The sequence below is a fragment of the Streptomyces sp. NPDC048600 genome (assembly GCF_055587025.1).
On the sequence record NZ_JBVJGZ010000019.1, the window covers coordinates 1 to 112,773 of the forward strand.

The following is a 112,773-nucleotide window of genomic DNA, read 5'->3' on the forward strand; positions in this document are numbered from 1 at the left end:
GGCTCGCCGATCCTCTACTACGGCGACGAGATCGGCATGGGCGACAACATCTGGCTCGGCGACCGCGACGCCGTCCGCACCCCGATGCAGTGGACCCCCGACCGCAACGCGGGATTCTCCGCCGCCGACCCGGGCCGGCTCTCCCTGCCGACCATCATGGACCCCGTCTACGGCTACCAGGTCACCAACGTGGAGGCGTCGATGTCGTCGCCCTCCTCGCTGCTGCACTGGACCCGCCGCATGATCGAGATCCGCAGGCAGAACCCCGCGTTCGGACTCGGCAGCTTCACAGAGCTCCAGTCCTCGAACCCGGCGGTACTGGCGTTCCTGCGCGAATATGAGGACGACATCGTCCTGTGCGTGGGCAACTTCTCGCGGTTCGCGCAGCCGACCGAGCTGGACCTGCGGAGGTTCGAGGGACGCCACCCGGTCGAGCTGTTCGGCGGCGTTCGCTTCCCCGCCATCGGCGAACTGCCCTATCTGCTGACCCTGGCGGGCCACGGCTTCTACTGGTTCCGGCTCACCCGAGTGGCATCACGCATCGGCCGACGCGTGTGAGCGTGCTCCGAGGAAAGGACGCGGCGCCATGCCGAAGACCGCATCCCTGCACCGGGACAGTACGGGGCCGGTGCGGCCCATGGCCTCGCTGGACGGCCTGTTGCGCGAGTGGCTCCCGCGGCAGCGCTGGTTCGCGGGCAAGGACCGGCCGGTCACCGAACTGCGTCTGCTGTCGCTGACCGAGCTGTTCCCGGGCTGTCTGCATCTGCTGGTGCACGCGGACCACGCCCCGAGCCCCTCCGGTCACGCGGGCGTGCCCGCGCCCGGCACCGCCACCCCGCCCGGCGACTGCTACCAGCTCCTCCTCGGCGTCCAGGAGCACCTCTCGCCCCGGCTCGGCCGGGCGCTGGTGGGCAGGGCGCAGGAGGGGCCGCTGGCCGGGATGGCGGTCTACGACGCGCTGCGCGACCCCCGGTCGGCCCAGCTGCTCCTGGAGCGGCTGCGCAGGCCGGGCAGCCTCGGGCCGCTGCGGTTCGAGGGCGCCCCGGGCGTGGCCGTGCCGTCCGGGCTGCCGCCGCGGCTGCTGGACGCGGAGCAGTCCAACACCTCGCTGGTGTACGGGGACTCGTACATCCTCAAGGTGTTCCGGCGGATCCAGCCGGGCGTCAATCCGGATCTGGAGGTGACGAGCGCGCTGGCCGGGCAGGGCTGCCGCCGGGTGCCCGCGCCGGTGGCGTGGTTCCGCACGACGGAGCCGCAGGGGGCGACCCTCGGGGTGCTCCAGCCGTTCCTGCCGGACGCGGCCGACGGCTGGACGCTCGCCCTGCACGCGCTCGCCACCGGCGACGACTTCACCACCGAGGCGCACGCGCTGGGGCAGGCCACCGCCGATGTGCACCTGGCGCTGGCCGCCGCATTCCCCGGCGGGCCGCCCGCCGAGAACGGGCGTACGGCCGCGGCGATGGCGGAGCGGCTGGACGCGGCCGCGCACAGCGTGCCGGGGCTCAAGCCGTTCGTACCGGGTCTGCGGAGCGCGTTCGGCATGCTCGTCACCTGCGATCCGGGGCCCGCCGCGCAGCGCGTGCACGGTGATCTGCATCTGGGACAGGTGCTGCGGGCCGGACGGGAGTGGTTCGTCATCGACTTCGAGGGCGAGCCGTCGCGTCCGCTCGCCGAGCGCTGCACCCCGCAGTCCCCGGTGCGGGACATCGCGGGGATGCTGCGCTCGTTCGACTACGCCGCCCGCCAGCGCCGCCCGTGGCGGCCGCAGTGGGCGCGCCGCTGCCGCGAGGCGTACTGCGCGGGCTATGCCGAGCGGGCCGGCTGGGACCCGCGCAAGAAGCACGCGCTGCTGCGTGCGTACGAGACGGACCGTGCCGTGTACGAGGTGTTGTACGAGGCCCGGCATCGCCCGGACTGGGTCGCCGTGCCGATGGCGGCGATCGAGCGTCTGGCCGTGAGAGGAGACTGAGAGTCGTGGCCCTGCGTGAGACTTCGCTGCCCGAGCCGTCCGGACCGCAGACCGCGGTCCGGGCCGCTCCCGCACTCGACCCGGGCGAGAGGGGCCGGCTGCTGGCGGGCGCGCATCACGATCCGCACGCGCTGCTCGGCGCCCGCGCGGTGCCGGGCGGGATCGCCTTCCGGGCGCTGCGGCCGTTCGCCCGTTCGGTGAGCGTCGTGACGGGCGGGGCCCGGCATCCGCTCGTCTCCGAGGGCGACGGCCTGTTCTCGGGCGTGCTGTCGTTCGAGGAGATCCCCGAGTACACCCTGGCGGTGGCGTACGGGGACGACCCCGAGCAGGAGACGCACGACCCGTACCGCTTCCTGCCGGCTCTCGGCGACGTCGATCTGCATCTGATCCGCGAGGGCCGGCACGAGCAGTTGTGGAAGGCGCTCGGCGCCGAGCCGATGGACCACCAGGGCGTGACCGGCACCCGCTTCACGGTGTGGGCCCCCAACGCTCAGGGCGTGCGGGTCACGGGCGACTTCACCTGCTGGGACGGGACGGCGTTCCCGATGCGCTCGCTCGGCGCGTCCGGGGTGTGGGAGCTGTTCCTGCCGGGCGTCGGCGAGGGCGCCCGCTACAAGTTCGAGATCACCACCCGGCACGGGGAGCGGCTGCTGAAGGCGGACCCGATGGCCCGCCGCGCGGAGGCGGCGCCGGACACGGCGTCGATCGTGCACGTCTCGCGCTACGAGTGGGCCGACGAGGAGTGGCTGGCCCACCGCGGCGACCTCCCGGTTCACGAGGCACCGTTCTCGGTGTACGAGGTCCATCTGCCGTCCTGGCGACCGGGACTGACCTATCGTGAGCTGGCCGAGGAACTGCCCGCGTACGTCAAGGACCTCGGGTTCACGCATGTGGAGTTCATGCCGGTCGCCCACCATCCGTTCAGCGGTTCGTGGGGGTACCAGGTCACCGGCTTCTACGCGCCGACGGCCCGGCTGGGCTCGCCCGACGACCTCAAGTTCCTGATCGACTCGCTGCACCGGGCGGGGATCGGTGTGATCCTCGACTGGGTGCCGGCGCACTTCCCCAAGGACGACTGGGCGCTCGCCCGTTTCGACGGGGAGCCGCTGTACGAGCCCGGGGACTCGCGGCGCGCCGAGCATCCGGACTGGGGCACGCTGGAGTTCGACTTCGGCCGGACCGAGGTGCGCAACTTCCTGGTCGCGAACGCCGTGTACTGGTGCGAGGAGTTCCACATCGACGGCCTGCGGGTGGACGCCGTCGCCTCGATGCTCTACCTGGACTACTCGCGGGACTCGGGCCAGTGGACGCCCAATGTGTTCGGCGGCAACGAGGACCTGGACGCGAAGGCGTTCCTCCAGGAGATGAACGCGACCGTGTACCGCAGGGCGCCGGGCGTGGTGACCATCGCGGAGGAGTCGACGGCCTGGGACGGGGTGACCCGGCCGACGGACAGCGGCGGGCTGGGCTTCGGGCTGAAGTGGAACATGGGCTGGATGCACGACTCGCTGGAGTACGTGCAGCACGAGCCGGTGCACCGCAAGTACCACCACAACGAGATGACGTTCTCGATGGTGTACGCGTACAGCGAGAACTACATCCTGCCCATCTCCCACGACGAGGTCGTGCACGGCAAGCGCGCCCTCGTCTCCAAGATGCCGGGCGACTGGTGGCAGCAGCGTGCCGACCACCGCGCCTATCTCGCCTTCATGTGGGCCCACCCGGGCAAGCAACTCCTCTTCATGGGACAGGAGTTCGCGCAGGGCGGCGAGTGGTCCGAGCCGCACGGCCCCGACTGGTGGCTGCTCGACCCGGGCTACGGGGCGCATGCCGATCACCGGGGGGTGCGCGACCTGGTCCGTGACCTGAACGCCGTGTACCGGGACACCCCGGCGCTGTGGCAGCGCGACACGGACCCGGGCGGGTTCCGGTGGGTGGTGGGGGACGCGGCCGAGGACAACGTCTTCGCGTTCCTGAGGTTCGACGCCGCGGGCTCTCCGCTGCTCGCGGTCAGCAACTTCTCCCCCGTGGTGCGCCACGGCTACCGCCTCGCCCCGCACGAGGACGCGGTCGCCTGGGTGGAGGTGCTGAACACGGACGCGGCCCGCTACGGCGGCGGTGACGTGGTCGGCGCCGATCCGGTGAAGCCGGAGGACGGGCACATCAGCCTCACGCTGCCGCCGCTGGCGACGGTGTGGTTGCGGCCGTACACGGTGTGAAACGGCTCCGACGGGGCAGTCGGGTGCGTGTCACCCGCCGTGGAAAGGCTGTACCCGGTGCGCACCGTCGGAGTGGAGGAGGAGCTCCTCCTGGTGGACCCCGAGAGCGGGGAACCGCGGTCGATGTCGGCCGCGGTGCTGGCGCGTGCCGGGCGGGGCGACGGCGGCGAGCAGGTCTTCGAGAGGGAACTGCACGACCAGATGGTGGAGTTCGCCACGCAACCGCAGGAGGACATGGACGCGCTGCGGGCGGAGATCGTGCGCTGCCGTACGGAGGCGGCCCGGCACGCCGGGGAGCTGGGCTGCGCGGTGGCCGCGCTGGCCTCCTCCCCGCTGCCGGTCAGCCCGAGCATCGCGCTGAGCCGCCGCTACCGGTGGATGGCGGAGCAGTACGACATCACCGCGCGGCAGCTGGTGTGCGGCTGCCATGTGCATGTGTGCGTGGACTCCGACGAGGAGGGCGTGGCGGTCGCCGACCGTGTCCGGCCATGGCTGTCGGTGCTGTCGGCGCTGAGCGCCAACTCGCCCTTCTGGCAGGGCCGGGACTCCGGTTACAGCAGCTACCGCAGCCGGGTGTGGCAGCAGTGGCCCTCGGCCGGGCCGACGGAGGTGTTCGGGTCGGCCGACGCCTATCACCGCCGGGTCGCCGACATGGTGGCCACGGGCGCCCTGCTCGACGCGAGGATGGTGTACTTCGACGCCCGGCTGTCGGAGCGGTATCCGACGCTGGAGGTCCGGGTCGCGGATGTGTGTCTGCGGGCCGACACGGCCGGGCTCGTGGCCGCGCTGGTGCGGGGGCTGGTGGAGACGGCGGCCCGTGAGTGGCGGCAGGGGCTGCCGGTGCCCGAGCACAGCGTGAGCCTGCTGCGGCTGGCGAGCTGGCATGCCGCGCGCTGGGGACTCGACGGCGATCTGCTGCATCCGGCCACCCTGCGCCCGGCCCCGGCCGGGGACGTCGTACGCGCCCTGCTGGACCATGTGGGCGAGGCGCTCGACGCCGCCGGGGATCTCGAACGGGCTTGCTCGGAGGCCGACTTGCTGCTGCGCGCGGGCGGCGGCGCACAGGAGCAGCGCGTCCTGTACGAGCGCACCGGCAGTCTGCGCGAGGTGGTCACCGGCTGCGTGCGGCGGACGCAGGAGTGAGCCGCCGGGGGCGAGGCCGGCCGTACCGTCCGAGTCCCCTCGCACGGCGAGATCAACGAGGCACAACCGTTATTCCATTCGCGGCACGGTCCGCTCACTCCTGGGCTAGATTCGACCACCGTCGATAACAGTGCTCGTCGGCGCCGTCACATTCCGTACCGACCAGGAGCAGCGCATGCGCGACTTCGCTCTCGCTCCGCCCGTCGTCCCGCCCGCGTCCGGCGGGCTCGCCGACAGTGTCTTCGAGGCCGCGGTCCACAGCCCCACCGTTCCGCTGCTGGCCCGCCGCACATCCTCCGGCGGCTGGGAGGACGTGACCGCGGTCGAGCTGAAGGACCAGGTGGTCGACCTGGCCAAGGGGCTGGTCGCGTCCGGGATCACCCCGGGCAGCCGGGTGGCCCTGATGGCCCGCACCCGGTACGAGTGGACGGTGTTCGCGCACGCCCTGTGGGCGGTGGGCGCCGAGGTGGTGCCGGTGCATCCCTCGTCCTCGCGGGACCAGGTGGAGTGGATCCTGCGGGACGCCGGGTGCGTGGCCGTGGTGGTCGAGGACGAGCACGCGGTGATGACCGTCGGCTCGGTGTGCGCGACGCTTTCGCATCTGCGTCATGTCTGGCAGCTGGACGCCGGGGGGCTGCGCCAGCTGGTGGAGCGCGGGGCGTTCATCCCCGCCACCACGATCGACTCGCTGCGCCGGATCGTGCTCCCGGACGCCACGGCCGTCGTCGCCTACACCTCGGGCACCAGCGGGCGCCCGGTGGGCTGCGCTCTCACCCACCGGAGCCTGGCGAGCCCCTGCGACACCCTGCTGGCCGGCTGGGGCCACACCGCGGCGCCGCCCGGACGGCAGCCGCGCATCCTCGCCTTCCTGCCGCTGTCGCACGCCTACGGTCTGATGATCCAGGAGATCTGTCTGCGCGGCGGCGTGCTGATGGGCCATGAGCCCGACCTGAGCGAGGCGTCCCTGTCCGCCGCGCTGCGCTCCTTCAGGCCCACCTATCTGTACGGCGTGCCGTCGATCTTCGAGAAGCTGTACAAGAATTTCCTGCGCACGGCCCAACAGGCGGGCCATGGCGCCCTGTTCGAGCGGGCCGCGGAGACGGCGCGGTCCTTCGCCGCGGCCACCGAGCGGCACCGGCTGGGCCGCGGCGGCGGTCCCGGGCCCAATCTGCGGTTCCAGCACGCCGTGTACGAGCGGACGGTGTACCGCAGACTGCGCGACGCGCTCGGCGGCCGGGTGCACCGGGCAACCTCCGGCGGCTCCCCGCTGAACCGTGAACTCTCCCTGTTCTACGAGGGCATCGGCATCTACGTGAACGACGGCTACGGCCTCACCGAGACCAGCGGCGGCATCACCAACCAGCCGCTGGGCCGGGAGAAGTCGGGCACGGTCGGCAAGGTGCTGCCCGGCACGGAGATCAGGGTCGCCCCGGACGGGGAGATCCTGGTGCGCGGCCCCTCGGTCTTCCAGGGCTACGTCAACGACGAGGCCGCCACCCGCGCGGCGCTGCGGGGCGGCTGGCTGGCCACCGGCGACCTGGGCCGGCTGGACTCCGAGGGCTATCTGACGATCACCGGCCGCAAGAAGGACGTCATCATCACCAGCGGCGGCAACAGCGTGGCCCCGGCGCCGCTGGAGCAGCGGCTGCGGATGCATCCGCTGGTGCACCAGGCCGTCGTCGTCGGCGACAACCGGCCCTGTGTGGGCGCGCTGATCACGCTGGACCCGGACTTCCTCAGCCACTGGCGTTCGGCCCAGCGCTGGCAGAGCGGTGTGCTGAGCCGGGAGGCGCGGGAGGAGAACGCGCTGCGCGAGGAGGTCGGGCGCGCGGTGGCGGCGGCCAACAGCGTGGTGTCGCGGGCCGAGTCCATCCGGGTGTTCCGGGTGCTGCCGGCACCGTTCGACGTGGCGGGCGGGCTGCTGACACCGTCGATGAAGCTGCGCCGGGACCTGATCGTGGAGCGCTACGCGCTGGAGATCGACGCGATGTACCAGGGGGGCACCCGGGTGCCCCGGCCGGCCTCGCCCGAGGACCCGCTGGGCTGGGACGACTCCGACGACGTGTTCCGCTGAGGGTTCCGCCGGACCTCGCCCGCATGAACGGCCGACTCGGGGAAAGGCGTACGGGATCCGGCCGACCGGGCGCGCGGGCGCGGCGGGCGTTGCATGCTGGGCCTGTCGGGCGAATCCCCGTCGTCGCCCGAGGGCGGACAGGAGTCCGACGACAGACCCCGGGGTCTGTCCGGCGGATTCGCGGCGTTCGCCCGCACGGTCGGCGGGAACCTGTCGGACAGGACCCGCTGTCCCACGGGTTCGTCAGCCTGCCTCACTCGGCTGGCGGGACCGACCGGGACACGGTGGGATCAGTGTGGTGCGAGCCAGCGATCCAGGGGCAGGCGCACGGCGCCCGCGGAACGCCGCCTGGAACCGCGGAAAGGGATGGACACCGTGACACGACCCAGGATCCTGGTGGTGGGCGCAGGCTTCGCCGGCGTGGGATGCGTGCGGCGGCTGGAGCGGGCTCTCGCTCCGGGCGAGGCCGAGATCACCCTGGTGACGCCGTTCGCCTATCAGCTCTATCTGCCCCTGCTCCCCCAGGTCGCCTCCGGTGTGCTGACGCCGCAGTCGATCGCCGTGTCGCTCAGGCGCAGCAGCAGGTACCGCACCCGGATCATCCCCGGCGGGGCGATCGGGGTGGACCTCGAGGCCAAGGTGTGCGTGGTCCGCACGATCACCGACGAGCTGGTGAACGAGCCGTACGACTACATCGTCCTGGCCCCCGGCAGCGTCACCCGCACCTTCGACATCCCGGGCCTCACCGACCACGCGTTCGGCCTGAAGACGCTCGCGGAGGCCGCCTACATCCGTGACCACGTCATCTCGCAGCTGGATCTCGCCGACGCGAGCCAGGACCCGGCCGAGCGCGCCTCGCGGCTCCAGTTCGTGGTGGTGGGCGGCGGGTACGCGGGCACGGAGACGGCGGCCTGTCTCCAGAAGCTGACGCATGCCGCGGTCAAGCGCTATCCGCGGCTCGACCCGGGTCTGATCAAGTGGCATCTGATCGACATCGCGCCGAAGCTGATGCCGGAGCTGGGCGACAAGCTCGGCCGCAGTGCCCTGGAGGTCCTCCAACGGCGCGGCATCGAGGTGTCGCTGGGTGTGTCCATCGCCAAGGCGGGCGCGGAGGAGGTCACCTTCACCGACGGGCGGGTGGTGCCGACCCGCACGCTGATCTGGACCGCCGGTGTGGTCGCGAGCCCGCTGATCGGCACCCTGGGCGCGGAGACCGTGCGCGGTCGGCTCGCGGTGACCGCCGAGCTGACCCTGCCCGGTGAGGACGGCGTCTTCGCGCTCGGTGACTCGGCGGCGGTGCCGGACCTGGCCAAGGGCGAGGAGGGCGCGATCTGCCCGCCGACCGCGCAGCACGCCATGCGACAGGGCCGCAGGGTCGCCGAGAACCTGATCGCGACACTGCGGGGCGAGCCGCTCCAGCCGTACGTCCACAAGGACCTGGGGCTGGTCGTCGACCTCGGTGGCACGGACGCGGTGTCCAAGCCGCTCGGGATCGAGCTGCACGGGCTGCCCGCCCAGGCGGTGGCCCGCGGGTACCACTGGGGCGCGCTGCGCACCAACGTCGCCAAGACGCGGGTGCTGACCAACTGGCTGCTCAACGCGGTCGCGGGCGACGACTTCGTGCGGACCGGCTTCCAGCTGCGCCGCCCGGCCAAGCTGAAGGACTTCGAGTACACGGACTCCTATCTGTCCCCGGAGCAGGTGCGGGCCCAGGTGGAGGGGAAGCCCGCGGAGGGCTGAGAACCCGGGACCGGGGTACCGGGTCCGTATGAGCGAAGTCGTGGACGCCGACGAGCTGCTGAGACGGATGCAGCGCAGCAGGGCCCGCGCGGTGGAGGAGCTGGCTGCCTCGCGGGCCCGCGCCGAGGCACTGCGGTCACAGGATCCCGGCGCGGCCGGGGAGGCGCGGACGCGCGGGCTCGTGTACGAGGTGGTGATCGGGGTGCTGGACGAGATCCTGACGCCAGGGAGGCGCCCGGCACCCGACCGGAAGCCGTGAGCGGGGTCGCGGACGGTTGCGGTCGGCCGGAGGAGGCCCTGCAGTCGCGGGCGGTCGGTCGAAGCGGTCCCATCGTCGCGGGCCGCGGAGTCGTGGTCGGTCCGGGATGGCGGGGGCCGTGTGACGGGTGGTGCGATTGGTGGCCCGAGTGACAGAAGTGCTGGTCGGGGCGGTGTGAAATGCCGGACGGAGTGAAACCCGTCACTCGCGCCTGTTTCGGTTGCGTTAACCAGCAGCCAATGGTTTATCGTTCATCCATAAGCGGTGACGGAGTCGATCACCACGGTCCTCAAGGTCCACCGCCAAGAGCTGCCCTGGCTGGTTTCCCCCGTCCAGCCAGGGCTTTTTTCTGCCCTGATGCGGAAAATCCCCTTCCGCCGAGGTGCTCTCCCGGCCGTCGGCGGCTGAAATGGGGCGTAGGGAAAACACCGGAACCTCTCCCGGCAGGAGCCCCGCGCCATGACCAAAGCGATCAAACTGCTGACCGCCCTCCCGCCGCCGCAGCGCGCGCGACTGATGGAACTCGCCCGCGAGGTGTCCTTCCCGGAGGACGCCCGCATCTTCGAGGCGGGCGGTACGGCCGACCGCTTCTGGGTCGTCCGCTCCGGCGCCGTCTCCCTGGACCAGCAGGTGACGTCCCTGCAGCGGGTGACCGTCGCCAGTCTCGGCGCGGGGGACCTGCTCGGCTGGTCCTGGCTCTTCCCGCCGTACAAGTGGGACTTCGGCGCCGAGGCCTTCAGCCCCGTGCGGGCCTACGAGTTCGAGGCGCAGCCCGTGCTCGAGCTGTGCGAGGCCGATCCGCAGCTCGGGCTGACCCTGGTGCGGATCGTCTCGGAGATCCTCGCCCACCGGCTGGAGTCGACCCGCAACAAGCTGATGGAGCAGTACTCGGTGAACCGGCGCGGGGTGATCTGACCCGTTACGCCCGGGATCAGTCGCCCGTGATGAGCAGCACACCCATGGTGATCATGGTGGCGGCGACCAGCCCGTCCAGCACACGCCAGGCGCCTGGCCGGGACAGATGCCGGCCGAGCAGCCGGGCACCGAAGCCGAGCGCGGCGAACCAGCACACGCTGGCGAACACGGCCCCGAGCCCGAAGGTCCAGCGCAGCGGGCCCCGGTCGGCGGCGATGGAGCCGAGCAGGAAGACGGTGTCGAGGTAGACGTGCGGGTTCAGCCAGGTCAGGGCCAGACAGGTCAGCACCGCACGGCGCATCGACCCCGTCGCCTGCCCCTCGGTGCTCAGCGCGCCCTGCGGCCGCAGCACCCGGCGGGCGGCGAGGACGCCGTAGCCGATGAGGAACGCCCCGCCGATCCAGCCGACCACGGTCAGTGCGGCCGGCCACGCCACCACCACCGCGCCGACCCCGGCCACGCCCAGCGCGATCAGCAGCGCGTCCGACAGGGCGCAGATGCCGACGACGGCCAGGACGGAGTCCCGGCGTACGCCCTGGCGCAGGACGAAGGCGTTCTGGGCGCCGATGGCGACGATCAGGGACAGGCCAGTGCCGAAACCCGCGGCGGCGGCGGACAGTGCGTTGCTCATGCTCTCGACGCTAAGGAAAGGATCACTGTCCGTACAGCTAAAGATTCTTACGTATCCTTAGCGCTCGTGAAGACAGATGCCGTCCCCGGGATGCCGGAACTGCCGCTCGACCAGGTGCGGACCCTGCTCGCGGTCGTCGACGAGGGCACGTTCGACGCGGCCGCCGCGGTTCTGCACGTCACCCCGTCCGCGGTCAGCCAGCGGGTCAAGGCCCTGGAGCAGCGGACCGGGCGGGTGCTGCTGCTGCGCACCAAGCCGGTGCGGGCGACCGAGTCGGGCGAGGTCGTGGTGCGGTTCGCCCGGCAGCTGGCCCGGCTGGAGCGGGACGCGCGGGCCGAGCTGGGCATGCGGAGCGCCGGCGAGGCGACCCGGGTGTCGGTGGCGGTCAACGCCGACTCGCTGGCGACCTGGTTCCTGCCCGCCCTGACCGCGCTGCCGCCGGAGCCCGCGCTCTGCTTCGACCTGCGGCGCGAGGACGAGGACCACACGGCCGCGCTGCTGCGGGAGGGCGCCGTGATGGCCGCGGTGACCTCCTCCGCCGACCCGGTGCCCGGCTGCTCGGTGCGAGGGCTCGGCCGTATGCGCTACCTGGCCGCGGCCCACCCGGACTTCGCCGCGCGCCACCTGGCCGGGCGCCCGCTCGCCGAGGCCCTGCCCGGGGCGCCGGTGGTGGTGTTCGACCGGCGCGACGACTTCCAGGACGGTTTCCTGCGCCGACTGGGACACCCCGCCGCCAGTCCCGACCGGCACTACGTCCCGACCTCGGAGGGCTTCGCGCAGGCCGTCGCCGCGGGGCTCGGCTGGGGCATGCTCCCCGAGGCCCAGGCCCGCCCCCTGCTGGACACCGGCCGCCTCGTCGAACTCGCCCCCGACCGGCCGGTGGACGTGCCGCTGTACTGGCAGCAGTGGAAGCTCGACTCACCGGCGCTGACGGCCGTGGCCGGGGTGGTGGTGGAGGCGGCGGGGCGGGCGTTGCGGCAGGGGGTCGGTCCGGGGGCCGCGTGACGGCAACTGCGATGCCTCGCAGGCCGGTTCGCGGCGCGGCAGGTCGGCGTCGACGCCTGCGCGGACGCCCCCGGGGAAACCCTCAGCCCAGTCCGGCCAGCCGCGTCTCCGCGCTGTCCAGGAGCATCTCCAGGGCGGTCGGATAGGCACTGTCGAGCATGCGTCGTGCGAGGAGGGGGGCCGCCTCGGCGATGCGGGGGTGGGTGGTGGCGGGCAGTCGCGCGTACGTCGAGCGCCACTTGTCCTCGTCGGCGCGCAGGGCGGCACGGGGCAGGGCCAGGGAAGCGGCGTCCAGGGCGGCGAAGGCGAGTGTCTGGTCGACGAAGGCGTGGTAGACGCGCACCGCCTCGGGCAGCGGGAAGCCCGCGGTGCGCAGGATGCCGAGGACCGCCTCGTCCGCGGCCAGTTCGTTCGCCCGGCCGGTGACCCGGCTCGCGGTGAGCAGCGCGGCCTGCGGATGGGCGACGTAGGCGGCGTGGACGCGCAGGCCGACGGTCCTCAGGTCGGTCCGCCAGCGTCCGGTCGGCGCCCAGCCGCGCAGCGCCTGGCCGATGAGCGCGTCGCCGATGGCGAGGGTGAGGTCGTCCATGCCGCGGAAGTAGCGGTAGAGGGTGCTCGGGTCGCAGTCCAGGGCGAGGCCGAGGCGGCGGGCCGAGAGTCCGGCGCCGCCGTGCTCGCGCAGCAGCCGCAGCGCGGTGTCCACGATGAGGGCCTCGGAGAGCACCGTGCCGCTTCTGGTGGGCCTGCGGCGCCGCCGCTTCTCCTCGGGGACCACCGGTTTGGCCATGATCCGTTCCTCTCCTGGGCCGCTCGGGTGCTCTTATGCCAACGCCATTGACCTTATGCGACCGCACGGCGTTGTATCCCGCCGAGGGGCCCCACGTTTTCGACCGTCGACCTACCGAGGGAGTTGTTGTCATGCGTGTACTGCTGGTGGGAGCGGGTGGCGTGGGCACCGCGATCACGCGGATCGCGGCCCGGCGCGCGTTCTTCGAGGCCATGGTGGTGGCCGACTACGACCCGGCCCGCGCCGAGGCGGCCGTCGCGGCGCTCGGCGGGACGGAGGGCCGGTTCACGGCCGAGCGGGTGGACGCCGGTGACGAGGCGGCCGTGGCCGCGCTGCTGCGGCGGCACGGCTGCGACGTGCTGCTCAACGCCACCGATCCGCGTTTCGTGATGCCACTGTTCCGGGCGGCCCGCTCGGCCGGCGCCGGATATGTCGACATGGCGATGTCCCTGTCGCGGCCGCACGCCGAGCGCCCCTACGCCGAGTGCGGGGTCAAGCTCGGCGACGAGCAGTTCACCGAGGCCGACTCATGGGCCGAGGCGGGGGCGCTGGCGCTGGTCGGGATGGGGGTGGAGCCGGGCCTGTCGGACGTGTTCGCCCGGCACGCGGCAGACGAACTCTTCGACGAGATCGAGGAGATCGGCGTCCGCGACGGCGCGAACCTGACCGTCGACGGCTACGACTTCGCCCCCTCCTTCAATATCTGGACCACCATCGAGGAGTGTCTGAACCCGCCGGTGGTCTACGAGAAGGACCGCGGCTGGTTCACCACCGAGCCGTTCAGCGAGCCGGAGGTCTTCGACTTCCCCGAGGGCATCGGCCCGGTCGAGTGCGTGAACGTCGAGCACGAGGAGGTACTGCTCGTGCCGCGCTGGGTCGAGGCCCGCCGGGTCACCTTCAAGTACGGCCTGGGCGAGGAGTTCATCAGCACCCTGAAGACCCTGCGGCTGCTGGGTCTGGACCGCACCGTGCCGGTGACCGTGCCGAGCGCGGCGGGTCCGGTGGCCGTCTCGCCGCGGGACGTGGTCGCGGCCTGTCTGCCGGACCCGGCGACGCTGGGCGAGCGGATGCGGGGCAAGACGTGCGCGGGCACCTGGGTGCGCGGCACCAAGGACGGGGCGCCGCGCGAGGTGTACCTGTACCACGTGGTCGACAACGAGTGGTCGATGGCGGAGTACGGCTGCCAGGCCGTGGTCTGGCAGACGGCCGTCAACCCGGTCGTCGCCCTGGAACTCCTCGCCACCGGCGCGTGGAGCGGCTCGGGGGTGCTCGGCCCGGAGGCCTTCCCGGCCCGCCCCTTCCTGGACCTGCTCACGGCGTACGGCTCTCCGTGGGGCCTGCGCGAGCAGTGACGGACCGCCCGGTGCGGCGCCCTCGACGGGTGCCGCACGGCGGCCGGATCTCTCGGTTTCACCCGCCCGTCGACAGGTGACCCGCATGCGGGTAAGTGCATTCGGGAGGGCTTGGAGCATGCGAGTGACACCGATGGACGACTGGCAAGACCGGGCCGGCTGCCGCCACGAGGACCCGGACCTCTTCTTCCCCATCGGCACCTCGGGGCCGGCGCTGCTGCAGACACGGCAGGCCAAGGCCGTGTGCGGGCGCTGCCCCGTGCGGGAGCCGTGCCTGCGGTTCGCGCTCCGCACGGCGCAGGGCAGCGGGGTGTGGGGCGGCACCAGCGAGAGCGAGCGGCGCCTGCTGCGGCGGGGCCGCGCCGGATAGGGCGGCCGCGGACGGCCTCCGGGCCGACGGCCGCGGAAGGCCCCGCGGCGGCGGCCACGGATGCCTTTCGGCCGCCCCGGGCGGGACGGACGCCGCGGCGGCACCCGGTCGGCCGACTGGCGCGGACCGCCCGGCGGGCACCGGGTTACGCTCCGGGCAGCAGGGCAGCACCCGTCGGCCGAGGAGGGCCCAGCGTGAGCGTCCGAGTGTGCCGGATCTACGAAGCTCCCGAGGCCGGGGACGGACTGCGGGTCCTGGTCGACCGGCTCTGGCCGCGCGGTCTGTCGAAGGACGCGGCCCATGTGGACGAGTGGCCCAAGGCGCTCACCCCGTCCACCGAGCTGCGCCGCTGGTACCACGCGGGCGAGGGCTCCTACGAGGAGTTCGCCCGCCGCTACGAGGCGGAGCTTGCCGACCCCGAGGCGGCCCGCCTCCTCGACGGGGTGCGCGAGTCGGCGGACCGGGGCGCGGTGACACTGCTGACGGCGTCGAAGGACCCGGAGCACAGCCATGCGGCGGTGCTGGCCGGGCTCCTCCGACGCGAGTGACACGGCCGAAGCGAACGAACGGACGCGCGTGACGCGGTCGTGGCGAACGCAGCGGACGAGACGGGGAAGCGGGCGACGCCGGCCGGGGTTCAGCCGGTCTGAGCGGCCGCGGCCCGGCCCGCCGCCCGGCCCGAGAACAGACAGCCGCCGAGGAACGTGCCCTCCAGCGCGTTGTAGCCGTGCACGCCTCCGCCGCCGAACCCGGCGACCTCCCCGGCGGCGTACAGGCCCTCGACGGGCTGCCCGTCGGCGCCGATCGCGCGGGAGTCGAGGTCGGTCTGGATGCCGCCGAGGGTCTTGCGGGTGAGGATGTGCAGCTTGACGCCGACGAGGGGGCCGGCCTCGGGGTCGAGGACGCGGTGCGGGGTGGCGACGCGGCCGAGGCGGTCGCCGATGTAGCGGCGGGCGTTGCGGATGCCCTGGATCTGGGAGTCCTTGCTGTAGGGGTTGGCCAACTGGAGGTCACGGGCCTCGATCTGGCGCCGCAGCCCGTCGGCGTCCAGGAGCGCCTTGTCGGTGAGGCCGTTCATCTTCTCGACGAGCTGCTCCAGGGTGTCCGCGACGACGAAGTCCGCTCCGTTGCGCAGGAAGGCCTGCACCGGGGCGGGGGCGCCCTTGCCGAGCAGCCGGTCGCGCAGGACGGCCTTGCGGTCCTTCGCGGTGATGTCCGGGTTCTGCTCGGAGCCGGAGAGCGCGAACTCCTTCTCGATGATCTTCCGGGTGAGGATGAACCAGGAGTGGTCGTACCCGGCGATGTCCTCGGTGGTGCGCAGATGCCTGAGCGTGCCGAGGGTGTCGTAGCCGGGCAGACAGGGGTCGGGGAGCCGACGGCCGAGGGCGTCGAACCACAGCGAGGACGGGCCGGGCAGGATGCGGATGCCGTGACCGGGCCAGATCGGGTCCCAGTTCCGCACGCCCTCGGTGTAGTGCCACATGCGGTCGCGGTTGACCAGGCGTACGCCGGCCCGGGCGCTGATGTCGAGCATGCGGCCGTCGACGTAGGCGGGGACGCCGGTGATCATCTCGGCGGGCGGGGTGCCGAGCCGTTCGGGCCAGTGGCGGCGGACGATGTCGTGGTCGGCGCCGATGCCGCCGGAGGTGACGATCACGGCCTGCGCGGTCAGTTCGAACTCGCCCGCGCTCTCGCGGCTGGAGGCGACGCCGCGTGGTGAGTCGTCGGGGGCGAGGAGGGTGCCGCGCACCCCGCGCGCGGAGCCCTCCTCGATCACCAGCTCGTCGACGCGGTGGCGGTGGTGGAAGGTGAGCAGTCCGTCGCGCTCGGCCTGCCTGGCGTACTCGGCGAACGGCTCGACCACGCCCGTGCCGGTGCCCCAGGCGATGTGGAAGCGGGGCACGGAGTTGCCGTGGCCGTCGGCGCGCAGGTCGCCGCGCTCGGCCCAGCCGACGGTGGGCAGCAGCTTGATGCCGTGGCCGTCGAGCCAGGAGCGCTTCTCCCCCGCCGCCCATTCGACATAGGAACGGGCCCAGCGCACCGCCCAGGAGTCCTCGTCCTCGGTGCGGTCGAACCCGGCGCTGCCCTGCCAGTCGGTCCAGGCCAGGTCGAGGGAGTCCTTGATCTTCAGGCGGCGCTGCTCCGGCGAGTCGACCAGGAACAGCCCGCCGAAGGACCAGTACGCCTGGCCGCCGAGATTGGCGGCGTTCTCCTGGTCGACCAGGGCGACCCGCCTGCCCCGGCTGGTGAGTTCGTGCGCCGCGACCAGCCCGGCGAGACCGGCTCCGACGACGATGACGTCCGCGTCCATGGGCGTTCTCCGTTCCTTTCCTCAGTCGAGGCCGCCGCTGCCGTCCGTCAGCAGCGCGGTGAGCAGTTGCTTGAGCCAGCGGCGGGCGCCGTCGACGTCCTTGTCCAGCAGCAGTTGGACGGTGACCCCGTCGTACGCGGCGACCACCGCGTGGGCGGCGGAGTCCGTGTCGCCGAGTACGGCGGGCAGTTCGGTGTGGCCGCGCGCGCGGGCCAGCCGGTCGGCGATGGACCGCCGCAGGGTGGCCCGGTGTTCGAGCAGGGTCCGCGCGACGTCCGGGTCGCGGGCCGCGTGGACCAGGAAGTCGGTCTTCACCAGCAGCCAGTCCACGTCGAGCAGCAGCACCTCGGTGACCCGGTCGACGGACCGGTGGACGTCCAGGTCCGGGCCGTCGAGCGCGAGCGCGTCCGCGACCTGCCCGGCGATGAGGTCGGCGCGCTGCTGGTAGAGCGCGAAGAACAGTTCGTCGAGGCTGGAGAAGTTCGAGTAGAAGGCGCCCCGGCTGTATCCGGCGGCCTCGCAGACCTCCTCGATGGAGACCCGTCCGAACCCCTTGGCGGCGAACACGGTGAACGCGGCGTCGAGCAGGTTCGCGCGGGTGCGCACCCGCCGCTTGGTCACCCGCGCGGTGGTCGCCGCCTCCGCCGCGCGCCGCGTGGTCGGCCGGTCCGCCGGCTGCGTCGTCATCGTCCGCCCTTCATCGGATACGGGAATGTATCCGATACACCGGTGTATCGAAAGGGGTCCGCGCGCACCCGCTCACGACGCGCTGCACCCCCGCCGTTATGGAACAGATTTTCGAATAAGGAGTACGCTGGCTCCATGACCACGCACCTCCAGGGCTCCCTCTTCGACCAGACCGACCGGCTGGGACTCGCCCCGCTCGGCCGGCCGCGCCGTACGGAACTCGGCGCGGGCGCCTGGATCGACACGCTGCCCGGCTGGCTGAGCGGGTCCGACGCGCTGTTCGGACAGCTGGCGGAGGAAGTGCCCTGGCGGGCCGAGCGGCGCACGATGTACGACCATGTGGTCGACGTGCCGCGGCTGCTGGCGTACTACGGCGAGGACGATCCGCTCCCGCACCCGGTGCTCACCGAGGCCCGCGAGGCGCTGTCCCGGCACTACGCGCCGGAGCTGGGCGAGCCGTTCACGACGGCCGGGCTGTGCTACTACCGCGACGGCCGCGACAGCGTGGCCTGGCACGGCGACCGCATCGGGAAGGGCGCGCGGGAGGACACCATGGTCGCCATCCTCTCCGTCGGCGCACCGCGCGATCTGCTGCTGCGCCCCATGGGCGGCGGCGACACGGTGCGCAGGCCGCTCGGGCACGGGGACCTGATCGTGATGGGCGGCTCCTGCCAGCGGACCTGGGAGCACTGCGTACCGAAGTCGAGCCGTGCCACGGGGCCGCGCATCAGCGTCCAGTTCCGCCCGCACGGCGTGCGCTGAGGCGGCAGAGGCGGACGCCCCGGCGCACGCGGGGGCCGTCTCCGGCGGACGGTGCCGGAGACGGCCCCGCCCCGGCGCACGGCACATCTCCCCGGCCGCCCGGAGACGTGTCTCTCAGCTGCCGGAACCGCACCCCGAACACGCGGCCGATCTGCTTTGCTGTCCCCCGCCGGACCCCTCCTCACCACGCGGGACGAAGATGCGCGCCACTGTGCAGCAAGTCGCCGACGGCACCTACCTGGTGCACGGCAGCAACACCAACTGGGTGATCCTCGAGGAGGGCGACGCCGTCACCCTGGTCGACACCGGCTACCCGGGCGACCGGGAGCGGCTGCTGGACTCGCTCGCGCAGATCGGCAGCCGTCCCGAGGCGGTCGCGGCGGTGCTGATCACCCACGCCCACAACGATCATCTGGGCTCCGCCGAGCACCTGCGGGCCACCTACGGCACCCCGGTGTACATGGACGAGGCCGAAGTCCCGCACGCCCGCCGGGAGTTCCTGCACCAGGTCGGCGTCGGCACGGTCCTGGCCAACGGCTGGCGGCCCGGGGTGCTGCCCTGGGCCGTGCACGCGCTGCGCGTCGGCGGCACCGCCCATGTGCCCGTCGCCGCCCCCGAGGTCTTCCCCGGAGCGGGCCCCCTCGACCTGCCCGGCCGCCCGGTGCCCGTGCACACGCCCGGCCACACCCTGGGCCACACGGTGTTCCACCTGCCCGACCGGGGCGCGGTGCTCTCCGGGGACGCCCTGGCGACCGGCCACGCCACCTCGCGGCAGAAGGGCCCGCAGATGCTGCTCGACATGTTCCACCACGAGCGCGCCGGCGCCCTGGCCTCGCTGGAGACGATCGCGGGCCTGGACGCCGACCTGCTGCTGCCCGGCCACGGCCCCGTCCACCGCGGCTCCGTACCCACGGCCGCGCGCAGGGCGCGCGACCTGGCCGCTTAGGGTCGAGGCATGGCTCTGCACATCAGCGCGACCAACCCGGAGCACCCGGCCCTGCTGCTCGAGCTCCCCTGGCATCTGCCGCTGGAGGACTGGCCCGAGGAGTACCTCGTGCCGCTGCCGCGCGGTATCTCCCGGCACGTGGTGCGCTACGCGCGCGCCGGTGACGAGGTGATCGCGGTCAAGGAGCTCGCGGAGCGGCCCGCGCTGCGCGAGTACGAGCTGCTGTTCGACCTGGACCGGCTCGGCATCCCGGCGGTGGACGCGCTCGGCGTGGTCACCGGGCGCACCGACAAGGCCGACGAGCCGCTGGAGCCGGTGCTGATCACGCGCCACCTGGGCGGCTCGATGCCGTACCGCTCGATGTTCGAGACGACCATGCGCCCGGCCACCATGCACCGGCTGATGGACGCGCTCGCCGTCCTGCTGGTCCGGCTGCATCTCGCCGGGTTCGCCTGGGGCGACTGCTCTCTGTCGAACACCCTGTTCCGGCGCGACGCGGGTGCCTACGCCGCGTATCTGGTGGACGCCGAGACCGGCGAGCTGCACGCGCGGCTCAGCCCCGGCCAGCGTGACTACGACCTCGACCTCGCGCGGGTGAACATCAGCGGCGAACTGCTCGACCTGGAGGCGTCCGGGGCGCTGCACCCCTCGGTGGACCCGATCGAGTTCGGGCAGGAGATCTGCGACCGCTACGCCGGGCTGTGGAAGGAGCTCACCCGCGTCTCGGTCTACCCGGCGGGCAAGTACCACTACATCGAGCGCCGTATCCGCAGGCTCAACGACCTCGGCTTCGACGTGGCCGAGATGCAGATCGACCACTCCTCCAACGGCGACACGGTCACCTTCGTGCCCAAGGTCGTCGACGCCGGGCACCACCAGCGCCAGCTGCTGCGGCTGACCGGCCTGGACACCGAGGAGAACCAGGCGCGGCGGCTGCTGACCGACCTGGAGAGCTGGATGGCCACCCAGGACGACTACGCGCCCGGCGACCCCCTCGCGGCCCGTCCGGAGGTGCTGGCGCACCGCTGGGTGCGCGACGTGTTCCGGCCGACCGTGCGGGCCGTCCCGCTCGAACTGCGCGCGACCATGGACCCGGCGGAGATCTACCACCAGCTCCTGGAGCACCGCTGGTACCTGTCCGAGCGGGCCCAGCACGACATCGGGATCGACACGGCCGTCGAGGACTACGTGGCGAACATCCTGCCCACGGCCCGGGAGACGCTGGAGTCCCCCGGGCACGAGTGAGCGGCCCCGGGGCGCCTCAGGCGGGCGGGATCACCGCGACCGGGCAGCCCGCGTGGTGCAGGACGCCGTGGGCGACCGATCCGATGCGGGCGCCCACGGCGGTACGGCGGGCGCGGCGGCCCACCACCATCAGCTGGGCCCGGCGCGCCACCGACAGCAGCACCTGCCCGGCGCTGCCCATCTCGACGTGTTCGACGACATGCACGTCGGGGAAGCGCTCGCGCCAGGGCCTGAGTGCCTCGGCGAGCGCCTTCTTCTCGAACGGCTCCGGGCCGCCGGCGTCGTCGAGCAGTCGCATCGAGCCGGGGCTGTAGGCGAACACGGGCGGCAGCGTCCAGGCCCGTACCGCGCGCACGGTCGCCCCGCGGGCGGCGGCCGTCTCGAAGGCGAAGCCCAGAGCCGCGGCGCTGTCCTCGGCGCCGCCGTCCTGGCCGACGACGATCTCGTGCCCGGCGACCTCGTCGGACGCCTTGTCCCCGGCGCGCACCAGCACCACCGGGCGGGCGGCACCGGCGATCACCTGCTGGCCCACCGAGCCGAGCAGGAAGCCCAGCACCGCACCGTGCCCGCGCGAGCCGAGCACCAGCATCCCGGCGTCCGCGGCCGCGCCGACGAGCGTGTCGACCACGGGTCCCTCGACCGCGTCGGCCGTGACCTCCAGCCCGGCGTACCGCCCGGTGGCCCGGGAGACGGCCTCGGCCAGCGCCTCGCGCACCCAGCCGGCCTGCGCGTCCCGGTCCCCTCCGAGCGCCTCGTGCGACGCGTACTCCCATGCCTGTACGACCCGCAGCGGCCGCCCCCGCCGTACGGCTTCGCGAGCCGCCCAGCCGAGTGCCGCGAGGCTCTCCTCGGTCCCGTCGACGCCTGCCGTGATCGGCCCCGTCATTCCGGCCGCCTCCCTGTGTCCATGGCTCAGTTCCGGCCCCAGTCTTCACTACGCTGGCCCGATGGGTCTCGAGTGGGAGCAGGTGGTCGTGGACGCGGCAGATCCGGTCGCGCTGGGCCGGTGGTGGACGGCGGCGCTGGGCTGGGTGGTGCTGAACGACTCGGCGCGGGAGTACGAGATCCGGCCGGCCCCGGACCGGGTGCCGGGGCTGATCTTCGTACCCGTGCCGGAGGGCAAGGCCGTCAAGAACCGGCTGCACCTGGACTTCCGCCCCGACGACCAGGCCGCGGAGGTGGCCAGACTGCTCGCGCTGGGCGCCCGGCGCGCGGACGTCGGGCAGGGCGAGCAGCCCTGGGTGGTCCTCACGGACCCGGAGGGCAACGAGTTCTGCGTGTTGCGTGATCGCCGGACCTGACGGAGTCTCGCGCGCCCGAGCGAAGCGGGGCGAACGAACTTACGATGGCGGGAGCCGGCGCGGCGGCGGGGCACCGTGCGTCCGTCCGACCGCTCGGGGTGGGGAGAGGCATGGCACCGGTCGCCGAGACCGCGCGCACCGTCATCATGACCGTCGACGACGATCCCGGAGTGTCCCGCGCCGTCGCCCGTGATCTCAGACGCCGTTACGGGGCGTCGTACCGCGTCGTGCGCGCGGAGTCCGGCGAGTCCGCCCTGGACGCGCTGCGCGAGCTGAAGCTGCGCGGTGACCTGGTGGCGGTGATCCTGGCGGACTACCGCATGCCGCAGATGAACGGCATCGAGTTCCTGGAGCAGGCCCTGGACGTGTATCCGGGCGCCCGGCGGGTGCTGCTGACGGCGTACGCGGACACCGACGCGGCGATCGACGCGATCAACGTGGTCGACCTGGACCACTATCTCCTCAAGCCCTGGGACCCGCCCGAGGAGAAGCTCTACCCGGTCCTGGACGACCTGCTGGAGGCCTGGCGGACCAGCGACTTCCGGCCCGTGCCCAGCACCAAGGTCGTCGGGCACCGGTTCTCCGCGCGCTCCTCGGAGGTGCGCGAGTTCCTGGCCCGCAACCAGGTGCCCTACCGCTGGTACTCCGCGGACGAGCCGGAGGGGCGGCGGCTGCTGGCCGCGGCGGGCGCGGACGCGACGAGGCTGCCGCTGGTGGTCACCCCGGACGGCACCCCGCTGGTGGAGCCCGAGGCGCCCGAGCTGGCGGCGCAGGTGGGCCTGGCGACCACGCCGACGGCGGAGTTCTACGACCTGGTGGTGATCGGCGGCGGTCCGGCCGGGCTCGGCGCCGCGGTGTACGGGGCGTCGGAGGGGCTGCGCACCGTGCTGGTGGAGCGGTCGGCGACCGGCGGGCAGGCCGGGCAGAGCTCCCGGATCGAGAACTACCTCGGCTTCCCCGACGGGGTCTCCGGCGCGCAGCTCACCGACCGGGCGCGGCGGCAGGCGGCGAAGTTCGGCGCGGAGATCCTCACCGCCCGCGAGGTGACCGGTCTGGAGATCAACGGTGCGGCGCGGGTGGTGCGGTTCTCGGACGGCTCGGCCGTCGCCGCGCACAGCGTGATCCTGGCGACCGGGGTGTCGTACCGGCAGCTCGCGGCGCCCGGCGCACAGGACCTGACCGGCGCCGGGGTGTTCTACGGCTCCGCGCTGACCGAGGCGCCCGCCTGTCACGGGCACGACGTGTACATCGTCGGCGGCGCCAACTCGGCCGGGCAGGCGGCGATGTACCTGTCCAAGGGCGCCAAGTCGGTGACGCTGCTGGTGCGCGGGTCCTCGCTGTCGGCGTCGATGTCGCACTACCTGATCCAGCAGATCGGCGAGGCGCCCAACATCGAGGTACGGACGGGCACGGTCGTCGAGGCGGCGCACGGCGGCGAGCACCTGGAGCGGCTGACGCTGCGGGACACCGCGAGCGGGGAGACCGAGACGGTCGACGCGAGCTGGGTGTTCGTCTTCATCGGCGCCGCCCCGCGCACCGACTGGCTGGGCGACACGGTGCTGCGCGACGAGCGCGGGTTCATCCTCGCCGGGCCCGATCTGACGCCCGACGGGCGGCCGCCCGCGGGCTGGGAGCTGGACCGGCCGCCGTACCACCTGGAGACCAATGTGCCCGGCGTGTTCGTGGCGGGCGACGCGCGGGCGGAGTCCGCCAAGCGGGTCGCGTCCGCCGTGGGAGAGGGAGCCATGGCCGTGATGCTCGTCCACCGCTATCTGGAGCAGTCATGAGCGGACAGGTGATGCCGTGCAACACCCAGGAGATCGGCTCGCTGTTCCTGTTCGAGAAGCTGACGCCGGAGCAGCTCGGGAGGCTGTGCAGCGAGGGCCGGGTGGAGCTGTTCGATCCCGGACCGGTGTACGCCGAGGGTGATCACGCGACCTGCTTCTTCGTGATGATCGAGGGCACGTGCGTGCTGTACCGCCGGGTCGGCGACGACGACGTGGAGGTCGTGCGGACCTCGCAGCCCGGGGTGTACTCGGGCGCCATGCAGGCGTACATCGGCGACCGGGTGCGCCAGGTGTACAACAACACGATGCGGGTGACGGAGCCGACGCGGTTCTTCGTGCTGCCGGCCGACACGTTCGCCACCGTGATGCGGGAGTGGTTCCCGATGGCGGTGCATCTGCTGGAGGGGCTGTTCTTCGGGGCCAAGAACACCCAGCGGATGATCGGCCAGCGCGAACGGCTGCTGGCGCTCGGCTCGTTGTCGGCGGGGCTCACCCATGAGCTGAACAACCCGGCGGCGGCGGCCGTGCGGGCGACCTCGACGCTGCGCGAGCGGGTCGCCAAGATGCGCCACAAGCTCGCCCACATCTCCGCCGGGCCCTATCCGCCCGAGCAGCTCGCGGGTCTGATCGACATCCAGGAGCGCACCGCCGAACGCGTCGCCAAGGCACCCTCGCTCAGCCCGCTGGAGGCCGCCGACCGCGAGGACGAGATGTCCGACTGGCTGGACGAGCACGGCATCACGGAGGGCTGGCGGCTCGCGCCGACCTTCGTGCAGGCGGGTCTCGACGTGGACTGGCTGGACCAGGTGGCGGCCTCGGTGGACGCGGAGATCCTCCCGGCGGCCGTCGGCTGGCTGAACTACACGGTCGAGACCGAGCTGTTGATGGACGAGATCGAGGACTCCACGAACCGTATCTCCCAGCTGGTCGGCGCCGCCAAGCAGTACTCGCAGCTCGACCGCGCCCCGTACCAGAACGCCGATGTCCACGAACTCCTCGACAGCACCCTGCTGATGCTGTCCGGGAAGTTCGGCCCGCAGATCGAGGTGGTCAAGGAGTACGACCGGACGCTGCCGAGGGTCCCCGCGTACCCGGCGGAGCTGAACCAGGTGTGGACCAACCTGATCGACAACGCGGTCGGCGCGATGAACTCGGGCGGCGGCGAAGGCACGTTGACCGTGCGGACCGTACTCGACCACGACCGGCTGATGGTGGAGTTCCGGGACACCGGGCCCGGGGTGCCGGCGGAGATCCGCGACCGGATCTTCGACCCGTTCTTCACCACCAAACCGGTCGGCGAGGGCACCGGGCTCGGTCTGGACATCTCCTGGCGGATCGTGGTCAACAAGCACCACGGCAGTCTGCGGGTCGAGTCCGTGCCGGGTGACACCCGCTTCCAGGTCCTGCTTCCGCTGACCGCCGCGGACGGGGAGACCGCCCAGGCCGCGCGGTCCGCCGAGGCCGCCCAGGCGGACGAGGCCGCCGCGGTCGTCCAGGCCGTCGAGGCCGCCGCGGACCACGCCACTTCCGAGGAGCCGGCGCATGAGCACTGACGACGCGACCGACGGCATCGACCTCGGTGTCCCGCCCAGCGGCACCGGGTGCGTGGAGTGCGAGGCGGTGGGCGGCTGGTGGTTCCATCTGCGGCGCTGCGCCCGATGCGGGCACATCGGCTGCTGCGACGACTCCCCCGCGAAGCACGCCACCGCGCACTACCGGGAGACCGGCCATCCGCTGATCCGCTCCTACGAGCCCGGCGAGGAGTGGTTCTGGGACTTCACCGCAGGCGAGCTGTACGCGTCCGGGCCCGATCTCGCCCCGCCGGTCAGCCACCCCGCCGACCAGCCCGTGCCCGGTCCGGCGGGACGCGTCCCGGCGAACTGGGCGGACACCCTGCGCTGACCGGCCGGCCCAGGTCCGCCGCCCACGGCGGCGGACCTGGGCGAACGGGTGGGGCTGTCCGTGGCACGTGCCAGGATGGGGACGTGTCGAACAGCTCTTTCACCGTGTCTCCCCTGGTCGGGCGGGAAGAGGAACTCGCCCGGCTCGCCGGGGTGCTGGAGCGTGCCCGGGGCGGTGAGGCGCGGGCCGTGCTGCTGGCCGGGGACGCGGGGGTGGGCAAGACCCGGTTGCTGGACGAGGCCGCCGCGCGGGCCGTGCGCGACGGCGTGACCGTGCTGACCGGGCACTGCGTCGACCTCGGCGACGTGGGCCTGCCGTATCTGCCGTTCACCGAGGTGCTGGGCGCCGTCGCCGCCGAGGAGCGGTTCGCGCCCGTGCTCGCCGCGCGTCCCGAGGTGGGCCGGCTGCTCGGCGGCGGCGCGGACAGCGCCCTGGACATGAGCGGGCGGCTGCGGCTGTTCGAGGACATGGCGGGGCTGCTCACCGACCTCGCGGACCTCGGCCCGCTGCTGCTCGTCCTCGAGGACCTGCACTGGGCCGACCAGTCCTCCCGGGACCTGCTGAGATTCCTGCTCAGCCGTGGGGTGCTCCAGCGGCCCGCGGGCGGCGTGCCGGGGGGACGGGTCGCCGTGCTGGCCTCGTACCGCGCGGACGATCTGCACCGCAGGCATCCGCTGCGCCCGCTGCTGGCGGAGCTGGTGCGGCTGCCGTCCGTGGAGCGGCTGGAGCTGCGGCCGATGGACGACGCCGAGGTGGCCCGGCTGGTGCGGGTCCTCCACGACGACGGGCCCCGGGCCCTGCCCGAGGCGACGGTCCGCCGGATCGTCGAGCGCGCCGAGGGCAACGCCTTCTACGCCCAGGAACTCCTCGCGGCGACCGACCCGGGCGCGGGCGGGGTGCCGGACGCGCTCGCCGACGTCCTGCTGATCCGCTTCGAGCAGGTGTCGGACACCGCGCAGCAGGTGCTGCGCACGGCCGCCGTGGCCGGGCGCCGGGTCGGGCACGACCTGCTGAAGGACGCGGTCGGACTGCCGGAGGAGGCGCTGGAGACGGCGCTGCGGGAGGCCGTCGAGCGACGCCTGCTGGTCTCGGGCGACGGCGACACGTACTCCTTCCGGCACGCCCTCGCGCGCGAGGCGGTGTACGCGGACCTGCTGCCGGGCGAACGGGCGCGGCTGCACGGGGCGTTCGCCCGCCTGCTGGCCGGCCGCGGCGGCGCCGGGACGGCGGCCGAGCGGGCCCACCACTACCGCGAGAGCCACGACCTGCCGGAGGCCCTCGCCGCGTCCCTGGAGGCCGCCGACCACGCCCAGCGGCTGGGCGCGCCGGCCGAGGAGCTGCGCCATCTGGAGGCCGCACTGGACCTGTGGGCGTCGGTGCCGGCCGAGGCACGGCCCGCGGGCGGGCCCGGCGACCGGATCGCGCTGACCCTGCGGGCCTCGGCGGCGGCCGCGCACGCCGGGGAGTCGCACCGCGCGGTCTCGCTCACCCGGGCCGCGCTGGCCGGGGTCGGCGAGGACGCCGACTCGGAGCTGGCGGCCCGGGTCCGCTACACCCTCGCGGGCAATCTGCTCGACGTCGACAGCCTCACCGCCGCCTACGCCTACAGCAGCGAGGCGCTGGCGCTGATCCCGGCCGACCCGCCGTCGCCGACCTGGGTGTGGGCGGCGGCCACGCATGTGCTGGCGGCCCGGCAGGTCGGGGAGCCGGAGACCGCGCTGAAGGTGGCGCGCCAGGCGCTGGCCGTCGCCGAGGAGCTCGGTCTCACCGACGCGCGGGCCGATCTGCTGATCTCGCTGGCCGCCCTGGAGGGCCGCAGCACCTCGGCGGGCCGGGACGGGCTGCGTCAGGCCAGGGAGCTGGTCCGTGGCACGGGCAACGCCCCGGTGGAGATGCGCGCCCTGTACCACCTCGCCATCGGCGCGTTCGAGGCGGGCGAGCTGGAGGGCGCCCTGCCCTGGCTGGTGGAGGGGCTGGACCGGGCGCGCGGGGCGGGACTGCTGTCCTCGCTGTATCCGCTGGAGATGCGGTATCTGCGGCTGCTGACGCTGTACATGCTGGGCCGCTGGGACGAGTGCGAGCGGGCGGCGGAGCAGGACGCCGACGCGCTGCCCGCGGCCGGGGCGTTCGCCACGGGGCCCGTGCTGTACGTGCGGCTGGCCCGGGGCGACGCCGGGGCCGAGGAGCGGGCCGAGGAGCTGCTGCGCGGGCGGTTCGACTGGATGGGCGCTCTGGTCGCGGGGATCGTGGCGACGGACGCGGCGGCCGGGAGCGGTGACGCCGGGCGCGCCGTCGCCCGGATGCGGTCGGCGGTCGAGGCCCTCACGGACGAGACGGGCGCCGTACCCGACGTCACCGTCCGGCTGGCCGCGCTCGCCCTCGCCGCGGTCGCCGACGCCGCCGTGGAGCGCAGGGCGGCCGGTGCCGAGGCGGAGGCCGGGCGCTGGGCCGACACCGCGAAGGAGCTGGTCGGGCTGGCCAGGACCAGTGCCGGGCTGAGCTCGAAGGGGCTTCCGCAGGGGCCGGAGGGGCTGGCGTGGCTGGCCCGCGCCGAGGCGGAGGCGGTCCGGGCGGCGCGCGGTCCCGAGCCGGCCGTCTGGGAGGCGGCCGTCGCCGCGTTCGACTACGGCGATGTCTACGAACGGGCCCGCTGCCGGCTGCGGTTCGCCGAGGCGCTGCTCGTGGCCGACCGCCGCGAGGAGGCCGCCGCCGAGGCGAGGGCGGCCCGGGAGACCGCCGTCCGGCTCAGGGCGACACCTCTGCTGGAGCGGGTCGACGCCCTGCTGCGGCGGGGCCGGCTGGCCGCTCCGGCCTCCGACGGCGGGCGGAGCGCCCGGCTGACGGCGCGTGAGCAGGACGTCCTGCGGCTGCTCTCGCTGGGGCGCAGCAACCGTCAGATCGGCGAGGAGCTGTTCATCACCGGCAAGACGGCCAGCGTCCATGTCTCCAACATCCTGGCCAAGCTCGGCGCCACGAGCCGTACGGAGGCGGTGGCGATCGCCTACCGGGAGGGGCTGATCCCCCGGGAGCCGTCGGCCCCCGGCTGAGCGGCCGGGCCGGTACGGCTGAGGGCGCCCCGGACGGTCGTGCTCCGGGGCGCCCCTGGTGTCGGCCGGTCCGGCGTCAGCGCCTGACGGCCGGGTCTGTCGGCCGGTCCGGCGTCAGCGCCTGACGGCCGGGGTGTTGGCCAGCCGGACGTTCACGGCCGCCCAGGAACGGCTGACGGCCTTGTACTCGACGCTGTTGAGCCCGTAGAGGTCCTTGGCCGCCCTCATCGTCGCGATGCGCGCGTCGTGGAAGTCGGTAGTGGAGACCATGTACCGGGTCAGGGCGCGGTAGTAGATCTTCAGCGCCTTGGTGCGGCCGATGCCCTTGACGGGCAGGCCGTCGTAGGTCGGCGAGTCGTAGGTGACCGCGCCGATCCTCTTGCGGCCGCTGCCCTCGGCGAGCAGGTAGAAGGCGTGCGAGGAGACGCCGGAACCGGCGTGCACCTCGGCGTCGTAGACGGCGGGCTCCCAGTAGTCGATCGCGCCCTCCAGCACGTCCAGGGACGGCTTGTCGAGGCGGCGCAGGAACTTCTGCTCCAGGCCGAGCTTCTCGCCGACGAGGTAGTTCGGCGGGTTCTTGGCGTTCTTCGCCTGGAACTCGACGCCGGAGCCGAAGATGTCGGCGAGGGACTCGTTGAGGGAGCCGGGCTCGCCGTACTGGACGCCGCGCGAGTCCACCCGGGTGGGCTCCAGGCGGGCGGTGGCGTCGACGACGCCGTGGGACAGCTCGTGCCCGGTCACGTCGAGGACGACCAGGGGCTTCTTGAACAGCTCGCCGTCGCCGTCCCCGTACAGCATGCAGCCGCAGTAGGAGTACCAGAAGGCGTTGCCGACCTTGTTGCCGAAGTGGACGATCGCGCGGGCGCCCTTGGAGTCGTTCTTGATGCCCTTGCGGCCGAACTGCTCCTTGTAGAAGTCCAGCGTCTCGGCGACGCCGTACTGGGCGTCGACGGCGGCGCTCATGCGGTTGCCGACGGTGCCGTTGCCCCAGGTGTTGGTGGAGCTGGTCAGCCGCTTGGCCTGGCCGAACTGGACCGGCTCCAGGCCCCTGGCGTCCCGGGTCTCGGTGCCGTAGCGCCGGGGGTCCTTGAGGACGTACGTGGTGCGGGCGGTCCGTGTGGTGGACAGCGAGACCTGGCCGGCGAACAGCGACTTGCCGACGCCGGTCGCGGGCGCCGGGTAGGCGGCTGCCGGGCCCGCGCCGGTGAGGCGGGGGGTGGCCGGCGCGATCCCGGTGGCCGGGTCGATCTGCTCGCCCCGCGCGCGCAGGGTCCGCACGACCTTGGGCGAGAGGAACTCCTCGGCGTCGGGGGTGTTGCTGCGGATCTCGCCGGTGACGGCGTCGACGACGACCGTGCTGGAGCCGGTGGCCTCGGCGTCGCCGCCGGTGACGTGGATCCGGTAGGCGAGGGCCGCCTCGCCGTCGCGGGCGTCCACGACGAGCTGGGCGACGCCGGCGGTGCCGTCCGTCGCGGCCGCCGCCTTGGCCCGGGCCTCGCCGGCGGTCAGCTCGGCGCGGGTCCCGTCCGGGCGGACCGCGTGGTCGGCGGCGCGGGTCACTCCCGCGTACGCCAGCTTCGGGGTGAGGTGGACGACGAGGTCGCCGCCCAGGACCGGCATGCCCTGGTGGGTGCGGACGAACCGGACGTGGCGGGCGCCCTCCGGGTCGACCATGACGTCCTGCGGCTGGAGTTCGTCGCCGCGGGCGACTCCGGTCGCGCTCGCGTGGGCGAAGGCCGCGGACCGCGCCGCGTCGACGACGGAGGGGGCCGGGGCGTCGGTCTCGGCGAATGCCGTGCCCGCGAGGCCCGTGGCGGCCGACGCCACGGCGACGGCGACCGCCAGGCCGCGTATATGAGGTCTTGTGCGCACTGTCGAAGATTCCTTCGTGTCAGATCGGCCGGTTCCGCCGGTGTGGGCAGGTGTTCGGCCGGCGCCAACTGTGTGTCGTCTGTGGAGATGTGACGGGATGCGAGAAAGTTGCCCCGCCCGGATGTGACCGATCTCGCACATAAACCCCCCATCTCGTGCGCGGATATGACCAACCACCCGGGCGGAAAGGGAGCAGAGCCGGATGGTGAACACAAAGGTGAGCAGGACCGCGGTGCTCGGCGCCGTGATGCTGTCGTTCCTCGCGGTGCCGGCCCCCGCCTCGGCGGCCGAGGACACCCCCCGGGCCGCGGCACTGGCCGCGCCCGACCTCGTGGGACTGGGCACGGTGCTGAACACCGCGCGACGGCAGGGCGCGCCCGGCGCCTTCGCGCGCGTCGACGACAACGGCACCGTGCACCGGGTGCGCCGCGGTATCTCCGACCGCAGGACCGGACGGACCATCGCGACCACCGACCGCTTCCGCATCGGCAGCGTCACCAAGGTCTTCTCGGCCGTGGTCCTGCTCCAGCTGGTCGACGAGGGCAGGCTGGACCTGGACTCCCCCGTGAACCGGGTGCTGCCGGGGCTGCTGCCCGACGACCGGATCACCGTCCGGCACGTGCTGAGCCACCGCAGCGGGCTCTACGACTACACGAACGCGATGTTCGCCAGGTCCGTGTCCGGCTTCGAGGCGGTCCGCAACAAGGTCTTCACCTACCGGCAGTTGGTCGGCCGCTCCCTGAGCCACCCGCGCACGGGCACGCCGGGCGGGGCCTACGCGTACTCGAACACCAACTTCGTGGTCGCCGGCATGCTGATCGAGAAGCTCACCGGAGAGAGCGTCGCCACCGCGTACCGCACCCGGATCATCGAGCCGCTGGGGCTCACGAACACCTTCTACGTCCACCCGGGCACGGCCCTGCCCGGCACCCACACGCGTGGCTATCTCACCTCCGACACGGCGGGCGCGGCACCGGTCGACGCCACCCGGCAGACGGTGTCCTGGGCGCAGAGCGCCGGGGCGCTGATCTCCAACGCCCGCGACCTGAACGTCTTCACCTCGGCCCTGCTGCGCGGCAGGCTCGTCTCGCCGGCGTCCCTCACCCGGATGACGAAGTGGACCAAGGTCAACAGCACCACGGCGTACGGGCTCGGCCTGCGGCGGCGCACCCTGTCCTGCGGGGTGTCGGTCTACGGCCACACGGGCGCCGTCCAGGGCTACTACACCTACGCGTTCACCTCGAAGGACGGCAGACGCAGCCTGACCGCCATGGCCAACACGTCCAACAACAGCCGCGTCCTCGACACCATGCTCGGCACGCTGGAGTCCGCGTTCTGCGGCAAGAGCGCGGCACCCCGGGCTGCGGTGCCCGCGCAGCCGCGGGCGGCGATCGGGGCGGGCGTGATCGACGAGGGGTAGGGCCCCTCCGGCGGATCTCCGTGGACGCCACGGAGATCCGGCCGGTTCTCGACGGACAGCGGCGCCCGCCCGCCAGGTGCCGGGGGCGGGAACCAGCCGCACGGCCCGGGCGTTATCCGGTCCAGGGGCTCGTCATCCGGACCGGGCCGGCAGGGCGCGGCGTCCCGGCGGCCGGCGTCGGCATGATCCGGACGACAGTTCCCGGGGCCGCGGCCGGACCGCCGCGTCCCTGGTCACGACAGGGGGGCGCGTGATGACCGAGTTGGTTCCCGGGGGCAATCTGGCTCTCCCGGGCGGCACGCTGACCGTGCGGGTGCCGGGGCCGTTCGACGTCTCCGCGCTGATCACCGACGACGGCGGCCGGGTGGGCGGCGACGCCGACTTCGTGTTCTACAACCAGCCGGCCGCGCCGGGCGCCCGCCTCGGCGGTGACACCCTCACCCTCGACCCGGGCGCCCTGCGGCCCGGCGCCACCCGCGTCACCGTCGTCGTGAGCCCCGCCGATCCGGACACCCCGCTCAGCCGGCTGCCCTCCCCCGCCCTCCAGGTCTGCGGCCCGGGCGGCCGCTCCCTGGCCCGGTTCGCACCGCCGCGCCCGCGCACGGAGACGGTGCTGCTGCTGGCGGAGATCTACCGGCGCGGCGACACCTGGAAGGTGCGGGCCCTCGGCCAGGGCTACGCCGAAGGGCTGGCCGGTGTCGCCCGGGACTTCGGGGTGGACGTGGTGGAGAGCGAGGCGGAGACCGCTCCGGTCTCGGTGGGCGACGGCCCCGCCCCCGTCGGCGCCGCCCCCACGGTCGTCGATCTGCGCGTCGGCCCGGCTCCGGCCGGACACCGGGCAGGACCGGACGACAGCGTCACGGCCGACGCCTGGATCGGACCGGTCAACTCCGCCCGTGCGCGGGCCGGTTCCCCGCGCGTGGCGTGGGACGCCCGGCTCGCGGCCGCGGCGCACGAGCACGCCGCCACGATGGCCGCCGCCGGCCGTCTCGGCGTGGAGGGCCGGGACGGCCTGGCGGTCTACCAGCGCGTGACCCGCACCGGATACGCGTATGTGAGCGTCGGCGAGCATCTGGTGTCCGGGCCGCGCACCCCGCAGGAACTGCTGGGCTCCTGTCTGCGGACCGATCACGCCCGTCGCATCCTGCACGACGCCGTGTTCACACACGCCGCTCTCGGCCGGGCGACCGGCGGCGGGGCCGGTGACGTGTTCTGGACCGCTCTGTGGGCCCGGCCGCTCGGACCCGGCGACCTGGCGCGCACCGAGGCGGAGGTCGTGGCGATCACCAACCGCGAGCGCGCCTCGGCCGGGCTGCCGCCACTCGCCGCGGACCCGCTGCTGACCCGCGCCGCGCAGGCGCACAGCGCGGACATGGTGGCCCGGGACTTCTACTCCCACACCTCGCCGGAGGGCAGCGGGCCCCGGGACCGGGCCGTCGCTGCGGGCGCCGTCCGGCGCTCGACCGGCGAGAACATCGCCTGCGGGCAGCGCTCCGCGGCCGAGGTGGTCACCGGCTGGATGAACAGCCCGGGCCACCGGGCGAACATCCTCAGACCCGAGTTCACCCACATCGGGATCGGCTTCGCGGGCGGCGGCCGGGCGGGCACGTACTGGACCCAGCTCTTCGGCGCCTGACTGCGCGGCGGAGCGGTCCGACGGCACGGAACGAAAGGCACGACCTTGATCGGCATCTCGGACATCGAAGGCGCGGCGGAGCGGATCGCCGGGCACATCGTCCGCACACCCACCGTGCGCAGCCCCGGACTCGGCGAGCTGCTCGGCGCACCCGTCACGGCGAAACTGGAACTCCTCCAGCACACCGGCTCGTTCAAGGTGCGCGGAGCGACGGCCAAGCTGCTGTCGCTCGGCGCGGCGGAGCGCGCGGCCGGGGTGGTGGCGGTGAGCGGCGGCAACCACGGCATCGCGTTCGCGACCATGGCCGCGGCGCTGGAGGTGAAGGCCACGCTGGTCATGCCGCGCTCGGCCCCGGCCCGCGCGGTGCGCCTCGCCGAGGCGGCGGGGGCCACGGTGCGGCTGACCGACGCGATGGACGAGGCGTTCGCGCTGACCGAGCGGCTGCGCGACGAGGGCCTGACCCTGGTGCACCCCTTCGACGACCCGCTGGTGGTCGCGGGCCAGGGCACGGTGGGACTGGAGTTCGCCGAGGACGCCGGGGAGCTGACGGACGTGCTGGTCAGCATCGGTGGCGGCGGGCTGATCGCCGGGGTGGCGGCGGCGCTGGCGGCACGCCGGCCGGGGGTGCGGGTGTGGGGCGTGGAGACGGAGGGCGCCGAGGCGATGTCCGCGGCGCTCGCGGCAGGCGGACCGGTGCCGGTGCCGCTGTCGTCGATCGTGAGCACGCTGAGCGCCCCGTCCGTGTCCCACCTGACCTACGAGCATGTGGCGGCCCTGGTCACCGAGGTGCTGGTGGTCCCCGACCGGGAGGCGGTGCGGGGGTCGCTGGAGTTCGCCGAGCACGCCAAGCTCTGGACCGAACCGGCCGCGGGCTGTCTGCTGCCGGCCGCTCGGCAGGTCCTGGAGCGGGTGGGCGAGGGCGCCCGGCTGGGTCTCGTGGTGTGCGGGGGCAACGCCTCGCCCGCCGACATGGCCGTATGGACGCGGCGCTTCGGGCTGATCCCCGGCACGGAGGAGTTGTCCTGACGGCGGGTCAACGTTGTCGCGGCCGTTGAACAAGCGGGCGCTCGCTCGCCGTACCTCTGGGAAAGGGTGGCAGCCAGGGGTGCAGCGAGGGAATGACGATGGTCGAGGCGCATGTCTCCGCGGAAAAGTTGATCGCCGGCAGATACCGGCCCCTTCAGGTGGTGCACCAGGAGACGAACCGGGTCGGCTGGTACGGCGAGGACATGGAGACGGGCCGCCCGTGTCTGCTGACACAGGTGGGGCTGCCCGAGGGACTGGACGCACGGGCGGCCCGGCGGACGGTGGGCCGCGTGATGCGGGCGTCGGAGACCATGCGGTCGCTGTGTCCGGACCGGGTCCCGGCGGTCCTGGACGCGGTGACCGCGGGCGGCGCGCTGTGGACCGTCACGGACTGGGTGGGCGGCACCCCGCTCGGTGAACTCCTCGCCCAGCAGGGCACCTTGAACTATGTCCGGGCGGCACGGATCGGCGTGGAACTGCTGGACGTGCTGGACGCCGCGCACGCCGCGGGCATCACGCACGGCGAGCTGAGCCCCGGCCAGGTGATCGTCCCGGACCGCGGCCCGGCCGTCGTGGGCGGGTTCGGGCTGGCGGGCTCGACGCTCGCGCCCCGGCTGGCGGCACCGTCGTACGCCTCACCGGAACAGGCGAGGGACGAGCGGATCGGCCCGGCGGCCGACCTGTGGGCGCTGGGCGCGATCCTCTACACCATGGTGGAGGGCCGCCCGCCGTTCAGGGAGCGCGAGCGGCCCGAGGCCACGCTGAGGAGCGTCGACAAGCTGCCCGTGCGCGCCCCGGTGCGCGCGGGTCCGCTCGGCCGGGCCGTGCAGGGGCTGCTCCGCAAGAACTCGCTGGAGCGGCTGCCCCGCCCGGTGGTCCGCGAGGCCCTGGACCGGGCGCTGCGCGAGGAGACCGACGCGTCCTGTGTGCTGCAGCGGCCCCGGCTGCGGCGGGCGTACGCGTCCGTGCGGCACGCGGGTGCGGGCCGGGGCGCGCGCATGCTGGCCGTCGGTACGACGCTCGCGGTCGTCACGGTCACCGTGGCGGTGCTGGTCGCGACGGGCGCGCTGTCCGGCTCCGACACGACCGCGTCGGGCGGTGCGGCGCCCCGGACCTCCGCCCCGGCCGACCCGGCCGACCCGGCTCCGACGACGCCGGCCGTCCCGCCCTCCGGGCCCCCGGGCCCCACGACGGCGACCCCCGCCCCGGGCGGCGACTTCCGCACCTACAACTCCCCCGAGGGCTTCTCCGTCGACCTGCCGGAGGGCTGGAAGCCGCTGAACACCACGCGGATGGCGGACCTGGCCTATCGCGTGGTCCTCGGCCGGTCCGGCGACCCGCGCACGCTCACCGTCACCTACAGCGAGCGGGTCGGCCCCGACCCGGTCGCCGTCTGGCGGGAGGTGGAGCCGGGGCTGCGCGCGGCGGGCGACTACCGCCGGATCGGGGAGATCCGGGCACTGACGTACCAGGGCCGCAAGGCCGCGGATCTGCAGTGGATCGCCACGGCGGACGGCGACCGGGTGCGCACCCTCGGCCGTGGCTTCCTCCTCGGAGGCGGCAGAGGCTTCTCGCTGCGCTGGTCGGCGCCCGCCGCCGAGTGGGACGGCGCCGCCAGCCGCGAGGCACTGGACGTCGCCCTGCGGAGCTTCAGGGCCGGGTGAGGGAAGCTTCAGGGCCGGGTGAGCGGAGCTTCAGGGCCGCCGAGTGAGAGGGCTCGGGCACCGGTGCGGAAGGCAGCACCGGTGCGGAGGGTCGGGCTGTGGAGACCGGCGCCCGCAGCCGGTGCGGAGGGTCAGGCTCCGGACACCGGCGCCCGCAGCCGGTACGGAGGGTCAGGCTCCGGACACCGGCGCCCGCAGCCGGTCCAGCCGGGTCGCGTTCAGCGGTTCCGTCCGCCAGCGGGCCCGGAAGGCGCGGTCGGCGAGCGTGCAGGTGACCACCAGCCGGTGCGGTGTCTCGAGGAACTGGGCCGCGAACTCCAGCGTGCCCGGGCCGGTCCAGCCGCCGCTGACGGCGACGGGCAGCGGCTCCTCGCTCACGGCCCAGCCGCCGGTGCCGAGGCGCAGGCCGGTCCGGCGGCCGCTGTCGGTCAGGGTGGCCGTCCAGCCGTCGGGGCCCGCGTCCAGCGCGACGCCGGTGAGGCCGCGCAGGTCCGGGCGGACGCCGCCGTAGGGGGTGAAGGCCGCCCCGGCCCAGTCCTCGGCGCGCTCGGGCGGGGCGGGCTTGCCGGTCGCGGGCGGCAGCGCGAGTCCGGCGAGCCGCTCCCGCAGGGCGGCGTCGGCCGCGTCGGTGCCGGTCAGCGGGGCGGGACGGCAGGCGGGCAGCAGATGCCGCCAGACGAGGTCCAGCACGGCCTGCATCCGCTCGGTGGCCGCGGTCGTCACGACCACGGCGTCCTGCTCGGGCAGCACCAGACAGAACTGGCCGTACGCCCCGTCGCCCCGGAAGCCGTGCCGGGAGCGCCAGAACTGGATGCCGTAGCCCTGGTCCCAGTCCGGGGCGTCCTTGCGGCCCATGCGGCCCGCGGTCGGCACATGCGCGCGGGTGGCCTCGGCGACCCAGCCCTCCGGCAGGAGCCGCCGCCCCTCCCAGACCCCGTCGCGCAGATACAGCTCGCCGAACCGGGCGACGGCGTCGGTGGTCAGATGCAGTCCGCTGAAGCCGAGCTCGCGGCCGGTGCCGTCGCGCAGCCAGGCCGCCTCGCGGATGCCGAGCGGGTCCAGGAGCCGGGGGCGCAGATAGTCGCTCAGCGACTGCCCGGTGACCTTCTGGAGGATCGCGGCGAGGGAGTAGGTGGCGGGCTGGTTGTAGGCGAAGACGGTGCCAGGGTCGCGCTCCGGCGGGTGCAGCAGGAAGCCGCGGACCGGCTCGGCCGGATCGGTGCCGTAGGCCGTGTCGACCATCTCGGCGAGATGCCCGCTGGACATCGTGGCCGCGTGCCGGACGAGCATGGCGCGGCTGCGCGGGTCGGTGATCTCCGCCTCGAACTCCGGGAAGTGGGAGACCACCGGGTCGTCGAGGCCGATCAGCCCCTCGGCGACGGCGAAGCCCGCGGCGGTCGAGGTGAAGCTCTTGCTCAGCGAGTACAGCAGGTGCGGGCGCTCGGGGGTGTACGGCGCCCACCAGCCGGCGGTCACGACATGCCCGTGGCGCAGGATCATGAGGCTGTGCGGTTCGATGTCGGGCGCGGCGTCGAGGGCGTCGAGGAGGGCGAGGACGCCGGTGGCGTCGACGCCTTGGGCGGCCGGGGTGCTGGAGGGCAGAGGGCGCGCGGTCATGGGGCCATCCTGTCCGGGCCCCGCCCGAATATCGAGCTTCCTTTCGAGCCAGGGGGTGCGACGAGAGGCGGTCCCGCCGGACGGCAGGCGGGACTCGGCCGACAGGGCGCTGGAGTGCCCGCGCGGCGGGCGGGACGCGGTCGCTCGGCCGGGCGCCGGGGCGCGGCGCCCGGCCGGGCGGGTTCGCCGCCGTGCCGCGGGGCCCGGCCGGCGGGAATCCGCCGGACAGTCCCTGGATGCCGAAGATCCGCGAAAGGGTGCATATAGGCTTCCTGTCTGCACCGGCCGCAGCCGCCCCGGCTTTCCGCCCGTGCCGTCCCGTCGCCCCGCTACCAGGAGACCGTCCGTGACGCTGGCGCCCGCCCCGCTCGACCCGACCCCCGCCTCCCCCGCGCCGCTGTCCGACCTCGTGGCGCGTGACGCGCGCGAGTTCGGCGCCTACGCGCGCACCGGCGGGTGGGCCTTCGCCCTGATGGTGGCGCGCAGTGTGCGCCCGGGCGGTCAGGGCGCCGAGGAGACCCCGAAGGTGTCGGCGAAGGAGTTCGCCGAGCTGGCCGGGTGCTCCGCGGAGCGGGTCATGCGCTACTACAAGGCCTGGGACCGGGCGGCGGACGACGCACTCGTGCCGCAGTTCGAGACGCTCGCTCCGGGCCAGGAGATCGAACTGCCGGACGCGGACGCGTGGTTGAGCTACTACACGCCCCGCTCCAGCGCCACCTCGGAGCGGGGCACCGCCATCACGGAGGCCGCCGAGGCCGAGGGCATCAGGCCGACCAAGGCGCTGGAGGTCGCCGAGAACCCGACCGCGCTGCGTGCCGCGATCCTCGCCGACCCCTCCACCGCCCGCGCCGCCCGCCGCGCGCTGCTCGACCGGGTGCGCGAGGACCCGGACCTCCAGGCCGAACTGGCGCGGGACGTCGTACGCACGGACGATCTGAAGAAGGCCGTCGCCAGCGAGAGCCGCGCGGCGGACCGGATCGGGTACGTCCGTCAGATCGCCGAGTCCGGCCAGATCCGCACCCCGGCCGGGCAGACCGTCGACGCCCCGGCCGACGTACGCCAGGAGGCCGAGCGGCATCTGTCGCTGCTCGACGAGCTGGAGGAGGGCGAGGACTCCGGCGAGTGGGCGACCGACGCGTACGACACGATGAGGTCGCTGGTCGCCGAGGCCGTGGAGGCCGACCCCGAACTGCGCGTCCAGGAACGGCGGACGAAGTTCTACAGCAGCCTCCAGAAGGCGACGAAGGCCTTCGAGGAGCTGACCTTCGACGACGCGCAGGACTACTACGAGGACGACATGGTCCAGCAGTTGGAGGAACTCCAGGTCGCCATCGCCGGCTGCATCACGGCGCTGCGCGGGTCGCGGGAGGGCCGCTCCGGGGAGTGAGACCCGTGCGGGGTTGAGTACGTGTACTCATGCCGGTGTCCTCGGGCCGCCGCCACGATGGGGCTCCCACGAAGAGGAGTCGGCCCATGACCACCATGTCCGTCCTGCCCGCAGGTACCGCCGCCCCGCGCCGCCGGGTGCCGCCCGTCGTGTTCGCGGCGGTGGCCCTCGCGGGGCTCGCGGTGTCCGCCTGGGCGCCGCACGACCGTACGACGTGGTTCCTGGAGACGGTCTGGGTGCTCGTCGGACTGCCGCTGATCGCCCTGACCTGGCGGCGCTTCCCGCTCACGGGACTGCTGTGCGGGCTCCTCGCGGCGCACGCCCTGGTGCTGTCGCTGGGCGGCCACTACACATACGCCGAGGTGCCCGTCGGCGACTGGGTGCGTGACACGTTCGGTCTGGAGCGCAACCCGTACGACCGCTTCGGGCACCTGGTGCAGGGCTTCGTGCCGGCGATCCTGGTCCGGGAACTGCTCAGCCGCACCTCGCCGTTGCGCGGCAGCCGCTGGCTGGCGCCGCTGACGGTGTGCGCGTGCCTGGCCTTCAGCGCGGTCTTCGAGATGTTCGAATGGGCGGCGGCCGTGATCGGCGGTCACTCGGCGGACGCGTTCCTCGCCACCCAGGGCGATGTGTGGGACACCCAGTGGGACATGTTCTGCGCCCTGGTCGGCGCCACGGTCTCGCTGCTGCTGCTCAGCAGGGTGCACGACCGCCATCTCGCCCGGACGGCGGCTCAGTCGGTGTGACGGTGCCTCGTCCACATCGGGACGCCGAACCAGCACAGCAGATACCAGACGACGACTCCCGCGACCACGAAGGGCACGAAGTTCCCGTCGGTCGCGACCCGCAGGATGAGCAGCAGGGAACCGGTCATGGTGGCGAGCAGCAGCACGAGCCCGGTCAGGGTGAGCCGTGCGGCCCAGCGCACCGCCTCCGGCTTCACCCGGCGGCCCGAGACCAGCCGGTGCAGCGAGACGGGGCCGATCAGGGTGCCGGTGGCGGTGGCGCCCAGCACGACGGTCACCATGTAGATCGCCTGGTCGAGGTCCCCGAGCCGGCGGTAGGTCGGCGTGAACACGACGGTCAGCAGAAAGCCGAAGAGGATCTGCACGCCCATCTGGGCCACGCGGACCTCCTGGAGGAGTTCGGCCCACATACGGTCGGCGCGCTCCTCGCGGGTCTCGTCACGGCCCCTGTCCTGCGTCGGCTCTGCCATGTGCACCGGGTTTCCGTGACGCCCGCACCTCAAACGACGGCGATCCGCCGGGCCGGCCGGGTCCGCTATCTGCGGGACTCCAGCGCGCGGGTCTGGGAGCCGCGGGCCAGCCTCGGCCCGAGCCAGCGCTTGAGCCGGCGCAGGGGCTCCAACCGGCCCGCGGCGCGGTCCAGTCGGTAGTACAGCTGGGGCGGGACGTACGGCAGCAGCGGCGAGTGGCGCTGGCCGAGCAGGGCGAACATCTGCCGGGGCGGCAGGTGGATGTAGCGCGACAGGTTCTCGTACCACTGGGCGCTGTGCCGGGCTGCGCTCTGCGCGGACAGCAGGGCCTGTCTGCGCTCGCGCTCGTAGCGGGCCAGGGCCTCGGGGAGCGCGGGCTCCTCGCGCAGGGCGGTGGCCAGGGCGATGGCGTCCTCCAGGGCGAGGGTGGTGCCCGCGCCGATGGAGTAGTGGGTGGTGTGGGCGGCGTCGCCGAGCAGGACGAGGTTGCCGTGGTGCCAGCTGCGGTTGGTCAGCGTGCGGAAGTTCAGCCACTGGGCGTTGCCGTCGGACTGGGCCCGGCCGATGAGCGGGTGGCCGTCGAGGACGTCCGCGAACAGCTTCTCCAGCACACGCAGTCCGTCGGGCCCGGCGGCGCTGTCGAGGCCGAGGCCGGTCCAGGTGTCGGGGGCGCACTCGACGACGCAGGTGCTGTGGGTGTCGCTGTAGCCGTAGCCGTAGCACCAGATCCAGCCGTGCGCGGTCTCGACGAAGGAGAAGGTGAAGGCGTCGAAGACCTTGGTGGTGCCGAGCCAGACGTAGGTGTTGCGGCCGGCCTGGACCTCGGTGCCGAAGTGGCCGGCGTGCCGGGTGCGCAGGGCGCTGCGGACACCGTCGGCGGCGACCACCAGGTCCGCCTCGGCCGTCAGCGCGCCGGGGTCCGTGACCTCGTGCTCGAAGCGCAGGCGCACGCCCAGGGAGCGGGCCCGGTCGGCGAGGATCTCCAGCAGGCGGTGGCGGCCGATGCCGAAGCCCTGGTCGCCGGGCTGGCGGGTGCTGAGCCCGCGGACATGGGCGACGCCCTCGTTCCAGCGGACCGAGGCCCGGTCGACGGCCCGCGCGGACTCCGGGTCGTGGGCGTGGAGCCGGTCGAGCAGTCCCTGCCAATAGGTGACGCCCCAGCCGTAGGTCGAACCCTCGGGATCGCGCTCGTGGACGGTGATGTCGTGGGCGGGATCCTGGAGCTTCAGCAGGATCGACAGATACAGGCCGGCGGGCCCGCCTCCGGCGATGGCGACCTTCACACGCACCCCTGGTCATTACTCAAAGCGGTCGGTTCGCGACGCAGGGTAGCAGGCGTCGGGGCTGCGGAACGCGCCACTTTCTCGGAGCAAGTCGCACCGCGTGCCGACCGCGGGTAACACGAAAGATCACCACGAACCCGCCGCGAAGGGGAAGGAATTCCCCCTTCCGGGCAGACCGAGGCCTGTACGCAGCAAGATCATCTTGGTTCAAACTTGTATGACATGTGAGTAATTGTCCGGATCGGAGCCAACCGGTTCGAAGGGATTACCGGCCGTGCGCCACGGCCAGATAGGCATGCGACGACATCCGTTCCCCGAACCCAGGAGGTCCGCATGCCGGAACTCACCCGTCGTCGCGCACTCGTCTTCGGAGCCGCCGGAGCCGCCGTGGCCGCCGTCGGCGCCACGACCACCGCCGTGGCCGCCGCGCCCGACACCACCGCGGGCCCGGCCGCCCGCGCCCGAGCCGCCGCACCCGCCGGTCACCACCACGGCGGCCCCCAGCCCTTCGACGAGGTCTACAAGGGCCGCCGGATACAGGGCATGGCCGGCGGCGGCCATCATCACGGCGCCGGCTACGCGGTGTTCGTGGACGGCGTCGAGCTGCACACGATGCGCAACGCCGACGGCAGCTGGATCAGCGTGGTCAGCCACTACGAGCCCGTGGCCACCCCGCGCGCCGCCGCCCGGGCCGCCGTCGACGAGCTCCAGGGCGCGGCGCTGCTGCCGTTCCCCGCCAACTGACCGCGCCCCAGCCGCACTCGACGCACCACACGCACTTGGAGCACCGCACATGACCGTCCGCAAGAACCAGGCGAACCTGACCGCCGACGAGAAGCGCCGTTTCGTCGCCGCCGTCATCGAACTCAAGCGCAGCGGCCGCTACGACACCTTCGTCGGCACGCACAACCAGTACATCGTCGCCGACACCGACAACGGCCCCCGCACCGGCCACCGTTCGCCCTCGTTCCTGCCCTGGCACCGCAGATTCCTGCTGGAGTTCGAGCGTGCCCTCCAGGACGTCGACGCCACCGTCGCGCTCCCCTACTGGGACTGGACGGCCGACCGCTCGACGCGGTCCTCGCTGTGGGCGCCGGACTTCCTCGGCGGCACCGGGCGCAGCCTCGACGGCCGGGTCATGGACGGGCCGTTCGCCGCGTCCACCGGCAACTGGCCTATCGACGTCCGCGTCGACGGCCGTACGTTCCTGCGCCGCTCGCTGGGCACGTCCGTGCGCGAACTGCCCACCCGGGCCGAGGTGGACTCGGTCCTCGCGATGCCGGTGTACGACATGGCGCCCTGGAACAGCGGTTCGGACGGGTTCCGCAACCACCTGGAGGGCTGGCGCGGCGTGAACCTGCACAACCGCGTCCATGTCTGGGTCGGCGGGCAGATGGCCACCGGGGTCTCCCCCAACGACCCCGTGTTCTGGCTGCACCACGCCTACATCGACAAGCTCTGGGCCGACTGGCAGCGCCGTCACCCCGGCTCCGGCTATCTTCCGGCCGCCGGGACCGCGAACGTCGTCGACCTCCAGGACACGATGACGCCCTGGAACGACGTGCGCCCGGCCGATCTGCTGGACCACACGGCGCACTACACCTTCGACGCGGCCTGAGGGAACCTCAGGGCCCGGTGACCGTCAGGCGCCGGCCGTGCGGCACTCCGGATGGCCCCAGCCGGAGGCGTTCTTGGCGATCTGCTCGCCCGCCGCGTAGGAACGGCCGCACACCCCGCAGCGCCCGGGGAACTTCGCCTTGAGCGTGCGCGAGGACCCCGCGCCGCCGCTCCCACCGCTCCCGCCGCTGCGCGCGCCCCGGGCGGCGGGCTTGCGACGCGGGGCCTTGGCCGGGACGTCCGGCGCGGCCGGCGGCTCGGGGGAGCCGAGGGCGCTGCCCGCGCTCTCCTGGACGGTCGCCGCCTGGCTGGCGGCCCGGTCGGCGAAGTCGTTGAGCCGGTCGCCGTCGACCTGGTGCGCGGGGACGTAGCGGAACTCGACCTCGCGGCCCCCGAGCAGTTCGTCGATGCGGACCACGAGCTCCTGGTTGGCGACCGGCTTGCCGGCGGCCGTCTTCCAGCCGTTGCGCTTCCAGTTGGGCAGCCAGGCGGTGACCGCCTTCATGGCGTACTGCGAGTCCATCCGGATCTCGATCGGCACGGCCGGGTCCGTCGACGCGAGCAGGCGCTCCAGCGCGGTGAGCTCCGCGACGTTGTTGGTGGCCGTGCCGAGCGGGCCGGCCTCCCAGCGGTCGGGCGTCTCCGACGCGTCGGAGACGACCCAGGCCCAGCCCGCCGGTCCGGGGTTTCCCTTAGAAGCCCCGTCGCACGCGGCCACCACACGTTCACGCATGCGTCCGATCATGCCATGGGCCGGCGGGCCGTCCTGTCGTGCCTCGGGCGCCCTGCCGCGGACGCCCTGTCTCGGGGGAGCCCCGTCCCAGGCGCTCCGCCTCAGACCTCGGTGCTCTTCGGCATCTCGCCCTCGGTCGTCGTGAGGTCGATCACCGAGAAGTTGGCGCCCTGCGGATCGCTGATCGCGGCGAACCTGCCGAACGGCGAGTTCATCGGTCCGAAGCGCAGCACACCTCCGCGCTCGGTGGCCTTCGCCACCGCCGCGTCACAGTCGGGCACCGAGAAGTAGACGTTGACGTACGGCGGCACCTCGGGCGGGAACTCCTCCGTCATCCGCATCCGGCCGAGCACGGTGTCCTCGCCGAGGTCGTACAGGCGGAAGTCGACGTTGTCGTCCTGCAGCTGCTTCGAGCTGTAGCCGAACACGGCCGGCAGGAAGGTGTCGGACTTCTCCGGTTCACGAGTGAACACCTCGGCCCAGCAGAACGCGCCGGCCTGCTCCGGCGGGGCCTCGAAGCCTTCGTGCGCGCCGGCCTGCCACACGCCGAAGACGACGCCGCTCGGGTCGCGCGCCAGGCACATGGTGCCGAAGTCGCCGACCTGCATCGGCTCCATCAGCACCTCACCGCCGTTGTCGCGGATCCTCGTCGCGGTCGCCGCCGCGTCCGGCGAGGCGATGTAGAGGCACCACTGCGAGACGCCCTCCTGCCCCGGCATCGGCGGCACGACGGCCGCGACCGCCTTGCCGTCGGCGTAGGCCTGGGTGTAGTTGCCGTACTCCGACGAGGACTCGCCGAAGGTCCAGCCGAGGACGTCACCGTAGAAGCTCTTGGCCCCTTCCAGATCGGTGAACATCGCGTCCACCCAGCAGGGGGTTCCCTCAGGTCGTGCGGCCATGATCGGCCCTCTCGGATTCGGGGACATGTCCGGAAGGTCACGCTATCCATCCCGCGCCCCGGCCGCGCGCCGAACGTGCCGTTCCCGTACAGGCCGGGAGCGGGCGGGCCCGAACGGTGCGCCGCGCCGGTCCGGGAAGCGCGTGCCCTGGCGCGGCGGGAGGGTGCGGCGGCCCGAGTGGATCACGGAGGGTGATCCACTCGGGAGCGCGCGCCCCCTGGGGCGCGGGGCGCGTGGGGCGGCGTGCGGCACGGGCGCCCGGCGCCGTCCGCCTCAACCGGAATGTTTGCCACCGCAGACGCGCGAAGCCGCCCCTTTCGCGCCGTACCCGCCTCGTGTCACTCCTGTTTCGCTAGTTGCCCCGAGCCTGACCGGCTCGCCCACCGACGATCAAGTGCCCGTTCATCTCCCGGGAGGGAATGTGTCCACGCCGGACAGCACCGCCGAGCCCGTCACCGACGGCCCGGCCCCCGCATCCGACGGTCAGCTCACCAGTCTCGGCACCCAGGCCGCACGCAATCTCGCGACCACCACCAAGTCCGTGCCCCAGATGCGGGGCATCTCCTCCCGATGGCTGCTGAAGGCCCTGCCCTGGGTCGACGTCAGGGGCGGCGCCTACCGCGTCAACCGGCGGCTCAGCCTGCGCCCCGGCGGGGGCCGGGTGCACTTCGAGCACAACGGCGCCGACGACATCCGGGTCGTCCCGGGGACCCTCACCGAACTGCCCGCCCTGCGCGGCTACGACGATCTCGGCGTCCTCGGGGAGATCGCCGGCCGCTTCCGGGTGCGCGAGGTGCGCGCCGGACAGGTCCTGTACGAGGCGGGGCAGCCGGTCACCGAGAACTACCTCGTCGTGCACGGCCGCTTCACCCGCTACACGGCAGGCGAGTACGGCGAGGAGCAGATCGTCGGCACCGTCACCGACGGCGACCCGCTCGGCGACGAGGCGATCGGCCGGCCGGACCCGCTCTGGCCGACCTCCGTGCGCGCCGACACGGCCGGCACGGTGCTGGTGCTGCCCTGGGAGGTGGTCCGCGAGTTCACCGACCGGGTCCCCTCGCTGGCCGCGCACCTCACGGCGTACGGCGAACGGCAGCGGCTGCCGGTGAACCGCAAGGGTGAGGCCGAGGTGCCGGTGCAGGCCGGCCACAGCGGTGAGCCCACGCTGCCGGGCGGCTTCGTCGACTACGAACTCACCCCGCGCGAATACGAGTTGTCGCTGGCCCAGACCGTGCTGCGGGTGCACACCAGGGTCGCCGACCTCTACAACGAGCCGATGGACCAGACCCAGCAGCAACTCCGCCTGGCCATCGAGGAGATCCGCGAACGCCAGGAGTGGGAGCTGGTGAACAACCGGGAGTTCGGGCTGCTGCACAACGTCGACCACGGACAGCGCATCAGCACGCACACCGGACCGCCCACGCCGGACGACATGGACGAACTGCTCTCCATGCGGCGCGGGACGAAGCTGTTCCTCGCCCACCCGAAGGCCATCGCGGCGTTCTTCCGGCAGTGCAACCGGCGCGGTCTGGTGCCGGGCACGGCCACCGTGAACGGACACGAGGTGCCCGCCTGGCGCGGGGTGCCCGTCTTCCCCTGCGGCAAGATCCCGGTCACCCCGCAGCACACCACCAGCATCCTCGCGCTGCGCACGGGCGAGTCCGACCAGGGCGTGGTCGGTCTGTACCGGACGGGCATCCCGGAGGAGTTCCAGCCGGGCCTGAACGTGCGGTTCATGGGCATCGACACCGCCGCGATCCTCAACTACCTCGTGACCGCCTACTACTCGCTCGCCATCCTCGTCCCCGACGCGGCCGGAGCCCTGGAGAACGTCCAGATCGGCCGGACCGCCGACTGACCGCGTGGAGCACGCACACATGACCACGTCCGCACCGCCCCCGGCAGCGCCCGCGCTGCCCGGACCCCCCACGCCCGCCCCGCAGCCGCGGACCCCGGCGGCGTCCGGCGCACCGCCCGTGAGCCCGCCGGAGCCCGCCGCCCCGCGCCCGCTGCCCGGCCCGCCGAACCTCGCCGCCGAACTGCGCGCCCGCCGCGCCGGGGCCGGCGTACCGGAGCGGCCCGCCCCACCGGAACCCGCCCTGCCGCCGGTGCCCGAACCGGCCCGCTCCCCGCTGCCCGAACCACCGGCAACATCACCGGCGACGGCACCGGTCCCTCTGCCCGAACCGGCGGACCCGATCCCCGCGGCACCTCCCGAACCGCCGGCACCGATCCGTCTTCCGCTGCCCGGTCCCCCGGACATCGCCGCGGCGCTGCGCCCGCACTGGCCCTCCCCCACCCCCCTCGTCCCGCCGGACCCACCGGCTCCCGGCGCGACCGCCCCCGAGCCACCCCCGCCACCCGACCCCGCCCCCGGGCGCACCGCGTTCCCCCTGCCCGGCCCGCCGAGTGCCGCCGCCGGTCTGCGCACCCGGCGCACCGGAGCCGTCCCCGGGCTCCGGCACCGTCCGGTCGCCCCCGCCGACGCCGGCCGGGCGAGCGAGGTGGACCGCAGGCTGGAGGACTGGGCGCGCGGGCTGGACCTGTTCCCGGAGACCTGGTCGGGGGACTTCTCCGGCTTCCAGTTCGGCCGGGCCGTGGTGCTCCAGCATCCGGGCGCCGCCGATCTGGACCGGCTCACGGCCGCCGGGAAGCTGCTGCTGGCCGAGAACCTCGTCGACAGCTGCTACTGCGAGGAGGACGAGGGGCGGGGCGCCTCCCACCGGGGCCTGGGCGGCCGGCTGGTGCTGGCGCAGTCCGCGCTCGACCCGTACCACGGCACGCCGGAGCTCGAGGAGGCGTGGCGGCAGGGCATGCACGCCGACGGGCCGCTGCGGTCGTACTTCTGGGCCATGAAGGACTTCGCCGCGCTCGCCACGCCCAGCCAGGCCACCCGCTATGTGCACGACATGGCCCGGCTGCATCTGGGCTATCTCGGCGAGGCCGGCTGGGCGGAGACCGGGTACCGGCCGCGGGTCTGGGAGTACCTGGTGATGCGCCAGTTCAACAGCTTCCGCCCCTGTCTGTCGATCGTGGACGCCGTCGACGGCTACGAGCTGCCCGAGGCGCTGTACTCGCGGCCCGAGGTCCAGCGCATCACGGCGCTGGCCTGCAACGCCACCACGATCGTGAACGACCTGTACTCCTTCACCAAGGAGCTGGGCGATCCGGCGCACCTCAACCTGCCCGTGGTGGTCGCCGCCAACGAGCGGTGCGGGCTGAAGGCCGCCTACCTCCGCAGCGTGGAGATCCACAACCGGGTCATGGAGTCCTTCGAGACCGAGTCCGCGCTGCTGTCGGCCGGTTCACCCCTCGTCGCCCGCTACGCCCAGGGGCTGTCGGACTGGGTGGCCGGCAACCACGAGTGGCACGCCACCAACAGCCACCGCTACCACCTGCCCGACTACTGGTGACCCGGCCCTCCGCAGAGCCGGCTCCGATCCACCGTCATATGTCCGAAGAACAAGGAGCTCCGTTGACCTTCGCCCCCGACACCCACACCGCGACGCTGCCCACCCAGTCCACGTACCAGAACCGCGTCGCGGACTACTGGAACGCCGAGGAGAATCCGGTCAACCTCGAACTCGGGCGGGTCGACGACCTGTACCACCACCACTACGGCATCGGGGAGGCCGACTGGACCGTGCTCCAGGAGGACGACCCCGAACTGCGCAGGGAGCGTCTCACCGCCGAGCTGCACCGGCTCGAACACGCCCAGGCGGAACTGCTCGCCGGGTATCTGGGCCGGCTCACCCCGCAGGACCGGGTGTTCGACGCGGGCTGCGGGCGCGGCGGCGGCAGCGTGACGGCGCATCTGCGGTACGGCTGCCACGCCGACGGCGTGACCATCTCCGCCAAGCAGGCGGAGTTCGCGGGCGCGCAGGCCCGCAAACGCGGCATCGACGACAAGGTGCGCTACCACCACCGCAACATGCTCGACACCGGCTTCGAGACCGGCGCGTACGCGGCGTCCTGGAACAACGAGTCGACCATGTACGTCGAGCTGGACCTGCTGTTCGCCGAGCACTCCCGGCTGCTGCGCCGCGGCGGGCGCTATGTGACGATCACCGGCTGCTACAACGACACCTACGGCCGCGCCTCGCGCGAGGTGTCGCTGATCAACGCCCACTACATCTGCGACATCCATCCGCGCTCGGAGTACTTCCGGGCGATGGCCCGCAACCGGCTGGTGCCGGTGCATGTGGCCGACCTGACGGAAGCGGCCATCCCCTACTGGGAGTTGCGCCGCCAGGCCGACCACCTGGTCACCGGGATCGAGGACACGTTCCTCGACGCCTACCGCAACGGCAGCTTCCAGTACCTGCTCATCGCGGCGGACCGGGTCTGACGCACGAGGGCTGACGGAAGGCGCGCGGGTCGGCGTGCAGTCGCTCGGCGAGACGGACGGTGATGAACTCGTTGTCGTCCGCCTCGCCGGGCGTACGGCCCGACGAGAAGGGGAAGTTGTTGTCGTTCAGCACGGCCAGGGTGCGGTCGTCGAGCAGGACGACGTCCTCGATGGTGGTGAAGGGGAACCGGAAGGTCTCCCCGAAGCCGCCGACGCCCTTGGGGTCGGCGATGTCCAGCAGGTCGGCCACCAGGTTCTTGTCGAGCACGCCGTCCTCGTCGCGGTCGCGGGTGTCGGCCAGGTAGATCCGCTTGAACCTGGCGGCGTCGCCCTGGCCGCCGTCGCGCTCGATGACGAGGAAGCGGTGGCGGTCGACCGCGACGGCGTCGCCGATGGCGTGGGCCGGCGACTCCAGACGGTAGACGAACCGCTTGCCGGTGTAGGCGCCGCGGCGCAGGTCGAACTCGCTGAAGCGCAGGTCACCGGGCGTGTCGCCGGTGACCGAGCCCTCCAGCAGCGGGTACAGGCGCCGGCCGTCGACGGACCGGACCAGCCCCTCGAAGCCCTTGCTGGAGCCGATGGTGGCCTGCTCCCCGGTTCGGGCGGCGGTCTCCGGCGCCCGGACGCCGTCCAGCGCGACCGGCGCCCGGAGCAGCCGGCCGCGGGCGGAGAAGTGCAGCAGGTACGGGCCGAACTCGTCGCCCATCCAGTAGGTGCCGTCGGCCGACCGCACGATCGACTCGACGTCGAAGTCGGCCCCTGTCAGCCGGCGGTCGGCGCGGGTGAGCGGGAAGGGCACCAGCCCGTCGGGGTCGCTGAGGCCGAAGCCGCCGAGCACGCGGATCTCGCCGGTCCTGGTGTCGGGGGCGATGCGGTGCACGCGCAGCAGGAAGTCGGCGCTGTTGGCCTTGGCGCCGTAGCCGTTGTCGGAGAGCACGTCGAAGGTGCCGTCGTGCCGGTTCACGATGCCGCTGAAGCCCTGCACCGGCTGGCCGGCGAACGGGGCGGTGATGCCGTTGAACGGGCCCGCGCCGATGAACGCGCCGGACGGTTCGCTGTCCGGTACGAAGGTCTCGGCGGGCAGGGACGCGAATCCGGTGAGCGTGGCACGGCCGAAGTCCCCCTGGCGGGGCGGGTTCCCGGCCGTGGCCGGCGAGGCCAGGGCGAGCGTGAGGACGGCGGCGCCGAGCAGGAGATAAGGCTTTCTCATGCCGCGCACCGTAGGGACGGCGTGTGACGCGCACCCCAACTCCGCGCCAAGAGACCACACACAGTTGCGCCGCACCGGACGCCTCCCTTGTCAGAGGGGTGACTACCGCCCCCGCGCGAGTTGTGCTTGCCTGAGGAACTCCTCTGTCCGGGGCGGGAGTTGGCGAATGCGCAGACCGTGGTTCGTGGGAGCACTGCTGACCGGTGCGCTGCTGCTCGCCGGGTGCGGCGACCCGGCGTCCGGGCGGGACGTGGCCGCTCCCCTGCCGGAGACCACCCATCAGCGGGCCGCCGCCTCCCCCACGGCCGCGCCCTCGCCCGCGACGGCTCCGGTCGTGCTGTATCTCGGGGACTCCCTGGCCATGGAGAACCAGAACGTCCTCGGCCAGGAGCTGCGCCGCGACCTGCGCGCCCGGTACACGAGTGCCCCCTACTCGGGCACCACGCTGTGCGACTACCTGGAGGGCACGGGCGATCGGTCGCTGGTGCCGGACACGGACAAGGCGGCGGCACTGGTGCGCGGACTGCGCCCGGACGTCGTGGTGCTCCAGTTCTGGGGGAACTCCTGGGGCTACACGCCCTGCATGGACGGCATCACCTACGCCGAGTCGCGCGAGCGCTATCTGGAGCGGTACACCGCCGACGCCCGGCGGCTGACCGAGCAGATCGCGAGGGCGGGCGGCGCCCGGCGGCCGGCGATCGTGTGGGTGCTCCAGGGCCCGGACCCGATGACCCCTGAGCGGGTGCGGCTGGTGAACCAGGTGTACGAGGAGCAGGCCGCGGCCGCGAAGGACGCCGTGGCCGACGCGGGCCGCGCGGTCAGCCCCGCTGCGGACCGCTACACATGGACCCAGCATCTGCCCTGCACGAGGTACGAGCGCGCGCACCCCGGCTACTGCACCGAGCCGGGGCGGGGCCGCACCGCTCTGCACCGCGACGACGACTATCTGCATTTCTGTCTGGCCCCCACGACGAGTACGCCGAAGCCGTGCCCGGTGCGCTCCCCCGGCATCCTGCGGCTCGCCCGGGAGATCACCCGGGCGGTCGCGGAGCGCACCGGACCCTGACCGGCGCTCACTCGCCCGCGTGCGCCTTCTCCAGGGCGGCGATGTCGAGCTTCTTCATGCTCAGCATGGCCTGGGTGGCCCGGGACGCCTTCTGCGGGTCCGCGTCGGTCGTCCACTCGGCGAGCCGGTCCGGGACGACCTGCCAGGAGACGCCGAAGCGGTCCTTGAGCCAGCCGCAGGGGCCCTCCTCGCCGCCGTTCTCGGTGAGCTTCGTCCAGTAGTGGTCGATCTCCGCCTGGTCCGAGCAGAAGATCTGGAAGGAGATCGCCTCGTTGAACTTGAACTCCGGGCCGCCGTTGAGGGCGCAGAACTTGTGGCCGTTGGCCGTGAACTCGACCGTCAGGACGGTACCGGCGGGGCGCATGGAGCCCTCGGGGTAGTGGGAGACGCTGTCGACGCTGGAGTTCTTGAAGATCGAGACGTAGTACTGCGCGGCCTCCTCGGCCTGGTCGTCGAACCACAGGCACGTGGTGAAACCGTCGGCGGTCATGTCGTCCTCCTGGGGTGGGAAACCCGGTCGCGAGTAGAGACCGGGGCGGCGCGCGGAACTCATCGCTCCTCGCGCGAGAAGTCCCCCTCGCGCCCGGGGAAGGTCCGCGCTCTGCCCTCGGCAGATCTGCCGCGGGCAGAGAAACCGCCGGTGGGCGCGGTGGTGGGGCAACAGTGGAGACGACGGCGTCCACGACCGCACGAGGAGGACCGATGACTCCGTTCACCATGCTCGCCCCGCGGGCCGAGGAGGGCGACACAGCGCCCACCCGGTTCGACGACCATCTCGCCGCACAGCTGCTCGGGCAGCGGATCGTGCTGCTGGGCACCCAGGTCGACGAGGTGTCGGCCAACCGGGTGTGCGCCCAGTTGCTGATCCTGTCGGCGGAGGACCCGCACACCGACATCAGCCTGTTCGTGAACAGCCCCGGGGGCTCGGTGCACGCGGGCCTCGCCATCTACGACACCATGCGGCTGATCCCCAACGACGTCTCCACGCTCGCGATGGGCTTCGCCGCCAGCATGGGCCAGTTCCTGCTCGGCGTGGGCACGGCCGGAAAGCGGTACGCGCTGCCCAACGCGCGGATCATGATGCACCAGCCGTCGGCGGGCATCGGCGGCACCACCGCGGACATCGAGATCCAGGCGGACAACCTGGAGTACACCAAGCGGACGATCGAGCGGATCACCGCCGAGCACACCGGGCAGAGCCCGGAGACGATCTCCCGGGACGGTGACCGCGACCGCTGGTTCACGGCCGAGGAGGCCCGGGAGTACGGACTGGTGGACCAGGTGGTGGAGTCGTTCGCCGATGTGCGGCCGACCGCGACGAAGCGACGGATGGGACTGTGACCATGGGCGGCTACACGATTCCGAACGTCATCGAGCGCACCCCGCAGGGCGAGCGGTCCTTCGACGTGTTCAGTCGGCTGCTGAACGAGCGGATCATCTTTCTCGGCACCGAGATCGACGACGGTGTCGCCAATGTCGTCATCGCCCAACTCCTCCATCTGGAGTCGGCGGCACCCGAGAACGAGATCGCGATCTACATCAACTCGCCCGGCGGCTCGTTCACCTCGCTGATGGCGATCTACGACACCATGACGTTCGTGTCGGCGCCCATCTCCACCTTCTGCGTGGGGCAGGCGGCCTCCACCGCGGCGGTGCTGCTGGCGGGCGGGGACCCGGGACGCCGGTTCGTGCTGGAGCATTCGCGGGTGCTGCTCGGCCAGCCCGCCTCCGGCGGCCGCCAGGGCACGGTGTCCGATCTCGCCCTCCAGGCCAAGGAGATGGTGCGGATCCGCGCCCAGGTGGAGGAGGTGCTCGCCCGGCACACCCGGCACGAACTCGCCACCCTGCGCGCGGACATGGACCGCGACAAGGTGTTCACCGCCGAGGAGGCCGTGGCGTACGGTCTCGCGGACGAGGTGCTCGGCCGGCGCCTCGTCCGCGTCTGAGCCGGCGTCAGGCGACCAGGCACAGCCCGTTGTGGGACGAGGACGCGGGGGCGGCGCCGCGTCCGCGGACGGGGCCGCGGCGGTCGGCCAGGCGGATCAGCTCGCCCTGGGTCCGGTCCAGCAGGTCGCCGAGGCCGAGCCCCAGGGCGTGCGCGGCGGCCGCGAGGACCTCGGAGGAGGCCTCCTTGCGGCCGCGCTCCACCTCGGAGAGGTAGGGCATGGAGATCCGGGCGGCCTCGGCCACGTCCTTGAGGGTGCGTTCCTGGGCGAGGCGTTCCCGGCGCAGCACGTCTCCGACCAGGTCGCGCCACAGGGGTTCTCTGGGCGCGGGCTCGGCGGCGGGCCGCAGCGGGATGACTCGGGCTTCGTTCGGCGCTCGCTTGGTCACCTTCCCAGCCTAGGAGTCCTGGGCGCGCGGGGAAGGGTGCGGCGTTGCGCCCTGGGTGGAACCGGAGCCGGGGATTCGGCGGCCGGGGTCCGGTCAGCCGGGAGCCGTCGCCCGGTCGCCGGCGAGGTCCAGCGTGGCCCGTACCCGCTTGCCGACGGGGACGCGTTCGGCGGTGACCTCGGCCGCGAGGGCGTGCACGATCTCCAGGCCGTGCCGGCCGATCCTGCCGGGGTCGCGGGGGAAGCGCAGCGGCAGGGCGGCGCTGCTGTCGGTGACACACACCGTCACGGCGTCGTCGGTGCCCACCAGTTCCAGGATGTACGGGCCGTTGCTGTGCCGGTCCGCGTTGGTGACCAGCTCGCTGACGACGAGGAGGACGGCGCCCTCGGCGCGTTCGTCGATCGCCGCGCACCACTCGGTCCTGAGCCGTTCGACGAAGCGCGCGGCGAAGGCCCGCGCCTCGGCTATGCATCCCGGCTCGCCGGTGTAGTGGGTCGTCCGGCGCAGGGGTTCGACCGGCACGTCGAAGGTGGTGGGCGTCGCTGTGTCGTCCCGGTGTTCGATCATCCGTTTCTCTTTCCGAGGCCGCGCGGCAGATCGCTGCCGTACAGAAGCTCGTACCCAGTGAACGGCGCGCCAGTCCCGGCGCCGGGTCACGACTGCTCCACCGGTGAGGACCCGCTCTCCGCGGTGACGGTCGCCTCGGAGGTCTGCGTGTCCGGCGGGGCGGGCTCGGACTGCGGCTCCGGCGACGAGGGCTCCGTGCTCGGCGTGGTCGGAGTGGTCGGCGGACTCGGGCTCTCGGTGGAGGGGGACGGCGAGCTCGGGGACGGTGAGCTCGGGGACGGTGAGCTCGGGGACGGCGACGTCGGCGCGGTGGTGGTCGGCGGGGCGGTGGTGGTGGGCGGGGAGGTCGGCTCGTCGTGACCGCCGGTGTCGCCCTGCTCGCGGTGGATCCACTCGTCGTTGTCGGGGTCGTAGAGCACGAACACGTTGATCACGACCGGCGCGGGGGTCACCACGACCACCTTCGTGGGCTGGTACCCGGGCCAGGGTTCGCCTGTGCTCCGCGGGGCGACCTGCTGCGCGACGGGCGGGGTCAGCGGGTTGCCGCAGGCGCAGCGGACCCGGGGCACGCCGCGGTCGTCGACGAGGACGGCGGTGCCGGTCTGGAGCACGGCCTGGTAGGGCGTGGCGGCGCCGTCGCGGAAGCCGTGGTTGGTGACCCGGGTGTCCATGCGCAGCTGTACGGGGGTCAGCGAGCGCAGATAGCCGGGGACGCCGTCGGGCTGTACGTCGGCGACGGAGGCGAAGGCCTTGTTCTTGGCCGGGGCGGCCTGCAGCGCCTTGACCTGCTTCTCCACGTCGCAGGTGGAGACGTTGCGGGTGCCGCCGTACAGGCCGGGCGCGCCGCCGTCGACGCCGCGCACCGCGCGGGAGGGTGTCGCGTCGGGGGCCGGGGAGGGGGTGGCCGTGGGCGCGGTGCTGTCGGTCGCGGTGGATTCGGTGAACGGGTCGGGGCCGGAGGTGCCGGCGGCCTGGAGGAAGACCTCGCCGCCGGAGCCGGCGGAGGAGCCGCCGTCGGGGCGGGTGAGCACCACCGTCACGAACACGGCGGCGACCACCACGGCCGCGAGCGCCGCGACCCGGGGCACGGACCGCCACCACGGCGGCTGCGGTCCGGGTGGGGTACCGCCGGAGGGCTCGGAGGGCGGACCGGACGGCGGCTCCCCGGGACCCGAGGGAGGGCCCGAGGGCGGCTGGGAGGGCGGCCCGGACGACGGCGGCCCGCCGTGGCCGGAGGGCGGCCGGTTGGGGCCGGAGAGCGGGCCGGAGGGCGGGCCCGTGGGGCGGCCGTTCGACGGCGGTTCGACACTCACGGGGCCTTCTTCCCGACGGCGACCGCGAAGCACGCCACCGCCTTGTACCGCTTTCCACCCATTTCGGTGTGCAGACCTCATTGTCTGTGCCGGTGCCGTTCGGCTCGCAAGCGGACGCGGACGGCCCTTCCCGGCGGGCGGGCCGGGCGCGGGCTGCTTAGCGTGGCAAGGGTGAGCCCGCACACCCCTTCCGACCAGGCAGTCGCCCGCCACGGCTGGGTGCAGGCCGGCGCGGCGGTACTGGCCGCCGTGCTCGCCATGGGAATCGTCGCCGCCCTGGGGCTGTGGGCGGCCGGTGCCGCCGATCTGCCCGACGGGGCCTTCCCCCGGGTGACCGCGGCCACCGTCGTCACGGCCGTCGGCGGCACCATCGAACTGTCCGGGAACGCGGGCGGGCTGGCCGAGTCCTCGGCCGGGCTGACCGTGGTCCCGCTGTCCGTCACCCTGGTGGGCGCCCTGGTGCTCGCCGCGGGCTTTCTGCGTCCGCTGCGCCACCGGGCCGTGGCGGGAGCGCCCGAGCTGGCCGGCTGGGCCGCCCGGGTCGCCGTGCTGTGGCTGGCCGCGCTGCTCGGCCTGTCCCTCGGCGCCCGCCAGACCTTCTCGATCCCGCTCGGGGACTCGGCGGTGGCCGACCTCGGCGACGTCTTCGGCATCTCGCCCGAGGTGGGCTTCGAGACCGACCTGCCGCCGACCCTGTTCTTCGGCCTGCTGTGGCTGGCCGGTGTACTCCTTCTCGCGCTGCTGGTCGCGCGCGGGGCCCCGCTGCCGGGCCGGCTGCTGCGCTTCCAGACGTCCGTGCGCCCGGCGGCCCACGCCATGGTCCTGCTGCTCCTGGCGTACGTCGGTCTCGGTCTGGTCATCGCCCTGGTGGTGGCGGCCACCCGCGGGAACGCCGCCGAGACCTTCGCGGTGATCCTTCTCGGGCTGCCGAACCTGATGTGGCTGTGTCTGACCCTCGGGCTGGGCGCCACCTGGGAGGGCAAGGTGGACGGCCCGTTCGGGCTGCCGATGCCGCATGTGCTGGACCAGGTGCTGCGCGGCGAGGAGACCACCGACCTCAACCTGTCCTCGCTCGCCGAGTACGACGGCCGGGTGTGGTGGCTGGTGGCGGTCGACGCCGTTCTGCTGCTGGCGGCCGCGTTCGTGATGGCGGCCCGCTCCCCCGCCCGGGTCCGCGCCTGGCAGCACGCGGTGCACATGGCCGTCGCGCTGGCCCTCACCGTGCTCATGATCTGCCTCGTGGGCCGGATCTCCGCGCACTACGGACTGTCGGTCCTCGGCATCGGCGATCTCGGCGGCGGTCTGGGCGGTGACATCTTCCTGCGCCCGGTTCTCTGGTCCGCTCTCGGCCTCGCCCTGCTGTGGGGCCTGGTGACCGGCTTCCTGGGCGCCCTGCTGGCCCACGGGGTGCGCAGACGGGGCGAGCTGGAGACCTAGAGTCCCTAGCGCCTGAAGACGGGCGCGGCCCAGGCCGGGGGTCGTCTCGGCGGCTTCGTCACGGCGACCGCGTCGACGACCTGGGTCGGCGGATGGTCCGTCCGGGCGGCGGCGGTGGCGGTGCGCAGGTCCGCGACGAAGGCGAGGCAGGAGTCGTGCCGGTCGTCGGGGCTCTTGGCGAGGGCCTTGGCGAGGACCGGGTCGACCGCCGCGGGCAGTCCTTGCCGGACCGAGCTGGGCGGCGGCGGGTCGTCGTACTGATGGGCCCACAGCAGGGCCATGTCGTCGTCGCGGCGGAACGGCGGGCGGCCGGTGAGCACCTCGTAGACCACACAGGCGAAACCGTAGACGTCGCAGCGGCTGTCGACCGGGCGGCCGGAGATCTGCTCCGGGGCGACGTAGTCAAGGGTGCCGACGAACTGTCCTACCGAGGTGAAGCCGGTCAGCGACAGGGACTTCTTCGTCAGGCCGAAGTCGGTGAGGTAGACGTGCTCGGGGTGGTCGCTGTCGGTGCCGCGGGCGACGAGGACGTTGCCGGGTTTGACGTCCCGGTGGACCAGCCCGTGCTCATGGGCCGCGTCCAGCGCCGAGGCGACCTGGGCGGCGATGCGCAGCGCGGCCGGCAGCGGCAGGGGGCCCTGGCGGTCCAGCAGATGGCGCAGATCGCTGCCGGGGACGTAGCGCATGGCGATGTACAGCACGCCGTCGGTCTCGCCCGCCTCGAAGACCGGCACGATGTGCGGGTGGTCGAGGGCGGCGGCCACCCTCGACTCATGGGTGAAGCGGCGGCGGAAGGTGTCGTTGCGGGCCAGCTCCGGGGCCAGCAGCTTCAGCGCGACCGTGCGGTCCAGGCGCAGGTCGCGGGCCTGGTAGACGACGGCCATGCCGCCGCGGCCGATCTCCCGCTCGATGCGGTAGCCCGCGACCTGCCGGCCGATCAGCTCGGAGGGCCGTCCGGAGAACAGGCTGGTGTCACGGGCCATCGGGTGTCACGACCTGGGTCGGCGCGTGGAAGGGGTCCTGGGCGGCGGGCCGCCGCGGCTCCTCGTCGGTGGTGTACACGGCCTCGCGTACGCCCTCCCCGTACACCCACTGCCCGTGGTCGGCGTCGTACAGCCAGACCGCGTCGCCGTCCACCACGACGCCCAGGCGCAGGCCCCGGGTGCGGGCCGTGAAGGTCTCGCCGTCCAGCGAACCGGCGGCCCGCTCCTCGACGGCGGCCCGGTAGCGGGCGAGGGTCCGCTCGGCGCGGGCGAGCAGCGGGCGCGGGTCGGCGGTGGCGTCCGGCGGCCCGGCGGGCGGCGGGTCCTGCGGTACGGCGACCAGGAGGCGGCCGTCGACCCAGGCGGACCAGCCGTTGGCGCACAGCACATGCCCCCAGTCGCCGCGCAGCTCCAGCAGCTGGACGGGCAGCAGCGGGTCCAGGGGCACGGTGGGCCGGGCCGGGTCGGGGGTCTCCCAGGCGGGCATGCCGCCGCCGGGGACGACATGCGTGGGCAGGAAGCCGGGGGTCGTCATCGGCGCCTACTTCCGCATCACGACGGGTTCCTGCCGGCGCAGCAGCCGGGAGACGACGAGGCCGAAGAGCGCCGACAGCACCAGCAGCATGCCGATGTTCAGCAGCCACACTCCGGCCGAGTGCCGGAACAGCGGGTCGGAGGTGAGGTCGCCGGGCACGATCCGGGCCAGTCCGATGGTGCCGGCCATCGCGCCCAGGGCCCATCGGGAGGGCACCAGCCAGGACAGCTGTTCCAGGCCGGGGACGCCGTCCAGCTTCAGCAGGGCTCCGCAGAAGACGACCTGGACGATGGCGAGCAGCACCAGCAGCGGCATCGTCACCTCCTCCTTGCGCACCAGCGCGGAGACGACCAGGCCGAGCATCATCGCGGTGAACGCCAGCAGGGCGACCGCGATGGTGATCTCGGCCAGCGGGGGCAGCAGCACGCCTTCGTCGCGTGGGGCGCTGAGGTCCACGCCGAGCAGGGCGACGAGGGTGAGCACGACGGCCTGGAGGACGGTGATCGTGCCGAGGACGATCACCTTGGACATCAGATAGGCGGATCTGGACAGGCCGACGGCGCGCTCGCGCCGGTAGATCACCCGTTCCTTGACCAGTTCGCGCACGGCGTTGGCCGCGCCGGTCAGGACGCCGCCGACGCAGAGGATCAGCAGCGCGTTCATCGCGGTGTCGCGGGTGAGTTCGCCGCCCGCGAGGGCCCGTGCCATGGCCCCCATCACGAAGGGCAGCGCGATCATGATGGCGAGGAAGGTGCGGTCGGCGCTCAGGGCCGTGGTGTACCGGCGTACCAGGGTGCCCAGTTGGGCGCCCCAGCTGCGCGGCCTGGGCGGCGGGGCGATGATCACCGGGCCCTCGCGGGCCACCCGTGGCTGGGCGGTGGCGTCGGCGACGTAGCGGCGGTGCTGGGGCGAGGCCAGATAGGCGCCGGCCCAGTCGCGGCCCTGGTCGTGCTCGAAGGACTCGAAGGCCTCGGGCCACTGTTCGTGGCCGAAGTAGCCGAGGGCCTCCTCGGGCGGGCCGTAGTAGGCGATCCGGCCGCCGGGTGCGAGCACCAGGAGGCGGTCGCAGACGTCGAGGCTGAGAACGCTGTGGGTGACGACGATGACGGTGCGCCCGTCGTCGGCGAGGCCGCGCAGCATGTGCATCACCGAGCGGTCCATGCCGGGGTCGAGTCCGGAGGTCGGCTCGTCGAGGAAGAGCAGCGAGGGCTTGGTGAGCAGTTCCAGGGCCACGCTGACGCGCTTGCGCTGCCCGCCGGAGAGGCTGTGCACGGGCTGCCGGGCGCGCTGTCCCAGGCCGAGTTCGCGGATCACCTCGTCGACCCGGGCCCGGCGCTCGGCCTTGGCGGTGTCCTGCGGGAAGCGCAGCTCGGCGGCGTAGGACAGGGCGCTGCGGACGGTGAGCTGGGCGTGCAGGATGTCGTCCTGCGGGACGAGGCCGATGCGCTGGCGCAGCTCGGCGTAGTCGCGGTACAGGTCTCGGCCGTCGTACAGGACGGTGCCGTGGTCGGCGGGGCGCTGTCCGGTGAGGGCGTTCAGCAGGGTGGACTTCCCCGCGCCGCTCGGGCCGACGACGGCGAGCAGGCACTTCTCGCCGACCGGGAAGGAGACGTGGTCGAGGAGGGTCTTGCGGCCTCGGTCGACGGCGACCGTGAGGTCCTGGACGTCGAGGGACACCTCGCCGGTGTCGACGTACTCCTGGAGCAGGTCGCCGACCAGGCAGTACGCGATGTGTCCGATGCCGATGACGTCGCCGGGGCCGACGGGGGCGGCGGTGACGGGGCTGCCGTTGAGGTAGGTGCCGTTGTGGCTGCCGAGGTCGGCGATCTCGTGGCTGCCGTCGGGCAGCGCGCGCAGTTCGGCGTGGTGGCGGGAGACGATCAGGTCGTCGATGACCAGGTCGTTGTCCTCGGCGCGGCCGATGCGCACGGTGCGGGCGGGCAGCGGCCGGACGTTGGTGGGCTGCCGGAAGGTGCCGGTGGCGCCGGGGAGGGACACGGCGTCGATCACGGAGGCGCGGGCCGGGGCGGGGGCGGGCGGGGTGCGGCCGACGAGGAGGGCGCGGGGGCCGTCGCCGGGGCTGCCGAACCGGATCTCCGTCCCCGGGCCGATCTCGCACTCGTGGACGCGCAGGCCGTCGGTCCAGGTGCCGTTGGTGCTGCCCTCGTCCTCGATCGTCCAGTGGTCCCCGTCGGGGTGCAGGACCGCGTGGTGCCAGGAGACGCGGGCGTCGTCGATGACGACGTCGCTGAGTGGGTCGCGGCCCACGTGGTAGTCACGGCCCGGACTCATCACCGTGGAGCCCCAGTCGGTCTCCAGCACGAGCTCGGGCGCAGTCGATGCGACCGGCCGCTCCGTCATGCCCAGAATTCTACCGATCTGTCCCCCGGGTCGCCCGGCCGACGCCGTGGCGCTCCGGCCGCCGCAGGGTCGGACCGTCCCGCGGGTCCCCGTGAGGGAAGGGTCCTAGGCGACGGGGACGACCAGTGCCGGGACGGTCCGCTGCATGCGCAGGGCGTCCACGGACTCGGCCAGCAGTTCGTACTCGGTGGTCTCGTCGCTGGTGGCGATGCGGACCATGCGTCCGGTGGCCAACTCGTCCGCCACCAGCTCCTGTTGGCCGGGGTCCGCGCACCAGGAACGCAGCAGGCCGGGCACGTCGGGCACGGTCTCCGCGACCGGTACCAGCGCGCTCGGCGGGAAGTGCTCGGCCTCGGGGCTCGGGTCGAGGCGTTCGGCGATCCAGGACGCCCGGTCCCGTAACCACCACAGGGCCAGGGCCAGAGTGGGTGCCCGGTAGGTGCCGAGCGGGACGCCGATACGTCTGCCGTCGCAGGTGCCGTACGCAGTGACGTGGCACAGGAATTCGTCGTGCACGATCCACTCCCCCGTTGCGTCAATCCCTTGCCGTCGGGCCTCGCTTTCGTGCGGCTCAGAGGGCGGTGAACCGCTCCCTGACGTCGAGTATCTTCACTCTTGAACCACTGTCACCACGTCTTTCCAGCCACTCTCCTGGCATATTCACCGACGGGTCTGGCCGAAAGCCGACCGGGGTGCGGAATCCCCATTGCGCGCGATGTCGCCGCGCTATTACCCAGGAGGTAATCGACCGTCGCGCGTGTTCGGGGCAGGGTGGTCACCACGGACCGGAGAACACCGCGATCCGTTGCCTGACCAGCCCATTCGAACCGCACCCACGACCAGCGGAGGCCATTGCCCATGTCTGCGAACACCACGCGTCACCAGGACGTCGTCACCCGCTACCTCGAAGCGTGGAACACCACCGAGGCCGTCGCGCTGGCGAAGGCGGTCGCGGACGTGTGGAGCGCGGACGGCACCTACACCGACCCCGTGTCCGACGTGCGCGGGCACGACCAGATCACGGCCATGATCGCGGGGACGCAGGAGCAGTTCCCCGGGTTCGTCTTCCGGCTGGTCGGCGAGGCCGACGGACACCACGACACCGCGCGCTTCTCGTGGGAGCTGGTCCATGAGAGCGAGGGTTCGGCGCCGGTCGCCGGGTCCGATGTGATCACCCTGGACGCCGAGGACCGGATCACGGCCGTCTACGGATTCTTCGACCGGATTCCGGACGCGGTCTGAGCGCCCGGTTCTCCATCCGCGATCCGCGATCCGCGATGAGTTTTCCCGTCCGTGACGGTCGGAGCACTGAGACTGCGAATAGAGGGCACCGACGGCTTCAACGCCTTCGGCGCCTTCCCGACCGTCACGGACGGAGTAAGCCATGGCCAAGGATCAAGAAGTGATCGCGGAATTCACCGCGGTGTTGCGGAAAAGTCCCGCGACAGGTGGCTGGACCTATGTGATCTGGCCGGAGTCCGTCGAATTCTTCGGGACCCGCGGACTGGTCAAGGTCCGCGGGACCGTCGACGGACAGGCCTTTCAGAGCTCCTTCATGGCGCTCGGTGACGGCACCCACAAGCTCCCCGTGAAGGCCCAGCTGCGCCGCGCCATCGGAAAGGGGGAGGGCGACACCGTCACCGTGCGCCTCCAGGAGCGGCTGGAGTCCTGAAGCCCCGGCTCAGGGACGGACGATCTCGTCGATGCGGGCCAGTTCCTCCGCATCGAAGTCGAGGCCGGCGACGGCCGCCACGCTGTCCTCCACCTGACGCGCGCTGCTCGCGCCGACCAGCGCCGAGGTCACCCGCCCGCCGCGCAGCACCCAGGCCAGCGCGAGCTGGGCCAGTGTCTGTCCCCGGGCCTTGGCGATGTCGTCCAGGGCACGCAGCCGGGCGACCAGGTCCTCGGTGACGGCGTCCCGGTCGAGGAAGGGGCTGTCGCTCGCGGCCCGCGAGTCCTCCGGGATGCCGTCGAGGTAGCGGCCGGTGAGCAGGCCCTGCTCCAGCGGGGAGTAGGCGATGGAGCCGACCTGGAGCTCGTCGAGGGCGTCCAGCAGGCCCTCGTCCTCCGGGCGGCGGTCGAGCATGGAGTAGCGCGGCTGGTGGATCAGCAGCGGGGTTCCCAGGTCCGCCAGGATCCGGGCGGCCTCGCGGGTCTGCTCGGCCGAGTAGTTCGAGACGCCGACGTAGAGCGCCTTGCCCTGCCGCACCGCGGAGTGCAGGGCGCCCATCGTCTCCTCCAGCGGAGTGTCCGGGTCGAAGCGGTGCGAGTAGAAGACGTCGACGTAGTCCAGGCCCAGCCGCTTCAGGCTCTGGTCGAGCGAGGACAGCAGGTACTTGCGCGAGCCCCACTCGCCGTACGGGCCCGGCCACATCAGATAGCCGGCCTTGGTGGAGACGATCAGCTCGTCGCGGTAGGACGCGAAGTCCGTCCGCAGGAACTCGCCGAGCGCGGCCTCGGCGGCGCCGGGCGGCGGGCCGTAGTTGTTGGCCAGGTCGAAGTGGGTGATCCCGAGGTCGAAGGCGCGGCGCAGGATCGCGCGCTGGGTCTCGGCCGGGCGGTCCGGACCGAAGTTGTGCCACAGGCCCAGCGACAGCGCGGGAAGCTTCAGCCCGCTGCGTCCGGCGCGCCGGTAGGGCATCTCGGCGTAGCGGTCGGGGTGTGCGGTGTACAACGCGACTCCATGACATGAGGGGTGGGACCCGTGGACCGGGCCGTATCCACTCTTCCCCGGACAGCCCTCAGCGGTCCAACAGAAGAATCCGATGGAATTGAGCGGATAGTCTTCTCAATCATGGAACTGCGCCATCTCCAGCACTTCGTCGCGGTCGCCGAGGACCAGCACTTCACCCGGGCCGCCGAACGGCTCATGGTGTCCCAGTCCGGCCTGTCGGCGTCGATCCGGGCGCTGGAGCGGGAGCTGAGGGCGCCGCTGTTCGTGCGGACCACCCGCCGGGTGACGCTGACCGAGGCCGGGCGGGCGCTGCTGGGCGAGGCGGAGCGCATCCTGGCGCAGGTACGGGCCGCGCACGAGGCCGTGGCGGCGGTGCAGGGCGTGCTGCGCGGAACGCTGGCGCTGGGCAACGAGCAGTGCATCGCCGGGGTGAACGTGGCGGGGCTGTTGGCCGCGTTCCGGCGGCGTCATCCGGACGTGGAGATCCGGCTGCGGCAGTCCGGCTCGCAGGCGCTCGCCGAGGAGGTCGCGGCGGGCCGGCTGGACCTGGCCTTCGCCTATCGCACCCGGGACGACTCCGACCAGTTGCGCTCGGTGTCGCTGGCGGGCGAGCCGATGACCCTGCTGTGCCACCCGGGGCATCCGCTCGCCGGGGCCGGTCCGGTGCTGTCGCCGCGGGATCTGGCGGACGAGGTGTTCGTGGACTTTCACCCGGACTGGGGACCGCGCCGGGCCACCGACGCCGCGTTCGCCGCCGCGGGTGCGCACCGCACGGTCGCCCTGGAGGTGAACGACGTGCACAGCCTGCTGGACCTGGTGGACGAGAACCTCGGGGTCGCCGTCGTCCCCGCGCACTTCCGGCACAAGCGCGCCTCCCTGGCCGCCGTACCGCTGAAGGACGCAGGCGAGGCCGTCTACGAGACGGTCGCCCTGCTGCCGCCCGAGGCGGCCACCAGCCCGGGGGCCCGGGCGCTGATGGACCTCTTGGACAACACCCGGAACGGGGCGGGCGGGGCGCACGACGGCGGGTGATGCGCGAAGGTGGAGCCATGCATGCGAAGGACATCCTCATCGACGGCTACAGCCGTATCCAGGAAGAGGTCCATGCCGCCGTCGAGGGCCTCGGCCCCGACGCGCTGAGCGCCCGCCCCGCCGCCGACGCCAACTCCGTCGCCTGGCTGGTCTGGCATCTCACCCGCGTCCAGGACGACCATGTCGCCGACGCCTTCGGCCTGGACCAGGTGTGGCTCACCGCGGACTGGCACAAGAGGTTCGGCCTCGGCCTGCCGCCGCGCGACACCGGATACGGCCACAGCTCCGCGCAGGTCGCCCGGGTGCGGGTCGACTCGGCGGAGCTGCTGACCGGGTACTACGACGCCGTGCACGCCCGGTCGCTGGAGTGCCTGCGCGCGCTGACGGCGGCCGATCTGGAGCGCGTCGTGGACGAGCGCTGGGACCCGCCGGTCACCCTCGGCGTACGGCTGGTGAGTGTCCTGTCCGACGACCTGCAGCACGTCGGACAGGCCGCGTACGTCCGCGGGGTGGTGCTGGGCGGGTAGGGCCGCCGCCCAGCCGAAGCCCCTGGGCGGGTGAGGCGGTGGTCCCGAGTGGCCCATGAGCCCTCGGGTTCCGCGTCAGGCGGTCCGGGTCAGAGCTCGTAGCCCGGCAGGACGACGTTCTCGATGAGGGCCTTGCGCTCGTCGAACGGGATGAACGCGCTCTTGACCGCGTTGACCGTCACCGTGCGCAGGTCCTCCAGGCCCCAGCCCGCCTCCTCGACCAGCAGCGACATCTCGCGGGTCATCGTCGTACCGGAGACGAGGCGGTTGTCGGTGTTGAGGGTGACGCGGAAGCCGAGGTCCTTCAGCGCGGTGATGGGGTGCTCGGCGATCGAGGTGGCGGCGCCGGTCTGGAGGTTGGAGGTGGGGCACATCTCCAGCGCGATCCGGCGGTCGCGGACCCATCCGGCCAGCCGGCCCAGCTTGCCGTCGACGATGTCGTCCGTGATGCGCACACCGTGGCCGAGGCGCTGCGCGCCGCAGATCTGGAGCGCCTGGTGGATGCTGGACAGGCCGTCGGCCTCACCGGCGTGGATGGTGAAGGGCACGCTCTCGCGGCGCAGGTGCTCGAAGGCCTCCAGGTGGTCGGCGGCCGGGAAGCCGGCCTCGGCACCGGCGATGTCGAAGCCGACGACGCCCGCGTCACGGAAGGCCACGGCCTGGTCGGCGGCCTCGCGCACCCGGTCGAACATCCGCATGCCGCACAGCAGCGTGCCGACCCGGACCGGGGTACCGGCCGCGGCCGCCTTCGCCATGCCCGCGGCGAGGCCCTCCTGGACCGTCTCCACGACCTCGGCGAGGGTCAGCCCGCCGTTGGTGTTCAGCTCGGGGGCGTAGCGCACCTCCGCGTAGACGACGCCGTCCGCGGCCAGGTCCAGCACGTACTCCTCGGCCACCCGCAGCAGGCCCTCGCGGGACTGCATCACGGCGAGGGTGTGCTCGAAGGTGGCGATGTAGCGGACCAGGTCGCCGGAGTTCGCGGCCTCGAAGTACCAGGCGGCGAGCTCGTCCGGGTCGGTGGTGGGCAGGGTGTGCCCGACCGCCGCGGCGAGCTCGACGACCGTGGCGGGGCGCAGGCCGCCGTCGAGGTGGTCGTGCAGGACGGCCTTGGGGAGGCGGCGGATCACATCGGCGTCTACGCGCGTAGCAGTCATGGCGGGGCTTTCCTTGGCGGTGCGGTTCGGAAGGTGGGGAGGGTTTGCCGAGGGTTCGGGAGGGCTCGGCAGGGGGTCCGGAGTGCGCTCGGGCCGTGGGCCGCAGTGGGCTCGGCGCCCGTGGTCCGGAGTGGCGGTTCTCGGCGCTGTCCGGTGGCACCCGGAGCCGCCGTCGGCCACCGGCGGTTCAGCCGGACCTGATGCGAGTGCCGCGGATCATCCGGCGGGCTGGAGCAGGTCCCAGCGGTTGCCGTAGAGGTCCTGGAAGACGGCGACCGAGCCGTAGGGCTCGTGGCGCGGTTCCTCCAGGAAGGTCACCCCGGCGGCCAGCATCCGGGCGTGGTCGCGGGCGAAGTCGTCGGTGTGCAGGAAGAAGCCGACCCGTCCGCCGGTCTGGTCGCCCACCCGGGCCCGCTGCTCCTCACCCTTGGCGCGGGCGAGCAGCAGCCCCGTACCGGGTGCTCCCCCGTCGGGCTCGACGACGACCCAGCGGGAGCCGTCGGGACGCGGGGCGTCCTCGGCGAGCCGGAACCCGAGGGCCTCGGTGTAGAAGCGGATGGCCTCGTCGTAGTCGTCCACGACGAGGGTGACCAGGGCGACGCGCTGCATCGAGACCTTTCGGAACGGAGGGCCGGGGCCACCGGGAGGTGATGGTGACGGATGAGGTTATACGTAAAACGTAACGCACGCCAGTCCTTGGGCGGGGCGTTGTGAGGAAGGTCGCGGGGGTGTGGGAACAGGGCGGCGAAGGGGGCGCGGGGCGCGACTCCCGCGACCCTCGAACCCGGCCCCGCCCGACCCCGCCCCGCCCGGCCCGGCCCGGCCCGGCCCCGAGGGTGTACGACCGCCGCCCTAGGGCGGATGCCCGAGGCGCCGGGGCCGGGCCGCCGTTAGCGTCACGGCATGAAGATCACCGGCACTCCGTCCGACACCGGCGCCCCGTCCGGCGCCGCCCCTTCGACCGTCACCGGTTCGCCGTCCGCCACCACCCCGGGCGGCGCCGGCGCTCCACATGACGACGACGCTCCGCGCAACTCCGACTCCGGCCCCCGGCCCCCCGCCGACCCCCCGCGCGACACCGCGGCCCGCCGTCAGGACGTCCTGGTTCGGCTGGAGCGGGAGCTGGACGTCTGGGTGGCGTCCGCCGATCAGGACGGAGTGCCGTGGCTGGTGCCGTTGTGGTTCCTGTGGGACGGGGCGGACATCTGGATGGCGACGCGGCCCGGGAACCCGACGGGCCGCAATCTGCGCGCGGGCGGCCGCACACGGCTGGCGTTCGGTGACACCCGGGACGTCGTGCTGATCGACGGGGACGTGGAGACCTTCGAGGGACCGGACACGCCCGCCGCCGCCGGCGAGGCCTTCACCGCGAAGTACGGCTGGGACCCGAGGGCCGACCGGGCCCGCTACACATGGTTCCGGGTGCGGCCGGTCACGGTGCAGGCCTGGCACGAGGCGCGTGAACTGCCGCAGCGGTACGTGATGCGCAAAGGTGTCTGGCTTGTCTAGACAGGTTCCCTGTCTGGCCCTTCCCGCGCCATCCGATTACCCCCCAGGTGTTACCTCAGGGTAATCCCTGATGGTTTGATGTGCGGCGCCACTCAACCCCCTTTAGACCACAGGGAGATCCAGTGACGCTTTTCGCACAGCGCCGTGCACAGGGCTCGGCCGTGCTCGCCCTCTCGCTCGCGGTAGCCGGACTGGCCGGCGCGGCACCCGCGGCGTCGGCCGCCGACGAGACACCGCGGCTGAGGGTGCTGACGTACAACGTCTTTCTCTTCAGCAAGAGCCTGTACCCCAACTGGGGCCAGGACCACCGGGCCGCGGAGATCGCGAAGGCCCCGTTCGTCCGCGGCAACGACGTCGTCGTGCTCCAGGAGGCGTTCGACAACTCCTCCTCGGACGCGCTGAAGAACGCCACCGCGGGCGAATACCCCTATCAGACCCCCGTGGTGGGCCGCAGCAAGTCGGGCTGGGACGCCACGGGCGGCTCCTACTCCGCGACGACCCCCGAGGACGGCGGCGTCACGATCCTCAGCAAGTGGCCGATCGTGCGCAAGGAGCAGTACGTCTTCAAGGACGCCTGCGGCGCCGACTGGTGGTCCAACAAGGGCTTCGCCTACGTCGTGCTGAACGTGAACGGCACCAGGGTGCACGTGCTCGGCACGCACGCGCAGTCGACGGACCCCGGCTGCGACGCGGGCGAGGCGGCGGCCATGCGCAGCCGTCAGTTCAAGGCGATCGACGCGTTCCTCGACGCCAAGAACATCCCCGCGAACGAACAGGTCATGGTCGCGGGCGACTTCAACGTCGACTCGCGCACCCCGGAGTACGCCTCGATGCTCGCCGACGGCGGCCTGGCCGGCGCCGACGCGCGCACCGGGCACCCGTACTCCTTCGACACGCAGGACAACTCCATAGCCCGGGACCGCTACCCGACCGACCCGCGCGAGGACCTCGACTACGTCCTGCACCGTGCCGGGCACGCGCGCCCGGCGGTGTGGAAGAACGACGTCGTCAAGGAGCAGAGCGCGCCCTGGACGGTCTCCAGCTGGGGCACGTCGTACACGTACACCAACCTGTCGGACCACTACCCGGTGACCGGGTTCGCGGGCTGACGTCGCGGCTCCCGGCCGCCGTCGCGTCCTGTCCGCAAGGGCGGGGCGCGACGGCGGCGCCGTGTCTCACACCTGCGCCGAGCGGGGCGCAGCCCGCTCCTCCAGCGTCACCACGAGCCGGCCCAGCAGGGCCCGCAGCAGATCCTCCTCGCCGGGGTCGAGCCCGGGCCAGCCGGCCCGTACCGCACGGTCGACGCGCCGCCAGTACTCCTCGCCGCGCGGGGTCAGGAGGGCGAGGACCCGGCGCCGGTCGACGGGGTCGACGCGCCGGTGGACCAGGTTCTGTTCGACCAGGTGGTCGACGAGTTTCGTCAGGCTCGGGGCCGGCAGGAAGGCCGCCCGCGCCACCTCGGTCATCCGGTGCCCGGCGCCGTCGGAGAGCAGGGCGAGCACCCGCCAGGTCTCCACGGAGCAGCCCTCGGCGTCCAGGGCGGCCTGGAGCCGGCGGGACGCGGCCCGCTCCGCCCGGGTGAGCAGCTGGGTCAGTTCGTTCGGCCGGCGCGGCGACGAGGGGGCCATCCTGCTCCTAGGGACGGGCTTCGGGAGTCCTGGGTCACGAGGTGCGTACATCGTATGAGACACACTGGAGTTCACCGCGTGGACCCGAAATCATGACGCCATGTTCCGGCACGAGACGTCCGCTCCCGAGTGGTTCACGGCCGACGGCTCCGTGCTCGGGGTGGCGCTGGTGTTCCCGCTCCAGGGCCCGGCGGGCATGTTCGGGCCGACCTGCGAGAGCTGCGCCCAGCTCGCGGCGGAACGGGTCAACGACGAGGGCGGTGTCCTCGGCCGCGAGCTGCGGCTGATCCCGGTCGACGGCGGCGCGCCGCCGCGTCAGGTGGCGGACCAGGTCGGGGCGTTGGTGGACCTGGGCGTCGTGCAGGGGGTCACCGGCTGGCACATCTCCTCGGTACGGCAGGCCCTGGTGCCGAGGATCGCCCAGCGGGTGCCGTACGTCTACACCGCCCTGTACGAGGGCGGGGAGCACACCGAGGGCGTGTTCCTCACCAGCGAGACACCCCATGACCAACTGCGCCCTGCGATGGAGCTGTTGAGTCGCGAGCAGCTGGTGCGGCGCTGGTTCGTGGTCGGCAACGACTACGTCTGGCCCCGGCGCACCGCGCGGGCGGCGCACGGCTACGCCCGCGCGACGGGGGCCGGTATCGGCGGTGAGGTCTATCTGCCGCTCGGCACGCACGACTTCGAGCCCGTGCTGCGCCGTATCGAGCGGTCGGACGCGGACGGGGTGCTGATGCTGCTGGTGGGCGGCGACGCGGTGCGCTTCAACCGGGCCTTCGCCGCCGCCGGGCTGGACGCGCGCTGTCTGCGGCTGAGCACGCTGATGGACGAGAACATGCTGCTGGCGAGCGGGCCCTCGGCCACCGGCCGGCTCTACAGCACCGCGGGCTTCTTCGCCTCGCTGGCCAACCGCGACACCCTCGACTTCCACGGCAGCTACGCGGACCGCTACGGCCTCGACGCCCCCGCCCTCGGCAGCCTCGGCGAATCCTGCTACGAGGGAGTGCTGTTGCTCGCGGCGCTGCTGAGGGAGGCCGGGACGACGGATGTCGCGGCGATCGGGGCGGCGGCGGAGACGGTGTCGTACGAGGGCCCGCGCGGGCTGCTGCGGCTGCGGGACCGCCATGTGCGCCAGCGCATCTACCTGGCGCTCGCGGACGGGCTGGACTTCGACGTGCTCACCGAACTGGATCTGCGGAGCTGATGCGCCAAGTAGGCGGCAGATGCACAGCTCTTGACAGTCGGTCACCTGCTCCAGATACTTCCCGCAGGAATTATTAGAATGCCTCGGGCGAATTGCGTGAAGGGCGCCGAAACCCTCTCCGCAGCAGGTCGGGGCGTTTTTTGTTGCCTCGGGGAAAGTCCCGCGAAACGCCGTGGAAACAGGGCGACTTGAGGCTGTGGACCGCTTCGGGAGGATTCCCTTCCTCCCTACCCGAGGGGGTTCTTTTGATCAGCGGTTCATCCATTCCCCGGCGTCGTCTCCTGGCCGCGGGCGCGGCGCTCACCGCGGTCGGCGTACTGTCCGCCTGCGGCGCCAAGACCGACTCGGGCGCGGCGTCCTCCGACAAGGTCGCCGAGATCGACGTCAGCGGTGACACGGTGAAGGTCGGTCTGCTCAACTCGCTGTCCGGGACGATGGCGATCAGCGAGGTCACCGTGCGGGACGCGCTGCGCCTGGCGATCGACGAGATCAACGCGTCCGGAGGAGTGCTCGGCAAGAAGATCCGGCCGGTCGGCGAGGACGGCGCCTCCGATTGGCCGACCTTCGCCGAGAAGGCGCAGAAGCTGATCCAGGACGACGGTGTCGCCGCCACCTTCGGCTGCTGGACCTCCGCCAGCCGCAAGGCCGTCAAGCCGGTGTTCGAGAAGAACAGGTCGCTGCTGTTCTACCCCGTGCAGTACGAGGGCCTGGAGCAGTCCCCGTACATCTTCTACACCGGCGCGACCACCAATCAGCAGATCGTCCCGGCGCTGGACTATCTGAAGGCCAAGGGTCTGAAGAAGCTGTACCTGGTCGGCAGCGACTATGTCTTCCCGCGCACCGCCAACAAGATCATCAAGGCGTATGCCGAGGCCAACGGTATGACGGTGCTCGGCGAGGACTACGCCCCCCTCGGCGCCACGGAGTTCAGCACGATCGCGAACAAGGTGAAGGCCTCGAAGGCCGACGCCGTGTTCAACACCCTCAACGGCGACTCCAACGTGGCCTTCTTCAAGGAGTACAAGTCGGCCGGGCTGACGGCGGCGTCCCTGCCCGTCGTCTCGGTGTCGATCGCCGAGGAGGAGGTCAAGTCGATCGGCACGCAGTACCTGGCGGGCCAGTTGACGGCCTGGAACTACTACCAGACCACCACGGGCGCGGCGAACGAGAAGTTCGTGAAGGCGTACAAGGCCAAGTACGGCCAGGACAAGCCGACCAGCGACCCGATGGAGGCCGCCTACACCTCGGTGTATCTGTGGAAGGCCATGGTGGAGAAGGCGGGCTCGTTCGCCCCGGAGAAGGTCAAGGCCGCCTCCGACGGCATCGCCTTCGGCGCCCCCGAGGGCACGGTCACCGTGGACGGCGCCACCCAGCACATCGCCAAGACGGCCAGGATCGGCAGGATCGGCTCCGACGGCCTGATCGAGGAGGTGTGGAACTCCGGCAAGCCCGTCGAGCCGGACCCGTATCTCAAGGGCTACGCCTGGGCCGCCGGCCTGTCCTGAGGGGAGGCACCCGCATGACCGTGATTCTGGGTCAGACCTTCACCGGCGTGTCCATCGGTGCGGTCCTGCTGCTCATCGCGCTCGGACTGTCCCTCACCTTCGGCCAGATGAACGTCATCAACATGGCACACGGCGAGTTCATCATGGCCGGCGCCTACACGACCTATGTCCTCCAGAAGTCCATTTCCAGTGCGGGAGTCTCGCTGCTGGTCGCGCTGCCCGTCGCCTTCCTCGTCTCCGGGCTGCTCGGCGTGCTGCTCGAAATGCTGCTGATCCGCCGCCTGTATCTGCGGCCGCTGGACACGCTTCTGGTCACCTGGGGCGTCTCACTGATGCTCCAGCAACTCGCCCGGGACGTCTTCGGCGCGCCCAACGTGCAGACCCGGGCGCCCGACTGGCTCACCGGCAACATCACCGTGATAGGCGGCGACGACCCGCTCACCGTCGCCACCAGCCGGCTGTTCATCCTGGGGCTGGCGCTCACCGCGGTGATCGCCCTGTCGCTGACGCTGCGGACGACACCGCTCGGCCGCAGGATCCGGGCCGTGGTGCAGAACCGGGACCTCGCCGAGGTGTCCGGCATCGCCACCGGGCGGATCGACCGCACCGCCTTCCTCCTGGGCTCCGGCCTCGCCGGGGTCGCGGGGGTCGCGCTCACCCTGGTCGGTCCGATCGGGCCGACCATGGGCACCAACGTGATCATCGACGCCTTCCTGGTGATCGTGGTGGGCGGGATCGGACAGCTGCGGGGCACCGTGATCGTCGCGTTCGTGCTCGGGGTGCTCCAGTCCGTGCTGGAGTACTCCACCACCGTCAGCGTGGCGAAGGTGCTGGTCCTCGTCGCCATCGTCGCCTTCCTCCAGTGGCGCCCCCAGGGGCTGTACACGCTGCGCACGAGGAGTCTCGTATGAGCCGTGACGTCCCCTCCACGCCCCCGCGTACCGGGCGCCTGCGGGCCTGGGCCGGTTTCGCGGGCGCCGCCGTCGCGCTGTTCGCCGTCGCACCGCTCGCGCTGTCCGACTTCCGGCTCGGGCTGCTCGCCAAGTACCTGTGCACGGCGATCGTCGCGGTCGGCATCTGCCTGGCCTGGGGGCGGGGCGGGCTGCTCACCCTCGGGCAGGGGGTGTTCTTCGGGCTCGGCGGTTATGCCATGGCGATGCATCTGAAGATCGCCGACGCCGGTCCCGGCAACCTGCCCGACTTCATGCAGCTCTACGGCTCGGCGAGCGAACTCCCCTGGTGGTGGCGGCCGTTCGGCAACCCGGTGTTCGCGCTCGCGGCGACCGTGCTGCTGCCGATGGCGGTGGCCGCGGTGCTCGGTTCGTTCGTGTTCCGGCGGCGGGTCAAGGGCGCCTACTTCGCGATCCTCAGCCAGGCCCTGGCCGCCGCGTTCGCGCTGTGGCTCATCGGGCAGCAGGCCACCACCGGCGGCACCAACGGCCTCACCGACATCCGCGGCTTCTTCGGCTACGACCTCCAGGACCCGGTCAACCAGCGGATGGTGTACTTCGTCATCGCCGCCGCCCTGCTGCTGACGACGGCGCTCGCGCGTCAGCTGATCCACAGCCGCTACGGCGAACTCCTGGTCGCCGTGAGGGACTCGGAGGAGCGGGTGCGCTTCCTCGGCTACGACCCGGCCAACGTCAAACTCGTCGCCTATGTCGTCGCTGCGGGCATGGCGGGCCTGGCGGGCGCCCTGTTCGTGCCGGCGGTCGGCATCATCTCGCCCGCGCTGATCGGGATCGTCCCCTCCATCGAGTTCGTGATCGGCGCCGCGGTCGGCGGCCGGGCCAGCCTGGTCGGCGCGGTGCTGGGCGCGCTCGCCGTCGCCTGGGCGCGGACCGCGCTGTCGGAGGAGTTCCCGGCGGCCTGGACGTACTTCCAGGGACTGCTGTTCATCGTGGCGCTGGCGTTCCTGCCCGGTGGCATCGCCTCGCTCGCGGTGCTCGTACGGCGCAGGACCGCCCGCGCGACGGTTTCCGCCGGCACAGTGGGAGAAGCGGCATGAGCGAACTGGAGATACGCGGACTGCGGGTGTCCTTCGACGGGTTCACGGCCGTCGACGGGGTGGATCTCGATGTGCGCGCCGGTGACCTGCGGTTCCTGATCGGGCCGAACGGCGCGGGCAAGACCACCCTCGTCGACGCGGTCACCGGACTCGTGCGCGCGCGGGGCTCGGTCCGGTTCGGCGGCGAGCAGCTGCTGGGCCGCAGTGTGCACCGGATCGCCCGCACCGGGGTCGGCCGCACCTTCCAGACGGCCACCGTGTTCGAGGAACTGACGGTTCTTCAGAACCTCGACATCGCCGCGGGCGCCGGCCGGGGCGTGTGGACGATGCTGCGCCGGCGCCGCGGCGTGCCCGGACCCGTCGCGCGGGCCCTGGAGACCGTCGGGCTCACCGCACTGGCGGACGCTCCGGCCGGGACCCTGGCGCACGGCCAGAAGCAGTGGCTGGAGATCGGCATGCTGCTGGTGCAGGACGTGCGGCTGCTGCTCCTGGACGAGCCGGTGGCCGGGATGAGCCCCGACGAACGGCTGGCGACCGGCGAACTGCTGCGGCGCATCAGCGAGGAACGGACGGTCGTGGTCATCGAGCACGACATGGACTTCATGCGGTCCTTCGCGCGCAGCGTCAGCGTGCTGCACGCGGGCCGGGTGCTCAGTGAGGGGACGGTGGCCGAGGTGCAGGCCGATCCGAAGGTGCAGCAGGTCTACCTCGGCCAGGCGTCCACCGCGGAGCCAGCGCCGCGGGCCGCCTCCGGCCAGGCGCCGGTCGACGCGGCGGTGCGGGAGGCGTGATGCTGGTCATCGAGGACATCCGGGTGGGCTACCACCGCGGCACCGTCGTCCACGGCGTCCGCGTCGAGGTGCCGAACGACGGCGTGGCGGCCGTGCTCGGGCACAACGGCGCGGGCAAGACCACCCTGCTGCGCGCCGCGATGGGCCTGCTCACACCGCTCGGGGGCCGGGTCGTGCTGGACGGCGAGGACATCACCCGCCGCAGACCGCACGAGCGGGTGGCCCGGGGCATGGCGTACGTCCCGCAGGGCCAGCAGTGCTTCCCTCAGCTGACGACCGCCGAGAACCTCCGGCTCGTCGCCGACGGCCGCAGCCGCGGCCGGGCCGCCGTGGCCGAGGCGCTGGACCTGTTCCCGGCGCTGCGGGCGCTGTCGGGACGGCGTGCCGGGCTGCTCTCCGGCGGCCAGCGGCAGCAGCTCGCCATCGCCCGCGCCCTGGTGACCGAGCCCCGGCTGCTGCTGCTCGACGAGCCGACCGAGGGCATCCAGCCGTCGGTGGTGGCCGAGATCGAGTCGACGATCCTCGCCCTCGCCGGGCGCGGCGGCCTGTCGGTGCTCCTCGTCGAGCAGCACATCGGCTTCGCCGTGCGGGCGGCCGAGCGCTACTACGTCCTGGAGGCCGGCCGCGTGACCTCCTCGGGCGCGGGCGGCGAACAGGCCGCCGACCGGGTGCGGGAGGCGCTCAGCGTGTGAGCGGGGCCCGGCCGTCGCCGGGCCCGCCGTCGCTCTCAGACCCTCTCGCCGGTGGCGACCACGACGAGAAAGGAGTCGGACTCCAGATCCATCACCACGGTGGCGGGCTCGCCCTCGGCACGCAGGCGGGCCGCGTACTCCTCGGCCGGCCACGATCCGCGCGGCGCTCCCGCGGGAAACCGTTCCAGTACCTTCGCGCTCACAGCCGCGGACACCTCCCGGTCGGAGACGGACACCCTCCTGCCCTGCGGATGCCCGGGATTGCCGCGTACACGCCACCCTGTCGCGCGCCTCGTCCGAGGTCGCCGCGCCTCGCCGTCCGCAGCGGCGACGGGCAGCGGCCCGCACTGCCGCCACCTCTACACATAAAGGCGATATAAGCGCAGAATGCAGATACGCGGCTGTTGTCCGCATACCGCCTCAGACGCGGTCGGCCTGCGAGTCAAAGGAGACGAGTCATGGCCAACGTCTCGCATCCCAGGGGTGACATGACGACTCACCCCGATGTCTCCGAAATGCGGGCCAGGTACGCCCGCATGCTCGGCGGTCGTGATGTGGCGCTCGTGGACGGGCCGGTGTTCCTGCTCGGCCTGTACTGCGCCGTATCGCCGTGGATCGTCCACTACACCACCAGCCAGCCCGACCTGGTGGTCCACAACCTGATCGTGGGCCTCGCCATCGCGGTGCTGGCCCTGGGCTTCACCCGAGCCCCCGAACGCATGTACGGCCTCAGCTGGGCGATGTGCGCGCTGGGCGCGTGGATGATCGTCTCGCCGTGGATCGTCGGCGACAGCCCCGACGCGGGCGTGATCCTGAACAACGTCATCATCGGCGGCCTGGCCCTGGTGCTGGGGATGCTCTGCGCCGCCACGGCGGCCAAGAGCACGCCTCAGCCGTAGACCGCGGGGAGGAGTGGCTCGAAGGGTGAGGGGCCGGTCCGCGCGAGGCGGACCGGCCCCTCACCCGGCCGCGGACGTGCGGTGGCGCCCCCGCTAGGGCGTGCAGACGTACGGCGTGGTCGTCGTCAGCGGGGCGAAGCCCAGGCGCCCGAGGATCGGACGGCTGTCGTCGGAGGCGTCGACCTGGAGGTAGCGGTAGCCGTGCTCGAGGGCGGCCCGCGCGCGATGGGCGACCAGGCAGCGGTAGATGCCCCGGCCGCGCCAGGCCCCGACCGTCCCGCCGCCCCAGAGCCCGGCGAAGTCGGTGCCCGGCACGAGTTCCATACGGGCCGAGCTGACCGGCTCGTCCCCGGCCAGCGCGAGGACCGCCAGCACCGTGTCGGGCGTGGTGGCGAGCTGGGCGAGCATGCGGTGGCGCAGCCGGGAGGCGTCCGCACCGAAGGCCTTCTCGTGGACCTCGGCCACCTGCTCGACGCCCGCCGCGTCGGTCACGCGCACCACCCGGATGCCGTCCGGCACCCGCCCGTCGAGGTCGAGCGCGGCCGTCTCGGCGACCATCACCGTCTCCTCGGGCTCGGCGGTGAACCCCGCCGCGAGAAGCCTGCTCCCCAGGTCGGCCGGCTCGTCGTGGCCGTACGCCTTCCACTCGAACTCGCGGCCCAGGTCGCTGTAGTACGCCACCTGTTCGGCGATGGCGGCATCGGCTCCGGCCGCGTCCAGGGCGGACCACAGGACGCCGTTCCAGCCGAGTGCGGAGGACACTTGGCGCACCACGGGGCCGGATCGCTCCACGCGCGCATCGGGGCCGTCGGGGCGGGCGTGCTCGCGCAGTTGGCGGTCGTGTTCGCGCAGTACCGTCGCATGATCCATGGGCGTCACTCCAGCAGTGTCCATCGCCTCGCGCAACGCAAATTGGAAGCGCTTCCTCAGGCGGCTGTCGTCGGGTGGGTGCAGGTCGTTCGTGGCCGGTCGCGCAGTTCCCCGCGCCCCTCCCTGGGGACTGCCGTCCGAGCGGTGCGGGTCGTCCGTGGCCGGTCGCGCGGTTCCCCGCGCCCTCGAGACCGGCGTGGTCGATCTAGGGTGGGTGGGGCGATCTTGGGGCGAGAAGAGGTGGAGCATGGTGGTGGAGGGTGAGCTGGCTCATCTGCGGCGGTGTGTGGAGCTCGCGGCCGAGGCCGTGGAGGCCGGCGACGAGCCGTTCGGGTCGGTGCTGGTCGGCGCGGACGGCCGGGTTCTGGCCGAGGACCGCAACCGGGTGGCCGACGGCGACCGCACCCGGCATCCGGAGTTCGCGCTCGCCCGCTGGGCCGCCGAGCACCTGACCCCCGGTGAGCGCGCGGGGGCGACGGTGTACACCTCGGGCGAGCACTGCCCGATGTGCGCGGCGGCGCACGCCTGGGTGGGCCTCGGCAGGATCGTGTACGTGGCGTCCTCGGCGCAGATCGGCGACTGGCTGAGCGAGCTGGACGTCCCCGCGCCCCCGGTGCGCACGCTGCCGATCAACGAGGTGGCCCCCGGCGTGACGGTGGTGGGCCCTGTCCCGGAGCTGGTGCCCGAGGTGCGGACGCTGATGAACCGCTGCTTCGGGCGCGAGGGCGGCCTGACCGACTGATCCGGACGATCCAGGGCGATCCGGTCGGCGTACGGCTTGACGCAGGCCCCAAAGGGGCGCAGAGTCGTACATATACGTCGTAAACATACCCCGTCAGCGTACAGCCCCACGCGCAGGAGCGTCCGTCATGACGCGCACTGAGCCATCTCCCGCTCCGCGGGTGCGCCGGGTCGGCTCCGGCGTCGCGATCCCCGCTCTGCCGTTCGCGTCCGCCGCGACCGGCGCCCCCGCGGAGCCCACCCCGGCCGCCGCGTGCCCGGCCCGGGGACAGCCGGGGCACGCGGCGGCGCCCCGGGGCCGGTGAGCGCGATGGACAACCGGAGGACCTACGACCGCACGGGGGCGAACGACGCTCCGTCGACGGTCCTGGTCACCGGCGGCGCCGGTTTCATCGGCAGCCACGCCTGCGTCGAACTGCTCGACCACGGCTACGAGGTGATCGTGGTCGACGACTACACCAACAGCTCCCCCCAGGTCCTGACCCGGGTGGAACGGATCGCCGGCCGTTTCGTCGGCGCCGTCTACGAGCTGGACATCCGTGATCGGCGCGCCCTCTCGGCCGTCTTCGACCGACACTCCGTGGACGCCGTCGTGCACTTCGCCGCGCACAAGGCCGTCGGCGCGTCGACCCGGATGCCCGTCCCGTACTACGACGTCAACGTCGGCGGGACCACCGCCCTGCTCAACGCGATGCTCGAGCACAACGTCCGCCGACTGGTGTTCTCCTCGTCCTGCTCGCTCTACGGCGAGGCCGGCGGCGGCCCTCTCGACGAGTCGACCCCGGCCCGGCCCACCAACCCCTACGCGCGCTCCAAGTGGCTGTGCGAGCAGATCCTGGCGGACGTGTGCCGGCACTGGCCGGAGTTCGTGGTGCTCTGCCTGCGCTACTTCAACCCGGTCGGCGCCCATCCCAGCGGCCTGCTCGGCGAGGACCCGGGCGGCACGCCCGACAACCTCATGCCCTACATCGCCCAGGTCGCGGTGGGGCGCCGGGAGCGGCTCCGGGTGTTCGGCGACGACTACCCCACCCCCGACGGCACCGCGATCCGTGACTATCTGCACGTCATGGACACCGTGGACGCGCACCGGGTGGCTCTGGACCATCTCCGCGACGCACCCGGCATGCAGGTCTTCAACATCGGGACCGGGACGGGCAGTTCGGTGCTGGACGTGGTCGCCGCCTTCCGGTCCGCCTCCGGCCGCGCGATCCCGTACGAGATCGTCGGCCGACGCCCCGGGGACGTGGCCGAACTCGTCGCCGACGCGAGCGCGGTGGACCGTGCCTGGGGCTGGCGCCCGACACGGGACCTGTTCTCGATGTGCCGTGACGCCTGGCACTTCCAGCAGCTCAACCCGCGCGGCTACGCCGGTTCCGCACGGCGCCCGAGCACTAAGGAGTAGTCGGATGACGTGGACGTTCCCCGGCGTGGACGCCGTCCTCGCGGCCGCGCCCGGCAGCGGTCCCTGATCCCCACGAGATGCAGGCGCGCGCCCGCGATGCCTACGATCGAGATCAGTCCGGACCAGGCAGACGGCCCGGCGCCCGCCCCCACGAGGAGGCGACCGCCCTTGCTGCCGCCCCAGCGGCTCATGGCCGCCTACGTCGCGCTGATCGCGATCCTGACGACCGTCTATCTGACGGTGCCCAGTGCCTTCGTCATCGTGTACGGGACGATCGGGCTGGCCGGCGCGGCCGCCGTCGCCACCGGAACCCTGATCCACCGCCCCGTCCACAGCTGGCCCTGGTGGGTGCTCGCGGCCGGACTGCTGATCTTCATCTTGGGCGACACGTACTACAACACGGTCGAGGAATACTTCGGCGCCTCCAACCCGTTCCCGTCCCCCGCGGATGCCTGCTATCTGGTCACCTATCCGCTGTTCGCGATCGGACTGTCCGGACTGGTGCGCTACCGCTCCTCCGGGCACGACCTGGCAGGTCTGCTCGACTCCCTGATCGTCACCGCGGGCCTGGCCCTGCCCGTGTGGCTGTTCCTGGTCCAGCCGCAGTCGGAGCTGGAGGGCCTGACCTGGCAGCAGAAGGCCATCAGCGTCGCCTACCCCCTCGGTGACGTGCTCGTCCTCGCGCTGCTGGCCCATCTGCTGATCCGCGGCCCGCTGACCGGGCCCAACCGTTCGGTGCAGCTGCTGGTCCTCGGCACGGCCACACTGCTCGGCTTCGACATCCTCTACGGCCTGGTCCAGCTGAACTCCAGCTGGCAGACGGGCACGGCACTGGACGCCGGGTGGATCATCTTCTACACGGCCTGGGGCCTTGCGGCGCTGCACCCGTCCATGGTCGAGCTGACGGCACCGGTGCCCCGCAGGGAGTCGCTGCTGCCGCTGCCGCGCAGGCTGGTGCTGCTCGCCCTGGCCACGCTGATCGCGCCGGCCATACTGCTGATCGAGGGCCTGACGGACACGGCCCGGCACGCGCCGATCATCGCCGCCTTCTCCGGCGTGCTCTTCCTGCTCGTCTTCCTGCGCCTCGCGGTCATGGTCGTGGCCCACCGCAGGGCCGTGGACCGTGAGCACGCCCTGCGGGGGGCGGCCGCCTCGCTGGTGTCGGCGGTCCGGCCCGAGGAGGTCGCCCGGTCCTGCGAGGGAGCGGTCGACACCCTGCTCGGTCCGGACGTGGTGCACCGCACGGTGCTGCTGCCCGCGGACCGGGCCGTCGAGCTGGGGCTCCACGCCCCGCGGCTGCTGCGGCCTGACCACATCGGGCCGGGCCAGGACCTCGCCGGGGAGGTCGGCGGTCTGGAGGCGGCGCTGGTGTGCCCCCTGACCCCGCGGGAGCGGGCCGCCGAGCAGGCGCGCGGCGTCCTGCTGGTGGCGGGCCCGGCCCGGCAGCTCACAGAGACCCGGCGGTCGCTGGAGATCCTCGCCTCGCACGCGGGCCTCGCCCTGGAGCGGGTCGTGCTGCGCCAGGAGGTCGTCCGCCGGGAGAGCGAGGCCTACTTCCGCACCCTCGTGCGCAACGCCTCCGACGTCATCCTGATCCTGGAGGACGACGACCGGATCAGATACGCCAGCCCGTCGGCGTCGTCCGTCTTCGGTACGGCCGACCTCGCGGGCCGTCCGCTGCCCGACCTGCTGGACCCCCGCGACCGGCGGCGGGCGGCGCGGGAACTCACCTCGGTCCGGGAGAACGGGCCGCGCAACGCCCACGACCACTGGTGGGTGCGGCGCGGCGAGGACCGGGTCGAGGTGGAGGTCCGGTGCAGCGACTTCCGCGACGAGCGCACCGTCGCCGGGCTGGTGATCACCCTGCGGGACGTCACCGAGCAGCGGCGGCTGGAGCACGAGCTGACGCAGCGCGCGTTCCACGACTCGCTGACCGGCCTGCCCAACCGCACCCTGCTGCTCGAGCGCATCGAGCGCGCCCTGCTGCGCAGCCGCCGCGAGGGCTCGCTGACCTGTCTGCTCTTCATCGACCTGGACGACTTCAAACTGGTCAACGACACGATGGGGCACTCGGCGGGCGACCATCTGCTGATCGCCGTGGCCGGCCGGCTCTCCGCGATGCTGCGCCGCAGCGACACCGCGGCACGCCTCGGCGGCGACGAGTTCGCGGTGCTGATGGAGGACGCCCGCCGCCCGCTGGACGCCGAACTGCTCGCCGCGCAGGTGGTGCAGACGCTCAGCAGGCCCTTCGACCTCGCCGACGAGAAGGTCACCGTGTCCGCCAGCGTGGGCGTGGCCACCGCCCGCGACAGCACCGACGCCGAGGAGCTGCTCGGCCACGCCGACCTGGCGCTGTACGCGGCGAAGGCGGCCGGCAAACGGCAGTGGCGGCGGTTCCAGCCGATGCTGCACACCCGCATGGTGGAGCGGCACGACCTGCAGAGCCGGCTGGCGCAGGCCGTCGCGGGCCGGGAGTTCGCGCTGCGCTACCAGCCGGTGGTGGACATCACCGCCGGTGAGGTGGTCGGCTTCGAGGCGCTGGTGCGCTGGCCCGACGGCACCCGCAGGCCGGTGGCGCCGGAGCAGTTCATCGCGATCGCGGAGGAGACCGGCCACATCGCGGTGCTGGGCTCCTGGGTGCTGCAGAACGCGGTCCACGACATCGCCGGGCTCCAGCGGCTGCCCGGGCCGGGCGACCCGCCGTACGTCAGTGTCAACGTCTCCGCCCGGCAGTTCCGGGACATCGGCTTCCTGGACCAGGTGGCACAGGCACTGCGCACGCCCGGTCTCGCGCCCGGCACGCTCCAGCTGGAGCTGACCGAGACGGTGCTGCTGCGGCACGACGCGCAGATCCAGTCGGTGCTGTCCTCGCTGAAGGAACTGGGCGTGCACATCGCGGTCGACGACTTCGGCACCGGTTTCTCCTCGCTGCGCTATCTGCGGGACTTCCCGATCGACGTGCTGAAGATCGACAAGAGCTTCATCGACGACATCACCCATGACGCACAGCAGGTCGCCCTGGTCGAGGGGATCGTGCGGATCGCCGACACCCTGGGCCTCCAGGTGATCGCCGAGGGCATCGAGGATCCCGGGCAGCGGGATCTGCTGGCGGGCATGGGCTGCCGGTTCGGGCAGGGGTTCCTGTTCGCGCGGCCGATGACGGTGGAGCAGAGCGAACGCGTGCTCCTCGACACCAGCGGCCGGGCCATCGGCGCCTCCGGCACGGCCTCCGCTCCCGGCTCCGGTTCCGATGCCCCCTCCGGCTCGAAGGCAGGCTCCGGTTCCGCCCTCGCCGCCGGCTCCGGCCCGAGCACCGGCCCCGGCTCCGCGGACGACTCCCGCGCCGAGGGCGACGGCACCCCCACCCCGGACACCCCCACCCCGGAAACGCCGACGCCGGACACCCCCACTCCCGACACCCGTCCTCCCGGCCTCGTTCCGAAGGACGACCCGCCCGCGCCGCGCCCCCCGGTCCGGGTGTCGGGCCTGGAGCATCTGCGGCGCACCAGCCCGATGAGCGACGCGGTGCTCGACGAGGTGCGGGGCCGGCACATCCGCAGCGGCGACCACTGGCTGATCGACTACGCCTCCTGCAACTACCTCGGCTTCGACTGGGAGCCGGAGATCATCGCCGCGGTCGAACCGGCGGTACGCGCCTGGGGCACCCACCCGAGCTGGTCCCGGCTGCTGGGCAGCCCGCTGCTGTACCCGCAGATCGAGGAGCGGCTGACCGATCTGCTGGGGGCTCCGGACACCCTGCTGCTGCCGACCATCACGCTCATCCACTCCTCGGTGATCCCGGTCCTGGCCGAGCAGGGCACCGTCTTCGTGGAGGCGACCGCGCACAAGACCATCTACGACGGCTGTGTCGCGGCCCGTTCCCAGGGCGCCACCCTGCGCCGCTTCCACGGCGAGCGGACCGACGAGCTGGCCGGGATGCTGTCCGCCGCCCGGACCGACGCGCCGCGCCTGGTGTGCCTGGACGGCGTCAACAGCATGAGCGGCAACATCCCCGGCCTGCCCGCGCTCGCCGAGGTGTGCCGGGCGTACGACGCCACGCTCTACGTCGACGACGCCCACGGCTTCGGCGTGATCGGCGAGCGCGATCCGGCGGAGCTGTGCCCCTACGGCGCGCGCGGCAACAGCGTGGTGCGGCACACCGACGAGTCCTACGACGGGCTCGTGCTGGTCGGCGGCTTCTCGAAGGCGTACTCGTCGCTGCTGGCGTTCCTCGCGCTGCCCACGGACCTGAAGGAGCGGCTGAAGGTCGCGGCGGGGCCGTATCTGTACTCGGGTCCCTCGCCCACGGCCTCGCTGGCCACCGCGCTGGCCGGGCTGGACGTCAACGAGCGGCGGGGCGACGTGATCCGGGCCGATCTGTACCGCAAGACGACACGGGTGCTGGAGCATCTGGAGGCGCTCGGGGTGGCCACCCTGAACCGCGACCGGCTGCCCATCATCGAGGTGCCGCTGGCCGAGCCGGACGACCTCGACGACGTGGGCGCCTTCCTGTGGCAGTCGGGCATCTATGTGACGCTGGCGGCCTATCCGCTGGTACCGCGGGACCGGGTGGGGTTCCGCATCCAGGTCACCGCTCTGAACTCGGACAGCGACATCGAGCGGCTGAACGGGACTCTGACCCGGCTGGCGGAGCGCTTCCCGCTGCGGACGACGGCCCGAGGGTGAGGGGGCAGGGCGATGGCGACGTACCGCACACGCACCGCGCGCGCGAGCCGGACGACCTGGGTGAGCGACATGACGCACAACGACGACGTGGACTGGGACAGCTGGCCGGTTGCGGACTACCTCGCCGAGAACTACCGGGATCTGCATCCCTCGGACGCCGCGGTCATCGCGCACCACTCGGCCTTCTACCGCCGTCTGCCGCGCGGGGGCGTGGAGCACGCGGTGGAGTTCGGCGCGGGGCCGAACCTGTACCCGCTGATCCTCGCCTCGGGCGCCTGCCGCCGGATCGACGCGGTGGAGACGGGTGCGAGCAACGTGGCCTATCTGGAGCGGCAGCTGCTGTGCGCGCCGGAGGCGAGCTGGCTGCCCTTCCACGCGCTGTGCCGGGAGCTGAACCCGCAGATCCCGTCGACGCTCGCGGCCTCGCTGGCCGGGGTGAGCGTGGTCCACACCGACGTCCGGGACCTGGAGCCGGGGCGGTACGGGCTGGCGTCGATGCACTTCGTGGCGGAGGGCGCCACGGAGGACTACGCCGAGTTCGCCGCGTTCTGCGGGCTGTTCGTGCGGAGTGTGGCGCCGGGCGGCTATCTGGTGGCGGCGTTCATGGAGAACATGCCCACCTACCGGATCGGGCCGGCCACGCGCTGGCCGGGCTGCCCGGTCGACCCCGACTCGGTCACCGAGGTGTTCGCGCCGCTGACCGAGGAGCTGGCGGTGACCCGGATCGACGCCGACCCGACGCTGCCCGACTACGGCGACACCGGGATGGTGCTGCTCACGGCGCGGGCACGTCGCGCAGTGCGAACGCGGTCCTGACCAGCGCGACATGGCTGACCGCGGACGGGGCGTTGCCGAGCTGGCGATGGGCGTCGGGGTCCCAGCGGGCGGCGAGCAGCCCGAGGTCGTTGCGGGCCGCCAGGACCCGTTCGAAGGTGTCGTGGGCCCGGCCGGTCTCGCCGAGCGCGGCGAGGGCGTCGGCGTACCACAGCGTGCAGGCCACCGAGGGCGCCGCGCGGCCGTCGGCCGGGGAACTCGCGCCGGCCGGAGCGTCCGGCGTGCCCTCGCGCAGGAAGCCGCCGTGCTCCAGGGCGCCCAGGGCCTGGACGGTGTCGCGCATCCGGGGGTCGCGGGCGGGCAGGAAGCCCAGCGCGGGCAGCAGCAGGGAGGAGGCGTCCAGCCGGTCGCTGCCGTAGGCCTGCACGAAGGAGCGCGGGCCGGAGCGGTGGCCCTCGCCGAGAACCTGGGCGCGCACCTGGTCGCGCAGGACGCGCCAGGCGTCCGGCACCTCGGCGCCGAGCATCGGCCCGAGCGCGACGGCCCGGTCGGCGGCCACCCAGGCCATCACCTTGGAGTGGACGGACTGCCGTGCCGGGCCGTGCCACCGGCGGTCCCGGTCGGGTTCGCGCCAGTGCGCGCCGACGTCGTCCATCAGCGCCCTGACCAGGCTCCAGGTGTGCGGGGGCAGGCCGATGCCGGCCCGCAGCGACTGCCAGAAGGCGTCCAGGACCTCGCCGTAGGCGTCGAGCCGGCGCCGGCCCGTGGCGGCGGTGCCGAAGCGTACGGGCGTCGAGTCCTCGTAGCCGGACAGCCAGGGGGCCTCGGTCTCGGACAACAGGCGCTGCCCGGCGACGCCGTAGACGTTCTGGAGGTGGGCGGGGTCCCCGGCGACGGCGCGGACCAGCCAGCCGAGCCAGGCGGCCGCCTCTTCGCGGTAGCCGCTGCGCAGCAGACAGGACAGCGTGAAGGAGGAGCCGTTCAGGCGGCACAGGCGGTCGTCCCAGTTGCCGTCGCCGCCGAGGCGCTCGGGCAGTGAGGTGGTGGGAGCGCCGACGATGCCGCCGGCGGGGGCGTGGGTCAGCGCCTTGAGGGTGATCAGCGAGCGGACGACGGCCTCGCGCCACGGGCCCTGATAGCGGCATCGCGCGGCCCAGTGCCGCCAGAAGTCGGCGGTCTCCTTCAGGGCGGTGTCGGCGGGGACGCAGAGCACGCCGGGCGCGGTCGTGCGGTGCGAGGGCGTCCAGGCCAGGGTCAGGGCGACCCGGCGGCCCGCGGGGACGACGAGGTCGGTGACGGTGGAGCCGTCCTCGCCGCGGTCGGGGAACGCGCCCTCGGCGGTGGGCCACTTCGCGCCGGTCTCGTCGGTCGCCTGCCACATGGCGCCCGGTCCCTCGGCGCGCGGCGGGACGCCGCCGGTGCCGGGCCCCGGGTTCCCGGGGCCGTCGGTGCCCAGCCAGACCGCGTCGGGTCCTGCGACCGCGACCCGGCAGCGGCCGCTCTCATCGCGGGTCCAGGGCAGGACGCGGCCCTGGTTGAAGCGGAGCCGCAGTTCGCTGCGTACGGTCACGGTGCCGGTGAGGCCCTCGACGACGCGGACGAGGCAGGGGTCCTGGGCGCGCGGCGGCATGAAGTCGGTGACGCGGACGCTGCCGGAGACGGTCTCCCACTCGGTGTCCAGCACCAGGGTGTCGGGCCGGTAGGAGCGGCGGGTGCAGGGGCCTCGGCTGCCGCGCGGGGCGACACGCCAGAATCCGTTGCCGGCCGTGCCCACCAGGGCCGCCAGACAGGCGGGCGAGTCGAAGCGTGGCAGACAGAGCCAGTCGACCGAGCCGTCGCCGCCGAGCATCGCGGCGGTCTCCAGGTCGCTGAGGAGGGCGTAATCCTCGATGAGACTGCTCATGATCGGGACCACGCCGTCGTACACCTAGCCGCATCTACGAGCGTACGCCGGTGTCCGGCGCGGTGCACGGTGTGCGGTACGCCGGTGCCCGGGTCGGCGCACGGTGTGCGGAGCCCCACCGGGCGGGGGCCGGTGGGGTCTTCGGCCGGGACCCCGGTCAGTCCGTCGCCCGGCGGCGGAATCCGCGGTGCAGGGCGAGACCGCCGAGCAGCAGGGCGCCGGCCGCGGCGGCGGGCAGGGTCGCGTCGGTGCCGGTGTGGGCCAGCGCGCTGCTCCCGGCCGGGTCGTGCTCGGGGGCCGGCGGGGTGCCGCGGTGGGACCTCGGCGGGCTGGGCCTCTCCGCCTGGGTGGGGCGCTCGGGCTCCACCGGCTGCTCGGGCTTCACCGGGGGCTGCGGCCGGCCGGGGGTGTTCACGGACTCGTTGCCGAGGGCCGGGTTGCCGATGCCGACCACGTTCAGCGAGTTGCCGTTGAGGTTGACGGGCAGTTCGACCGGCAACTGGACGCCGTTGCCGGAGATCATGCCGGGTGAGCCCTCGGTGTCGCCGCCCGCGGCGGCGCCGGAGGGCGGGCCGGCCGGGTGCGCGGGGCCGGAGGCGTTGGCGCAGGCGTTGCCCGCGGCCGGGTTGAGCAGTCCCACCACGTTCACGGTGTTGCCGCAGGCGTTGACCGGGATGTGCACCGGGAGCTGGATGCTGTTGCCGGAGACCGCGCCGGGCGAGCCGGCCGCGGTCCCGTCGGCCGCGGAGTCGGCGTGCGCGGCTCCCGCCGCGGCCATCGCGCCGGAGGCGGCGACGACGGCGATGACGCCGTTTCGGGTAACCCGTCTCATAGGTTCCCTGCCTTCCAGACATGGACACGGGCACTCGCCCGCACCCGGTAGAACGCGGGCGGACCGGTGGGGTTATGGCCAAACGCTCTTTCACCCCATCGAGTGCCGTGAGCACCGAACAGCGGTAGAAGATCGAACAGCCGTCACACACGGCCGAGGGGAACACATGGCGGGCAGCTCCCGGCCGCCCGCCGCGCCCCGCCCGCCCGCAGGCGGCTTCGCGCGGGGCCGCTTATCGTGAGCTAGAGCCTGCCTGCCAGGTGTCGCAGGGCAGGCGGGAATTCGCCGGACGGGCCCGAGGGGCCGTCCGCAAGGCCCTGCGGGCCCCGCTCCCGTCCCCGGCAGGAGGGACCGATGCCGACCAAGCTGTCCGACCGGCGGGCCTCGCTCCGGCACCGGGCGCTCACCGGCGCCGCGGGGCTGGTCCTGCTGTGCGCGGGACTCCCGACCGCGACGGCCGACGAGGACGACCCCGGCCTGGCGCGCTTCTACGACCAGAAGATCTCCTGGTCGGCGAAGGCGTGCGGGGGCGAGCCCGCGGACCGGCCGGAGGACCTCCAGTGCGGCAAGGTCACCGTCCCCCTGGACTACGCCCACCCGCGCGCCGGCACCCTGGAGCTGGCGCTCGCCCGCTACCGCGCCACCGGCGACTCGCACGGTTCGGTGGTGCTGAACTTCGGCGGCCCCGGCGGCTCCGGAGTGCACGAACTCGCCTATGGAGGCGAGGAGTTCATGGACCTCGCCGAGGGCTACGACGTCGTCTCCTTCGATCCGCGCGGAGTCGGCCGGTCCTTCCCGGTGAGCTGTGGCGACGGGGACTTCGAGGCGCCGGAGGAGGAGGGGACCGAGAGCGACCCGCTCGATGATCCGCAGGCGGTGCTGAGGGAGTTGCGGCAGATCGCGGCGGACTGCGCCGAGCACTCGGGCCCGGTCCTGCCGCACATCGGCACGGTGAACGTCGCGCGCGACCTCGACGTCATCCGCCAGGCCCTGGGCGACAAGAAGCTGAACTACCTGGGCTTCTCCTACGGGACCCGGCTCGGCGCGGTGTACGCGGCGCAGTTCCCGGACAAGGTCGGCCGGCTGGTCCTGGACGGCGTGGACACACTGACCGAGCCGCTGGGCGAGCAGGGGATCGCCGGGGCCAAGGGGCAGCAGACGGCGCTGGAGTCGTTCCTCGCCTGGTGCGTGCGGGACATCGCCTGCCCCTTCGGGCAGGACGCGCGTACCGCCCGTGAGGACATGGTGAGTCTGGTGCGCTCGCTCGACGAGGACCCGGTGCCCACCGCCTTCGGCGGGCCGTTCAGCGGCCAGGACCTGGTCGGGGCGCTCGGGCAGGGGCTGTACAGCGAGGATCTGTGGCCGTCGCTGGAGCGGGCGCTGGCCTCCCTGGTGGAGGACGGCGACACACGTGCGATCGAGAGCTTCGGGGGCGGCGGCTTCGCCCTGCCGCTGCCGGTGCGCTCCAGGACCGGGGAGGGGACCGAGGGCACGCTCGTGAACGAGGAGGACATCCCGCTGGACAACCTCCCCGCGGCGCTGATGGCGGTCAATTGCGCGGACGATCCCGACCGCCCGACGGCCGACCAGGTCACCCGTGACCTGGCCCGGCTGCGCGCCGACTACGAGCGTGCCTCACCGGTCTTCGGCACCTACCGGCTCACCCAGGTGCTGATGTGCCACGGCCGGCCCAAGGGCACCGACTTCATCCGCGAGCGGGTCAAGGACGTCGACACGCCCAAGATGCTGCTCGTGGGCACGCGCGGCGACCCCGCGACGCCGTACCGCTGGACGGTGGAGACCGCCGAACGGCTCGGCTCCTCGGCGGTGGTGCTCGACAACCGCTCCGAGGGGCACACCGGCTACGGCTCCTCCACCTGCGTGCACCGCAAGGTCGACGACTTCCTGCTCCACGGCTCCCTGCCGGCCGACGGCAGCTCCTGCGGCTCCGACGAGGACCGCTGAGCGGCCGCAACAGCCGTGACAGTGCAGGCGGATTGCCCCGAATGCCCGACAAGAGAATTGGACCTATGGTGCTGTCATGGAGCACGCACTCACCCCCACGATCCTCAGCGAACTGCGGCGCCCGCGCCCCTACCCCGCGGTGTCGGTGCTCACCCCGACGCATCGCCGCGAGCCCGAGAACGCCCAGGACCCGGTCCGCCTGCGCAACGTGGTGGCCGAGGCCAAGCGCCAACTGGAGGCCGATCCCTCGGTCACCCGGGAGCGCCGCAACGACGTGGTGACCCATCTCGACCGGGCCCTCGCCGAGGTCGACCTCGCCCACGCCGAGGACGGCCTGGTGATCTTCGCGGCTCCCGGCGAGCACCAGGTGTGGTCGCTCGCCCGGGAGGTTCCCGAACGCGTGGTGCTCGCCGACACCTTCCTCACCCGCAACCTGGTCTCCGCCCAGGCGGCCGAACAGCCCTTCTGGGCGCTGTCCGTCGCCGCCGACCGCGTCACGCTGTGGAACGGCGGGGCCGACCGGGTCGTCGAGGAGCACACCGGAGGCTTCCCGCTCGTCCGGGCGGAGGAGAACTTCGACCCCGAGCGCCGTGAGCGCATCGGCGACAACCCGAGCACCTTCCGCGACGAGGCCACCCGGCGCTTCCTGCGCGACGCCGACACGGCCCTCGGCGCGATCCTGCGCGCGGCCCCGCGCCCGGTCTACGTCACCGGCGAGCCGGCGGCGCTGTCCGCGCTCGACGAGATGGGCCTGCACACCCGCGACGCCGTCCAGGTGCCGCGCGGCGGACTGGCGCACGCCGGCGCGGAGGCGGTCTGGCAGGCGCTGCGCCCGATGGTCGAGGAGGAGACCAAGCGCGGCACCGACCGGGTGGCCGGCGAGCTGGAATCGGCCCGCGGGCGCCGGGAGTTCGCGGCCGGCGTCGACGAGGTCTGGCAGAACGCCCGGGAGGCCCGGGTGCGGCTGCTGGCCGTCGAGGAGAACTACCGGATCACCGTGCGCGACGACGGCGACCATCTGATCCCGGCGCTCAGCGGCGACCTGGACGCGCGCGAGGACATCGTCGACGAGATCGTCGAGCAGTGCCTGGAGACCGGCGCCGAGGTCCGCTTCGTCCCGGACGGGATGCTCGGCGAGGCCGGCGGTATCGCCGGCGTGCTGCGCTACTGACCGTCCGCCCCCGCCCTCGCGCGGACCCTCGTCCCCCGCCCCTCCCGCCGCGGCCTACGCTACGGCGGGACGGGCTGCGACGAGGGAGTGCGGACGTGAGTGACCTGCTGGGTGTGGCGGTACTGGGCGCCGGACACATGGGAGCCGACCACATACGACGCCTGGACCAGGTGGTGAGCGGCGCCAGGGTCGCCGCGGTGGCCGACCCTGACGTCGCCCGCGCCCAACAGGCCCTCGCGGGCATCTCCGGGGCCGAGGTCCACGCGGAGGCCGAGGCCGCGCTCGACGCGCCCGGAGTGCGGGCGGTGTTGATCGCCTCGCCGGGCGAGGCCCATGAGAAGGCCCTGCTGGCCGCGTTCGCGCGCGGGCTGCCGGTGCTGTGCGAGAAGCCGATGGTGCCGGGCTCCGAGGGCGCGCTCCGGGTGCTGGAGGCCGAGGCCCGGCTCGGGCGGCGGCTGGTGCAGATCGGGTTCATGCGGCGCTACGACGCCGAGTACCGGCGGCTCAAGGCCGTGCTGGACGAGGGACGGCTCGGGCGGCCGCTGATGCTGCACTGTGTGCACCGCAACGTGTCCTCGCCGCCGGACTTCACCTCCGCGATGCTGATCGACAGCTCCGTCACGCACGAGATCGACGCCGCGCGCTGGCTGCTGGGCCAGGAGCTGACCGCGGTGACGGTACTGCGCCCGCGCCCCTCGTCCGGTGCTCCCGAGGGGCTGCTGGACCCGCAGTTCGTGCTGTTCGAGACCGAGGACGGCGCCCTGGTGGACGTGGAGGTGTTCGTCAACTGCGGCTTCGGCTACCAGGTGCGCTGCGAGGCCGTCTGCGAGGCGGGCAGCGCCCGGATCGGCGAGGGCCACGGCATGCTGGTCACCTCGGCGGGCACGGCGCGCGAGGAGGTGGCGCAGGACTACCTGGTGCGCTTCGCCGACGCCTACGACCGCGAGGTGCAGGCCTGGGTGGACGCCACCCGGCGGGGCCGGGTCACGGGACCCAGCGCCTGGGACGGCTACGCGGCCTCCGTGGTCGCCGAGGCCGGGGTACGGGCGCAGGAGAGCGGGACCCGGGTGGCCGTCGGCCTGGCCCCGCGTCCGGCGCTGTACGGGTGACCGGCCGCGCGGTCCGCCGGAGCGCCCTTCACACCTCGTCGAACAGCGCGTCCAGGCCGCGGTCGACGGCCTCGCCGAGGTCCTCGCACCCCGCGCCCACGACCGCGTAGGTGCGCACCAGGAACCGGCCGAGGGCGGCGGTGTCGAACTGGAGCAGGGCCATGCCGTAGGGCGAGTGGAACTCAAGCACCGTACGGGCCCGGCCGCAGGGCCAGATGTGCACGTCCCCGTTGCCGGCCGGGCCCTCCAGGCCGTCGGCCAGCAGTGCGCGGGCGAAGGTCCAGGTGACGCCCTCGCCCTCCAGGGACACCTCGGGCGGGAAGTCGATCTGGACCGCCAGCGGGTCGCCGGAGTCGTACCGCAGGGTGGCGGGGACCGGGACCTCCAGTTCGTCGGCGGTGATCAGCCGGGCACGGGCGGGCTGTTCGAGGGTGATGTCCATGGGCGGCCTCCTGCGGGCGGGACTCGGCCGGTGTTCCGGCACGCAGTTACGACCCCGCAGGGGGCGTTTGCATTACGCCCATCACACAAAGAATTGATGTGACCTGCGTCACAGGCTCCTCAACACCCCCGCGACCTAGAACAAAGGGGCGTCGCACTCATGGACAGACCCCCTCGGACGGACGCCCGACACTGCGTCAAGTCGCGTACGCTTCCTACGACTTACCCCTTCGGGCGAGGTAGGCGAAAGGCGTGCGGGGACCCCTCCGGGTAGACCCTGGCATATGCCAGAAGCACCACCGTATCGTGTGTTGCCAAATCCCTTACAGGGCGTCGCGGGCTGTGCAACAGTCGTAGCGGTCCCTCCCCCACAACCTTGGCCGTACCGTCCCGCCCTTCCGGAGTGCGTCATGCCACCCCATCTCTCCGCGAACCGCCCAGCCGCCCAGCCGCCAGGACGCGGCACGGTCGATGCGTTGATCACGCAGACCCGGCGGCTGCGGGGCGACGTGGACGCGGTGCGGCGGGAAGTACCGGGCGACGGATCGGACCCCCAGGACCGCTGGCAGCGCGCGCTGTACGACCTCGCCCTGCACCAGCTCCACGACCTCGACGAGCATCTCGCGCAACTGCGCGACGGACCCGAGGCACCCGCCGAGGAGACCGTGCCCGCGCCGGCGCCCGCCGCCGAACCGGGGGGCGAGTCGCTGCTCAGCCGGGTCGGCAGCGCGGAGTGGAACCTCCTGACGGACGTGGCCAGATGGTCCGGCGAGCTGTACGAGATCCTCGGCCGCGACCCCGCCGCTCCCCCGCTCACCCTCGACGAACTGCCGTCCCTGGTCCACGACGAGGACCGGCCCCTGCTGACCACGATGGTCACGGACTGCCTCGTCGACGCCCGGCGCATCGACGGCGAGTTCCGGATCGTGCGCCCGGACGGCGACGTCCGGACGGTGCACATGATGGGCGAGCCCGTGCTCGACGGCGACGGCGGCACCGCCTCGATGTGGGCGGTGCTGCGCGACGTCAGCGCGCTGCGCCGCAGCCAGCGCGCCGTGAGCGAGACCCGTGACTCGCTCCAGCGCCAGCGGCACCGGGCGCAGACCGAGCACCGGCTGGCGGTCGAGCTGCAGGAGGCCGTGCTCCCCCCGTGGCGCGGCGCCCTGCGGCTCCCGCACCGGGGACGGCCCGCCCTGGACCTGGCCGCGCACCGGCTGCCGCCCGCCACCCGGACCCCGCTCGGCGGCGACTGGTACGACACCCTCGAACTCGCCGACGGCGAGACCCTGCTGAGCGTCGGTGACCTCACCGGCCAGGGCGTCGCCGCCGCCTCGGGCGTGGCGATGCTGCTGGGCGCGGTGCGCGGCATGGCGATGGCCGGCACCGGCCCGGGCCCGCTGCTGTCCTGGCTGAACCAGCTCCTGGACGCCACCGTGCAGCCCGCCATGGGCAGCGCCGTGTGCTGCCGCTACCGTCCCGCGACCCGCACCCTGGTGTGGGCGCGCGCCGGACACCCCGCCCCGCTGCTGTTCCGCGGCGGGACGGGACGCCGGCTGGACGCACCGGACGGAGTCCTGCTCGGCGCGACCCCGGGTGCCTCCTACGGCGAGGCCGAGGTGACGCTGGAACCGGGCGACGTCCTGCTGCTGCACACCGCCGGACTGGTGCCGGGCGAGGACGAGGACGCCTCCGTGCGACGTCTCCTCGGCCTGGCCCCACGCCTGGACGCGGCGGCCACCGCGCAGGACTGTGTGCGGGAGGTCGTGGAGGAGTTCGGCGAGGGCGCGCGCGAGGACGACGCCTGCGTGCTGCTCGCCAAGGTCGAGACGTGACACCGGAGTTGCCGGACCGCGCGTGAGACCGGCACGGTGAGCCGTGCCGTGTGCGTCGGCGCGTGACCGTACGGCGCCTCGTACAACAGCCTCGAGAAAGGCCGGGGAACGCCCCGGCTGGGCCCAAGGCCCCTACGCCGGTGCCGTGGTGCCTCCCCTGCCCTTCGCCGTCCTCGGCAGCGCCAGCCGGATCTCCTCGCGCAGGTCCTGGATCTTCGGGTACTCGGCGTACTCGGCGGTGAGCCGGTACATCTGGCGCAGCCGGTCCCAGGTGCGGCGGGAGGAGTTCTGCCCCATCGACACCAGGGCGAGCCGGGCGAAGCTGTCCGCCTGCTCGGGATCGTCGGCGATGAAGCAGGCCGAGGCCATGGAGAGGAAGTCGAAGATCTTCGACCGCTCCTGCGCGTCGACCCGCAGGGCCAGCGCCTTGTCCGCGTAGTGCCGGGCGTGGACGGCGGCCTCCGGCTCGAACTCCGCCAGCGTCCGGTAGGCCAGGGCCTGCATGCCGTACAGGTCGGCCTCGTTGAACAACTGCATCCAGGACGGTGGTGCCTCGTCGGCCTTGTCGGAGACGAAGAGGTCCTCCGCCCGGCCGAGGGTGCGCCGCATCGCCTGCCCCTTGCCCATCGACGCCTGCGCCCAGGCCTCGATGGTGTGGAACATGGCCTTGGTGCGCGGCAGCACCCGTTCGCCGGAGCCGGACTGGGCCAGCTTCATCAGGTCGAGCGCGTCGCCCGGCCGGCCCAGGTGCACCATCTGACGGGCCGCCCGGGAGAGCGCCTCGCCGGCCCGGGGCCGGTCTCCGCCCTCACGCGCCGCATGGGCGGCGATGACGAAGTACTTCTGGGCCGTGGGTTCGAGGCCGACGTCGTGGGACATCCAGCCCGCGAGGACGGCCAGGTTGGCGGCGACGCCCCACAGGCGCCGCTGGAGATGAGGAGGGTGGTGGTAGGCGAGCATGCCGCCCACCTCGTTGAGCTGGCCCACCACCGCCTTGCGCTGAAGCCCGCCACCGCGGGCCGCGTCCCAGGCCCGGAACACCTCCACCGAGCGCTCGAGCTCCTCGATCTCCTGCGACCCGATGGGGGCGGCCTCGTAGCGGTCGAACCCGGCGGAGTCGGCGTGCAGGGGGTTGTCGAGGACGGGAGCGTCGGCGGACAGGGCCGGATCGGTGTGCAGCCAGTTGTGCATGGCGCTGCTGAGTGCGGATCCCGCGGCGAGCGCGGCACCCGCGCCCACCAAGCCGCGTCGGTTGAGCATGAGGTCCATTCCCGTGAATTCGGTGAGGACCGCGGCGGTTCGCTCGGGCGCCCACGGCACACCGTCGGGATGTTCCTGAATCCCGCCGTCCTGCCGTTTCCCCGCGCGCCCGTGCCTGACCAGACCGAGGTCCTCGATGGTCACGACACGGCCGAGACGCTCGGTGAACAGGGCCGCCAGCACCCGCGGTACGGGATCGCGCGGGATCTCTCCCATGTCGATCCACCGCCGCACCCGCGAAGTGTCGGTCGACAGCTGCGGGTGGCCCATGGCCACCGCCTGCCGGTTCACCAGCCTCGCGAGTTCGCCTTTGGACCAGCCGGCCAGGCCGAACAGGTCCGAAAGGCGGGTGTTGGGTTGTCCGCTCACGTCAAGCCCCCAGGTTCTCGGCTGAGTTGACCGTAGCCCTTGGAGAGTTGCCGGGCGACTATTCGCCAGGGTTCGCCAGGGTGCGCCAGATGGTGTGCCACGGGCCGCCGGGTGTCGGGTAGGAACGCGCCACCCCGACCCGGTCGCCGGTTCCCCGGAACTGGTGCACTCCCCAGGGTGCACCCGCGCGACCGGGTCGGGCAGCGCGTTGTCGTAGGGCTCACGAAGGGATCTGTATCGCCCATGTACGCAGCATCGTCCTCCGTGTCCGCCCCGCCCCGGTCGCTCCGTCCGCGTCCCCAGACGCCGGGCACGGCCCGAGTGGGGGAAGTCCCCCTGCCGGGCGGCGGCCCCTACCTCGCCCCCCAGCGATCGGCCGCCCCCGTGCTCGGCGCGGGCAGGGCGCGGCGTGGCGCGGGACCGGGCGGCCAACCGCTCAGCGGGAGACTCGACTTGTCCGGCCCCCAGGGCGCCCAGCTGCGCGCGGCGATCGCCGCGGTGCACCGGATCTGCCCGGAGTTCACTCCGGTGCAGGTGCTGCGCCGCAACAGCCGGGCGGTGCTCCTGGTCGGCACGACCGGTCGCAGCACCGCCGTCGCCAAGTGTTTACTGGACCACTCGCCCGCCTGGGCCGAGCGCATCCGGCACGAAATAGCTGCCTACCGCTCGTTCGTCCGGCACCGCCCGCCCGTGCGGGTGCCCCGGCTGATCGCGGCGGACCCGGACAACTGCACACTGGTCGTCGAGCGGATGCCGGGCCGGGTGGCGGCCCTCCAGCGCCACCCCGCCGAGGCCCCGCCACGCGCCGACATCCGGGCGGCGCTGGGCGCGATCTGCCGGCTCAACTCCTGGCGGCCGCCCGCGGGCACCTTCGACGCCCCCCTGGACTACGCGGCCCGCATCTCCCGGTTCCATGAACTGGGGCTGCTCACCGACCGGGACATGGGCGACCTCCAGAAGCTGCTGCACGGCATCGCCACCAGCGCGGGCCGGCAGGGCATGGGCCAGTTCTGCCACGGTGACGCGCTGCTGAACAACGTGCTGCTGTCCCCGGCCGGTCCGGTGCTGGTCGACTGGGAGCACGCGGGCTGGTACCTGCCCGGCTACGACCTCGCCACCCTGTGGTCGGTGCTCGGCGACGCGCCCGTGGCCCGGCGGCAGATCAGCCAGATCGCGCAGTCGGCCGGCCCTGCCTCGCGCGACGCCTTCCTGGTGAACCTGATGCTCGTCCTCACCAGGGAGATCCGGACCTACGAGACGGCCGTGCAGCGATCGATGCACGACACGACCCCGGCGGCACCGGGTGCGGCTCCCCCGGCTGCTGCGCCGTCCGGCGAGGAACAGCGGCTGCTGCTCAGGCGGCTGCACGACGACTGCCAGATGGCCCGCCGGGCCGTCCGCGCGGCGGTCGGCACTCGCTGACGGGGACGGTGGTCCGTGGTGCGCCCGAGGACGGGCGGGGCACCACGGACCTCACCGTGTGCGGGCCCGCGGCCGGGACCACAGGTGTAGCCCACTGACGCCTCGCAGGCCCGTCGGCCGCCGCCGCGAAACTCCGCGCAGACCGCGCTGACATGGGAAATCGCCCTCCTGTGGGCATGATTGACGGATCGTCGGAGAGCCGGTACCACTGACACGCCCCTGTCACAGGGGCCGTCACCGGTACCGACCCCGCACGGCTCATCGCGCCCGACCGTCACAGGAGGCTGCTTTGCGACGACCCGTCACCGATCCCCGTACTGCCGCAGGACCCGGACGCAGGCGAAGGGCCGCGACGGGCACCCTCGCGACCGCCGCGCTGCTGCTGCCCCTGCTGGGCGCGGCGCCCTCCGGGACGCAGGCGGAGGCGGGGTCCGCGGACCGTCTCCAGCTGGCCTTCGCCTCGGCGGCCGCCGACCACCGGGTGCCGCAGAGCGTGCTGCTGGCCGTGTCCTACCTCCAGTCCCGCTGGGACGCGCACGCCGGGTCCCCGAGCGTGACCGGCGGCTACGGCCCGATGCACCTGACGGACGCGCGTACGGCGCTGGCGAACGCGCCGCACCACAGCGAGGGCACCGAGGACGCCCGGGGCGACAGCGCCCGCCCGGCCCTGCTGCCCGAGGCGGCACCACCGGACCCGGCGCGGCTCCCGGCCCGGCTGCGCACGCTGCCCGAGGCCGCCGCCCTGACCGGGCTGAGCCCCGAGGCCCTGCGCACCGACCCGGCCGCGAACGTGGCGGGCGGCGCGGCGCTGCTCGCGGCCGCGCAGCGGGACCTGGGCGAACCGCTGAGCGCGGACCCGGCGGACTGGTACGGCGCGGTGGCGCGCTTCTCGGGCGCCGACGACACGTCGACGGCCGCCGCGTACGCGAACGACGTGTACGACGTGCTGCGCACCGGCGCCGAGCGGTTCACCGACGCCGGGCAGCGCGTCGCCCTCGCGGCCCGCCCGAACCTGGCCCCCGACACCTCCCAGCTGGCCCGCACCGGTCTGCGCGAGGCGTCGGCCGCGGGGACGGAGTGCCCCTCGAACGTGTCCTGCGAGTGGATCCCGGCGCCGTACGAGACGTTCGGCGACAACGACTACGGCAACCACGACCTCGCCGACCGGCCGGCCTCGCAGCGCATCCGGTACATCGTCGTGCACGACACGGAGGGCGGCTGGGAGGGCGTCCTGAAGCTGGTGCAGGACCCGACGTACGTGTCCTGGAACTACTCGCTGCGCTCCACGGACGGGCACATCGCCCAGCACGTCAAGGCGAAGGACGTGGCCTGGCACGCGGGCAACTGGTACGTCAACGCCAAGTCGGTGGGCCTGGAGCACGAGGGCTTCCTGGCCTACCCGGACTCCTGGTACACGGAGGCGATGTACCGTTCCTCGGCCCGGCTGGTGCGCTATCTGGCGCGCAAGTACGACATCCCGCTGGACCGGCAGCACATCCTCGGCCACGACACCGTGCCGGGGCCGACCACGGCGACGGTCCGCGGTATGCACACCGACCCGGGCCCGTACTGGGACTGGGCGCACTACTTCCAGCTCCTGGGGCGGCCCCTGGAGCCGACCGCGGGCCCGGACGGCGGGCTGGTGACCATCCGGCCCGACTACGCCGCTCACCGGCCCGTCTACACGGGCTGCGCCGCCTCCGGTGAGCCGTGCGCGGTCCACGGGTCGAGCGCGGTGCGGCTGCACACCGGGCCGGGGACGACGTATCCGCTGGTCAAGGACATCGGGCTGCGGCCGGGGGGCCAGGACTCCACGATCGACGTCAACGACATCGGGTCGCGGGTGTCCACGGGCCAGCAGTACGCGGTGGCGGGCCGTGAGGGCGACTGGACGGCGATCTGGTACCTGGGCCAGAAGGCCTGGTTCGAGAACCCGGCGCGGAAGCCGACGGCCGTTTCCGCCAAGGGGCTGGTGATCACGCCCAAGGCCGGCCTGGACAGCGTCCCGGTCTACGGCCGTGCCTATCCGGAGGCGGCGGCGTACCCGGCCGGGGTTCCGGCGCAGGCCGTATCCCCCCTGCCGTACAAGCTGCTCGCGGGACAGAAGTACGTGGCGGGCGATCTGGTGGCGGGCGAGTACTACTACGCCGTCACCTTCGACACCGCGTCCCATCGCGTGGTGCGGGGCAAGGACCTCTACTACGAGATCCAGTTCGGCCACCGGGTGGCGTTCGTCCGGTCGGCCGATGTGAACGTGGGGCCGTCGACGTCCTGACAGGGACGGGCCGGGTCGCCGTGCAGGCGGCCCGGCCTGGCCCCTCGCGGGCTTCAGCCCTGCTGGAACAGCTCCGCGGGGAGCGGCTTCAGCAGTGCGTACAGGTCGTCTGTGATGGGGCGGTCCCAGGCGGCGATGGTCACCAGGACGTTGTCGCTGCGGTCGAACTGCACACAGGCGATACGGCTCTCGGAGAGCTTGAGGCGGCGCACGATCAGGAGGTTGTCGCCCTGCATGACCGGCACGTCCTCGACGCCGGTGACGGTGACCTCCTCGTCGTTCTCCAGGGCGACGAGGAGCTGGGCCACCTCGAAGGGGATCTGGCCCTCGGTGACCTCGCGGGCGGGGGAGCCCTGGGGCAGATTGCCGATGATCATCGCGGGGCCGCGGCCGCCGAACAGGTCGTAACGCAGGAAGACGCCCTGGCAGGAGCCGTCGGGGGCGGGCAGCAGCCCGGCGCCGAGGTTGCCGGGCCAGTCGCCCGGATCCATGGCCAGTACGTCGAAGTCGGGCCCGGCGGGGGTGGCGCTGCGGCGGCGGAGGAACGACATGTCGCCATGGTACGGCTTGCCGTCCGGCGGTTCAGCCGAGGAGAGGGCTTGGCCTGTGCCGTCCTTCGGGTACGGCTCGCCCGTGGTGACTCGCGCAGTTCCCCGCGCCCCTTCAGGTGGGCCCTGTGCTGCCCAGCCGCCTGGCCGCGGTCCCCGGCAGTGCCGTCTTTCGGGTGCGGGCCGACGTCGGCCGTTCGCGCAGTTCCCCGCGCCCCTTTGGGCAGGCCCCGTGCTGCACAGCCGCCTAGCCACGGTGCCCGGCAGTGCCGTCCTTCGGGTACGGCTCGCCCGTGGTGACTCGCGCAGTTCCCCGCGCCCCTTCAGGTGGGGCCGATGCTGCCCGGCGGGCATGTCACGGGAGGTGATGCCCGTGCTTGCTCGCGCCCGCGCGGTGGTAGCCGCACATCGAACACAGCCCCGCGTCCCTTTAGGTGGGCGAAGGGGTGTCACGGACGCCCTGAGGGGCGCGGGGAACTGCGCGACCAGCCGACGACGGCCCGCAGCCAATCGACGACACCGGCCTCCCCTGGGGCGCGGGGAACTGCGCGGGGGGGGGCGGCGACGGCCCGCAGTCGGGACTCAGGCGCCGCACCGCTGACACCGCCGTCCAGAGGGGCGCGGGGAACTGCGCGAGTGGGCTGGGGTTACTGGGCTGGGCGGGTGGTCAGGGCTGTGGGGAGGCCTGTGGGGTCTGTGCCGATCTTTCGGTAGACGGCGGAGAGGAGACGCGCGACCGACGGCTCGTCCGTGCGCAGGTCGCGGGCGATCTCCGCGGAGGTACGGCCCCGGACGGAGAGGGCGGCGGCGCGACGCTCGCGCGCGGTGAGCGCGTCGGTCTCGGTGCCGTGCAGCCGCCGCGGACGCAGACCGGCGGCGCAGATCTCCTCGCGGGCGGTGGTGGCCAGCCCGTCGGCGCCGCACTGGACGGCGGCCTCCAGCCCCCGGTAGAGCCGCTCGGCGGCCTCGCGGTCGCGCCCGGCGAGGCGCAGTTCCGTGCCCAGGGAGACCAGCGCGCAGGCCAGTTCGTAGGCGGCCGGGGAGCGGGTGAGATGGTCCACGGCCTCTTCGAGGTGCTTGATCCGGGCGGCCCCGTTGGAGACCTCGGCGAGGGTGCGCAGGGCCTGGCCGACCGCGGACGGGGTGCCGAACTGGCGGGCGCGCGCGAGGGCCTCCTCGGCGGTGACGACGGCGCGCTCGGGGTCGTAGTGCCTCTCGGCGCGCGCGAGATGGAGCTGCCAGGGGCACCAGGCGGGGTTGCGGATGCCGCGGGGTTCCAACCGGCGTCCGGCGGCGGTGAGTTCGGCGGCGGCCTCGTCGATCCGGCCGCAGGCGAGCAGCAGTTCGCCGTAGACCGTCTGGGAGTCGGGGAAGACGACGGCGGCGGGGAAGGGCGCCGAGAAGTGGTGGGCGTCGGCGGCGCTGGCGGCCTCGGCGACCCGGCCGCGGGCGAGCAGGATCTCCACGAGGATGCCGACGGCGTACCAGTGCGCGGGGGTGTCCGGGCCGACGCGTTCGGCGAGGCGCAGTCCGGCCCGTACGAAGTCCTCGGCCTCGGCGAGCCGGCCGCGGCGGTAGCGGACGTAGCCGAGCAGGGTGTAGGCGAAGGAGAGGTGGGCGCCGCGCCAGCCCTGGCGTTCGAAGTCGGCCGTGCCGGCGGCGAAGAGTTCCTCGGTGCGGCCGGGCCGGTCGGCGTACATGAAGGCGAGGGCGACCAGGACGGGCACCTCGAAGCCGCGGTCGGGTTCGGCCCAGCCGAGGCCGCCCGCGAGGGCGCGTTCGGCGTGTTCGAGGGCGACCTGGGCGGGCTCGCCGCGCAGGACGGCGTCCCAGGTGCGCAGCCCGATGATGTAGCGCTCGGTGAGGTCACGGCCCTGGAGGCGGTCGGCGAGCCGGGCCATCCGCCGGGAGCGGGCGGGGTGGTCGGGTTCGTCGGCGTTGAAGGCGTCCCACATGAACTGCTCGGCGGTCATGCGCAGCCGGACGCGGGCGTCGTCGGTGACGCGGATCTCCCGGGCTAGGGTGTCGGAGGCCTCGGTGAGGCGGTCGCTGTGGGCGAGGACCTGGGAGAGGCGGTACACGACGTTGTGGCGCAACTCGGGTTCGGAGATGGGCTCTTCGAGGGCGGCGCGCAGATGGTTGACGGTGGTGGCGGGCTCGGTGAGCAGGGACGCGCAGCCCAGTTCGTACAGGACGGCGGCGCGGTCCTTGTCGGCGGGCGGTTCGCGCAGGGCGCGGGCGAGATAGCGGCAGGCGGCGTCTGGGGCGCCGGCGCGCAGGGTCTCGGCGGCGGCGGTGCGCAGTTGCCGTACGACCCAGGGGTCGCCCTCGGGGTGGGTCTCCAGCAGGTGGCGGGCCGCGGCGTCGGCGCCCTGGCCGCCCTCGACGACGCACCAGGCGGCCTGGCCGTGCAGGGCGACGCGGATCGCGGCGGGGATGGCCCGGTAGACGGCGGTGGCGATGAGGGGGTGGACGAACTCGAGGGTGCCGGTGTCGTTGACGGGGCCGGTGAGGATGCGGGCGCTGCGCAGCGCGTCGGCGGCGTCGGCGGCTCCCTCGTGGCCGAGTCCGGCGACGGCGGCGGCGAGGGAGGGGCGGATCTCGGTGCCGAGGACGGCGCAGGCCCAGGCGAAGCGGACGGTGGCGGCGCCGAGGCGGTCGAGCCGGTCGGTGAGGCCGCTGCCCTTGACGGCGGCGGCGAGGTCGCGCAGCAGGTGGGCCCCGGACTCGGTGGGGTTCAGTCCGCGGTCGTGGACCTTGGCGGCGAGCTCGACGGTCTCGAAGGGGTTGCCCGCGGTGACGGCCCAGCACTCGCGGCAGAAGGCGTCGTCGGCGTGCGGGCCGAGGGTCTCGCGGACGAGGCCCGCGACGGCGCGGGCACTGAGCGGCTCGAGGTCGAGGGGGCGGGACCCGGCGCGGCCGGGCAGGCTGCGGAACGACTCGGCGTGCTCGGGGAGTTCGTCGGGCCGGTAGGCGACGGCGATCAGCAGCGGCAGTTGCTCGGCGCGCGGGGCGAACGCGGCGAGCCAGCGCAGTGATTCGGGGTCGGCCCAGTGGGCGTCGTCGAGCACGAGGACCATGGGGGCGCGGCGCACGGCGAGGTGGGTGAGGACCCAGTCGAGGCCGTCGCGCAGGCCCTGCGGATCGGGCGGGGCGCCGCCCACGGGTGCGCACAGGCCCAGGGCGGGGCCGACGATGTCGTACCAACTGCCCAGCGAGGAGCGCAGTTCGGGCTCGGCGGTGCCCGCGAGCTGGGGTTGCAGCAGCTGGCGGGCGACATGGAAGGCGACGCGCTGCTCCTGGTCGCCGCCGCGGGCGCTGAGGACGGTGCAGCCGCGGGCGGCGGCGCGGCGGCGGACCTCGGCGAGCAGGGTCGTCTTGCCGATGCCGGCGCGTCCGGCGAAGGCGAGCAGGGCCCCGCGGGGGCGTTCGAGCGGCTCGGCGCCGTCCGGGCTCAGGCCGACGAGCTCGCTCAACGCCTCGTCCACGGTGCCGAGTTCGTCCTCGCGCTCGAAGAGCGTACGGGCGTTCCGCGGTGTGTGCTGCCCCATGCCTACCCCCTGTCACGGGCTCACGCCCGTGCGGGATACGGGCGCGTACCGTGACTGTCAGGCAGCTCAGCGTACGCTTCCGGGTGGCCGTTCGCTGCGGTCTGGACGTTACCGACCGGACGGTCTTCGCCGGGGTTACCGACCGGAAGGTCTCTGCCGGCGCTCGTGGTGGCGGGCCACGCGGGCGCGGTTGCCGCACGAGGGCTTGCACCATTCCTGGCGGGGGTGCTCCTTGAGGAAGTAGCGCACGCAGCGCGGGGCGTGGCAGGCGCGCAGGCGTGCGCGGTCGGGGCCGGCCAGGAACGCGGCGGCCGCCCGGGCGAGCACGGCCGTCAGGTCGTCCTCGCCGTGGGCGGGCAGGTGCCGCAGGCCCGGCGCGGTGTCCTCGGCCCAGTGCAGCACGGGCACGATGGGGGTGCGGGCCGCGGCGGCGTTGAGGCGGGCCACCGCCTCTTCTACGGGCAGCAGCCGGGCGGCGTCGGCGGGGCTGGGCGCACCGGGCACGCTGCGGGCGAACAGCGCCCGGACGGCGGCACGCAGATCGCGTACGGCGGTCAGGGCGGGCTCGTCCGCGCTGTAGGCGGCCGCGCCGGGCAGCAGGCCGGGGTGGGCGCGGACCCAGGTGGTCAGCCCGGCGGGGTCGGTCAGGTCGTCGGCCACGCCGCCGTGCCCGTCGTGCCGGATGGTGAGGGCGAGGTCGAGGGTGACGTGGGCGTCCTGGGCGAGCATGGGGCAGATGATAGGCGCGGCCCGCCGGATCAGGGGCCGGCCGGGACCGGTGGCACCACCGCGACGGGGCTCGCCGCGTGCAGCAGGACGGCGTGGGTGACGGAGCCAAGCATGCGGGCGGGGGCGAGCAGCCGGCGGCGGTGCCGCCCGACGACGGTCAGCTCGGCGCCCGGCGAGGAGGCGACGAGGGCACCGGCCGCGTCGCCGGGGACCGGGACCACGTCGGCGCGGACGTCGGGGTGCCGGGCCCGGTGCGGCGCGAGGAAGCCCTCGGCGAGGGCCCGGGTCTCGCCCGCCAGGTCGCCCTGGCGGACGATGACGGGCACGAGTTCGCCGGGCATCGACCAGTCCTGGACGGGCCAGGCGTAGGCGGCGACGGCCTGGAGCCGGGCGCCGCGCAGGGCGGCCTCGGTGAAGGCGAGGTCGAGCGCGGCGTCGTCGGGGCTGTCGACCTTCAGGCCGACGACCACGCGCGGCCCCGGGTCCTGGGGCAGGGGGTCCGCGGCCTGCCGTCCGGGCGGGGGCACGACGACCACCGGGCAGTCGGCGTTCTGGGCGGCGGCGATGCTGTTGGAGCCCAGCAGCAGGCCGACGAAGCCGCCCCGGCCGCGGGAGCCGAGGACCAGCAGGCCGGCCTCGGCGCCCAGCTCGGGCAGGAACACCGCGGGGGCTCCGTCGAGAGCGACGTACTGCGCGTCCGGCGGGTCGGCGAGCGCTGTCAGCCGGGCGCGCGCGTCGACGAGCACCGGGTCGTCCTCGGCCGGCGGGGGCAGCACGACGGGGGCGCCGGGCTGCGTCCAGGCCAGGTCGTGCCGGACGTGGACCACGGTGAGCGGTGCCTGGTGGCGCTGTGCGGTGTCGACGGCCCAGTCCAGGGCGCGCAGGCTGCCGTCCGAACCGTCGACCGCCGCGATGACCGGCAGGGTGCTCATGTTCCTCACCTCTGGAGTGCGACCTTCCGCGTGCCTGGGCCCGTCCGCCCGGCAGCCGGGCATGTGTCGGACAGGCCCTGGGGCCAGCCTGGCGCAGGCGGTGGCCCCGGGGGCGGGCGTACGGTCGCGTGTCCGGGAAATCGGCGGGAACACCGCCGGATCGGAACACCGGCTCCCTGGCCGGGAGGCGCCGGGTGCGGCTCGGCTCCCGGCACCGGTCCCGTCAGGTGAGGTCAGGTGAGGTCGAACTCGCCCTCGCGCGCGCCCGACACGAACGCGCCCCACTCGGCGGGGGTGAAGATCAGGGAAGGGCTCTCCGGGCGGTCGCTGTTGCGCATGGCGACGAAGCCCTCGACGAAGGCGATCTGGACATCCCCCCGTCCCCGGCTGCTGGACTGCCACTCGGCGTTGCTGAGGTCCAGCTCCGGCTTGCCCCAGCCCCTGAGCGGCTGCTGCTGGATGGTGCTCTCGGCCACGTCCGTGCTCCTCCCGGTTCGCGTCGTCCGCGGCCAGCCTAGCGATCGTCCCGCGCCCCCGACAGGCCGCGTGTGGACGACCTTTCAGGACTCCGGGGGCCGCGCGCCGACCAGCCACATGGAGAAGAACTGCGAGCCGCCGCCGTAGGCGTGGCCGAGCACCCGGCGGGCCCGCTCCAGCTGGTGCGGCCCCGCCTGCCCGCGCACCTGGAGCGCGGCCTCCGCGAAGCGGATCATGCCGGAGGCGCCGATGGGGTTGGTGGACAGCACCCCGCCGGACATGTTGACGGGCAGTTCCCCGTCCGGTTCGGTCACGCCCGACTCGGTGAGTTTCCAGCCCTCGCCCTCGGCGGCGAAGCCGAGGTTCTCCAGCCACATCGGCTCGTACCAGGAGAACGGCACATAGATCTCGGCCGCGTCGATCTCCCGGCGGGGGTCGGTGACCCCGGCCTGCCGGTAGACGTCGGCGGCGCAGTCCCGGCCGGCCCGCGGGGAGACGAAGTCCTTGCCCGCGAACAGCGTCGGCTCGCTGCGCATCGCGCCGCCCAGCATCCAGGCGGGCGGCCGCGGCGCGCGGGCCGCGCCCGCCCGGCCGGTGAGCACCATCGCGCAGGCCCCGTCGGAGGAGGGGCAGGTCTCGGAGTAGCGGATCGGGTCCCAGAGCATCGGCGAGGCCTGGACCTTCTCCAGGGTGATGTCGTGCTCGTGCAGGTGCGCGTAGGGGTTCCTGAGCGCGTTGCGGCGGTCCTTGTACGCCACCAGCGAGCCGATCGTGTCGGGGGCCCCGCTGCGCCGTATGTAGGCGCGCACGTGCGGGGCGAAGAAGCCGCCCGCCCCGGCCAGCAGCGGCTGCTGGAAGGGGATCGGCAGGGACAGGCCCCACATGGCGTTGGACTCGGACTGCTTCTCGAAGGCGAGGGTGAGGACGGTGCCGTGGACGCGTGCGGCGATCAGGTTCGCGGCGACCAGCGCCGTCGAGCCGCCGACCGATCCGGCGGTGTGCACCCGCAGCAGCGGCTTGCCGACCGCGCCGAGCGCGTCGGCGAGATACAGCTCGGGCATCATCACGCCCTCGAAGAAGTCGGGCGCCTTGCCGATGACGACGGCGTCGACGTCCGCCCAGTCCAGTTCGGCGTCGTCCAGGGCCCGTCGGCCGGCCTCGCGGACCAGTCCGGCGATCGAGACGTCCCGGCGTGCGGCGACGTGCTTGGTCTGGCCGACACCGACGACGGCCACGGGCTCCTTGCTCATCGCGGATCCCCTTCGAGTACGGCGACCAGGTTCTGCTGGAGGCAGGGGCCGGAGGTGGCGTGCGCGAGGGCCCGGTCGGACTCGCCCCGGTGGACACGGGCGGCGGCCTCGCCGATGCGGATCAGCCCGGCGGCCATCATGGGGTTGGCGGCCAGGGCTCCGCCGGAGAGGTTCACCCGCACGCTGTCGTCGAGCCGCAGCGCCTTGCGCAGGACGACCTCCTGCGCGCTGAACGGGGCGTGCAGCTCGGCCGTGTCGACAGGCCGTTCGAAGGCTCCGGCCCGTTCGGCCGCGAGTCTGGCGGAGGGCGAGTCGGTGAGGTCGCGCACGCCGAGCGCGTGCGCCTCGACGCGGTGGTCGATGCCCCTGATCCAGGCCGGCCGGTCGCACAGCTCACGGGCCCGCTCCCCCGCGGCGAGGATCACCGCGGCGGCGCCGTCGCCGACCGGCGGGCAGTCCCCGGTCCGCAGCGGCCGCACCACGTAGTCGCCCTGGGGTACAGGACCCCGCAGCTGGGCGTGGGGGTTGAGGGTGGCGGCGCGTCTGCTGCGGGCGCCGATGGCGGCGAGCGCGCGTTCGTCGGTGTCGCCCGCGTCGATCAGTGCCCGGGCCTGGAGGGCGGCGAGCGCGACGGAGTCGGGCCACAGCGGGGCGAGGTAGTACGGGTCGAGCTGGCGGGTCAGCACATCCCGCAGCGAGCCGGGCGAGGACTTGCCGTAGGAGTACACCAGCGCGGTGTCGGCGTCACCGGTCAGCAGCTTGGTCCACGCCTCGTACAGCGCCCAGGCGCCGTCCGTCTCGACGTGCGACTCGGAGATCGGCGGCCAGGCGCCGACACCGTCCAGGGCGAGGGTGAAGGAGAAGGCCCGGCCGGCGAGGTAGTCGCAGGAGCCGGAGCAGGTGAAGCCGATGTCGGCGGCCCGCAGCCCGGTGCGGTCCAGCACCTCGTGCAGCACCGGCATCAGCAGCTCGACCTCGGAGAGGTCCTCGGTGGTGCGGCGGTGGTCGCTCTGGGCGAAGGCGACGACCGCGATCTCCCGTGTCACAGCAGCTCCTTGTACGCCTCGTAGTCCGCGTCGGGTTCGCCGGACGGCCGGTAGTGGTCGGGGTAGCGGCCGTCCCCGGTCCACACCGGCTCCACCCGCAGGCCCATCCGCACCTGGTCGTAGAGGATGCCGCCGATCCGGGCGTGCAGGGCGAGGTCGGCGCCGTCGAGGGCGATGTGGGCGTAGACGTAGGGCACTTCGATGTCCAGGTTCTTCGCCTTGATGTTGACGATGCAGAAGGTGGTGACCGTGCCGCGCGGGCCGCACTCGACCTGTTCGGTCGTCGCCGTGCCACAGGTGGGGCAGGCGCCGCGGGGCGGGACGTAGACCTTGCGGCAGGAGGGACAGCGTTCGCCGACGGTGCGCCGTTCGGCGAGGGCCCGCAGATAGGCGGTCTGCGCCCGGCCGGGGGTGTAGGTGTAGTCGAGCCGGGCGGGGGCGACGATGCCGGTGACGGGGTCGGTGAACTCCCCCGCGCCGCGGCCCGATCCGGCCCGCTCACCGGTGCGGCCGTCCTCCTCGCCGTCCGTTCCAGTACGGCCGTCCGCCTCGTCGTCCGTTGCGGGGTCGCCGTCCGCCTCCTCGAAGCAGGCGATGTCGGTGATCGCGCCCGTACGCCGCCCGGACCAGCGGACCCTTACGCGCATGCCAGTGCGGACGGCGTCGGGGCCGGGGGCGTCCAGGGCGTGCAGCAGGGCGGTGTCGGCGCCGTCGAGGCGGACCAGAGCCCAGGCGAAGGGCGTGGCCAGCGGCTGGCCGCGGCGCGGGGCGGGGTTCCAGGCCCAGGTGGTGACGGTGCCGGTGGGCGCGACCTCGACCAGTTCGCGCAACTCCTCGGCGGTGACCGGGTCGTACTCGACGGGCGGGACGAGCACCCGGCCGTCGCCGGTGCGCACGCCCAGGACGACGCGTTCGCGCAGTCCGGTGAGGAAGGCGCTCTGCACGGGGCCGAGGGAACGGGTGAAGGGGAACTCGACGACCAGCGGGGCTTTCAGCACTTCGGGCACTTCGGGCTCCTCAGGCGCGCTTGTAGACGGGCGGCCGCTTCTCGGCGAAGGCGCGGGCGCCTTCCCGCGCGTCGGCCGTGTCGAACACGGGCCAGCCGCGCTTGAGTTCGGCGGCCAGACCCTCGGTCTCGGTCAGTTCCGCGCTCTCGTACACGGACGCCTTGACGGCCTCGACGGCCAGCGGGCCGCAGGCGTTGATCAGTTCGGCGATCTCCAGGGCCTTGGCGAGGGCGGTGCCGTCCGGCACGACATGGCCGACGAGACCGATGTCCGCGGCCTCCCGGGCGCTGTAGGGGCGGCCGGTGAGCAGCATCTCCAGGGCGTGGGTGCGGGGGATCTGCCGTTGCAGCCGGACCGTGGAGCCGCCGATCGGGAACAGTCCGCGCCGGACCTCGAACAGCCCGAAGACGGCCGACTCGCCCGCGACACGGATGTCGGTGCCCTGGAGGATCTCGGTGCCGCCCGCGACACAGGGGCCCTCCACCGCGGCGATCACGGGTTTGCGGGGCCGGTGATGGCGCAGCATCGCCTTCCAGTGCAGGTCTGGGTCGGCCGCGAGGCGCTCGCGGTGCTCCTGACCTGCCAGGCCCGCGCCCGCCAGAGCCTTGAGGTCCATGCCCGCGCAGAAGGCGCCGCCCGCGCCGGTCAGCACGATCGACCTGACCCCGTCGTCCGCGTCGGCCTCGGTCCAGCCGTCGTGCAGGCCGACCAGCATCGGGATCGAGAGGGCGTTCCTGGCCTCCGGCCGGTTCAGCGTGAGCACCAGGGTGGCGCCCTCGCGCCGTACGGTGAGGTGTTCCGTGCCGCTCATGTCCCGTCTCCCCTCATGTCCCGTCCTCCTTCCGGCCGTTCCCGTCCGCCGGAACGAGAACAGGTTGCAGGAGGGGTGCGGACAGGACAAGAGGTTTCTGACAGGTAGTCAGATTTCTGCGGTGCGAACCCTTCACAGTTGTGGCGCCCTTTGCTCTGATGACCGGCAACCGATGCGGGACGGGGTCAGGAGGAGCGGTGGAGTTCAACCTTGCCGACCTGTTCGAGTCGGTCGTGGACGTGGTGCCGGACCGCGAGGCGCTGGTGTACGTCGACCACCCCGGCACCGGGGCCGAGCGGCGGCTGACGTACGCGGAGCTGGACGCGGCGGCGAACCGGATCGGGCACCACCTGCTGGACAGCGGGATCCGCCCCGGCGAGCATCTGGGGCTCCATCTGTGCAACGGGGTCGAGTACCTCCAGACCGTGCTGGGCTGCCTGAAGGCGCGGATCGTGCCGGTGAACGTCAACTATCGCTATGTGGCCGAGGAGTTGGTGTACCTGTACCGGGACGCCGATCTGGCGGCGGTGGTCTTCGACACGGAGTTCGAGGACCGGGTCGCCGAGGCGCTGCCGCGGGTGCCGGGGGTACGGCACGCGGTGCGGGTGGGGCGTGGGGCGGGGGACGCGGGCCGGGCCGGGGCCGCCGGTCCGTCGGGCGGCGCGGGGGACTCGGTCAGGGCTGGGGCCGCAGGTCCGGCGGGTGCCGCGGGTGCCGTCGAGTTCGCCGACGCCGAGGCTGCCGGGGCGCCCGGGCGCGGCTTTCCCGCGCGGTCCGGGGACGACCAGTTCATCATCTACACCGGCGGTACGACCGGCATGCCCAAGGGTGTGATGTGGCGGCAGGAGGACCTTTTCTTCGCCGGGCTGGGCGGCGGGGCACCGACGGGCGAGCCGGTGCGGACACCGGAGGAACTGGCCGCGCGGGTCGCCGCGGGCGGCGCCGGGATCACCTTCTTCCCTACTCCCCCGCTGATGCACGGCACCTCCACGCTGACCGCGTTCATCGGCTTCAACTTCGGCCAACGGGTCGTCCTGCACCGCAAGTTCGTGCCCGCGGAGGTGCTGCGCACGATCGAGCGGGAGCGGGTCACCAGTGTCTCGCTGGTCGGTGACGCGATGCTCAGGCCGCTGATCGACTCGCTGTCCGGGCCGTCGAAGGGCACGGACTGCTCGGCGTTGTTCAGCGTGTCCTCCTCCGGGGCGATCATGTCGGAGACGGTGCGGCGGCAGTTCCTGGAGCTGGTGCCGCACGTCATGCTGCTGAACAACTTCGGTTCCTCCGAGTCCGGGTTCAACGGCACGGCGACGCCGGACTCCGGGCCCGAGCGGGGCTTCCGCATCCGGGTCAACTCCCGTACACAGGTGGTCGATCCGGCGTCGGGGCGGCCCGTTCGGCCCGGTGAGGTCGGCCGCATCGCCCAGCGTGGGCATGTACCGCTCGGCTACTACAACGACCCGGTGAAAACCGCCGAGACCTTCTTCCAGCGGGACGGTGAGCGGTGGGTGCTGCTCGGGGACATGGCGACCGTCGACGAGGAGGGGGTCGTCGTCGTCCTGGGGCGGGGGTCGCAGTGCATCAACACGGGGGGCGAGAAGGTGTACCCGGAGGAGGTCGAGCAGGCGCTCAAGTCCCACCCCGATGTCTACGACGCGCTCGTCGCGGGGGTGCCTGATGCCCGGTGGGGCAGTCATGTGGCTGCGGTGGTGCAGTTGCGGGAGGGGGCGGTGGGGTTGTCGCTGGCGGAGGTCCAGGCGCACTGTCGGGCGCTGCTCGCCGGGTACAAGGTGCCGCGGCAGCTGGTGGTGACGGAGAGGGTGCGGCGGTCGCCGAGTGGTAAGGCGGACTATCGGTGGGCGCGGGATGTTGCCGGGGCGGCGGATGCTTCGCAGGGGGCGGGGGGGTAGGGCTGGTCGCGCGGCTCCGGGTGCGGGTTGTCTGTGGCTGGTCGCGCAGTTCCCCGCGCCCCCTTTTTGCGGCGGTGGCGCTCTGGGCCTCGTGGAGGGGCTGGGCGGTCGCGCGGCTTCGGGTGCGGGTTGTTCGTGGCTGGTCGCGCAGTTCCCCGCGCCCCTATCTCGGCGGTACCGCTCTGCGCCTCGCGGAGTAGCTGGGCGGTTGCCGGCTTCGGGTGCGGGTTGTGCGTGGCCGGTCGCGCAGTTCCCCGCGCCCCTTTTGCGGCGGTGGACGCCTGGCCTTCAGGGAAGGGCGAAGGGGCTTCGGGCGGCTGGGAGGTCTCCGGCGGGCGGAGGTGTGGGGGAGCTGGGATCCTTGGAGAGGGAGAGGGGGCACTGCCAGGGGGCGTGAGGGGACGGTGGTGTCGGCATGGGCGCGCAGGACGGAAAGGAGGGTGGATCGGCGGAACAGGACGTCGATCCGCTCGGGGACCCGTATCTGCCGGTGCGGACGGCCGTACCGGCGAGACCTCATACGTTCCTGCGCCGGGAACGGCTGCGCGCACGGCTCGACGGGGGGCTGGGCACCCCGTTGATCATGGTGAACGGCGCCGCGGGCGCGGGCAAGACGCTGCTGGTAGCCGACTGGGCCGCGGGGCTGGAGCAGCCCGCCGTCTGGTTCACCGTCGGGGCGGGCGAGGCTCCCGGGCAGTTCTGGGCGTATCTGCTGGAGGCGCTGCGGACCCGGGGTGTGCCGGTGCCGGAGGACGTCGGCTGTCCGGCGGACGCGAACCAGGTGGACCACAAACTGCTGTCCCGGCTCGCCGTCGGCCTCAGCGCGCTGGACCGGCCCGTGGTCGTGGTGCTCGACGAGTTCGA

Annotated in this window: 100 protein-coding genes (1 of these 100 only partly in view); 61 read left to right on the forward strand and 39 right to left on the reverse strand. The window is 73.1% G+C overall.

All coding sequences use genetic code 11. The annotated features are described in order from the left end of the window. From ACZ6SQ_RS24255 to ACZ6SQ_RS24290, 8 genes are all read left to right on the forward strand, one after another. On the forward strand, positions 1-558 hold a 558-nt coding region (locus ACZ6SQ_RS24255; RefSeq protein WP_469565473.1), incomplete at its 5' end, for an alpha-glucosidase C-terminal domain-containing protein. A 28-nt stretch (positions 559-586) separates the two neighbouring features. Then, positions 587-1,969: a maltokinase N-terminal cap-like domain-containing protein gene (locus tag ACZ6SQ_RS24260; protein ID WP_386379898.1), complete on the forward strand. Its 1,383-nt coding sequence runs from the start codon at positions 587-589 to the stop codon at positions 1,967-1,969. A 5-nt stretch (positions 1,970-1,974) separates the two neighbouring features. After that, a complete protein-coding gene (glgB, locus tag ACZ6SQ_RS24265; RefSeq protein WP_469565476.1) occupies positions 1,975-4,188 on the forward strand; it encodes a 1,4-alpha-glucan branching enzyme in 2,214 nt (737 codons plus the stop codon). A gap of 57 nt (positions 4,189-4,245) precedes the next feature. Then, the gene (locus ACZ6SQ_RS24270) at positions 4,246-5,331 is read left to right on the forward strand and encodes a glutamate--cysteine ligase 2 (protein WP_469565479.1); all 1,086 of its coding nucleotides are present in this window, start codon (positions 4,246-4,248) and stop codon (positions 5,329-5,331) included. Between the two features lie 175 nt (positions 5,332-5,506). Next, on the forward strand, positions 5,507-7,405 hold the full coding sequence (locus tag ACZ6SQ_RS24275) for an AMP-dependent synthetase/ligase (RefSeq protein WP_469565483.1): 1,899 nt from the start codon (positions 5,507-5,509) through the stop codon (positions 7,403-7,405). Positions 7,406-7,771: 366 nt separating this feature from the next. After that, entirely contained in the window at positions 7,772-9,145 is a 1,374-nt protein-coding gene (locus tag ACZ6SQ_RS24280) for an NAD(P)/FAD-dependent oxidoreductase (protein WP_469565486.1), read from the forward strand. Between the two features lie 28 nt (positions 9,146-9,173). Beyond that, positions 9,174-9,404, forward strand: a complete 231-nt coding sequence (locus tag ACZ6SQ_RS24285; protein ID WP_469565488.1) for a hypothetical protein — start codon at positions 9,174-9,176, stop codon at positions 9,402-9,404. Positions 9,405-9,863: 459 nt separating this feature from the next. Then, on the forward strand, positions 9,864-10,319 hold the full coding sequence (locus ACZ6SQ_RS24290; RefSeq protein ID WP_386379904.1) for a cyclic nucleotide-binding domain-containing protein: 456 nt from the start codon (positions 9,864-9,866) through the stop codon (positions 10,317-10,319). 16 nt (positions 10,320-10,335) lie between these two features. On the opposite strand, the gene ACZ6SQ_RS24295 is transcribed toward ACZ6SQ_RS24290, so the two are convergent. Then, positions 10,336-10,950, reverse strand: a complete 615-nt coding sequence (locus ACZ6SQ_RS24295; RefSeq protein ID WP_469565491.1) for a LysE/ArgO family amino acid transporter — start codon at positions 10,948-10,950, stop codon at positions 10,336-10,338. 90 nt (positions 10,951-11,040) lie between these two features. Between ACZ6SQ_RS24295 and ACZ6SQ_RS24300 the strand changes: the two genes are divergently transcribed. Then, complete coding sequence (locus ACZ6SQ_RS24300; RefSeq protein WP_469565800.1) at positions 11,041-11,955, forward strand: LysR family transcriptional regulator ArgP; 915 nt, start codon at positions 11,041-11,043, stop codon at positions 11,953-11,955. An 82-nt stretch (positions 11,956-12,037) separates the two neighbouring features. Here the strand turns inward: ACZ6SQ_RS24300 and ACZ6SQ_RS24305 are convergent, their stop codons facing one another. Beyond that, positions 12,038-12,742: a TetR/AcrR family transcriptional regulator gene (locus ACZ6SQ_RS24305; RefSeq protein ID WP_469565493.1), complete on the reverse strand. Its 705-nt coding sequence runs from the start codon at positions 12,740-12,742 to the stop codon at positions 12,038-12,040. 131 nt (positions 12,743-12,873) lie between these two features. On the opposite strand from ACZ6SQ_RS24305, the gene ACZ6SQ_RS24310 reads away from it, so the two are divergent. From ACZ6SQ_RS24310 to ACZ6SQ_RS24320, 3 genes are all read left to right on the forward strand, one after another. After that, a complete protein-coding gene (locus ACZ6SQ_RS24310; protein WP_469565496.1) occupies positions 12,874-14,094 on the forward strand; it encodes a saccharopine dehydrogenase family protein in 1,221 nt (406 codons plus the stop codon). Positions 14,095-14,227: 133 nt separating this feature from the next. Continuing rightward, positions 14,228-14,464, forward strand: coding sequence for a WhiB family transcriptional regulator (locus tag ACZ6SQ_RS24315; protein ID WP_469565802.1), 237 nt, complete (start codon positions 14,228-14,230; stop codon positions 14,462-14,464). Between the two features lie 194 nt (positions 14,465-14,658). Further along, positions 14,659-15,012: a DUF488 domain-containing protein gene (locus ACZ6SQ_RS24320; protein WP_469565498.1), complete on the forward strand. Its 354-nt coding sequence runs from the start codon at positions 14,659-14,661 to the stop codon at positions 15,010-15,012. Between the two features lie 89 nt (positions 15,013-15,101). Here ACZ6SQ_RS24320 and ACZ6SQ_RS24325 read toward each other — a convergent pair whose 3' ends face one another. Both ACZ6SQ_RS24325 and ACZ6SQ_RS24330 read right to left on the reverse strand, forming a co-directional pair. Continuing rightward, the gene (locus ACZ6SQ_RS24325; RefSeq protein WP_469565500.1) at positions 15,102-16,775 is read right to left on the reverse strand and encodes an FAD-binding dehydrogenase; all 1,674 of its coding nucleotides are present in this window, start codon (positions 16,773-16,775) and stop codon (positions 15,102-15,104) included. A 21-nt stretch (positions 16,776-16,796) separates the two neighbouring features. Next, on the reverse strand, positions 16,797-17,462 hold the full coding sequence (locus ACZ6SQ_RS24330; RefSeq protein ID WP_469565502.1) for a TetR/AcrR family transcriptional regulator: 666 nt from the start codon (positions 17,460-17,462) through the stop codon (positions 16,797-16,799). 135 nt (positions 17,463-17,597) lie between these two features. Between ACZ6SQ_RS24330 and ACZ6SQ_RS24335 the strand changes: the two genes are divergently transcribed. From ACZ6SQ_RS24335 to ACZ6SQ_RS24345, 3 genes are all read left to right on the forward strand, one after another. Beyond that, positions 17,598-18,224, forward strand: coding sequence for an alpha-ketoglutarate-dependent dioxygenase AlkB (locus ACZ6SQ_RS24335; RefSeq protein ID WP_469565504.1), 627 nt, complete (start codon positions 17,598-17,600; stop codon positions 18,222-18,224). Positions 18,225-18,423: 199 nt separating this feature from the next. Continuing rightward, on the forward strand, positions 18,424-19,170 hold the full coding sequence (locus ACZ6SQ_RS24340; RefSeq protein WP_469565506.1) for an MBL fold metallo-hydrolase: 747 nt from the start codon (positions 18,424-18,426) through the stop codon (positions 19,168-19,170). A gap of 9 nt (positions 19,171-19,179) precedes the next feature. Continuing rightward, positions 19,180-20,415 (forward strand): DUF4032 domain-containing protein, encoded by a 1,236-nt coding sequence (locus tag ACZ6SQ_RS24345; RefSeq protein WP_469565508.1) that lies wholly within the window; start codon positions 19,180-19,182, stop codon positions 20,413-20,415. A gap of 16 nt (positions 20,416-20,431) precedes the next feature. Here ACZ6SQ_RS24345 and ACZ6SQ_RS24350 read toward each other — a convergent pair whose 3' ends face one another. Continuing rightward, a complete protein-coding gene (locus ACZ6SQ_RS24350; RefSeq protein ID WP_469565510.1) occupies positions 20,432-21,301 on the reverse strand; it encodes a universal stress protein in 870 nt (289 codons plus the stop codon). 61 nt (positions 21,302-21,362) lie between these two features. On the opposite strand from ACZ6SQ_RS24350, the gene ACZ6SQ_RS24355 reads away from it, so the two are divergent. The 5 genes from ACZ6SQ_RS24355 to ACZ6SQ_RS24375 all read left to right on the forward strand — a co-directional run bounded on the left by ACZ6SQ_RS24355 (position 21,363) and on the right by ACZ6SQ_RS24375 (position 28,452). Beyond that, positions 21,363-21,716, forward strand: a complete 354-nt coding sequence (locus ACZ6SQ_RS24355) for a VOC family protein (protein WP_469565512.1) — start codon at positions 21,363-21,365, stop codon at positions 21,714-21,716. Positions 21,717-21,826: 110 nt separating this feature from the next. Beyond that, positions 21,827-23,503: an NAD(P)/FAD-dependent oxidoreductase gene (locus tag ACZ6SQ_RS24360; RefSeq protein ID WP_469565514.1), complete on the forward strand. Its 1,677-nt coding sequence runs from the start codon at positions 21,827-21,829 to the stop codon at positions 23,501-23,503. Further along, positions 23,500-25,056: an ATP-binding protein gene (locus ACZ6SQ_RS24365; RefSeq protein WP_469565516.1), complete on the forward strand. Its 1,557-nt coding sequence runs from the start codon at positions 23,500-23,502 to the stop codon at positions 25,054-25,056. The genes ACZ6SQ_RS24360 and ACZ6SQ_RS24365 overlap by 4 nt, the downstream gene beginning before the upstream one ends. Further along, positions 25,046-25,405, forward strand: a complete 360-nt coding sequence (locus tag ACZ6SQ_RS24370) for a UBP-type zinc finger domain-containing protein (protein WP_469565518.1) — start codon at positions 25,046-25,048, stop codon at positions 25,403-25,405. The genes ACZ6SQ_RS24365 and ACZ6SQ_RS24370 overlap by 11 nt, the downstream gene beginning before the upstream one ends. Before the next feature lie 83 nt (positions 25,406-25,488). Further along, on the forward strand, positions 25,489-28,452 hold the full coding sequence (locus tag ACZ6SQ_RS24375) for a helix-turn-helix transcriptional regulator (protein WP_469565520.1): 2,964 nt from the start codon (positions 25,489-25,491) through the stop codon (positions 28,450-28,452). Between the two features lie 114 nt (positions 28,453-28,566). On the opposite strand, the gene ACZ6SQ_RS24380 is transcribed toward ACZ6SQ_RS24375, so the two are convergent. After that, positions 28,567-30,297 carry a M4 family metallopeptidase gene (locus ACZ6SQ_RS24380; RefSeq protein ID WP_469565803.1) on the reverse strand — a complete coding sequence of 577 codons (1,731 nt, stop codon included), beginning with the start codon at positions 30,295-30,297 and terminating at the stop codon, positions 28,567-28,569. A gap of 229 nt (positions 30,298-30,526) precedes the next feature. Between ACZ6SQ_RS24380 and ACZ6SQ_RS24385 the strand changes: the two genes are divergently transcribed. From ACZ6SQ_RS24385 to ACZ6SQ_RS24400, 4 genes are all read left to right on the forward strand, one after another. Beyond that, positions 30,527-31,744 (forward strand): serine hydrolase domain-containing protein, encoded by a 1,218-nt coding sequence (locus ACZ6SQ_RS24385; protein WP_469565522.1) that lies wholly within the window; start codon positions 30,527-30,529, stop codon positions 31,742-31,744. A gap of 253 nt (positions 31,745-31,997) precedes the next feature. Then, on the forward strand, positions 31,998-33,380 hold the full coding sequence (locus ACZ6SQ_RS24390) for a CAP domain-containing protein (protein ID WP_469565524.1): 1,383 nt from the start codon (positions 31,998-32,000) through the stop codon (positions 33,378-33,380). Positions 33,381-33,425: 45 nt separating this feature from the next. Next, a complete protein-coding gene (locus ACZ6SQ_RS24395) occupies positions 33,426-34,406 on the forward strand; it encodes a threonine/serine dehydratase (RefSeq protein ID WP_469565526.1) in 981 nt (326 codons plus the stop codon). Between the two features lie 92 nt (positions 34,407-34,498). Beyond that, positions 34,499-36,070: a serine/threonine-protein kinase gene (locus ACZ6SQ_RS24400; protein ID WP_469565529.1), complete on the forward strand. Its 1,572-nt coding sequence runs from the start codon at positions 34,499-34,501 to the stop codon at positions 36,068-36,070. A gap of 171 nt (positions 36,071-36,241) precedes the next feature. On the opposite strand, the gene ACZ6SQ_RS24405 is transcribed toward ACZ6SQ_RS24400, so the two are convergent. After that, positions 36,242-37,687 (reverse strand): serine hydrolase domain-containing protein, encoded by a 1,446-nt coding sequence (locus tag ACZ6SQ_RS24405; protein ID WP_469565532.1) that lies wholly within the window; start codon positions 37,685-37,687, stop codon positions 36,242-36,244. A 346-nt stretch (positions 37,688-38,033) separates the two neighbouring features. Here ACZ6SQ_RS24405 and ACZ6SQ_RS24410 point away from each other — a divergent pair, with 346 nt between their 5' ends. Next, entirely contained in the window at positions 38,034-39,074 is a 1,041-nt protein-coding gene (locus ACZ6SQ_RS24410; RefSeq protein ID WP_469565534.1) for a hypothetical protein, read from the forward strand. Between the two features lie 86 nt (positions 39,075-39,160). Beyond that, positions 39,161-39,820 (forward strand): DUF2238 domain-containing protein, encoded by a 660-nt coding sequence (locus ACZ6SQ_RS24415; protein ID WP_469565536.1) that lies wholly within the window; start codon positions 39,161-39,163, stop codon positions 39,818-39,820. Here ACZ6SQ_RS24415 and ACZ6SQ_RS24420 read toward each other — a convergent pair. Then, positions 39,808-40,290 (reverse strand): DUF6328 family protein, encoded by a 483-nt coding sequence (locus ACZ6SQ_RS24420; RefSeq protein WP_469565538.1) that lies wholly within the window; start codon positions 40,288-40,290, stop codon positions 39,808-39,810. The two genes, ACZ6SQ_RS24415 and ACZ6SQ_RS24420, sit on opposite strands and share 13 nt — an antisense overlap. Before the next feature lie 65 nt (positions 40,291-40,355). Further along, positions 40,356-41,579, reverse strand: a complete 1,224-nt coding sequence (locus ACZ6SQ_RS24425; protein WP_469565540.1) for an FAD-dependent monooxygenase — start codon at positions 41,577-41,579, stop codon at positions 40,356-40,358. 327 nt (positions 41,580-41,906) lie between these two features. On the opposite strand from ACZ6SQ_RS24425, the gene melC1 reads away from it, so the two are divergent. After that, positions 41,907-42,317, forward strand: a complete 411-nt coding sequence (gene melC1, locus ACZ6SQ_RS24430) for an apotyrosinase chaperone MelC1 (RefSeq protein WP_469565542.1) — start codon at positions 41,907-41,909, stop codon at positions 42,315-42,317. 49 nt (positions 42,318-42,366) lie between these two features. Continuing rightward, a complete protein-coding gene (melC2, locus tag ACZ6SQ_RS24435; RefSeq protein WP_469565545.1) occupies positions 42,367-43,191 on the forward strand; it encodes a tyrosinase MelC2 in 825 nt (274 codons plus the stop codon). A 24-nt stretch (positions 43,192-43,215) separates the two neighbouring features. Here the strand turns inward: melC2 and ACZ6SQ_RS24440 are convergent, their stop codons facing one another. Together ACZ6SQ_RS24440 and ACZ6SQ_RS24445 are read right to left on the reverse strand one after the other, a co-directional pair. Then, positions 43,216-43,935 carry a ribonuclease H family protein gene (locus tag ACZ6SQ_RS24440; RefSeq protein ID WP_389322708.1) on the reverse strand — a complete coding sequence of 240 codons (720 nt, stop codon included), beginning with the start codon at positions 43,933-43,935 and terminating at the stop codon, positions 43,216-43,218. A gap of 89 nt (positions 43,936-44,024) precedes the next feature. Continuing rightward, positions 44,025-44,822, reverse strand: a complete 798-nt coding sequence (locus ACZ6SQ_RS24445) for a VOC family protein (protein ID WP_469565548.1) — start codon at positions 44,820-44,822, stop codon at positions 44,025-44,027. Between the two features lie 421 nt (positions 44,823-45,243). Between ACZ6SQ_RS24445 and ACZ6SQ_RS24450 the strand changes: the two genes are divergently transcribed. The 3 genes from ACZ6SQ_RS24450 (at position 45,244) to ACZ6SQ_RS24460 (ending at position 49,170) form a co-directional block, all read left to right on the forward strand. Further along, a complete protein-coding gene (locus ACZ6SQ_RS24450) occupies positions 45,244-46,680 on the forward strand; it encodes a family 2B encapsulin nanocompartment shell protein (RefSeq protein WP_469565551.1) in 1,437 nt (478 codons plus the stop codon). 535 nt (positions 46,681-47,215) lie between these two features. Then, positions 47,216-48,235, forward strand: a complete 1,020-nt coding sequence (locus ACZ6SQ_RS24455; RefSeq protein ID WP_469565805.1) for a family 2 encapsulin nanocompartment cargo protein terpene cyclase — start codon at positions 47,216-47,218, stop codon at positions 48,233-48,235. A gap of 62 nt (positions 48,236-48,297) precedes the next feature. Next, positions 48,298-49,170, forward strand: a complete 873-nt coding sequence (locus ACZ6SQ_RS24460; RefSeq protein WP_386379935.1) for a geranyl diphosphate 2-C-methyltransferase — start codon at positions 48,298-48,300, stop codon at positions 49,168-49,170. On the opposite strand, the gene ACZ6SQ_RS24465 is transcribed toward ACZ6SQ_RS24460, so the two are convergent. After that, the gene (locus tag ACZ6SQ_RS24465; protein ID WP_469565554.1) at positions 49,148-50,380 is read right to left on the reverse strand and encodes an esterase-like activity of phytase family protein; all 1,233 of its coding nucleotides are present in this window, start codon (positions 50,378-50,380) and stop codon (positions 49,148-49,150) included. The genes ACZ6SQ_RS24460 and ACZ6SQ_RS24465 overlap by 23 nt on opposite strands. Positions 50,381-50,546: 166 nt before the next feature. Here ACZ6SQ_RS24465 and ACZ6SQ_RS24470 point away from each other — a divergent pair, with 166 nt between their 5' ends. Then, the gene (locus tag ACZ6SQ_RS24470; RefSeq protein WP_469565556.1) at positions 50,547-51,446 is read left to right on the forward strand and encodes an SGNH/GDSL hydrolase family protein; all 900 of its coding nucleotides are present in this window, start codon (positions 50,547-50,549) and stop codon (positions 51,444-51,446) included. A 7-nt stretch (positions 51,447-51,453) separates the two neighbouring features. Here ACZ6SQ_RS24470 and ACZ6SQ_RS24475 read toward each other — a convergent pair whose 3' ends face one another. Continuing rightward, positions 51,454-51,936 (reverse strand): VOC family protein, encoded by a 483-nt coding sequence (locus tag ACZ6SQ_RS24475; RefSeq protein WP_469565558.1) that lies wholly within the window; start codon positions 51,934-51,936, stop codon positions 51,454-51,456. A 212-nt stretch (positions 51,937-52,148) separates the two neighbouring features. Between ACZ6SQ_RS24475 and ACZ6SQ_RS24480 the strand changes: the two genes are divergently transcribed. After that, positions 52,149-52,787 (forward strand): ATP-dependent Clp protease proteolytic subunit, encoded by a 639-nt coding sequence (locus tag ACZ6SQ_RS24480; protein WP_469565560.1) that lies wholly within the window; start codon positions 52,149-52,151, stop codon positions 52,785-52,787. Between the two features lie 2 nt (positions 52,788-52,789). Next, the gene (locus ACZ6SQ_RS24485; RefSeq protein WP_386379940.1) at positions 52,790-53,392 is read left to right on the forward strand and encodes a ClpP family protease; all 603 of its coding nucleotides are present in this window, start codon (positions 52,790-52,792) and stop codon (positions 53,390-53,392) included. A 7-nt stretch (positions 53,393-53,399) separates the two neighbouring features. On the opposite strand, the gene ACZ6SQ_RS24490 is transcribed toward ACZ6SQ_RS24485, so the two are convergent. The 3 genes from ACZ6SQ_RS24490 to ACZ6SQ_RS24500 form a co-directional block, all read right to left on the reverse strand. Beyond that, positions 53,400-53,780, reverse strand: coding sequence for a helix-turn-helix domain-containing protein (locus tag ACZ6SQ_RS24490; RefSeq protein ID WP_469565563.1), 381 nt, complete (start codon positions 53,778-53,780; stop codon positions 53,400-53,402). Positions 53,781-53,873: 93 nt separating this feature from the next. Next, complete coding sequence (locus ACZ6SQ_RS24495; RefSeq protein WP_469565565.1) at positions 53,874-54,347, reverse strand: ATP-binding protein; 474 nt, start codon at positions 54,345-54,347, stop codon at positions 53,874-53,876. An 86-nt stretch (positions 54,348-54,433) separates the two neighbouring features. After that, positions 54,434-55,660 carry a DUF6777 domain-containing protein gene (locus ACZ6SQ_RS24500; RefSeq protein ID WP_469565567.1) on the reverse strand — a complete coding sequence of 409 codons (1,227 nt, stop codon included), beginning with the start codon at positions 55,658-55,660 and terminating at the stop codon, positions 54,434-54,436. A 171-nt stretch (positions 55,661-55,831) separates the two neighbouring features. Between ACZ6SQ_RS24500 and ACZ6SQ_RS24505 the strand changes: the two genes are divergently transcribed. Further along, positions 55,832-57,097, forward strand: coding sequence for a streptophobe family protein (locus ACZ6SQ_RS24505; RefSeq protein ID WP_469565569.1), 1,266 nt, complete (start codon positions 55,832-55,834; stop codon positions 57,095-57,097). Between the two features lie 5 nt (positions 57,098-57,102). Here ACZ6SQ_RS24505 and ACZ6SQ_RS24510 read toward each other — a convergent pair whose 3' ends face one another. From ACZ6SQ_RS24510 to ACZ6SQ_RS24525, 4 genes are all read right to left on the reverse strand, one after another. Further along, positions 57,103-58,080 (reverse strand): serine/threonine-protein kinase, encoded by a 978-nt coding sequence (locus ACZ6SQ_RS24510; protein WP_469565571.1) that lies wholly within the window; start codon positions 58,078-58,080, stop codon positions 57,103-57,105. Beyond that, on the reverse strand, positions 58,070-58,615 hold the full coding sequence (locus ACZ6SQ_RS24515) for a hypothetical protein (protein ID WP_469565573.1): 546 nt from the start codon (positions 58,613-58,615) through the stop codon (positions 58,070-58,072). The genes ACZ6SQ_RS24510 and ACZ6SQ_RS24515 overlap by 11 nt, the downstream gene beginning before the upstream one ends. Positions 58,616-58,621: 6 nt before the next feature. Beyond that, entirely contained in the window at positions 58,622-60,976 is a 2,355-nt protein-coding gene (locus ACZ6SQ_RS24520) for an ABC transporter ATP-binding protein/permease (protein WP_469565575.1), read from the reverse strand. 105 nt (positions 60,977-61,081) lie between these two features. Further along, on the reverse strand, positions 61,082-61,492 hold the full coding sequence (locus ACZ6SQ_RS24525) for a hypothetical protein (RefSeq protein WP_386379948.1): 411 nt from the start codon (positions 61,490-61,492) through the stop codon (positions 61,082-61,084). Positions 61,493-61,834: 342 nt separating this feature from the next. Here ACZ6SQ_RS24525 and ACZ6SQ_RS24530 point away from each other — a divergent pair, with 342 nt between their 5' ends. Together ACZ6SQ_RS24530 and ACZ6SQ_RS24535 are read left to right on the forward strand one after the other, a co-directional pair. After that, positions 61,835-62,218 (forward strand): nuclear transport factor 2 family protein, encoded by a 384-nt coding sequence (locus tag ACZ6SQ_RS24530; protein WP_469565577.1) that lies wholly within the window; start codon positions 61,835-61,837, stop codon positions 62,216-62,218. Between the two features lie 142 nt (positions 62,219-62,360). Next, positions 62,361-62,648: a DUF1905 domain-containing protein gene (locus tag ACZ6SQ_RS24535; protein WP_469565579.1), complete on the forward strand. Its 288-nt coding sequence runs from the start codon at positions 62,361-62,363 to the stop codon at positions 62,646-62,648. A gap of 9 nt (positions 62,649-62,657) precedes the next feature. Here ACZ6SQ_RS24535 and mgrA read toward each other — a convergent pair whose 3' ends face one another. Further along, positions 62,658-63,650: an L-glyceraldehyde 3-phosphate reductase gene (mgrA, locus tag ACZ6SQ_RS24540; protein WP_469565581.1), complete on the reverse strand. Its 993-nt coding sequence runs from the start codon at positions 63,648-63,650 to the stop codon at positions 62,658-62,660. 120 nt (positions 63,651-63,770) lie between these two features. Between mgrA and ACZ6SQ_RS24545 the strand changes: the two genes are divergently transcribed. Both ACZ6SQ_RS24545 and ACZ6SQ_RS24550 read left to right on the forward strand, forming a co-directional pair. Beyond that, positions 63,771-64,682, forward strand: a complete 912-nt coding sequence (locus ACZ6SQ_RS24545) for a LysR family transcriptional regulator (RefSeq protein ID WP_469565585.1) — start codon at positions 63,771-63,773, stop codon at positions 64,680-64,682. A 17-nt stretch (positions 64,683-64,699) separates the two neighbouring features. Beyond that, a complete protein-coding gene (locus ACZ6SQ_RS24550; RefSeq protein ID WP_469565588.1) occupies positions 64,700-65,209 on the forward strand; it encodes a mycothiol transferase in 510 nt (169 codons plus the stop codon). 89 nt (positions 65,210-65,298) lie between these two features. Here the strand turns inward: ACZ6SQ_RS24550 and ACZ6SQ_RS24555 are convergent, their stop codons facing one another. Continuing rightward, a complete protein-coding gene (locus ACZ6SQ_RS24555; protein ID WP_469565591.1) occupies positions 65,299-66,363 on the reverse strand; it encodes an adenosine deaminase in 1,065 nt (354 codons plus the stop codon). Positions 66,364-66,579: 216 nt separating this feature from the next. Next, complete coding sequence (locus tag ACZ6SQ_RS24560) at positions 66,580-66,972, reverse strand: VOC family protein (protein WP_469565593.1); 393 nt, start codon at positions 66,970-66,972, stop codon at positions 66,580-66,582. 492 nt (positions 66,973-67,464) lie between these two features. Here ACZ6SQ_RS24560 and ACZ6SQ_RS24565 point away from each other — a divergent pair, with 492 nt between their 5' ends. Together ACZ6SQ_RS24565 and sph are read left to right on the forward strand one after the other, a co-directional pair. Further along, complete coding sequence (locus tag ACZ6SQ_RS24565) at positions 67,465-67,872, forward strand: pyridoxamine 5'-phosphate oxidase family protein (protein WP_469565807.1); 408 nt, start codon at positions 67,465-67,467, stop codon at positions 67,870-67,872. A gap of 122 nt (positions 67,873-67,994) precedes the next feature. Continuing rightward, positions 67,995-68,981 carry a sphingomyelin phosphodiesterase gene (gene sph / locus ACZ6SQ_RS24570; protein WP_469565595.1) on the forward strand — a complete coding sequence of 329 codons (987 nt, stop codon included), beginning with the start codon at positions 67,995-67,997 and terminating at the stop codon, positions 68,979-68,981. A gap of 66 nt (positions 68,982-69,047) precedes the next feature. On the opposite strand, the gene ACZ6SQ_RS24575 is transcribed toward sph, so the two are convergent. Beyond that, on the reverse strand, positions 69,048-69,500 hold the full coding sequence (locus tag ACZ6SQ_RS24575) for a MarR family winged helix-turn-helix transcriptional regulator (RefSeq protein WP_469565597.1): 453 nt from the start codon (positions 69,498-69,500) through the stop codon (positions 69,048-69,050). A gap of 100 nt (positions 69,501-69,600) precedes the next feature. On the opposite strand from ACZ6SQ_RS24575, the gene ACZ6SQ_RS24580 reads away from it, so the two are divergent. From ACZ6SQ_RS24580 to urtE, 6 genes are all read left to right on the forward strand, one after another. Further along, on the forward strand, positions 69,601-70,704 hold the full coding sequence (locus tag ACZ6SQ_RS24580) for a substrate-binding domain-containing protein (RefSeq protein WP_469565598.1): 1,104 nt from the start codon (positions 69,601-69,603) through the stop codon (positions 70,702-70,704). A 248-nt stretch (positions 70,705-70,952) separates the two neighbouring features. Next, the gene (gene urtA, locus ACZ6SQ_RS24585; protein WP_469565809.1) at positions 70,953-72,209 is read left to right on the forward strand and encodes an urea ABC transporter substrate-binding protein; all 1,257 of its coding nucleotides are present in this window, start codon (positions 70,953-70,955) and stop codon (positions 72,207-72,209) included. A 14-nt stretch (positions 72,210-72,223) separates the two neighbouring features. After that, positions 72,224-73,120, forward strand: coding sequence for an urea ABC transporter permease subunit UrtB (gene urtB / locus ACZ6SQ_RS24590; RefSeq protein ID WP_469565600.1), 897 nt, complete (start codon positions 72,224-72,226; stop codon positions 73,118-73,120). Continuing rightward, entirely contained in the window at positions 73,117-74,217 is a 1,101-nt protein-coding gene (gene urtC, locus ACZ6SQ_RS24595; RefSeq protein ID WP_469565602.1) for an urea ABC transporter permease subunit UrtC, read from the forward strand. The genes urtB and urtC overlap by 4 nt, the downstream gene beginning before the upstream one ends. Next, positions 74,214-75,008, forward strand: coding sequence for an urea ABC transporter ATP-binding protein UrtD (urtD, locus tag ACZ6SQ_RS24600; RefSeq protein WP_469565604.1), 795 nt, complete (start codon positions 74,214-74,216; stop codon positions 75,006-75,008). Before urtC ends, urtD begins: the two co-directional genes overlap by 4 nt. Continuing rightward, entirely contained in the window at positions 75,008-75,700 is a 693-nt protein-coding gene (gene urtE, locus ACZ6SQ_RS24605; RefSeq protein ID WP_469565607.1) for an urea ABC transporter ATP-binding subunit UrtE, read from the forward strand. Before urtD ends, urtE begins: the two co-directional genes overlap by 1 nt. Positions 75,701-75,735: 35 nt before the next feature. Here urtE and ACZ6SQ_RS24610 read toward each other — a convergent pair whose 3' ends face one another. Beyond that, a complete protein-coding gene (locus ACZ6SQ_RS24610) occupies positions 75,736-75,903 on the reverse strand; it encodes a hypothetical protein (RefSeq protein WP_469565609.1) in 168 nt (55 codons plus the stop codon). 255 nt (positions 75,904-76,158) lie between these two features. On the opposite strand from ACZ6SQ_RS24610, the gene ACZ6SQ_RS24615 reads away from it, so the two are divergent. Further along, on the forward strand, positions 76,159-76,599 hold the full coding sequence (locus tag ACZ6SQ_RS24615) for an SPW repeat protein (protein ID WP_469565612.1): 441 nt from the start codon (positions 76,159-76,161) through the stop codon (positions 76,597-76,599). A gap of 93 nt (positions 76,600-76,692) precedes the next feature. Here the strand turns inward: ACZ6SQ_RS24615 and ACZ6SQ_RS24620 are convergent, their stop codons facing one another. Then, positions 76,693-77,469 (reverse strand): GNAT family N-acetyltransferase, encoded by a 777-nt coding sequence (locus ACZ6SQ_RS24620; protein WP_469565616.1) that lies wholly within the window; start codon positions 77,467-77,469, stop codon positions 76,693-76,695. A 247-nt stretch (positions 77,470-77,716) separates the two neighbouring features. Here ACZ6SQ_RS24620 and ACZ6SQ_RS24625 point away from each other — a divergent pair, with 247 nt between their 5' ends. The 5 genes from ACZ6SQ_RS24625 (at position 77,717) to ACZ6SQ_RS24645 (ending at position 85,114) form a co-directional block, all read left to right on the forward strand. Next, entirely contained in the window at positions 77,717-78,211 is a 495-nt protein-coding gene (locus ACZ6SQ_RS24625) for a nucleoside deaminase (protein WP_469565619.1), read from the forward strand. A gap of 127 nt (positions 78,212-78,338) precedes the next feature. After that, positions 78,339-78,515 carry a hypothetical protein gene (locus ACZ6SQ_RS24630; RefSeq protein WP_469565623.1) on the forward strand — a complete coding sequence of 59 codons (177 nt, stop codon included), beginning with the start codon at positions 78,339-78,341 and terminating at the stop codon, positions 78,513-78,515. A 5-nt stretch (positions 78,516-78,520) separates the two neighbouring features. Next, positions 78,521-79,612: a UDP-glucose 4-epimerase GalE gene (gene galE, locus ACZ6SQ_RS24635; RefSeq protein ID WP_469565625.1), complete on the forward strand. Its 1,092-nt coding sequence runs from the start codon at positions 78,521-78,523 to the stop codon at positions 79,610-79,612. Between the two features lie 189 nt (positions 79,613-79,801). After that, positions 79,802-84,298, forward strand: coding sequence for an aminotransferase class I/II-fold pyridoxal phosphate-dependent enzyme (locus ACZ6SQ_RS24640; protein ID WP_469565811.1), 4,497 nt, complete (start codon positions 79,802-79,804; stop codon positions 84,296-84,298). Positions 84,299-84,367: 69 nt separating this feature from the next. Beyond that, a complete protein-coding gene (locus tag ACZ6SQ_RS24645) occupies positions 84,368-85,114 on the forward strand; it encodes a class I SAM-dependent methyltransferase (protein ID WP_469565627.1) in 747 nt (248 codons plus the stop codon). Here ACZ6SQ_RS24645 and ACZ6SQ_RS24650 read toward each other — a convergent pair. Together ACZ6SQ_RS24650 and ACZ6SQ_RS24655 are read right to left on the reverse strand one after the other, a co-directional pair. Beyond that, positions 85,074-86,975, reverse strand: a complete 1,902-nt coding sequence (locus ACZ6SQ_RS24650) for a glycoside hydrolase family 15 protein (RefSeq protein ID WP_469565629.1) — start codon at positions 86,973-86,975, stop codon at positions 85,074-85,076. The genes ACZ6SQ_RS24645 and ACZ6SQ_RS24650 overlap by 41 nt on opposite strands. A 157-nt stretch (positions 86,976-87,132) precedes the next feature. Beyond that, on the reverse strand, positions 87,133-87,807 hold the full coding sequence (locus ACZ6SQ_RS24655) for a chaplin (RefSeq protein WP_469565631.1): 675 nt from the start codon (positions 87,805-87,807) through the stop codon (positions 87,133-87,135). A gap of 354 nt (positions 87,808-88,161) precedes the next feature. Between ACZ6SQ_RS24655 and ACZ6SQ_RS24660 the strand changes: the two genes are divergently transcribed. The 3 genes from ACZ6SQ_RS24660 (at position 88,162) to ACZ6SQ_RS24670 (ending at position 92,052) form a co-directional block, all read left to right on the forward strand. Continuing rightward, positions 88,162-89,772, forward strand: coding sequence for an alpha/beta hydrolase (locus ACZ6SQ_RS24660; RefSeq protein ID WP_469565632.1), 1,611 nt, complete (start codon positions 88,162-88,164; stop codon positions 89,770-89,772). Positions 89,773-89,848: 76 nt separating this feature from the next. Further along, positions 89,849-90,943, forward strand: a complete 1,095-nt coding sequence (locus tag ACZ6SQ_RS24665; protein ID WP_469565633.1) for a baeRF3 domain-containing protein — start codon at positions 89,849-89,851, stop codon at positions 90,941-90,943. Between the two features lie 95 nt (positions 90,944-91,038). Then, entirely contained in the window at positions 91,039-92,052 is a 1,014-nt protein-coding gene (locus tag ACZ6SQ_RS24670) for a Gfo/Idh/MocA family protein (protein WP_469565635.1), read from the forward strand. A gap of 28 nt (positions 92,053-92,080) precedes the next feature. On the opposite strand, the gene ACZ6SQ_RS24675 is transcribed toward ACZ6SQ_RS24670, so the two are convergent. Beyond that, positions 92,081-92,494, reverse strand: coding sequence for an SsgA family sporulation/cell division regulator (locus ACZ6SQ_RS24675; protein WP_469565637.1), 414 nt, complete (start codon positions 92,492-92,494; stop codon positions 92,081-92,083). Between the two features lie 409 nt (positions 92,495-92,903). On the opposite strand from ACZ6SQ_RS24675, the gene ACZ6SQ_RS24680 reads away from it, so the two are divergent. Continuing rightward, on the forward strand, positions 92,904-94,325 hold the full coding sequence (locus ACZ6SQ_RS24680; RefSeq protein WP_469565639.1) for a PP2C family protein-serine/threonine phosphatase: 1,422 nt from the start codon (positions 92,904-92,906) through the stop codon (positions 94,323-94,325). Between the two features lie 132 nt (positions 94,326-94,457). On the opposite strand, the gene ACZ6SQ_RS24685 is transcribed toward ACZ6SQ_RS24680, so the two are convergent. Beyond that, the gene (locus ACZ6SQ_RS24685) at positions 94,458-95,954 is read right to left on the reverse strand and encodes a DNA-binding protein NsdB (RefSeq protein ID WP_469565642.1); all 1,497 of its coding nucleotides are present in this window, start codon (positions 95,952-95,954) and stop codon (positions 94,458-94,460) included. Positions 95,955-96,197: 243 nt separating this feature from the next. Here ACZ6SQ_RS24685 and ACZ6SQ_RS24690 point away from each other — a divergent pair, with 243 nt between their 5' ends. Together ACZ6SQ_RS24690 and ACZ6SQ_RS24695 are read left to right on the forward strand one after the other, a co-directional pair. Continuing rightward, complete coding sequence (locus ACZ6SQ_RS24690) at positions 96,198-97,376, forward strand: aminoglycoside phosphotransferase family protein (RefSeq protein WP_469565645.1); 1,179 nt, start codon at positions 96,198-96,200, stop codon at positions 97,374-97,376. A gap of 289 nt (positions 97,377-97,665) precedes the next feature. Further along, positions 97,666-99,651 carry an N-acetylmuramoyl-L-alanine amidase gene (locus tag ACZ6SQ_RS24695; protein ID WP_469565647.1) on the forward strand — a complete coding sequence of 662 codons (1,986 nt, stop codon included), beginning with the start codon at positions 97,666-97,668 and terminating at the stop codon, positions 99,649-99,651. 53 nt (positions 99,652-99,704) lie between these two features. Here the strand turns inward: ACZ6SQ_RS24695 and ACZ6SQ_RS24700 are convergent, their stop codons facing one another. From ACZ6SQ_RS24700 to ACZ6SQ_RS24740, 9 genes are all read right to left on the reverse strand, one after another. Next, the gene (locus ACZ6SQ_RS24700; protein ID WP_386379980.1) at positions 99,705-100,202 is read right to left on the reverse strand and encodes a hypothetical protein; all 498 of its coding nucleotides are present in this window, start codon (positions 100,200-100,202) and stop codon (positions 99,705-99,707) included. A gap of 644 nt (positions 100,203-100,846) precedes the next feature. Next, positions 100,847-103,750, reverse strand: coding sequence for an ATP-binding protein (locus ACZ6SQ_RS24705; RefSeq protein WP_469565650.1), 2,904 nt, complete (start codon positions 103,748-103,750; stop codon positions 100,847-100,849). A gap of 135 nt (positions 103,751-103,885) precedes the next feature. Beyond that, positions 103,886-104,479, reverse strand: a complete 594-nt coding sequence (locus ACZ6SQ_RS24710) for a CGNR zinc finger domain-containing protein (protein ID WP_469565653.1) — start codon at positions 104,477-104,479, stop codon at positions 103,886-103,888. 29 nt (positions 104,480-104,508) lie between these two features. Then, on the reverse strand, positions 104,509-105,411 hold the full coding sequence (locus tag ACZ6SQ_RS24715; RefSeq protein ID WP_469565655.1) for a universal stress protein: 903 nt from the start codon (positions 105,409-105,411) through the stop codon (positions 104,509-104,511). Between the two features lie 233 nt (positions 105,412-105,644). Beyond that, positions 105,645-105,887: a DUF397 domain-containing protein gene (locus ACZ6SQ_RS24720; RefSeq protein ID WP_386379984.1), complete on the reverse strand. Its 243-nt coding sequence runs from the start codon at positions 105,885-105,887 to the stop codon at positions 105,645-105,647. 84 nt (positions 105,888-105,971) lie between these two features. After that, the gene (locus tag ACZ6SQ_RS24725) at positions 105,972-107,138 is read right to left on the reverse strand and encodes a thiolase domain-containing protein (RefSeq protein ID WP_469565658.1); all 1,167 of its coding nucleotides are present in this window, start codon (positions 107,136-107,138) and stop codon (positions 105,972-105,974) included. Further along, positions 107,135-108,184, reverse strand: coding sequence for a thiolase domain-containing protein (locus ACZ6SQ_RS24730; protein ID WP_469565660.1), 1,050 nt, complete (start codon positions 108,182-108,184; stop codon positions 107,135-107,137). Before ACZ6SQ_RS24730 ends, ACZ6SQ_RS24725 begins: the two co-directional genes overlap by 4 nt. Then, positions 108,181-109,191: a Zn-ribbon domain-containing OB-fold protein gene (locus ACZ6SQ_RS24735; RefSeq protein WP_469565662.1), complete on the reverse strand. Its 1,011-nt coding sequence runs from the start codon at positions 109,189-109,191 to the stop codon at positions 108,181-108,183. Before ACZ6SQ_RS24735 ends, ACZ6SQ_RS24730 begins: the two co-directional genes overlap by 4 nt. 10 nt (positions 109,192-109,201) lie before the next feature. Further along, positions 109,202-110,002 carry a crotonase/enoyl-CoA hydratase family protein gene (locus tag ACZ6SQ_RS24740; protein WP_469565664.1) on the reverse strand — a complete coding sequence of 267 codons (801 nt, stop codon included), beginning with the start codon at positions 110,000-110,002 and terminating at the stop codon, positions 109,202-109,204. A 197-nt stretch (positions 110,003-110,199) separates the two neighbouring features. Between ACZ6SQ_RS24740 and ACZ6SQ_RS24745 the strand changes: the two genes are divergently transcribed. Together ACZ6SQ_RS24745 and ACZ6SQ_RS24750 are read left to right on the forward strand one after the other, a co-directional pair. Beyond that, positions 110,200-111,909: an acyl-CoA synthetase gene (locus ACZ6SQ_RS24745; RefSeq protein ID WP_469565667.1), complete on the forward strand. Its 1,710-nt coding sequence runs from the start codon at positions 110,200-110,202 to the stop codon at positions 111,907-111,909. 415 nt (positions 111,910-112,324) lie between these two features. After that, positions 112,325-112,773, forward strand: partial view of a winged helix-turn-helix domain-containing protein gene (locus tag ACZ6SQ_RS24750; RefSeq protein WP_469565669.1) — the beginning only. It continues 2,227 nt past the right edge of the window; the window shows 449 of its 2,676 coding nt (coding positions 1-449); its start codon is at positions 112,325-112,327; its stop codon lies off the right edge, out of view.

Excerpts from the sequence above, each read along its gene's own strand:
- ACZ6SQ_RS24260 (WP_386379898.1), top strand. The coding sequence starts at position 587 with ATGCCGAAGACCGCATCCCTGCACCGGGACAGTACGGGGCCGGTGCGG.
- ACZ6SQ_RS24275 (WP_469565483.1), top strand. The coding sequence starts at position 5,507 with ATGCGCGACTTCGCTCTCGCTCCGCCCGTCGTCCCGCCCGCGTCCGGC.
- ACZ6SQ_RS24280 (WP_469565486.1), top strand. The coding sequence starts at position 7,772 with ATGGACACCGTGACACGACCCAGGATCCTGGTGGTGGGCGCAGGCTTC.
- ACZ6SQ_RS24285 (WP_469565488.1), top strand. The coding sequence starts at position 9,174 with ATGAGCGAAGTCGTGGACGCCGACGAGCTGCTGAGACGGATGCAGCGC.
- ACZ6SQ_RS24290 (WP_386379904.1), top strand. The coding sequence starts at position 9,864 with ATGACCAAAGCGATCAAACTGCTGACCGCCCTCCCGCCGCCGCAGCGC.
- ACZ6SQ_RS24295 (WP_469565491.1), bottom strand. The coding sequence starts at position 10,950 with ATGAGCAACGCACTGTCCGCCGCCGCCGCGGGTTTCGGCACTGGCCTG.
- ACZ6SQ_RS24300 (WP_469565800.1), top strand. The coding sequence starts at position 11,041 with ATGCCGGAACTGCCGCTCGACCAGGTGCGGACCCTGCTCGCGGTCGTC.
- ACZ6SQ_RS24305 (WP_469565493.1), bottom strand. The coding sequence starts at position 12,742 with ATGGCCAAACCGGTGGTCCCCGAGGAGAAGCGGCGGCGCCGCAGGCCC.
- ACZ6SQ_RS24310 (WP_469565496.1), top strand. The coding sequence starts at position 12,874 with ATGCGTGTACTGCTGGTGGGAGCGGGTGGCGTGGGCACCGCGATCACG.
- ACZ6SQ_RS24315 (WP_469565802.1), top strand. The coding sequence starts at position 14,228 with ATGGACGACTGGCAAGACCGGGCCGGCTGCCGCCACGAGGACCCGGAC.
- ACZ6SQ_RS24325 (WP_469565500.1), bottom strand. The coding sequence starts at position 16,775 with ATGGACGCGGACGTCATCGTCGTCGGAGCCGGTCTCGCCGGGCTGGTC.
- ACZ6SQ_RS24330 (WP_469565502.1), bottom strand. The coding sequence starts at position 17,462 with ATGACGACGCAGCCGGCGGACCGGCCGACCACGCGGCGCGCGGCGGAG.
- ACZ6SQ_RS24335 (WP_469565504.1), top strand. The coding sequence starts at position 17,598 with ATGACCACGCACCTCCAGGGCTCCCTCTTCGACCAGACCGACCGGCTG.
- ACZ6SQ_RS24340 (WP_469565506.1), top strand. The coding sequence starts at position 18,424 with ATGCGCGCCACTGTGCAGCAAGTCGCCGACGGCACCTACCTGGTGCAC.
- ACZ6SQ_RS24345 (WP_469565508.1), top strand. The coding sequence starts at position 19,180 with ATGGCTCTGCACATCAGCGCGACCAACCCGGAGCACCCGGCCCTGCTG.
- ACZ6SQ_RS24350 (WP_469565510.1), bottom strand. The coding sequence starts at position 21,301 with ATGACGGGGCCGATCACGGCAGGCGTCGACGGGACCGAGGAGAGCCTC.
- ACZ6SQ_RS24355 (WP_469565512.1), top strand. The coding sequence starts at position 21,363 with ATGGGTCTCGAGTGGGAGCAGGTGGTCGTGGACGCGGCAGATCCGGTC.
- ACZ6SQ_RS24360 (WP_469565514.1), top strand. The coding sequence starts at position 21,827 with ATGGCACCGGTCGCCGAGACCGCGCGCACCGTCATCATGACCGTCGAC.
- ACZ6SQ_RS24365 (WP_469565516.1), top strand. The coding sequence starts at position 23,500 with ATGAGCGGACAGGTGATGCCGTGCAACACCCAGGAGATCGGCTCGCTG.
- ACZ6SQ_RS24370 (WP_469565518.1), top strand. The coding sequence starts at position 25,046 with ATGAGCACTGACGACGCGACCGACGGCATCGACCTCGGTGTCCCGCCC.
- ACZ6SQ_RS24385 (WP_469565522.1), top strand. The coding sequence starts at position 30,527 with ATGGTGAACACAAAGGTGAGCAGGACCGCGGTGCTCGGCGCCGTGATG.
- ACZ6SQ_RS24390 (WP_469565524.1), top strand. The coding sequence starts at position 31,998 with ATGACCGAGTTGGTTCCCGGGGGCAATCTGGCTCTCCCGGGCGGCACG.
- ACZ6SQ_RS24400 (WP_469565529.1), top strand. The coding sequence starts at position 34,499 with ATGACGATGGTCGAGGCGCATGTCTCCGCGGAAAAGTTGATCGCCGGC.
- ACZ6SQ_RS24405 (WP_469565532.1), bottom strand. The coding sequence starts at position 37,687 with ATGACCGCGCGCCCTCTGCCCTCCAGCACCCCGGCCGCCCAAGGCGTC.
- ACZ6SQ_RS24415 (WP_469565536.1), top strand. The coding sequence starts at position 39,161 with ATGACCACCATGTCCGTCCTGCCCGCAGGTACCGCCGCCCCGCGCCGC.
- ACZ6SQ_RS24420 (WP_469565538.1), bottom strand. The coding sequence starts at position 40,290 with ATGGCAGAGCCGACGCAGGACAGGGGCCGTGACGAGACCCGCGAGGAG.
- melC1 (WP_469565542.1), top strand. The coding sequence starts at position 41,907 with ATGCCGGAACTCACCCGTCGTCGCGCACTCGTCTTCGGAGCCGCCGGA.
- melC2 (WP_469565545.1), top strand. The coding sequence starts at position 42,367 with ATGACCGTCCGCAAGAACCAGGCGAACCTGACCGCCGACGAGAAGCGC.
- ACZ6SQ_RS24440 (WP_389322708.1), bottom strand. The coding sequence starts at position 43,935 with ATGATCGGACGCATGCGTGAACGTGTGGTGGCCGCGTGCGACGGGGCT.
- ACZ6SQ_RS24445 (WP_469565548.1), bottom strand. The coding sequence starts at position 44,822 with ATGGCCGCACGACCTGAGGGAACCCCCTGCTGGGTGGACGCGATGTTC.
- ACZ6SQ_RS24465 (WP_469565554.1), bottom strand. The coding sequence starts at position 50,380 with ATGAGAAAGCCTTATCTCCTGCTCGGCGCCGCCGTCCTCACGCTCGCC.
- ACZ6SQ_RS24470 (WP_469565556.1), top strand. The coding sequence starts at position 50,547 with ATGCGCAGACCGTGGTTCGTGGGAGCACTGCTGACCGGTGCGCTGCTG.
- ACZ6SQ_RS24475 (WP_469565558.1), bottom strand. The coding sequence starts at position 51,936 with ATGACCGCCGACGGTTTCACCACGTGCCTGTGGTTCGACGACCAGGCC.
- ACZ6SQ_RS24480 (WP_469565560.1), top strand. The coding sequence starts at position 52,149 with ATGACTCCGTTCACCATGCTCGCCCCGCGGGCCGAGGAGGGCGACACA.
- ACZ6SQ_RS24485 (WP_386379940.1), top strand. The coding sequence starts at position 52,790 with ATGGGCGGCTACACGATTCCGAACGTCATCGAGCGCACCCCGCAGGGC.
- ACZ6SQ_RS24495 (WP_469565565.1), bottom strand. The coding sequence starts at position 54,347 with ATGATCGAACACCGGGACGACACAGCGACGCCCACCACCTTCGACGTG.
- ACZ6SQ_RS24510 (WP_469565571.1), bottom strand. The coding sequence starts at position 58,080 with ATGGCCCGTGACACCAGCCTGTTCTCCGGACGGCCCTCCGAGCTGATC.
- ACZ6SQ_RS24515 (WP_469565573.1), bottom strand. The coding sequence starts at position 58,615 with ATGACGACCCCCGGCTTCCTGCCCACGCATGTCGTCCCCGGCGGCGGC.
- ACZ6SQ_RS24520 (WP_469565575.1), bottom strand. The coding sequence starts at position 60,976 with ATGACGGAGCGGCCGGTCGCATCGACTGCGCCCGAGCTCGTGCTGGAG.
- ACZ6SQ_RS24530 (WP_469565577.1), top strand. The coding sequence starts at position 61,835 with ATGTCTGCGAACACCACGCGTCACCAGGACGTCGTCACCCGCTACCTC.
- ACZ6SQ_RS24535 (WP_469565579.1), top strand. The coding sequence starts at position 62,361 with ATGGCCAAGGATCAAGAAGTGATCGCGGAATTCACCGCGGTGTTGCGG.
- ACZ6SQ_RS24545 (WP_469565585.1), top strand. The coding sequence starts at position 63,771 with ATGGAACTGCGCCATCTCCAGCACTTCGTCGCGGTCGCCGAGGACCAG.
- ACZ6SQ_RS24550 (WP_469565588.1), top strand. The coding sequence starts at position 64,700 with ATGCATGCGAAGGACATCCTCATCGACGGCTACAGCCGTATCCAGGAA.
- ACZ6SQ_RS24555 (WP_469565591.1), bottom strand. The coding sequence starts at position 66,363 with ATGACTGCTACGCGCGTAGACGCCGATGTGATCCGCCGCCTCCCCAAG.
- ACZ6SQ_RS24560 (WP_469565593.1), bottom strand. The coding sequence starts at position 66,972 with ATGCAGCGCGTCGCCCTGGTCACCCTCGTCGTGGACGACTACGACGAG.
- ACZ6SQ_RS24575 (WP_469565597.1), bottom strand. The coding sequence starts at position 69,500 with ATGGCCCCCTCGTCGCCGCGCCGGCCGAACGAACTGACCCAGCTGCTC.
- ACZ6SQ_RS24580 (WP_469565598.1), top strand. The coding sequence starts at position 69,601 with ATGTTCCGGCACGAGACGTCCGCTCCCGAGTGGTTCACGGCCGACGGC.
- urtB (WP_469565600.1), top strand. The coding sequence starts at position 72,224 with ATGACCGTGATTCTGGGTCAGACCTTCACCGGCGTGTCCATCGGTGCG.
- urtC (WP_469565602.1), top strand. The coding sequence starts at position 73,117 with ATGAGCCGTGACGTCCCCTCCACGCCCCCGCGTACCGGGCGCCTGCGG.
- urtD (WP_469565604.1), top strand. The coding sequence starts at position 74,214 with ATGAGCGAACTGGAGATACGCGGACTGCGGGTGTCCTTCGACGGGTTC.
- urtE (WP_469565607.1), top strand. The coding sequence starts at position 75,008 with ATGCTGGTCATCGAGGACATCCGGGTGGGCTACCACCGCGGCACCGTC.
- ACZ6SQ_RS24615 (WP_469565612.1), top strand. The coding sequence starts at position 76,159 with ATGGCCAACGTCTCGCATCCCAGGGGTGACATGACGACTCACCCCGAT.
- ACZ6SQ_RS24620 (WP_469565616.1), bottom strand. The coding sequence starts at position 77,469 with ATGGATCATGCGACGGTACTGCGCGAACACGACCGCCAACTGCGCGAG.
- ACZ6SQ_RS24625 (WP_469565619.1), top strand. The coding sequence starts at position 77,717 with ATGGTGGTGGAGGGTGAGCTGGCTCATCTGCGGCGGTGTGTGGAGCTC.
- ACZ6SQ_RS24630 (WP_469565623.1), top strand. The coding sequence starts at position 78,339 with ATGACGCGCACTGAGCCATCTCCCGCTCCGCGGGTGCGCCGGGTCGGC.
- galE (WP_469565625.1), top strand. The coding sequence starts at position 78,521 with ATGGACAACCGGAGGACCTACGACCGCACGGGGGCGAACGACGCTCCG.
- ACZ6SQ_RS24640 (WP_469565811.1), top strand. The coding sequence starts at position 79,802 with ATGGCCGCCTACGTCGCGCTGATCGCGATCCTGACGACCGTCTATCTG.
- ACZ6SQ_RS24645 (WP_469565627.1), top strand. The coding sequence starts at position 84,368 with ATGACGCACAACGACGACGTGGACTGGGACAGCTGGCCGGTTGCGGAC.
- ACZ6SQ_RS24650 (WP_469565629.1), bottom strand. The coding sequence starts at position 86,975 with ATGAGCAGTCTCATCGAGGATTACGCCCTCCTCAGCGACCTGGAGACC.
- ACZ6SQ_RS24655 (WP_469565631.1), bottom strand. The coding sequence starts at position 87,807 with ATGAGACGGGTTACCCGAAACGGCGTCATCGCCGTCGTCGCCGCCTCC.
- ACZ6SQ_RS24660 (WP_469565632.1), top strand. The coding sequence starts at position 88,162 with ATGCCGACCAAGCTGTCCGACCGGCGGGCCTCGCTCCGGCACCGGGCG.
- ACZ6SQ_RS24665 (WP_469565633.1), top strand. The coding sequence starts at position 89,849 with ATGGAGCACGCACTCACCCCCACGATCCTCAGCGAACTGCGGCGCCCG.
- ACZ6SQ_RS24675 (WP_469565637.1), bottom strand. The coding sequence starts at position 92,494 with ATGGACATCACCCTCGAACAGCCCGCCCGTGCCCGGCTGATCACCGCC.
- ACZ6SQ_RS24680 (WP_469565639.1), top strand. The coding sequence starts at position 92,904 with ATGCCACCCCATCTCTCCGCGAACCGCCCAGCCGCCCAGCCGCCAGGA.
- ACZ6SQ_RS24690 (WP_469565645.1), top strand. The coding sequence starts at position 96,198 with ATGTACGCAGCATCGTCCTCCGTGTCCGCCCCGCCCCGGTCGCTCCGT.
- ACZ6SQ_RS24700 (WP_386379980.1), bottom strand. The coding sequence starts at position 100,202 with ATGTCGTTCCTCCGCCGCCGCAGCGCCACCCCCGCCGGGCCCGACTTC.
- ACZ6SQ_RS24705 (WP_469565650.1), bottom strand. The coding sequence starts at position 103,750 with ATGGGGCAGCACACACCGCGGAACGCCCGTACGCTCTTCGAGCGCGAG.
- ACZ6SQ_RS24710 (WP_469565653.1), bottom strand. The coding sequence starts at position 104,479 with ATGCTCGCCCAGGACGCCCACGTCACCCTCGACCTCGCCCTCACCATC.
- ACZ6SQ_RS24715 (WP_469565655.1), bottom strand. The coding sequence starts at position 105,411 with ATGAGCACCCTGCCGGTCATCGCGGCGGTCGACGGTTCGGACGGCAGC.
- ACZ6SQ_RS24725 (WP_469565658.1), bottom strand. The coding sequence starts at position 107,138 with ATGAGCAAGGAGCCCGTGGCCGTCGTCGGTGTCGGCCAGACCAAGCAC.
- ACZ6SQ_RS24740 (WP_469565664.1), bottom strand. The coding sequence starts at position 110,002 with ATGAGCGGCACGGAACACCTCACCGTACGGCGCGAGGGCGCCACCCTG.